General features: G+C 56.2%; 102 protein-coding genes and 1 pseudogene (2 of these 103 cut by a window edge). 56 read left to right on the top strand and 47 right to left on the bottom strand.

Going from position 1 to position 114,322, the window contains the following annotated elements; all coding sequences use genetic code 11:
• Positions 1–798, bottom strand: the 5' portion of a protein-coding gene (gene ompC, locus L3068_RS12440; protein ID WP_014883973.1) for a porin OmpC. It extends 312 nt beyond the left edge of the window; only the first 798 of its 1,110 coding nucleotides appear in the window; the start codon lies at positions 796–798; the stop codon falls past the left edge of the window.
• A gap of 388 nt (positions 799–1,186) precedes the next feature.
• Positions 1,187–4,711 (bottom strand): pyruvate:ferredoxin (flavodoxin) oxidoreductase, encoded by a 3,525-nt coding sequence (gene nifJ / locus L3068_RS12435; protein WP_117580253.1) that lies wholly within the window; start codon positions 4,709–4,711, stop codon positions 1,187–1,189.
• Between the two features lie 270 nt (positions 4,712–4,981).
• Here nifJ and L3068_RS12430 point away from each other — a divergent pair, with 270 nt between their 5' ends.
• On the top strand, positions 4,982–5,248 hold the full coding sequence (locus tag L3068_RS12430) for a putative hemolysin (RefSeq protein ID WP_023330510.1): 267 nt from the start codon (positions 4,982–4,984) through the stop codon (positions 5,246–5,248).
• On the opposite strand, the gene hslJ is transcribed toward L3068_RS12430, so the two are convergent.
• From hslJ to L3068_RS12410, 4 genes are all read right to left on the bottom strand, one after another.
• Positions 5,249–5,686 carry a heat shock protein HslJ gene (gene hslJ, locus L3068_RS12425; protein WP_117580251.1) on the bottom strand — a complete coding sequence of 146 codons (438 nt, stop codon included), beginning with the start codon at positions 5,684–5,686 and terminating at the stop codon, positions 5,249–5,251.
• A 126-nt stretch (positions 5,687–5,812) separates the two neighbouring features.
• Positions 5,813–5,941 carry a DUF2474 domain-containing protein gene (locus L3068_RS12420; protein ID WP_117580250.1) on the bottom strand — a complete coding sequence of 43 codons (129 nt, stop codon included), beginning with the start codon at positions 5,939–5,941 and terminating at the stop codon, positions 5,813–5,815.
• Complete coding sequence (gene cydB / locus L3068_RS12415) at positions 5,941–6,951, bottom strand: cytochrome d ubiquinol oxidase subunit II (protein WP_023330508.1); 1,011 nt, start codon at positions 6,949–6,951, stop codon at positions 5,941–5,943. The genes L3068_RS12420 and cydB overlap by 1 nt, the downstream gene beginning before the upstream one ends.
• Positions 6,951–8,351, bottom strand: coding sequence for a cytochrome ubiquinol oxidase subunit I (locus L3068_RS12410; RefSeq protein WP_014883967.1), 1,401 nt, complete (start codon positions 8,349–8,351; stop codon positions 6,951–6,953). The genes cydB and L3068_RS12410 overlap by 1 nt, the downstream gene beginning before the upstream one ends.
• A gap of 393 nt (positions 8,352–8,744) precedes the next feature.
• On the opposite strand from L3068_RS12410, the gene ymcF reads away from it, so the two are divergent.
• From ymcF to L3068_RS12365, 9 genes are all read left to right on the top strand, one after another.
• Positions 8,745–8,933 carry a cold shock small protein YmcF gene (ymcF, locus tag L3068_RS12405; RefSeq protein ID WP_023330507.1) on the top strand — a complete coding sequence of 63 codons (189 nt, stop codon included), beginning with the start codon at positions 8,745–8,747 and terminating at the stop codon, positions 8,931–8,933.
• Between the two features lie 82 nt (positions 8,934–9,015).
• Positions 9,016–10,425 carry an aminotransferase-like domain-containing protein gene (locus tag L3068_RS12400; protein ID WP_032636344.1) on the top strand — a complete coding sequence of 470 codons (1,410 nt, stop codon included), beginning with the start codon at positions 9,016–9,018 and terminating at the stop codon, positions 10,423–10,425.
• Between the two features lie 271 nt (positions 10,426–10,696).
• Complete coding sequence (gene ydcS, locus L3068_RS12395; RefSeq protein WP_214602753.1) at positions 10,697–11,842, top strand: putative ABC transporter substrate-binding protein YdcS; 1,146 nt, start codon at positions 10,697–10,699, stop codon at positions 11,840–11,842.
• Positions 11,843–11,859: 17 nt separating this feature from the next.
• Positions 11,860–12,873, top strand: a complete 1,014-nt coding sequence (locus tag L3068_RS12390; protein WP_014883960.1) for an ABC transporter ATP-binding protein — start codon at positions 11,860–11,862, stop codon at positions 12,871–12,873.
• Between the two features lies 1 nt (position 12,874).
• Positions 12,875–13,819 (top strand): ABC transporter permease, encoded by a 945-nt coding sequence (locus tag L3068_RS12385; RefSeq protein ID WP_032636346.1) that lies wholly within the window; start codon positions 12,875–12,877, stop codon positions 13,817–13,819.
• Positions 13,809–14,615: an ABC transporter permease gene (locus L3068_RS12380; protein ID WP_045135193.1), complete on the top strand. Its 807-nt coding sequence runs from the start codon at positions 13,809–13,811 to the stop codon at positions 14,613–14,615. Before L3068_RS12385 ends, L3068_RS12380 begins: the two co-directional genes overlap by 11 nt.
• 24 nt (positions 14,616–14,639) lie before the next feature.
• Positions 14,640–16,064 (top strand): aminobutyraldehyde dehydrogenase, encoded by a 1,425-nt coding sequence (gene patD, locus L3068_RS12375; protein WP_014883957.1) that lies wholly within the window; start codon positions 14,640–14,642, stop codon positions 16,062–16,064.
• 182 nt (positions 16,065–16,246) lie between these two features.
• On the top strand, positions 16,247–16,420 hold the full coding sequence (locus L3068_RS12370; RefSeq protein WP_014883956.1) for a GhoT/OrtT family toxin: 174 nt from the start codon (positions 16,247–16,249) through the stop codon (positions 16,418–16,420).
• A gap of 86 nt (positions 16,421–16,506) precedes the next feature.
• Complete coding sequence (locus L3068_RS12365) at positions 16,507–17,262, top strand: alpha/beta fold hydrolase (RefSeq protein ID WP_045135195.1); 756 nt, start codon at positions 16,507–16,509, stop codon at positions 17,260–17,262.
• 124 nt (positions 17,263–17,386) lie between these two features.
• Here L3068_RS12365 and L3068_RS12360 read toward each other — a convergent pair whose 3' ends face one another.
• From L3068_RS12360 to L3068_RS12350, 3 genes are read right to left on the bottom strand one after another with little or no spacing between them, the layout of a single operon-like run.
• A complete protein-coding gene (locus L3068_RS12360; RefSeq protein ID WP_117580246.1) occupies positions 17,387–19,561 on the bottom strand; it encodes a virulence factor SrfC family protein in 2,175 nt (724 codons plus the stop codon).
• Positions 19,558–22,539, bottom strand: coding sequence for a virulence factor SrfB (locus tag L3068_RS12355; RefSeq protein ID WP_117580244.1), 2,982 nt, complete (start codon positions 22,537–22,539; stop codon positions 19,558–19,560). The genes L3068_RS12360 and L3068_RS12355 overlap by 4 nt, the downstream gene beginning before the upstream one ends.
• 4 nt (positions 22,540–22,543) lie before the next feature.
• Positions 22,544–23,878, bottom strand: a complete 1,335-nt coding sequence (locus tag L3068_RS12350) for an SrfA family protein (RefSeq protein WP_047625848.1) — start codon at positions 23,876–23,878, stop codon at positions 22,544–22,546.
• Between the two features lie 283 nt (positions 23,879–24,161).
• On the opposite strand from L3068_RS12350, the gene L3068_RS12345 reads away from it, so the two are divergent.
• Together L3068_RS12345 and L3068_RS12340 are read left to right on the top strand one after the other, a co-directional pair.
• Positions 24,162–25,760 (top strand): ABC transporter substrate-binding protein, encoded by a 1,599-nt coding sequence (locus L3068_RS12345; protein ID WP_117580242.1) that lies wholly within the window; start codon positions 24,162–24,164, stop codon positions 25,758–25,760.
• A 101-nt stretch (positions 25,761–25,861) separates the two neighbouring features.
• On the top strand, positions 25,862–26,095 hold the full coding sequence (locus tag L3068_RS12340) for a YdcY family protein (RefSeq protein ID WP_063666470.1): 234 nt from the start codon (positions 25,862–25,864) through the stop codon (positions 26,093–26,095).
• A gap of 2 nt (positions 26,096–26,097) precedes the next feature.
• Here L3068_RS12340 and L3068_RS12335 read toward each other — a convergent pair whose 3' ends face one another.
• Both L3068_RS12335 and L3068_RS12330 read right to left on the bottom strand, forming a co-directional pair.
• Entirely contained in the window at positions 26,098–26,547 is a 450-nt protein-coding gene (locus L3068_RS12335; RefSeq protein WP_014883949.1) for a DMT family transporter, read from the bottom strand.
• Positions 26,544–27,062, bottom strand: coding sequence for a GNAT family N-acetyltransferase (locus L3068_RS12330; RefSeq protein ID WP_045268203.1), 519 nt, complete (start codon positions 27,060–27,062; stop codon positions 26,544–26,546). Before L3068_RS12330 ends, L3068_RS12335 begins: the two co-directional genes overlap by 4 nt.
• Positions 27,063–27,210: 148 nt before the next feature.
• Between L3068_RS12330 and L3068_RS12325 the strand changes: the two genes are divergently transcribed.
• From L3068_RS12325 to L3068_RS12315, 3 genes are all read left to right on the top strand, one after another.
• Positions 27,211–27,786 carry a helix-turn-helix domain-containing protein gene (locus L3068_RS12325; RefSeq protein WP_014883947.1) on the top strand — a complete coding sequence of 192 codons (576 nt, stop codon included), beginning with the start codon at positions 27,211–27,213 and terminating at the stop codon, positions 27,784–27,786.
• Positions 27,787–27,849: 63 nt separating this feature from the next.
• Positions 27,850–28,890, top strand: a complete 1,041-nt coding sequence (curA, locus tag L3068_RS12320; RefSeq protein ID WP_023330497.1) for an NADPH-dependent curcumin/dihydrocurcumin reductase — start codon at positions 27,850–27,852, stop codon at positions 28,888–28,890.
• Between the two features lie 254 nt (positions 28,891–29,144).
• Positions 29,145–29,813 (top strand): GntR family transcriptional regulator, encoded by a 669-nt coding sequence (locus tag L3068_RS12315; RefSeq protein ID WP_014883946.1) that lies wholly within the window; start codon positions 29,145–29,147, stop codon positions 29,811–29,813.
• Between the two features lie 120 nt (positions 29,814–29,933).
• On the opposite strand, the gene pqqU is transcribed toward L3068_RS12315, so the two are convergent.
• Positions 29,934–32,045: a TonB-dependent receptor PqqU gene (gene pqqU / locus L3068_RS12310; RefSeq protein WP_063666473.1), complete on the bottom strand. Its 2,112-nt coding sequence runs from the start codon at positions 32,043–32,045 to the stop codon at positions 29,934–29,936.
• A 243-nt stretch (positions 32,046–32,288) separates the two neighbouring features.
• On the opposite strand from pqqU, the gene yncE reads away from it, so the two are divergent.
• Positions 32,289–33,350, top strand: a complete 1,062-nt coding sequence (yncE, locus tag L3068_RS12305; RefSeq protein WP_047626330.1) for a 7-bladed beta-propeller protein YncE — start codon at positions 32,289–32,291, stop codon at positions 33,348–33,350.
• A 93-nt stretch (positions 33,351–33,443) separates the two neighbouring features.
• Here yncE and ansP read toward each other — a convergent pair whose 3' ends face one another.
• Positions 33,444–34,940, bottom strand: coding sequence for an L-asparagine permease (gene ansP, locus L3068_RS12300; protein WP_014883943.1), 1,497 nt, complete (start codon positions 34,938–34,940; stop codon positions 33,444–33,446).
• 417 nt (positions 34,941–35,357) lie between these two features.
• Here ansP and L3068_RS12295 point away from each other — a divergent pair, with 417 nt between their 5' ends.
• The 12 genes from L3068_RS12295 to L3068_RS12245 all read left to right on the top strand — a co-directional run bounded on the left by L3068_RS12295 (position 35,358) and on the right by L3068_RS12245 (position 45,639).
• Positions 35,358–35,897 carry an AAA family ATPase gene (locus tag L3068_RS12295; RefSeq protein ID WP_063666479.1) on the top strand — a complete coding sequence of 180 codons (540 nt, stop codon included), beginning with the start codon at positions 35,358–35,360 and terminating at the stop codon, positions 35,895–35,897.
• A gap of 110 nt (positions 35,898–36,007) precedes the next feature.
• A complete protein-coding gene (locus tag L3068_RS12290; RefSeq protein WP_047626335.1) occupies positions 36,008–37,009 on the top strand; it encodes an LLM class flavin-dependent oxidoreductase in 1,002 nt (333 codons plus the stop codon).
• Positions 37,006–38,127, top strand: a complete 1,122-nt coding sequence (locus tag L3068_RS12285; RefSeq protein WP_117580240.1) for an amidohydrolase — start codon at positions 37,006–37,008, stop codon at positions 38,125–38,127. The genes L3068_RS12290 and L3068_RS12285 overlap by 4 nt, the downstream gene beginning before the upstream one ends.
• Before the next feature lie 17 nt (positions 38,128–38,144).
• Entirely contained in the window at positions 38,145–39,461 is a 1,317-nt protein-coding gene (locus tag L3068_RS25430) for an LLM class flavin-dependent oxidoreductase (RefSeq protein ID WP_117580238.1), read from the top strand.
• Positions 39,462–39,475: 14 nt separating this feature from the next.
• Positions 39,476–40,408 carry an ABC transporter substrate-binding protein gene (locus L3068_RS25425; protein WP_045268196.1) on the top strand — a complete coding sequence of 311 codons (933 nt, stop codon included), beginning with the start codon at positions 39,476–39,478 and terminating at the stop codon, positions 40,406–40,408.
• Positions 40,409–40,417: 9 nt separating this feature from the next.
• Positions 40,418–40,927 carry a GNAT family N-acetyltransferase gene (locus tag L3068_RS12275; protein ID WP_014883937.1) on the top strand — a complete coding sequence of 170 codons (510 nt, stop codon included), beginning with the start codon at positions 40,418–40,420 and terminating at the stop codon, positions 40,925–40,927.
• Positions 40,928–40,936: 9 nt separating this feature from the next.
• Positions 40,937–41,863: an amino acid ABC transporter permease gene (locus L3068_RS12270; RefSeq protein ID WP_014883936.1), complete on the top strand. Its 927-nt coding sequence runs from the start codon at positions 40,937–40,939 to the stop codon at positions 41,861–41,863.
• Positions 41,847–42,620: an amino acid ABC transporter ATP-binding protein gene (locus tag L3068_RS12265; protein WP_014883935.1), complete on the top strand. Its 774-nt coding sequence runs from the start codon at positions 41,847–41,849 to the stop codon at positions 42,618–42,620. Before L3068_RS12270 ends, L3068_RS12265 begins: the two co-directional genes overlap by 17 nt.
• 9 nt (positions 42,621–42,629) lie before the next feature.
• Complete coding sequence (locus tag L3068_RS12260; RefSeq protein ID WP_014883934.1) at positions 42,630–43,517, top strand: transporter substrate-binding domain-containing protein; 888 nt, start codon at positions 42,630–42,632, stop codon at positions 43,515–43,517.
• Between the two features lie 41 nt (positions 43,518–43,558).
• Positions 43,559–44,176 carry a glutathione S-transferase family protein gene (locus L3068_RS12255; protein ID WP_014883933.1) on the top strand — a complete coding sequence of 206 codons (618 nt, stop codon included), beginning with the start codon at positions 43,559–43,561 and terminating at the stop codon, positions 44,174–44,176.
• A 37-nt stretch (positions 44,177–44,213) separates the two neighbouring features.
• Positions 44,214–44,444, top strand: coding sequence for a tautomerase PptA (gene pptA / locus L3068_RS12250; protein WP_014883932.1), 231 nt, complete (start codon positions 44,214–44,216; stop codon positions 44,442–44,444).
• 193 nt (positions 44,445–44,637) lie between these two features.
• Positions 44,638–45,639: a Kdo(2)-lipid IV(A) acyltransferase gene (locus L3068_RS12245; protein WP_032636423.1), complete on the top strand. Its 1,002-nt coding sequence runs from the start codon at positions 44,638–44,640 to the stop codon at positions 45,637–45,639.
• A gap of 82 nt (positions 45,640–45,721) precedes the next feature.
• Here L3068_RS12245 and pdxR read toward each other — a convergent pair whose 3' ends face one another.
• Positions 45,722–47,218 (bottom strand): MocR-like pyridoxine biosynthesis transcription factor PdxR, encoded by a 1,497-nt coding sequence (pdxR, locus tag L3068_RS12240; RefSeq protein ID WP_117580234.1) that lies wholly within the window; start codon positions 47,216–47,218, stop codon positions 45,722–45,724.
• Positions 47,219–47,382: 164 nt separating this feature from the next.
• Here pdxR and L3068_RS12235 point away from each other — a divergent pair, with 164 nt between their 5' ends.
• Positions 47,383–47,838 carry a GNAT family N-acetyltransferase gene (locus L3068_RS12235; protein ID WP_023337343.1) on the top strand — a complete coding sequence of 152 codons (456 nt, stop codon included), beginning with the start codon at positions 47,383–47,385 and terminating at the stop codon, positions 47,836–47,838.
• A 62-nt stretch (positions 47,839–47,900) separates the two neighbouring features.
• On the opposite strand, the gene L3068_RS12230 is transcribed toward L3068_RS12235, so the two are convergent.
• Complete coding sequence (locus L3068_RS12230) at positions 47,901–48,200, bottom strand: ArsR/SmtB family transcription factor (protein ID WP_014883928.1); 300 nt, start codon at positions 48,198–48,200, stop codon at positions 47,901–47,903.
• A 161-nt stretch (positions 48,201–48,361) separates the two neighbouring features.
• Here L3068_RS12230 and fusA point away from each other — a divergent pair, with 161 nt between their 5' ends.
• Positions 48,362–50,464 carry an elongation factor G gene (fusA, locus tag L3068_RS12225; RefSeq protein ID WP_023330482.1) on the top strand — a complete coding sequence of 701 codons (2,103 nt, stop codon included), beginning with the start codon at positions 48,362–48,364 and terminating at the stop codon, positions 50,462–50,464.
• A 55-nt stretch (positions 50,465–50,519) separates the two neighbouring features.
• Here fusA and L3068_RS12220 read toward each other — a convergent pair whose 3' ends face one another.
• From L3068_RS12220 to L3068_RS12210, 3 genes are all read right to left on the bottom strand, one after another.
• Positions 50,520–50,945, bottom strand: a complete 426-nt coding sequence (locus tag L3068_RS12220) for a DUF3828 domain-containing protein (protein WP_014883927.1) — start codon at positions 50,943–50,945, stop codon at positions 50,520–50,522.
• Positions 50,945–51,307 carry a hypothetical protein gene (locus L3068_RS12215; RefSeq protein WP_023330481.1) on the bottom strand — a complete coding sequence of 121 codons (363 nt, stop codon included), beginning with the start codon at positions 51,305–51,307 and terminating at the stop codon, positions 50,945–50,947. The genes L3068_RS12220 and L3068_RS12215 overlap by 1 nt, the downstream gene beginning before the upstream one ends.
• Before the next feature lie 126 nt (positions 51,308–51,433).
• Positions 51,434–52,006 (bottom strand): flavin reductase family protein, encoded by a 573-nt coding sequence (locus L3068_RS12210; protein ID WP_014883925.1) that lies wholly within the window; start codon positions 52,004–52,006, stop codon positions 51,434–51,436.
• 107 nt (positions 52,007–52,113) lie between these two features.
• Here L3068_RS12210 and nhoA point away from each other — a divergent pair, with 107 nt between their 5' ends.
• The gene (nhoA, locus tag L3068_RS12205) at positions 52,114–52,959 is read left to right on the top strand and encodes an N-hydroxyarylamine O-acetyltransferase (protein ID WP_014883924.1); all 846 of its coding nucleotides are present in this window, start codon (positions 52,114–52,116) and stop codon (positions 52,957–52,959) included.
• Positions 52,960–53,051: 92 nt separating this feature from the next.
• Complete coding sequence (yidI, locus tag L3068_RS12200; RefSeq protein WP_117580232.1) at positions 53,052–53,501, top strand: inner membrane protein YidI; 450 nt, start codon at positions 53,052–53,054, stop codon at positions 53,499–53,501.
• An 87-nt stretch (positions 53,502–53,588) separates the two neighbouring features.
• Here yidI and narI read toward each other — a convergent pair whose 3' ends face one another.
• The 6 genes from narI to L3068_RS12170 all read right to left on the bottom strand — a co-directional run bounded on the left by narI (position 53,589) and on the right by L3068_RS12170 (position 62,480).
• A complete protein-coding gene (gene narI / locus L3068_RS12195) occupies positions 53,589–54,269 on the bottom strand; it encodes a respiratory nitrate reductase subunit gamma (protein ID WP_047344335.1) in 681 nt (226 codons plus the stop codon).
• Complete coding sequence (gene narW / locus L3068_RS12190; protein ID WP_014883922.1) at positions 54,266–54,961, bottom strand: nitrate reductase molybdenum cofactor assembly chaperone; 696 nt, start codon at positions 54,959–54,961, stop codon at positions 54,266–54,268. Before narW ends, narI begins: the two co-directional genes overlap by 4 nt.
• Positions 54,961–56,505: a nitrate reductase subunit beta gene (narH, locus tag L3068_RS12185; RefSeq protein WP_088126717.1), complete on the bottom strand. Its 1,545-nt coding sequence runs from the start codon at positions 56,503–56,505 to the stop codon at positions 54,961–54,963. Before narH ends, narW begins: the two co-directional genes overlap by 1 nt.
• A complete protein-coding gene (locus L3068_RS12180) occupies positions 56,502–60,242 on the bottom strand; it encodes a nitrate reductase subunit alpha (RefSeq protein ID WP_032636431.1) in 3,741 nt (1,246 codons plus the stop codon). Before L3068_RS12180 ends, narH begins: the two co-directional genes overlap by 4 nt.
• 67 nt (positions 60,243–60,309) lie before the next feature.
• A complete protein-coding gene (locus tag L3068_RS12175) occupies positions 60,310–61,695 on the bottom strand; it encodes a NarK family nitrate/nitrite MFS transporter (protein WP_014883919.1) in 1,386 nt (461 codons plus the stop codon).
• Positions 61,696–61,904: 209 nt separating this feature from the next.
• Positions 61,905–62,480 (bottom strand): TetR family transcriptional regulator, encoded by a 576-nt coding sequence (locus L3068_RS12170; RefSeq protein ID WP_014883918.1) that lies wholly within the window; start codon positions 62,478–62,480, stop codon positions 61,905–61,907.
• A 116-nt stretch (positions 62,481–62,596) separates the two neighbouring features.
• Between L3068_RS12170 and L3068_RS12165 the strand changes: the two genes are divergently transcribed.
• Positions 62,597–64,084: an MFS transporter gene (locus tag L3068_RS12165; RefSeq protein ID WP_117580228.1), complete on the top strand. Its 1,488-nt coding sequence runs from the start codon at positions 62,597–62,599 to the stop codon at positions 64,082–64,084.
• Between the two features lie 34 nt (positions 64,085–64,118).
• Here L3068_RS12165 and L3068_RS12160 read toward each other — a convergent pair whose 3' ends face one another.
• From L3068_RS12160 to yddG, 3 genes are all read right to left on the bottom strand, one after another.
• Complete coding sequence (locus tag L3068_RS12160; protein WP_014883916.1) at positions 64,119–64,559, bottom strand: GFA family protein; 441 nt, start codon at positions 64,557–64,559, stop codon at positions 64,119–64,121.
• A gap of 77 nt (positions 64,560–64,636) precedes the next feature.
• Positions 64,637–65,719 carry a porin OmpC gene (gene ompC / locus L3068_RS12155; RefSeq protein ID WP_014883915.1) on the bottom strand — a complete coding sequence of 361 codons (1,083 nt, stop codon included), beginning with the start codon at positions 65,717–65,719 and terminating at the stop codon, positions 64,637–64,639.
• Between the two features lie 620 nt (positions 65,720–66,339).
• The gene (yddG, locus tag L3068_RS12150; protein ID WP_117581754.1) at positions 66,340–67,218 is read right to left on the bottom strand and encodes an aromatic amino acid DMT transporter YddG; all 879 of its coding nucleotides are present in this window, start codon (positions 67,216–67,218) and stop codon (positions 66,340–66,342) included.
• Between the two features lie 221 nt (positions 67,219–67,439).
• Here yddG and fdnG point away from each other — a divergent pair, with 221 nt between their 5' ends.
• Genes fdnG through fdnI form a run of 3 tightly spaced genes read left to right on the top strand, consistent with a single transcriptional unit; the run spans position 67,440 to position 72,032 of the window.
• Positions 67,440–70,487: a formate dehydrogenase-N subunit alpha gene (gene fdnG, locus L3068_RS12145; protein ID WP_117581752.1), complete on the top strand. Its 3,048-nt coding sequence runs from the start codon at positions 67,440–67,442 to the stop codon at positions 70,485–70,487.
• Between the two features lie 11 nt (positions 70,488–70,498).
• Entirely contained in the window at positions 70,499–71,383 is an 885-nt protein-coding gene (fdxH, locus tag L3068_RS12140; RefSeq protein WP_023330472.1) for a formate dehydrogenase subunit beta, read from the top strand.
• The gene (gene fdnI, locus L3068_RS12135) at positions 71,376–72,032 is read left to right on the top strand and encodes a formate dehydrogenase-N subunit gamma (RefSeq protein ID WP_014883910.1); all 657 of its coding nucleotides are present in this window, start codon (positions 71,376–71,378) and stop codon (positions 72,030–72,032) included. Before fdxH ends, fdnI begins: the two co-directional genes overlap by 8 nt.
• Before the next feature lie 60 nt (positions 72,033–72,092).
• Here fdnI and ppk2 read toward each other — a convergent pair whose 3' ends face one another.
• Positions 72,093–72,911, bottom strand: a complete 819-nt coding sequence (ppk2, locus tag L3068_RS12130) for a polyphosphate kinase 2 (protein ID WP_117581750.1) — start codon at positions 72,909–72,911, stop codon at positions 72,093–72,095.
• A gap of 166 nt (positions 72,912–73,077) precedes the next feature.
• On the opposite strand from ppk2, the gene araJ reads away from it, so the two are divergent.
• On the top strand, positions 73,078–74,253 hold the full coding sequence (gene araJ, locus L3068_RS12125; protein ID WP_117581748.1) for an MFS transporter AraJ: 1,176 nt from the start codon (positions 73,078–73,080) through the stop codon (positions 74,251–74,253).
• A 40-nt stretch (positions 74,254–74,293) separates the two neighbouring features.
• On the opposite strand, the pseudogene adhP reads toward araJ, so the two are convergent.
• The 6 genes and pseudogenes from adhP to L3068_RS12095 all read right to left on the bottom strand — a co-directional run bounded on the left by adhP (position 74,294) and on the right by L3068_RS12095 (position 80,963).
• Positions 74,294–75,306, bottom strand: a pseudogene (gene adhP / locus L3068_RS12120) (alcohol dehydrogenase AdhP).
• 196 nt (positions 75,307–75,502) lie between these two features.
• Positions 75,503–77,212, bottom strand: coding sequence for an ABC-F family ATP-binding cassette domain-containing protein (locus tag L3068_RS12115; protein WP_214602752.1), 1,710 nt, complete (start codon positions 77,210–77,212; stop codon positions 75,503–75,505).
• Positions 77,213–77,556: 344 nt separating this feature from the next.
• Positions 77,557–79,254, bottom strand: a complete 1,698-nt coding sequence (locus L3068_RS12110; protein WP_014883904.1) for an NAD-dependent malic enzyme — start codon at positions 79,252–79,254, stop codon at positions 77,557–77,559.
• Between the two features lie 176 nt (positions 79,255–79,430).
• A complete protein-coding gene (gene sra, locus L3068_RS12105) occupies positions 79,431–79,568 on the bottom strand; it encodes a stationary-phase-induced ribosome-associated protein (RefSeq protein WP_008501714.1) in 138 nt (45 codons plus the stop codon).
• A gap of 95 nt (positions 79,569–79,663) precedes the next feature.
• On the bottom strand, positions 79,664–79,879 hold the full coding sequence (gene bdm / locus L3068_RS12100; RefSeq protein WP_023337329.1) for a biofilm-dependent modulation protein: 216 nt from the start codon (positions 79,877–79,879) through the stop codon (positions 79,664–79,666).
• A 232-nt stretch (positions 79,880–80,111) separates the two neighbouring features.
• On the bottom strand, positions 80,112–80,963 hold the full coding sequence (locus L3068_RS12095; RefSeq protein WP_117581744.1) for a Vmh family MBL fold metallo-hydrolase: 852 nt from the start codon (positions 80,961–80,963) through the stop codon (positions 80,112–80,114).
• 110 nt (positions 80,964–81,073) lie between these two features.
• Here L3068_RS12095 and L3068_RS12090 point away from each other — a divergent pair, with 110 nt between their 5' ends.
• Together L3068_RS12090 and L3068_RS12085 are read left to right on the top strand one after the other, a co-directional pair.
• Positions 81,074–81,955 carry a LysR family transcriptional regulator gene (locus L3068_RS12090; protein ID WP_014883901.1) on the top strand — a complete coding sequence of 294 codons (882 nt, stop codon included), beginning with the start codon at positions 81,074–81,076 and terminating at the stop codon, positions 81,953–81,955.
• Between the two features lie 75 nt (positions 81,956–82,030).
• Entirely contained in the window at positions 82,031–82,459 is a 429-nt protein-coding gene (locus L3068_RS12085) for an OsmC family protein (protein WP_014883900.1), read from the top strand.
• 23 nt (positions 82,460–82,482) lie between these two features.
• On the opposite strand, the gene L3068_RS12080 is transcribed toward L3068_RS12085, so the two are convergent.
• The gene (locus L3068_RS12080; protein WP_014883899.1) at positions 82,483–83,388 is read right to left on the bottom strand and encodes a LysR family transcriptional regulator; all 906 of its coding nucleotides are present in this window, start codon (positions 83,386–83,388) and stop codon (positions 82,483–82,485) included.
• A gap of 133 nt (positions 83,389–83,521) precedes the next feature.
• Between L3068_RS12080 and L3068_RS12075 the strand changes: the two genes are divergently transcribed.
• Complete coding sequence (locus L3068_RS12075; RefSeq protein WP_023337325.1) at positions 83,522–84,271, top strand: SDR family NAD(P)-dependent oxidoreductase; 750 nt, start codon at positions 83,522–83,524, stop codon at positions 84,269–84,271.
• Here L3068_RS12075 and L3068_RS12070 read toward each other — a convergent pair.
• From L3068_RS12070 to L3068_RS12040, 7 genes are read right to left on the bottom strand one after another with little or no spacing between them, the layout of a single operon-like run.
• Entirely contained in the window at positions 84,268–85,197 is a 930-nt protein-coding gene (locus L3068_RS12070) for an oligopeptide/dipeptide ABC transporter ATP-binding protein (RefSeq protein WP_088126724.1), read from the bottom strand. The genes L3068_RS12075 and L3068_RS12070 overlap by 4 nt on opposite strands.
• Entirely contained in the window at positions 85,190–86,176 is a 987-nt protein-coding gene (locus L3068_RS12065) for an ABC transporter ATP-binding protein (RefSeq protein WP_014883896.1), read from the bottom strand. Before L3068_RS12065 ends, L3068_RS12070 begins: the two co-directional genes overlap by 8 nt.
• Complete coding sequence (ddpC, locus tag L3068_RS12060) at positions 86,173–87,069, bottom strand: D,D-dipeptide ABC transporter permease (RefSeq protein ID WP_014883895.1); 897 nt, start codon at positions 87,067–87,069, stop codon at positions 86,173–86,175. Before ddpC ends, L3068_RS12065 begins: the two co-directional genes overlap by 4 nt.
• Complete coding sequence (locus tag L3068_RS12055; RefSeq protein ID WP_014883894.1) at positions 87,066–88,088, bottom strand: ABC transporter permease; 1,023 nt, start codon at positions 88,086–88,088, stop codon at positions 87,066–87,068. The genes ddpC and L3068_RS12055 overlap by 4 nt, the downstream gene beginning before the upstream one ends.
• A 22-nt stretch (positions 88,089–88,110) precedes the next feature.
• Positions 88,111–89,643, bottom strand: a complete 1,533-nt coding sequence (locus L3068_RS12050) for an ABC transporter substrate-binding protein (protein WP_117581738.1) — start codon at positions 89,641–89,643, stop codon at positions 88,111–88,113.
• A 15-nt stretch (positions 89,644–89,658) separates the two neighbouring features.
• Positions 89,659–90,234: a D-alanyl-D-alanine dipeptidase gene (gene ddpX / locus L3068_RS12045; protein WP_014883892.1), complete on the bottom strand. Its 576-nt coding sequence runs from the start codon at positions 90,232–90,234 to the stop codon at positions 89,659–89,661.
• A gap of 12 nt (positions 90,235–90,246) precedes the next feature.
• On the bottom strand, positions 90,247–91,101 hold the full coding sequence (locus tag L3068_RS12040) for a MurR/RpiR family transcriptional regulator (protein ID WP_014883891.1): 855 nt from the start codon (positions 91,099–91,101) through the stop codon (positions 90,247–90,249).
• Between the two features lie 266 nt (positions 91,102–91,367).
• On the opposite strand from L3068_RS12040, the gene L3068_RS12035 reads away from it, so the two are divergent.
• The 14 genes from L3068_RS12035 to dsbG all read left to right on the top strand — a co-directional run bounded on the left by L3068_RS12035 (position 91,368) and on the right by dsbG (position 107,483).
• Positions 91,368–92,849, top strand: coding sequence for an alpha/beta hydrolase (locus L3068_RS12035; RefSeq protein WP_117581736.1), 1,482 nt, complete (start codon positions 91,368–91,370; stop codon positions 92,847–92,849).
• Between the two features lie 90 nt (positions 92,850–92,939).
• A complete protein-coding gene (locus L3068_RS12030) occupies positions 92,940–94,151 on the top strand; it encodes a diguanylate phosphodiesterase (RefSeq protein ID WP_023330455.1) in 1,212 nt (403 codons plus the stop codon).
• Between the two features lie 89 nt (positions 94,152–94,240).
• A complete protein-coding gene (cscK, locus tag L3068_RS12025; RefSeq protein ID WP_014883888.1) occupies positions 94,241–95,131 on the top strand; it encodes a fructokinase in 891 nt (296 codons plus the stop codon).
• A 173-nt stretch (positions 95,132–95,304) separates the two neighbouring features.
• Positions 95,305–96,822 (top strand): carbohydrate porin, encoded by a 1,518-nt coding sequence (locus L3068_RS12020; RefSeq protein ID WP_045134002.1) that lies wholly within the window; start codon positions 95,305–95,307, stop codon positions 96,820–96,822.
• Positions 96,823–96,889: 67 nt separating this feature from the next.
• Positions 96,890–98,260: a sucrose-specific PTS transporter subunit IIBC gene (locus tag L3068_RS12015; RefSeq protein WP_117581735.1), complete on the top strand. Its 1,371-nt coding sequence runs from the start codon at positions 96,890–96,892 to the stop codon at positions 98,258–98,260.
• Entirely contained in the window at positions 98,260–99,666 is a 1,407-nt protein-coding gene (locus L3068_RS12010; RefSeq protein WP_117581733.1) for a sucrose-6-phosphate hydrolase, read from the top strand. The genes L3068_RS12015 and L3068_RS12010 overlap by 1 nt, the downstream gene beginning before the upstream one ends.
• 28 nt (positions 99,667–99,694) lie before the next feature.
• Positions 99,695–100,711 (top strand): LacI family DNA-binding transcriptional regulator, encoded by a 1,017-nt coding sequence (locus L3068_RS12005; RefSeq protein ID WP_117581731.1) that lies wholly within the window; start codon positions 99,695–99,697, stop codon positions 100,709–100,711.
• 89 nt (positions 100,712–100,800) lie between these two features.
• Positions 100,801–102,351, top strand: a complete 1,551-nt coding sequence (locus tag L3068_RS12000; RefSeq protein ID WP_047027018.1) for a methyl-accepting chemotaxis protein — start codon at positions 100,801–100,803, stop codon at positions 102,349–102,351.
• Between the two features lie 198 nt (positions 102,352–102,549).
• The gene (locus L3068_RS11995; RefSeq protein WP_045134003.1) at positions 102,550–102,969 is read left to right on the top strand and encodes a hypothetical protein; all 420 of its coding nucleotides are present in this window, start codon (positions 102,550–102,552) and stop codon (positions 102,967–102,969) included.
• Positions 102,970–102,974: 5 nt separating this feature from the next.
• On the top strand, positions 102,975–103,535 hold the full coding sequence (locus tag L3068_RS11990; RefSeq protein ID WP_080335820.1) for an RNA polymerase sigma factor: 561 nt from the start codon (positions 102,975–102,977) through the stop codon (positions 103,533–103,535).
• Positions 103,536–103,622: 87 nt separating this feature from the next.
• On the top strand, positions 103,623–103,991 hold the full coding sequence (locus L3068_RS11985) for a hypothetical protein (RefSeq protein WP_014883880.1): 369 nt from the start codon (positions 103,623–103,625) through the stop codon (positions 103,989–103,991).
• Between the two features lie 48 nt (positions 103,992–104,039).
• Positions 104,040–106,064 carry a protein-disulfide reductase DsbD family protein gene (locus L3068_RS11980; RefSeq protein ID WP_117581729.1) on the top strand — a complete coding sequence of 675 codons (2,025 nt, stop codon included), beginning with the start codon at positions 104,040–104,042 and terminating at the stop codon, positions 106,062–106,064.
• A 7-nt stretch (positions 106,065–106,071) separates the two neighbouring features.
• On the top strand, positions 106,072–106,683 hold the full coding sequence (locus tag L3068_RS11975) for a DsbA family protein (RefSeq protein WP_214602751.1): 612 nt from the start codon (positions 106,072–106,074) through the stop codon (positions 106,681–106,683).
• Between the two features lie 41 nt (positions 106,684–106,724).
• A complete protein-coding gene (dsbG, locus tag L3068_RS11970; protein WP_023338328.1) occupies positions 106,725–107,483 on the top strand; it encodes a thiol:disulfide interchange protein DsbG in 759 nt (252 codons plus the stop codon).
• A 42-nt stretch (positions 107,484–107,525) separates the two neighbouring features.
• Here dsbG and L3068_RS11965 read toward each other — a convergent pair whose 3' ends face one another.
• The 3 genes from L3068_RS11965 to L3068_RS11955 all read right to left on the bottom strand — a co-directional run bounded on the left by L3068_RS11965 (position 107,526) and on the right by L3068_RS11955 (position 110,729).
• Positions 107,526–108,818, bottom strand: coding sequence for a glycoside hydrolase family 10-like protein (locus tag L3068_RS11965; RefSeq protein ID WP_023330449.1), 1,293 nt, complete (start codon positions 108,816–108,818; stop codon positions 107,526–107,528).
• Between the two features lie 7 nt (positions 108,819–108,825).
• Positions 108,826–109,113 (bottom strand): VF530 family protein, encoded by a 288-nt coding sequence (locus tag L3068_RS11960; protein ID WP_117581725.1) that lies wholly within the window; start codon positions 109,111–109,113, stop codon positions 108,826–108,828.
• Between the two features lie 128 nt (positions 109,114–109,241).
• A complete protein-coding gene (locus L3068_RS11955; protein WP_023338325.1) occupies positions 109,242–110,729 on the bottom strand; it encodes a UbiD family decarboxylase in 1,488 nt (495 codons plus the stop codon).
• Positions 110,730–110,841: 112 nt separating this feature from the next.
• Between L3068_RS11955 and L3068_RS11950 the strand changes: the two genes are divergently transcribed.
• Positions 110,842–111,726 (top strand): LysR substrate-binding domain-containing protein, encoded by an 885-nt coding sequence (locus L3068_RS11950; protein WP_023330447.1) that lies wholly within the window; start codon positions 110,842–110,844, stop codon positions 111,724–111,726.
• A gap of 13 nt (positions 111,727–111,739) precedes the next feature.
• Here L3068_RS11950 and L3068_RS11945 read toward each other — a convergent pair whose 3' ends face one another.
• Together L3068_RS11945 and L3068_RS11940 are read right to left on the bottom strand one after the other, a co-directional pair.
• A complete protein-coding gene (locus tag L3068_RS11945) occupies positions 111,740–112,726 on the bottom strand; it encodes an MBL fold metallo-hydrolase (RefSeq protein WP_096218111.1) in 987 nt (328 codons plus the stop codon).
• Positions 112,727–112,786: 60 nt separating this feature from the next.
• Positions 112,787–113,314 (bottom strand): GNAT family N-acetyltransferase, encoded by a 528-nt coding sequence (locus tag L3068_RS11940; RefSeq protein ID WP_023330445.1) that lies wholly within the window; start codon positions 113,312–113,314, stop codon positions 112,787–112,789.
• 132 nt (positions 113,315–113,446) lie between these two features.
• Here L3068_RS11940 and treZ point away from each other — a divergent pair, with 132 nt between their 5' ends.
• Positions 113,447–114,322, top strand: the 5' portion of a protein-coding gene (gene treZ, locus L3068_RS11935) for a malto-oligosyltrehalose trehalohydrolase (RefSeq protein ID WP_023330444.1). It continues 912 nt past the right edge of the window; 876 of the gene's 1,788 nt are visible here — the first part of the coding sequence; the start codon lies at positions 113,447–113,449; its stop codon lies beyond the right edge, outside the window.

Below are 114,322 nucleotides of genomic sequence, written 5' to 3'. Positions count from 1 at the left end.
CGGGGTCATGTTGCGGGTTTCAGAATACATCGCCGCCAGATAGATATTATTGGCGTCATATTTCAGGCCTGCCGTCCAGGCATCTGCTTTATCACCGCCCGCAGTGGTATTCGTCACCTGGTCGTTGGTACGGTCAGAAGAGGTGTACGCAGCACCGGCGCTGATGCCCATGCCAAGGTCGTAGGTGGTCGAAATACCGAAGCCGTCACCGTTCTCATGACGCGTGTCGCGGCCATTATTGGTGCCTTCCTGGTTGTTGCTGGCATCTTCATTTTTGCCCTGATACTGCAGCGCAAAGTTCAGACCCGGCACCAGACCGTAGAAGTCGGTGTTACGATAGGTTGCGACGCCGTTCGCACGGCCAGTCATAAAATTATCCGCATTGGTGTAAGAGTCGCCGCCGAATTCAGGGAGCATATCTGTCCAGCCTTCCACGTCGTACAGCACGCCATAGTTACGGCCATAATCGAACGAGCCGTAGTCACCCACTTTTACACCGGCGAAGGCCAGACGCGTCCAGGACTGGTTATCAGACCCTTCAGTGTTATTAGCCTGAATGTTGTACTCCCACTGGGCGTAGCCGGTCATCATGTCGTTGATCTGCGTCTCACCCTTGAAACCCAGACGCATGTAGGTTTGGTCGCCATCTTTAGAGGCGTCATCAGAGAAGTAGTGCAGGCCGTCTACTTTTCCGTACAGGTCTAATTTGTTGCCATCTTTATTATAAATTTCTGCCGCATGTGCTGCGCCAGCCATTAACAGAGCCGGAATCATCAGAGCCAGTACTTTTCTTTGCATTTTGGTATTCCTTTGCGGTTGTTTTTATTTAATTACCTGTTGAACTTTCCAAATAAGAAAGTGGTCTCATGCTAAAACACTCCGCAGAAGAGTAATAAAATATAATTGTTACGAATTGAGTTAAATCTAAACTGAATTAAACCACGGTAATGATCATTTGTTTGGTGAATAATTAAGGTTATACCATAACAAATAAAAATTTTTAATGAGTCGCCAGTTCAGGTAGTCTTTGCGTCGTTATATGCCTTTAAGATTATTTATCCATAATTCACATGAATGTTATTTAGGTAACTAAAACGATATTCATTGATTATCTGGATTAGCCCGATGTGAAAGCATCGGGCTTTTTTTATGACAAAAAAATGCCCGGACGAGCCGGGCAGTGGCGTTAGTCGCTGGCTGATTTTTCGGCTTTCCCGGCCAGCTGTGCCAGGAAGTCATACCGTTTTTGCAGATCGGCAGCGGCGTCTTTCCAGAGTTGTTCCGCCACCTCAGGCTGTTGCGCATTGAGGCGACGGAAGCGCTGCTCCTGCATCAGCGTCTCTGCCAGCGCATCTGACGGCGGACGCGAATCCAGCGCCAGCGGTAATTTCCCCTCGTCCGAACGGCGCGGATCGAACCGGTACAGCGGCCAGAAGCCGGTCGCCGTCAGTTGACGCATCTGATCGTGGCTGAGCGCCAGATCGTAGCCATGCTCTTCGCACGGGCTGTAGGCAATGATCAGCGATGGGCCGGGATAGGCTTCTGCTTCCTGAATCGCTTTCACCGTCTGGTTAAGCTGCGCGCCGAGCGAGATTTGCGCGACGTAAACGTGGCCGTACATCATCATACTCACGCCGAGATCCTTGCGTGCTTTGCGCTTACCGTGTTCACCAAATTTCGTGACGGCGCCCAGCGGTGTGGCTTTCGACGCCTGCCCACCCGTATTGGAATAACACTGCGTATCCAGCACCAGGATGTTGACGTTCTCGGTGAGGCTCAGGACGTGATCCAGCCCGCCAAAGCCGATGTCGTAAGCCCAGCCGTCGCCGCCAATCAACCAGATGGATTTTTCGACCAGCGCGTCAGCGTCGGTCAGCAACTGCTCTGCACCCGCGACCCCCTGAAGGGCGTGACGCAACGCTGCCACCTGCTCGCGACGCACGTCGGGTGTCGCTTCGGCGTGAAGCGCGGCATTCAGTTCGGCAGGAATTTGCCCGGCGAACTGCTCCAGCAAGCGCATCACTCGCGCGCGGTGTTGATCAACGGTGAGGCGGAAGCCCAGGCCAAACTCGGCGTTATCCTCAAATAGTGAGTTTGCCCAGGCCGGACCGCGACCCTTTTCATCGGTGGTATAAGGCGTAGAGGGCAAATTACCGCCGTAGATGGACGAGCAGCCGGTGGCGTTAGCAATCAACATCCGGTCGCCATACAACTGAGTAAGCAGCTTGATATACGGCGTTTCACCGCAGCCGGAACAGGCACCAGAGTATTCGAACAGCGGCGTGATGAGCTGCGAAGTCCGAATATCAATCCGTTCCAGTTTGCTGCGATCGATTTCCGGCAGATTCAGGAAGAAGTCATAGTTCTCTTTCTCTTCTTCAACGTGCTCCAGGCGCGACATCATGTTGATTGCTTTAATGTCCGGGTTCTGCCTGTCTTTCGCCGGGCAGACCTCAACGCAGAGGTTACAGCCGGTGCAATCCTCCGGCGCGACCTGCAGAACGTATTTCTGTCCGCGCATATCGCGGGATTTTACATCCAGCGAGTGCAGGCTGGCCGGTGCGTCTTCCATCGCTTCCGGTGACACGACCTTGGCACGAATGGCTGAGTGCGGGCAGGCCGCGACGCAGTGGTTGCATTGCGTGCATAGCTCTTCTTTCCAGATCGGGATTTCTTCGGCGATATTGCGCTTTTCCCAGCGCGTGGTACCCATCGGCCAGGTTCCATCAGGCGGCAGCGCGGAGACGGGCAGGGCGTCACCCAGCCCGGCCAGCATGGCTGCCGTTACGGTCTTAACGAAATCAGGCGCCGCATCAGAGACCACCGGAGGACGGTTCGGACTGGCGTCATTCACCGGCTGCAGCGGCACCTCGGACAGCGACTCGCGCGCCAGCGCCAGCGCCTGCCAGTTACGCTCTACCAGCTCCTGTCCCTTGCTGCTGTAGCTTTTGGCGATCGCGCCCTGCAACTCTACCAGTGCGCTGTCGCCCGGCAGGATTTGGGTCAGATGGAAGAAGGCCATCTGCATCACGGTATTGATACGTGCAGCCAGGCCACATTCGCGGGCAATTTTTGCCGCGTTGACCACATAGAATCGGGCTTTTTTCTGGTTCAGGACCGTCTGCACTTCCTGCGGCAGACGCGCCCAGACCTCATCCGCGCTATACGGCGTATTGAGGAGGAAAATACCGCCTGGCTTCAGGCGCTCCGCCATCTGGTATTTGTCGATAAACTGCAGCTGGTGGCAGCCAACAAAGTCGGCCTGAGAAATCAGGTAGGCCGAGCGGATAGGGTGCTCGCTGACGCGCAGGTGGGAAACGGTCAGGCCACCCGCTTTTTTGGAGTCGTAAACGAAGTAGCCTTGTGCGTACCACGGGGTCGAGTTACCGATGATCTTGATGTTATTTTTGGTCGCCGAGACGCTGCCATCGCTGCCCAGGCCGTAAAACAGTGCCTCAAGTTTGGCGGTTGAAGGCAGCGTATTTTCCGGCAACGGCAGGGACAGGTTCGTGACATCATCATAGATACCCACCGTGAAGCGCGGTTTGGGTTTTGCTTCCCGCAGTTCATTAAATACCGCCAGCACGCAATCCGGCCCGAATTCTTTGGAGGATAAGCCATAGCGACCGCCGATCACCCGCGGAAGTGTTTCACGCTCGCCCTGGTTAAAGGCTTCTGCCAGGGCGGTCATGACGTCCAGGTAAAGCGGTTCAGCGTGCGCCCCAGGCTCTTTGGTTCGGTCGAGCACCGCCACCGTACGCGCGCTTTCCGGCAGGGCAGAGAGCAGATGTTTGGCCGAGAACGGGCGATACAGACGCACTTTAAGTACGCCGACCTTTTCTCCACGGGTCAGCAGCTCGTCAACCACCTCTTCACAGGTGCCGATGGCGGAACCCATTAGCACAATCACGCGTTCTGCCTGCGGATGGCCGTAGTATTCGAACGGCTTGTACGTGCGCCCGGTCGCGGCGGCAAAATCATTCATTGCCTGCTCGACGTGGTCATAAACCGCGTTGTACCACGGGTTCGTAGCTTCACGGGACTGGAAATAGGTGTCCGGATTGGCTGATGTCCCGCGAATTACCGGGTGTTCCGGGTTAAGGGCACGGGCGCGATGCGCGTCGATTTCCGCCTGCGGCAAAAGATTCAGGATAGTATCGTCCGCCAGCGGGACGATTTTGTTGATTTCGTGAGACGTGCGGAAACCATCAAAGAAGTGGATAAACGGAACGCGGCTTTTAAGCGTGGCGATATGCGAAATCAACGCAAAATCTTGTGCTTCCTGAACGCTGCTGGCGCAAAGCATGGCGCAGCCTGTCTGACGCACGGCCATCACGTCGGAGTGATCGCCAAAGATGGAGAGCGCATGGGTCGCAACGGTACGTGCGGCGACGTGCAGGACGAAGGGGGTCAGCTGGCCGGCGAGTTTGTACAGCGTCGGGATCATCAACAACAATCCCTGTGAGGAGGTAAACGACGTGGAGAGCGCGCCTGTCTGCAGCGCACCATGAACCGTAGCGATCGCTCCCGCTTCAGACTGCATTTCAACCACTCTCGGGACATCACCCCAGACGTTTTTTACCCCGTTTCCCGCCCAGGCATCCGCCTGTTCCGCCATGGTCGAGCTTGGCGTAATCGGGTAGATGGCGATAACTTCGCTGGTGCGAAACGCGACTGAGGCAACTGCACCATTACCGTCAATAGTTTGCATAGGACGACACCCTTACATTGCGCAAAAAAGAGGGCCTGTCATAAGACGACAAGCCTTGAATATTATCTCTTTAGTCTAGCAAACAGGGGGTTTTACGATTTTCGCTTTTGTGTCCTCGATATTCTTGTCATCAATGAGTAGATCAACTAAAGGGTAAAAAAATTGCGAGAAATTGTTTCAGTAGCGCATAAATACGCACATCCGCTCTCGACGACACGGGAGGTGATGCCTATTATGCATAGGTTTCGCATTATTTAAGGGGGAGAGAGCATGCGTTCAGCATTTTTGATTGGGTGTGCCGCATTATTATTGTCGGCATGTAGCAGTGAGCCTGTTCAGCAGGCGACGGCGGCTCACGTAGCGCCGGGAATGAGAGCGTCAATGTCCAGCTCAGGACAAGCCAACTGTGCCATGATTGGCGGCTCGCTGTCGGTTGCCCGCCAGCTTGATGGTTCAGCTATTGGGATGTGCGCGTTGCCAAACGGCAAACGCTGCAGTGAACAGTCGCTTGCCGTTGGCAGCTGCGGTAATTACTGATCAGTCAACACGTTTAAACATCAGCGTTTTGTCGGCGGTCGCCAGCGTTAACTGGTCTTCCGTCAGGTCGACCTGCGCCCCTTTGCGCAGCATGTCGCCGAGGGTGTGATCCAGTTCGTTAAGCTGCGGTTCAGTACAGAGTTTGCGCGTCATTGCCAGCGTTTTCACTGTCAGCTCACCTTCGGACAATTTCCCCTGTCCGTTGAAGCGGTTACACATCGTGCCAGACACGCTGATGTTATCTACCAGGTTCAGAGCGGGCAGCGCGTTAAAACTGATCTCAGGTGGTGATGTCATGCCCTTCACGGCTTTGCCATCCACATTTTCCAGTACAAAACGATGGTTCTTCAGCTGCTCTGGCTGAACGGACGCTTTGCCCGGATTAACGCAGCCGGTCAGGACAAGACTGATAACACTTAACGCAATGAGCTTTTTCATTTTTGTTCTCAAATAATAAATACTGTGAATCTTTTACCAGTGTAACGATACGCTGACGTGCGTTAATGGGGTTTATCTGAAAGTGCGGGGAGAGCCGGGCAACGCAGCGTTTGCCCGGAATGACGATTAATGAGATTTAAACCCGGCTGCCGCCATCAATATGCGAAAGAGCATACTGACCGCAGCCAGCGCCAGTACGCTGCCGCCCCAGATAATGGCCAGCCACAACACTCTTTTCCAGACCGGTTGTTGCATCAGTGATAACCCTCCCCATGCTGAACTTTGCCGCGAAATACGTAGTAACTCCAGAAGGTGTAGACCAGAATGACGGGGATGATCAACAGTGCACCCACCAGCATAAAGCCCTGGCTTTGCGTTGGCGCAGCGGCCTGCCACAAGGTGATGGATGGCGGAATAATATGCGGCCAGATGCTGATCCCAAGCCCGCTAAAACCAAGGAATATTAGCCCTAACGTCAGGATAAACGGACGGTTATGGCTGTCAGGATTATTCAGGCAGCGCCACTGATACAGGCTAAAAATCACGACCAGCGCAGGAACCGGCAGCAGATAAAACAGATTCGGCAGCGTAAACCAGCGTGCGGCAATGGCCGGGTGGGCAAGCGGCGTCCAGAGGCTGATCGCCGCAATAAATGCCAGCAGGATAATCAGTAACGTTTTGGATAACGCCCGCATCCTTTGCTGCAGCGCATTTTCGCTTTTCATTACCAGCCATGTCGATCCCAGCAACGCGTAGGCCACCATCAGACCCGCACCGCAGAACAGGTTAAATGCGGTAAACCAGTCAAACGGACCACCCGTATACGTTCGGCCTGTCACGGTAAAACCGTTAATGACGGCGCCCACCGTCACGCCCTGGGTAAACGTTGCCAGAATGGAACCGCCAATAAACGCTTTATCCCAGAAGGGGCGGTGGGCGGGCGTGGCTTTAAAACGAAACTCGAATGCCACCCCGCGGAAAATAAGTCCGATCAGCATTAATGTCAGCGGAATGGTGAGGGCATCAACGATCACCGCATACGCCAGCGGGAATGCGCCGAACAGGGCGGCGCCGCCAAGCACCAGCCAGGTCTCATTGCCGTCCCATACCGGCGCGACGCTGTTGACCATCACATCACGATCGTCAGCGTTTGGCGTTGCGGGGAACAACATCCCGATCCCCAGATCAAAGCCGTCCATGACGATATACATCAGCGTGGCAAAGACGATGATCACAAACCAGATAATGGAAAGATCGATACCCATTACGGCTGCTCCTTATGTTCAGTAGTGACTGCTGAAAGCGGGCGTGCAGGACGTCCATCGGACGCGGTGGCGAAAGATTCGTGTGGCTGCGGGCCTTTTTTGATGAGGCGAACCATATAGCTGTAGCCGACGCCAAACACCGAGGTGTAGACGACGAAGAAGGCCAGCAAACTCACGCTCATATGCAGATCGCCGTGGGCTGATACCGCATCCTTCGTTCGCTGGAGTCCATAGACCACCCACGGCTGGCGGCCCACTTCGGTGGTGACCCAGCCTGCCAGAATCGCAATCAGCCCGGAAGGGCCCATTAACAGGGCAAACCACAGGAACGGGCGGGATGAATAAACGCGTTTTTTGTAGCGCAACCAGAGCGCCATCACCCCAAGCAGCAACATCAGCATGCCTAAGCCCGCCATGATGCGGAATGACCAGAAGACGATGGTCGAGTTAGGGCGATCTTCTTTCGGGAACTCCTTAAGGGCTGGGACCTGTTTATCCAGGCTGTGCGTCAGGATAAGACTTCCCAGCGCCGGGATCTCCAGACCAAAGCGGGTGCGCTCTTGCTCCATGTCAGGCCAGCCAAACAGCAGCAACGGGGTCGGCTCACCCGGTGGGTTTTCCCAGTGGCCCTCAATGGCGGCAATTTTGGCGGGCTGATGCTTTAAAGTATTCAACCCATGCATATCACCAACCATAGCCTGGAGGGGAGCGACAATCAGCGTCATCCACAGTGCCATTGAAAACATTGCGCGGATGGCAGGATTATTATTCCCGCGCAGCAAATGCCATGCTGCGGATGCACCAACAAACAGGGCGCTACTGAGGAACGCGGCGATCGACATATGCAGCAGGCGGTAAGGGAAGGAGGGGTTGAACACCACAGCGAACCAGTCCACCGGCACCACCTGGCCGTTGACAATCTCATAGCCCTGCGGGGTCTGCATCCAGCTATTCGAAGAGAGGATCCAGAAGGTGGAGATAATAGTCCCCAGCGCCACCATGCAGGTGGAGAAGAAGTGCAGTCCCGGTCCGACTTTCTTCCAGCCGAACAGCATCACGCCGAGGAAACCGGCCTCAAGGAAGAAGGCGGTAAGCACTTCGTAGGTCAGGAGTGGGCCGGTAATACTGCCCGCAAACTGTGAAAAGCCGCTCCAGTTGGTGCCAAACTGGTAGGCCATGACCAGGCCGGAGACTACGCCCATGCCAAAGTTAACGGCAAAAATCTTCGACCAGAAATGGTAAAGCGAGCGCCAGACCGGATTTTTTGTTTTCAGCCATAATCCTTCGAGCACGGCAAGATAGCTTGCCAGGCCGATGGTGATTGCCGGGAAAATAATGTGAAAGGATACGGTAAAGGCAAACTGTATCCGCGCAAGGTGAAAAGCATCCAAACCAAACATGCACAGCCTCAATGTCAAACGGTGTGTTGTTATGGTATAGGCGCAGAGATCCGACTATCAGACGCAGAACAGCGAATTTTAACCATAACAGTTTGATTCAGACTCCCGCTTTTACAAACTGATATAGATTACCGTTACGGAATAAAAAAATTATTTTTATGAATTTTACGCATCAATCCGCTTGCTTTGCCGTCAGCAACATGCGTTAATGGATTTCTGGTTTTGAGTCCAAAAAAATATCTGACGTAGTTTTATAAAGCAGTTCTCATCACGTTGTGCCTCTCCGCAGCCTCTCTTGGGTCTTTATCTACATTCCGATTCGTTTTGTTTAAAACCAATATTGCCCAATCGGCCCATTAGTAATTTACGTTTTTACGTTAACAGGAGAATCCTATGACTTCTTATATCCATTTCCGCTGCCCATGCTGTCATGGCTCGCAGTACCGCACTTCAGTCTTTGATGTGTCTGAGAAAAACCCATTCGGCGCAAAATGCATTTTTTGCAAATCGTCGATGATCACGCTCGACCACCTCGCTGCTGCGCGTTCCGCGATGAATCACACCACCGAGTACCGTAAGTAATCTACCCGGTTTTTCATAACAGTTAGCAAAATCTTCTCTTTTTCTCCTGCTGATATACACTGTCGGCAATAAGGAGAATCTGATGAAAAAATACCAGCGTCTGGCGCAACAAATTATCTCGCAAATTGAGCTTGGCGTATGGCTGCCGGGCGATAAACTGCCTTCCCTGCGAGAGCAGGTGGCGAGCAGCGGCATGAGTTTCATGACCGTTGGCCACGCGTATCAGATGCTGGAAAGTCAGGGACGCATTGTCGCCAGGCCACAATCGGGCTATTACGTTGCCTCCCGCCCGACCACGCACCAGCCTGTGCCGCCTGCCCAGGTGATGCGTGACGAAGCGGTGGATATCAACACCTATATCTTCGATGTCCTTCAGGCCAGCCGCGATCCGTCTGTCGTTCCTTTCGCATCCGCCTTTCCCGATCCCCGGCTTTTCCCGCTTCAGCAGCTCAACCGCTCGCTGGCTAACGTCAGCAAAACGGCGACTGCGATGAGCGTGATTGAAAACCTGCCGCCGGGTAACGCTGAACTCCGCCACGCCATTGCGCGCCGCTATGCGCAGCAGGGGATGAACATCTCGCCGGACGAAATTGTCATTACCGCAGGTGCGCTCGAAGCGCTGAACCTGAGTTTGCAGGCGGTGACGGAGCCTGGCGACTGGGTGATTGTCGAAAACCCCTGCTTTTATGGCGCGCTGCAGGCGCTGGAACGCCTGAAGCTCAAAGCGTTGTCGGTCGCCACGGACGTCCGGGAGGGGATAGACCTGAACGCCCTTGAACAGGCGCTGAATGACTATCCGGTAAAAGCCTGCTGGCTGATGACCAACGGCCAGAATCCGCTTGGTTTTACGCTAAGTGCAGAGAAAAAAGCCCGTCTGGTCGCCCTCCTGACAAAGCATAACGTCACCCTGATTGAGGACGATGTATACAGCGAGCTCTATTTCGGCCGCGAAAAACCGCTTCCGGCAAAAGCCTGGGATCGGGACGACATGACGCTTCACTGCTCCTCTTTTTCAAAATGTCTGGTGGCAGGATTCCGTATCGGCTGGGTGGCGGCCGGAAAACATGCGCGACGCATTCAGCAGTTGCAACTGATGAGCACGTTATCGACCAGCTCCCCTATGCAGCTGGCACTGGTGGACTACCTGGCGACTAAACGCTACGACGCCCATCTTCGCCGCCTGCGACGAACGCTCGCTGAGCGAAAACAGCAAGCCTGGCAGTCACTGCTGCGCCATATGCCCGCCGGGGTCAAAATTCACCATAACGACAGCGGCTACTTTTTATGGCTGGAGCTTCCGGCACAGCTGGATGCCGGGCTGCTAAGTGAAAAGGCCTTAACGCACCATATCAGCATTGCGCCAGGAAAAATGTTTTCCACCTCTGACGCATGGACACCGTTCTTCCGTTTTAATACCTCCTGGGCGTGGGGAGAGCGAGAAGAGCAGGCGGTGATTCAGTTAGGAAAATTAATTAGCACGATGTTGAAATAATCTTTTTCCCCTTATTTAAATAAACATTTCTTATCCTGATGACGGCGCTACGAATATTTCGCAGTGCCCGGTCATAGGAAATCTGCATACTGCCTCGCGCCGCTAACCCCTTGTCTATAATCCAGTTAACGGGGAATGCGCCCTCGGTCACACCTTGATGAAATTTCCTGAAGCCAAACGGTGCGGCGCATTTGCGCGGTCTACGTTTAATAAGGGAGATATTTTTACGGCACGGCTGCCGCTAAATTTCATTGCGACAGGAGTAATTCTTATGAGCAAAAAATTTGCCCGCAGCAGCCTGTGCGCGCTCGGCATGACTATCATGACAGCGCACGCCGCAGAACCACCTAAGGCGATGGGTGACGGGGAAGGTCGTCTTGATATTATTGCCTGGCCGGGCTATATCGAGCGTGGGCAGACCGATAAAAACTATGACTGGGTCACCCAGTTTGAAAAAGGGACCGGTTGTGCCGTTAACGTGAAAACGGCGGCCACGTCAGATGAAATGGTCAGCCTGATGGCGAAAGGGGGATACGATCTGGTCACCGCGTCAGGCGATGCATCGCTTCGCCTGATCATGGGCAAACGCGTTCAGCCGATAAATCCCGAACTCATCCCAAACTGGAAAACCCTCGACACGCGCATTGTGAAGGGGGAATGGTTTAACGTGGGCGGCAAGGTCTACGGTACACCCTATCAGTGGGGGCCTAACCTGCTGATGTACAACACCAAAACCTTCCCGACGCCACCGGACAGCTGGAGTGTGGTCTTTACCAAACAGGATCTGCCGGACGGTAAAACCAATCAGGGTCGCGTGCAGGCATATGACGGGCCAATTTATATCGCCGATGCGGCGCTGTTCGTCAAAGCCACCCAGCCACAGCTGGGCATCAGCGATCCCTACCAGCTCACCGAAGAACAATATGCCGCGGTGCTGAAAGTGCTTCGCGACCAGCATGCCCTGATCCACCGCTACTGGCATGACACTACCGTCCAGATGAGCGACTTCAAAAATGAAGGCGTTGTGGCTTCCAGCGCCTGGCCATATCAGGCAAATGCGCTTAAGGCTGAGAACCAGCCCATCGCCACCGTCTTCCCGAAAGAAGGGGTAACCGGCTGGGCGGATACCACCATGCTCCACGCCCAGGCAAAACACCCGATGTGCGCCTACAAATGGATGAACTGGTCGCTGACGCCAAAAGTGCAGGGCGATCTGGCGGCATGGTTCGGCTCACTGCCCGTCGTGCCTGAAGGGTGTAAAGCCAGTACGCTGCTGGGTGATAAAGGTTGTGAAACAAACGGTTATAACGAATTCGACAAAATCCTGTTCTGGAAAACCCCGACCGCTCAAGGTGGCAAATTCGTGCCGTACAGCCGCTGGACGCAGGATTACATCGCCATCATGGGTGGACGATAATCGCCCGGGAGCAGAACATGACGTACGCAGTAGAATTTAACAATGTTTCCCGGCTGTATGGCGATGTGCGGGCGGTGGACGGGGTGACCATTGCCATTCGCGACGGGGAGTTTTTCTCCATGCTGGGGCCTTCGGGCTCCGGCAAAACTACCTGCCTGCGCCTGATAGCGGGTTTTGAACAGCTGTCAGGCGGCACGATTTCTATTTTCGGCAAAGAGGCGAGCGCGCTACCGCCATGGGAGCGGGATGTAAATACCGTCTTTCAGGATTATGCGCTGTTCCCGCATATGTCGATCCTCGATAATGTCGCCTACGGGCTGATGGTGAAAGGCGTCGACAAGAAGAAACGCCATGCCCAGGCGCGTGATGCTCTGGAAAAAGTGGGGCTGAGCTTTGCCATCGCCCGCAAACCTTCGCAACTTTCCGGCGGCCAGCGCCAGCGTGTCGCCATCGCCCGGGCGCTGGTCAATGAACCGCGCGTCCTGCTGCTGGACGAACCGCTGGGCGCGCTCGATCTCAAACTGCGCGAACAGATGCAATTCGAGCTGAAGAAACTTCAGCAGGAACTCGGCATTACCTTTATTTTCGTCACCCACGATCAGGGCGAAGCGCTCTCCATGTCGGACCGGGTGGCGGTATTCAATAACGGACGCATCGAGCAGGTGGATACCCCGCGCGATCTCTATATGCGTCCGCGCACGCCGTTTGTCGCCGGTTTTGTAGGTACGTCCAACGTCTTTGATGCAGCGCTTGCGCAGAAAATTTGCGGCATGGAAGGTATCTATTCCCTGCGCCCGGAACATATTCGCCTGAACGAGGGCGGTGAGGTTCAGGTTCAGGGTATCGTGCAGGCCGTTCAGTATCAGGGAGCCGCCACGCGCCTGGAACTGAAGCTTGCCGAGGGGGCCAAACTGCTGGTCAGCCAGGCCAACCTCAGCGATGTCTCGCTGCTGAGCGGCATTGCGCCGGGGCAGGCGGTGATGGCCTCGTGGTCACGCGAGGCGATGATTCGCCTGCATGAGGAAAGGTGAAATGGATATGAGTGTCGCTCATCCTCCCGCACCGCACGGCCGCTTGAGCCGCATGACGGCACTGTTCTGGCGTAAGCCGTCGCTCGGCCTGTTCCTGCTGCTGCTTGCCCCGCTGATGTGGTTTGGCATCGTCTATTTCGGATCGTTGCTGACCCTGCTGTGGCAGGGATTTTACACCTTTGACGACTTCACCATGGCGGTCACGCCGGACCTGACGCTGGCGAATATTCAGGCGCTCTTCAATCCGGCAAACTACGACATCATCCTGCGCACCTTAACGATGGCGATCGCGGTCACTTTGGCCAGCGCCATTCTGGCATTCCCGATGGCCTGGTATATGGCGCGTTACACCCGCGGCAAGTGGAAAGCGTTCTTCTATATCGCCGTGATGCTGCCGATGTGGGCGAGCTACATTGTCAAAGCCTACGCCTGGACGTTGTTGCTGGCGAAGGATGGTGTAGCGCAATGGTTTCTCAGTCATATGGGGCTGGAACCGATCCTCACCTCACTTCTTACGCTCCCGGCGATAGGCGGTAACACGTTATCCACCTCCGGGCTGGGGCGCTTTCTGGTCTTTGTCTATATCTGGCTGCCGTTTATGATCCTGCCCGTGCAGGCCGCGCTGGAACGTCTGCCAGCGTCGTTACTGCAGGCTTCAGCCGACCTCGGCGCGCGCCCCCGCCAGACCTTTCGCTATGTTGTATTGCCGCTGGCGATCCCGGGAATTGCCGCGGGTTCGATATTTACCTTTTCCCTGACGCTGGGGGATTTCATCGTCCCGCAGCTGGTGGGGCCGCCGGGCTATTTCATCGGTAACATGGTCTACGCTCAGCAGGGCGCTATCGGCAATATGCCCATGGCGGCTGCGTTTACGCTGGTTCCCATTGTGCTGATTTCGCTTTATCTGGCGTTCGTGAAACGTCTGGGAGCATTCGATGCACTCTGAACGCGCACCGTTGTTCCTGAAAGTGGCGGCATGGGGAGGCGTCATCTTTCTGCACTTCCCGCTGCTGATTATCGCGATCTACGCCTTTAATACTGAAGATGCTGCCTTCAGCTTCCCGCCGCAGGGGCTGACGCTCAAGTGGTTTAGCGTGGCGGCGGGGCGTGGCGATATCATTGAATCCGTGACGTTGTCACTTCAGATTGCCGCGCTCTCCACCGCCATTGCCCTGGTGCTTGGTACGCTTGCTGCAGCGGCGCTGTGGCGAAGCGACTTTTTTGGCAAAAACGCCATTTCACTGTTGCTGCTGTTGCCCATTGCCTTACCGGGAATCATTACCGGTCTGGCGCTGCTGACCGCATTTAAAACGATCAACCTTGAACCGGGTTTTTTCACCATCGTTGTCGGGCACGCCACATTCTGCGTGGTGGTGGTGTTCAACAACGTCATTGCCCGGTTCAGACGCACCTCCTGGAGTCTGGTGGAGGCGTCAATGGATCTCGGGGCCGACGGGTGGCAAACCTTCCGCTATGTGGTGTTGCCCAATCTGGGTTCAGCACTTCTGGCGGGCGGAATGCTGGCCTTTGCCCTGTCGTTTGACGAAATCATCGTCACAACCTTTACGGCGGGACACGAGCGCACGTTACCGCTGTGGTTGCTCAATCAGCTCGGCCGTCCTCGCGACGTGCCGGTCACCAACGTTGTTGCACTGTTGGTCATGCTGGTGACAACTTTCCCCATTCTGGGTGCCTGGTGGCTAACCCGCGATGGCGAGAACATCGCCGGCAGCGGGAAATAACATTGATTTGAACAGGACAATGCTATGCAAACACATCTGCTGATAAAGGGTGAACTGGTCGCCGGACAAGGCGAAAAGCAGCCGGTATATAACCCGGCCACCGGAGAAGTACTGCTGGAGATTGCTGAAGCCTCTGTCGCGCAAGTTGACGCGGCTGTTCAGGCCGCCGATCGGGCTTTTATCGACTGGGGGCAGACCACGCCCAAAGCGCGTGCGGAATGTCTGCTGAAACTGGCTGACGCCATTGAGGCGCAGGGTGAAGAATTTGCCAGGCTTGAATCCCTCAACTGCGGGAAGCCGCTCCACTGTGCTCTGGGGGATGAAATTCCGGCGGTGGTCGACGTGTTTCGTTTCTTCGCCGGGGCGGCCCGCTGCCTGAACGGTCTGGCCGCAGGTGAATACCTTGAGGGGCACACCTCGATGATCCGCCGTGATCCGGTGGGGGTAGTTGCATCGATTGCGCCGTGGAACTACCCGCTGATGATGGCAGCATGGAAGCTGGCACCCGCGCTGGCTGCCGGTAACTGCGTGGTGATAAAACCCTCTGAAATCACGCCGCTGACGGCGTTAAAACTGGGAGAACTGGCGAAAGATATCTTCCCGGCAGGCGTTGTGAACGTGTTATTTGGTCGCGGTAAGACGGTTGGCGATCCGCTCACCGGGCATGACAAAGTCCGCATGGTGTCGCTGACCGGTTCAATTGCCACCGGCGAGCATATCATCGGCCATACGGCGTCCTCCATTAAGCGCACCCACATGGAGCTGGGCGGTAAGGCTCCGGTAATCGTTTTTGATGATGCTGACCTGGACGCGGTTGTCGAAGGGGTGCGAACGTTTGGTTTCTACAATGCCGGGCAGGACTGTACGGCGGCCTGCCGCATTTATGCCCAGAAAGGCATATATCCTGCGCTGGTTGAAAAACTGGGTGCTGCGGTCGCCAGCCTCAAAATGGGGGCGCCGGAAGATGCCGCTACCGAACTGGGGCCGCTCAGCTCGGCCGCTCACCTTTCACGCGTCTGTCAGGCTGTCGATCAGGCGAAAGCGCTCGGTCATATCAGCGTTGTGACGGGCGGAAGCAAAAAGGAGGGGGCTGGCTACTACTTCCAGCCGACCCTGCTGGCGGGGGCAAAACAGGACGATGCCATTGTTCAGCGCGAAGTGTTTGGGCCGGTGGTGAGCGTCACTGAATTTGACGATGAAGCGCAGGTGCTGGCCTGGGCGAACGATTCACAGTATGGCCTGGCGTCATCGGTCTGGACCAAAGACGTGGGCCGTGCTCATCGTCTGAGCGCGCGGTTGCAGTACGGCTGCACCTGGGTGAATACCCACTTTATGCTGGTGAGCGAAATGCCGCACGGCGGCATGAAGTTATCCGGCTACGGCAAAGATATGTCGGTGTACGGACTTGAGGATTATACGGTCGTCCGGCATGTGATGATCAAACACTAAGCCATCCTGCCTGGCCGCTTGCGCGGCCGGGCATTCTCCTTCTTCGCCCTGCGTGTTAAGCAAGCTACTCCATTGTTATTAGCCATAATATTTAAGTGGTTATTCTGTAACGAAAAAACTTGATCTGTATCAACATATGACGCATATTGCGTGCGGTTATTTTTTCGGCTCTGGTATACAGAATGACGTTGTATCAAAAGATGTTGGTTTTTTACGCAGTGATGGCTTCCATCTGTGCATTAATTACCTGGTTCCTTTCAAAAGATCGCAAACGCATCCGCCTGCTCAGCGCGTTTCTGGTGGGGTCGACCTGGCCGATGAGCTTCCCCGTTGCGCTCCTGATCTCGCTTTTCTGAAGCACGCTTCCACTTTTTCCAGATGAACATGGCATTCCTGATTCGATAACTGTATAAATACACAGTGCATCGTAAAAGGAGTGCTTATGAACAGTTTTTACTCGCAGCAGGCGGGTTGCACCGTGCGCTGGCATGATTTGCCCGGCTCAGGCGAGCCCGTGGTCTTCATCCACGGGCTGGGGTGTGCCTCTTCCTATGAATATCCCCGCGTTGTCCGTGACCTTCAGTTTGGCGCACGCCGGGCCATTCTCATTGATTTGCCCGGCAGCGGTTACAGCGATAAACCCGAGCATTACAGCTATCACACCACTGACCAGGCCCGCGTGGTGGCAGAGCTGATTGACCACCTTGAATTGGATGCCTTCTGGTTATACGGCCACAGCATGGGCGGCAGTATCGCGATTGAAACGGCGGCAATGCTGGGAACGCGTGTTAAAGGACTGATGGTGTCGGAACCTAATTTTCACGCGGGTGGTGGGATGTTCAGCCGCTCGATTGCGGCGCAAACCGAACAGCAGTTTCTGGAACAGGGTTATGACGCCATGCTCAGCGCAGAAACCTCAGCGTGGGCGGGGTGTCTGCAAAGCAATGCGCCGTATGCAGTCTGGCGCGGAGCAAAGAGCCTGGTTGAGGGTGTAATGCCGGTATGGGAAACGCAATTCCTGTCGCTCTCGTGCCCGGTGACGCTGATCTTCGGCGAACATTCTCTGCCTGACGACGATGTTGATAATCTGAAGCAGAAAGGCGTTGAGGTAAAAATTATCCCTGCGGCGGGGCATTCTATGTCGTGGGAAAATCCGTCAGCACTGGCTCAGACGTTAGCCGGGTGTATGACGGAGTGATGTGCGCAAAAGTTTCGCCCGGCGGCGCGACGCTTGCACGGGCCTACGATGAATTGTGCAAGGTATTGATATTATGGCGGAATGTAGGCCGGGTAAGCGCAGCGCCACCCGGCAAGAATGGCAACTACATGATTAAAGCCCGTAATGCCTGACGTGCGTCAGGTTGAATATCATGCGGATGCTGGTAATCAATGTTCTCTATCGCCCGGCTATAGAGGGCAACCAGCCAGTCGTAAACGTACGCGGTGGCCGCATGGACTGGCTGTTCCGCCAGACGCGTCAGACGTGGCGCGGCGCTGCTGACGACGGGCGTAACGAAGATAGCCTGTCCCTTGCGGATGCGGCTTGCCGGACGCTCTGCTGAAGGCGTTTGGTCATACCCCAGCCAGCCAACGAAATTGCCCATCACGGCGTGCAGTTGCGCGGCGCTGCTCTTATCCGCTTCGACAATACGCTGAAGCTGTTGCGCCAGTTTAAGCCGGTAGCTGGTGACCACCAGAACATCCGCGATTTGCTGTAATACTGCGGGTTCCAGACCGAGACGGGCGGCCGTGGCCTCATTACGGCTCCACTGACGCAGATGATTTATCCATACTCTGTGCGCCAGACGCGCCTTGTCCTTCGTCTGGAACTGACCAGCACTTTCCTGGGCGTTATCGGTAAACAGATCAATGGTATCCGTAAACAGCCCATTGACCTGCTCCTCGCGCGGTTGCTGGACGGCGAGCAGTGTTTCAAACGCTTTCATCGGCGGCATCAATCCTTCAAGCAGCTCGCCGTGACGGGCGGCACTGCTTTGCAGGGTGCGCACCATGTTTTCGGTCTGGGCGCGTCGGGTAGCCGGTTCCTCAACCAGCGGGGCGAGATAGCTGCGCATCAGCGCCGAAAGCTCCTGGCGAAGCAAGCTTTTCAGCGTTCCAAGGCGCTTCTGCCGCTGCGCAGGGAGCGTGGCCTGAGACAACCACTCAATGACGCGCTGCATGCTGTGGCTATCCAGCGCCTGCAGCGTGCCCCAGCGTAAACCCGGTTTACCGAGCAGATGCTGTACGGCTTCATCAAGATTCTGGCGGGTGGTAAAGCGGGCGTCATGCGGGGTAATCGCCCACACCAGCCCCGGCAGGGCAGACTCTTCAGCAGGCTGCGTCTCTTTGACCCAGTTCATTAACACTTTTGCTTTTTTGGCCGTCTGCTCGTGCTGCGCTGTCGCATTGCAGATAACCAGTACGTCAGGCTGTAGCTGCTGGCGGTAATGGTCGAGCAACCACTGACATTTTGCCTGCGCTAACGGATCGGCACTGCTGTCTTCAAAGACCGGAATATCAATGATATCAACGTTATCCAGCGCACCACTCTCAACCGGCAGGACCAGCTCGCGGGTCAGGAAGGCCAGCACGTCAACCGGGAGGCTGATGGCGTTGAGCATGTCGCCGTTATTCAGCGGATGCAGCAGCGTCTCCTGTGCGTCCTGCTGGGTTAAGGTGCCATGCGTCAGGAACCCTTCACCCGGCAAGCCAAAGCTATCTACCAGCAGACTCAGCGGAGCAGCAAGCTCGCTGGCATGGCTGGTCTGATGCAGAACATGGGCGAGCTTCAGCCACTGTTGGGTGAATTCCTGTTGCTCACCCCACAGCAGCGACCAGACGCTTGCCCGGGTGCTGAGATCAAGTGAAGGCACCAGTTGGGCAAGCTCATACCACAGGGCATCATCAATTTGCTGTTTCGCAGCGGGTATTGTGCACTGCCAGAAGCGGGCGATGGCACCCACTTCCTGCGCCGTGATACCCGGTACGCCCTGCGGCTGACGCAGGCCACGCCATTTCTCAAGACGGGTCTCAATGACCGCCTTATCCACTGCGCGCATCTGCGGATGCAGCGTCGTGCGGGCAATAAACAGCTGTACCAGCTCGGCCTCGGTGATCAGACTCAGACGTAGCGGAAACGCCTCATCGACCACCTCCCGGTTTTCCCGGGTAAAGCGGATGGCCATGTTGGTCAGGGCATGACCCGGATTGATATGCGAAAAATAGTCAAAGGTGCGCTGGCCTGGCGTAACGTTTAGCCGTCCATTACCGCTGCCGCACAGCGACAGCAGCAGGTGTGCTTTTGCGCTCTGCGAATGACCGTAAAGTCCAATGCTGCTCTGGCGGGTCAGGGCACGTTCAATAGCCTGCTCTCGCGCCTGCGCCGCGTTGATGCGGGCAAGCAGGGCGTCAGCATCGTTGTCCAGCACAGGGGCATTCATGCGCGTCTCATTAATCCACCCGATTAACGCCTGAGTGGTGGTGGTCGTCGCTGTCATTTCAGGTATACGCTCCCGCTGTCGATCCAGTAGTGGCTGCCGCTGTGTCGGCGATCGGCCAGAGTATTCAGTTTGAAGGTTAAGGCGTCAGGCGCTACCGGTGTGCCGTCCTGTAGCCAGGCATCGCTCAGTTCAAAGGACTCAGGACCTTCCTGCTTGCTGCCGCCGCAGAGCTTAAGCCGCACGTTCAGCACGCCGTCACCGGCAATCGCTTTCGCCAGTTCAGCCGAATTGATGCTGAGCGTATAAAGCGGCGTGGCAGGCCAGCGTGCGTTCGCCAGCTGGCGGAAGCCGAGGGTGACGTTGCCGCGTAGCGGGAAGTGCAGGCGTGCGTCGAGTTTTGCGCCCGGCTTATCGAGGTCGATATCCTGATACCAGACGTTTTCCTCACGCAGGGTATTGACGGTGTTATCCAGCACGCCGAGATAACGCACGGTGGAATATGCGCCAATGTCCGCGGCTTTAAAGTTGAAGCGCGGCAGACGCAGGTCGAGCGCCAGGCTGCACAGCATGGCACCCACGGCGGCGGTTGATTTAGGGTTACCAATGCGCCCCTGCTGACTGAACGGATACCACTCATGTACCTGGTATTTATCCAGCCAGACGATGCGATTGACCGGCACCGGCTGCAGGTGACGGATCAGCGCCTGAACGCCTGGCAGGCAGCCAGGGCGACCGGTAATCAGCAGAATATCGCAGCTGTAGTGGGAAATCGCTTCACAGACTGCGTGAAGCGGAGAGGTCAGCGTAAACTGACCGGCCAGCATCGCATCCTGCATCTCGCGGAAATTGACGTGCAGCGGTACGGCGAACAGGTCGAACGCTTCTGAGCCCGCAGGCAGGGCATGATCAATCGCCTGCTGCAGAAAATTCATGACGTTGCGGGTTGGTTTCTGCGGCAGAAGATCGCCAAAGGTGGCATGCAGGCCAGCCAGCGGATCGTCAACGTCACTGGATTCCCACGCGGCAAGAATGGCGTGGCCAATCGGCATAAAGAGCTGCAGCGCCGTTTGCTGGCGCAGCACGGCCTGGGTATCAATACGCCCGGAGTCGCCGAACAGCGACGCCATGAGCAGCGAGGCGTCCGCAATCCCGGATTTCTGCAGCTGCGTTTGCAGGGCGGGCAGCACGTAGCGCTGAATCACGTCCAGCAGGGTATCATCGCCCGCCACTTTAAACCCTTCGCGGAACAGCAGCTGCGGCGTGATTTTGACGTTATTACCGGAGCCGTCATCCAGTTGATAATGGGTGATCGCCATATCCGTGGTGCCGCCACCGATGTCGATAGACGCGACGCGCAATGCGCGGCCGGGCTGCACACCCGGCTCAGGCTCACGATCCGTGCGGGCGAGCGAGGCAAAGAAGGCTTCCGTCTGGCCACCAAAATGGGAGATCGCTTCGTTATACAGCCAGACCAGTTGACCACAGCTGGCCTCATCCCACTCCATCTGGATTTCAGGGACCGGCACCACGCTTTTTTCCTGCTGTTTGCGGGTGGCAAAATCCTCATCCTGCGGGTGCCAGCCCATCGCTTTCCAGACGATGGCGATGGCTTCGAACATGCGGCGACGGAAAATCTCGCGCTCCTGCTTTGGCATTGCCGAGGGCAGGGTCAGGATCAGGGTGCGCAGCTGGCGTGGCGAGGCAGGGAAGCCCAGACGCAGGCGGGTGGCGACGCTGTTGATCTGACCCAGCGCCTGCGCCAGCAGCTCGCACAGCATATGCGTCATCAGGGTGCTGCGGCTGTACTGCGGCGAGAAGACAGGCAGTCGCTCGTCCTGCGGTAATGTAAACAGCGGTTCACCGTCATCGTTCATCAGGTTCATCAGCGGGAACGCCGTGGCAAGCGGCTCACGCTGGGTTTTGCCGTTCATCTGACTAAAGCGCCAGTCCTGCACCACCGGTGTTTCATCCCACAAATAGCGACGCGGGCTGGAGATGCCGCTGTTCCCTTCGGTTCCCAGACGCTGCATCGCCAGCTTGCGGGCTTCATCACCCACGCGAACGATCGACGGCCAGACAAACGCATCTTCGCGGCCACTTTCAACCGAGAAGTGCTGTTTGCCAAAGCGTGCTTCGGAAAACTCGAGACGGCTGGTAAACAGAGGCTCATTGAGGAATTGCGGCTCGCTCAATGAACGAACCTGTAACTCGGCGGTCTGCCGCAGTCCATCGTTCGCATCGCCGTGGTCTTCAATAATGACGCCGCAGGTGTGAGTGTTACCGACGTCGAGGATCAGGTCGACCGGAATCGCTGGCGTACTGAGGGTATGGGTAACAAATTTCACTTCCGGCACGGTGAGCTGTTCACCGAGCATGGTCAGCAGGTTAAGCCAGTGGGCCTGATATTCAAAGCTGCGCATCGCCTGATTCAGGTCACGTTCAGAACGATTTTCAACGCCGTCAGCATACTGGGTAAATGCTTCACGCAGCCAGCCGTCAATCCAGGTCTGGTCGAGGAAGCTTTCAACCTCGCTATCGCGCCAGGCCAGCGCGAAACGGGTGCCGTTCAGAATATCGTTTTCAACCGGCGATAGCGCGGAGGTGGCATGTTCCGCAATCTGGCTGTCGAGGGCGAGGGTCACGCGGTGCGTATTGCCTGCGGTGTCGGGGGTGTCGAGCTTGCGGACCTGCACGCGGGCCCAGTTATCCGGCCCCTCCACAAAGGTGCGCGGCGGGTTGAAACGCAGGAACGGGACGGGAAGCCAGACGCCGTCCAGCACCGCAAGGGACTGCTGCAGCGGGATAGTCGTTTCCGGTTTAACCACTTCAGGCTGGCCGCCGTGCGTTCCCGGCACGGTATAGCGCCCGTTAACCAGATCGAAATCGAGGCGTAGAAGAGGGCCGTTGGCGGTCTTACGTACGAAGCGCCCGTGGCTGGCGGTGTCCTGCGGCGTCAGCCCGAAATCGAGGAATTGCACGCCGCTGTTGGCAATAAGCGTAACGCTTTGTTTATAGTCGCAAAGATTTACCAGCATAGGATCAGGCACCTGCTTTCTTGAACGTCAGGGGGACGACGGTGTTGGCATCATAACGGGCGCGACATTCTGCGATATCGCTGGTGCCGGCTTTACAGGCGACTTCCGGCATCGGGTAGCGGGAACCGTCGGTACAGCGGGCCGTGCCGCGACTCTTGATCATCAGCTCACCATTGCTGTGTAGCCCGGAGAAGATCTCCGCGCGGCAGACAATATTGTCGCCATGGACTATGCGGGCGAAACCTTTATTGTTCTGGATTTGATAGCGCATTGACGGTGGCTTGCCGGTGACCGGGTCTTTCACGTCGAGAATCGCGCGCCAGGTACCGTTCAGGAAGCGTGTCGATCCGGCTTTCACCTGACCGGCCTCCATCACCATGGCATCTTTCGGGATCGCGACAATCACCACGGGAGCGGGTTCAGGCTCTTTTTCTTTGCTCGCCACCACCTCAGCCTGATGCAGGGGTAAATTCATCGCCAGTGGCTCAACGGCTTTGATCGGTTTTGGGGCGATAGCCACGGGCTCAGGGACCGGCGTAGGCGCGGGCTCTGCAGAAGGGGCCGGTTTTGGCCACATCAGCGGGGCGGCAATAGCGGCAACGATCACCGCCGCGACCGGCAGCGTCCAAAGGGGAACGCGACGCTTCTTCGTGATGACGACAGGTGCGGGTTCAGGCGCAGGTTGCGCAACAACCGGTGCGGGCTCGGGCGCATACAGGTCTTCCGGCGTAATCCGTATCGCGGCGACCGGGGCAATCAGCGGCTCGTCAGCTTTTTCAAAGGTGATGGCCGGTTCGGGCACCCGCTCGGGCTCGGGCTCAGGATCTTCAATCACAACAGGGGCGGGCTCAGGGATCAGCGATTCACGCAGGCAGTCGAGGACATCGTCACGCGCATTTTCATTCAGGTTTACAAAACCCCAGAAGCACAGGATCGGTTTTCCGTCGACGAGAAAAACGAAATTTTCCCCAGGGAACTGAAATGCTTTCGACAGCAGCGAGCCGAAGAGCTGTTGCGCTGTTTTCGGCGACTGAAGGCATTTCTTGCTTAACGACTCTACGCTCGCAAGGGTGTTTTCCAGATAGCGCAGGGCGCGATAGCGGTCGTCCTCATCAGCCGCTTTCCAGCTGGTGACGTTTCCCTCCACCGGGGAGTACCAGTCCACGCGGTCGCCGCTGTCGTTGACCTGCGGAATCGCCAGACAGTCAACGATAGCCTGTTGTTTGCGCAACCGGAGCGCTTCCCGAATTTGTAACGCTGATTCAAAAACGGCTTGTCCGCCGCCGCCCACGGCCTGAAAATCATCCAGGTTACCGCTGCGTAAAAGAGTTTTAGCCACGATTTGATCCCATATACTTCTTCACGCCGTTACTTTAACGAAACGAGGAAGAAAACAAACGGAGGAAGAGACGCTAAAAGGGCCGATTTCTTGCGGCATAGAAAGTGACGGTTGTGCTTGACGGATAATGGCACTTAAGGCAAATCATCTTTTCGGATGCTGACCGTAAAACCAGCAAAAAACGCGGCTTTAGAATAACCTGATAGTGTTTCGTTATTTGCCAGGTCATAACGGCTGTGCTGTTATTACTGTCCTATATAATAAAACTGTCAGGGTTATAACCATGTCTACAGGGAAAACACTGCTCGCCCTTGCGCTGAGCGCGCTTTTACCAGCCGGTGCCGCGTGGGCGGCAAACAACGACACCTTAATTTACTGTTCTGAAGCGTCACCCGAGTCGTTCAACCCGCAAATCGCCAGTTCCGGCCCCTCTTTTGTCGCCAGTTCTCAGGTACTGTACAACCGCCTGATCAATTTCGACCCGGTGAAAAACACGCCGTTTCCGTCGCTGGCGGAATCCTGGACGATTTCACCGGACGGTAAGACCTATACCTTTACCCTGCGCAAAGGGGTGAAGTTTAACAGCAACAAATACTTCAAGCCGACCCGCGACTTTAACGCCGATGACGTTATTTTGTCGGTTATGCGTCAGAAAGACCCTAAGCATCCGTACCACAACGTGTCCCAGGGTAACTATGAATACTTTAACGACGTGGGTCTTGATAAGCTGATTCAGGACGTCAAAAAAGTCGACGATTACCACGTTCAGTTCACCCTGAGTGAACCCAACGCCGCGTTCCTGGCCGACTGGGGGATGGATTTTGCCTCGATTCTCTCCGCAGAATACGCCGATGCGATGCTGAAAAAAGGTACGCCTGAAAACGTGGACACCTGGCCGATCGGTACCGGTCCTTATGTGCTGCAGCAGTACAAAGTGGATTCACTGATCCGCTACGTCGCTAATCCGAACTACTGGGATGGCGAGGTGCCGACCAAACATCTGATCTTCTCCATCACGCCAAATGTGGAGACGCGTCTGGCGAAACTGCAGACCAACGAATGCCAGATTATACCCGCGCCGTCTCCGGTGCAGTTTGAGGTGATTAAGAAGAACAAAGACCTGACGCTGCACTCGGTTGATGCGCTGAACGTCGGCTATCTGGCGTTTAACACCGAGAAAAAACCGTTTGATAACGTGCTGGTGCGCCAGGCGCTGAACTACGCGACCGACAAAAAGGCTATCGTTAACGCGGTCTTTATGGGGTCGGGGACGGTGGCAAAATCGCCGATCCCACCCAATATGATGGGCTTTAATAACGATCTGAAGGATTACAGCTACGATCCGGAAAAAGCGAAAGCGCTGCTGAAGCAGGCCGGGCTGGAGAAGGGCGCAGACGTTACGCTATGGTCAATGCCGGTTCAGCGTCCGTATAATCCAAACTCGCGTCGCATTGCGGAGATGATCCAGAGCGACTGGGCGAAGGTGGGCGTAAAGGCAAAAATCGTCTCTTACGAGTGGGGCGAATATCTCTCCGGAATGCGTAAAGGCGAACATGATTCCGCACTGTTTGGCTGGATGTCCGATAACGGCGACCCGGACAACTTTGCCGATGTGCTGCTGGGCTGCAACAGCATTAAAACCGGGTCAAATGCCGCACGCTGGTGCGATAAAGATTATGATTCCCTGGTACAAAAAGCGAAGCTGACCAGCAATCCGGCTGAGCGTGCGAAGCTCTATGGCCAGGCGCAGGAGATTTTCTACCAGCAGGCGCCGTGGATCGCACTGGCAAACGGCAAAACGTTCTATGCGACCCGCAGCAACGTGACCGGGTACAGCGTGAGCCTGATGGGCAGTGATTTTTCAAAAGCGAAGCTGAACTAAGCATTTTATTGCCGGGTGGCGGCTACGCCTTACCCGGCCTACATTTTGCACCCGTAGGCCCGGTAAGCGTAGCGCCACCGGGCACGTGAGGAGGAGTGACAATGTCACATTTAAACGACGTAATCGCCCGCGTGGATGCCGCCATCGACGAGAGCGTGATTGCCCATATGAACGAACTGCTGATTGAACTGAGCGATGATGCCGAGCTCAGCAGGGAAGAACGCTATACCCAGCAGCAGCGTCTGCGTACCGCGATTTCGCATCACGGTAAGCATCATAAAGAAGAAATGGACGCGCGGCAGGAACAGCTGACCAAAGGCGGCACGATTCTGTAGCCTCAAAACTGGCGTCGTGCGACCAGCCAGGCCCCGACAACCAGCATCACCGCACCGCACACCGGGCCTGCCAGGGCGCGGAGTGGAACGCCATGGCTTCTCAGAACGTCCATCACCAGCCCACCGATCAGCTGGCTGGCCACCAGTACGGCGATGGTGGTCGCTGCGCCAACGTTCTGATATCCGCTGATACTGGCAAATACGAAAAACGAACCCAGCAGTCCCGGAATAAGCGTCCACCAGCGCACCGTTGCGGCCAGCTCGCTAAACCCGGCGACGCCCTGTTTCAGCAGCAGAATGCTGACAAACAGCACGATGCCGACCAGCGAGTTGAGCAGCATCGCGATCAGAATGGTGGAGGAGGATTGGGTGATGCGCACCATCAAGGTATTCTGCACCACCAGACCGATCCCCGCCGCCACCAGAAATGCCAGCGTCAGTGATTGATTCATGGAATAGCGTCCGGGTCGCTGCGCTCGTCAAGCTGCAGCTGCATAAAGATTAAGTCCAGCCACCGGCCAAACTTGGTTCCCACCTGCGGCATTTGTCCGGTAGTCACGAAACCGAGGGTTTCATGAAGGTGAATGGAGGCCTGATTTTGCGCTTCAATACCGGCCACCATCACATGTTTACCGAGGGTGCGGGCCTCGTTAATCAGCGCTTTCATCAACGTGCGGCCAATCCCCTTGCCCTGATGATCCGGATGGACATAGACCGAATGTTCTACCGTATGGCGGAAACCATCAAAGGCTCGCCAGTCACCGAAAGAGGCGTATCCGGTAATAACACCGTTTTCCTCGCTCACCAGAACCGGATAGCCTGCAAGTGTACGAGCCTCAAACCACGCGATACGGTTATCGGTATCGACGGTCTTATCGTTCCAGATAGCGGCAGTATGCAGCACCGCGTGGTTATAGATCTCTCCTATCGCAGCGCAGTCTTCTTTGCAGGCATGACGAACGATCATGATGTTCCCTCTGTGTGTTGTTCACTATAGTATTACGTTGTAGATACGATATTACACAACTGCATCGTCCGGGCGCTACGCCATAAGCCCTATTTTTTTGTTATCAGAACCCCATTGAAATGCCATTCATACACTATAGTATGACGTCATGAACACAATAACAGACACAATGAATCAACGAATTAGTGCAAGAATTCGTCTTGAACGCGAGTCCCGCGGATGGTCCCTGAGCGAGCTGGCTGACCGGGCAGGGGTCTCGCGCGCGATGATCCACAAAATTGAGCGCGGAGACAGCAGCCCGACAGCGACTCTTCTTGCCCGCCTGTCCGGCGCGTTTGGCATCAGTATGTCCACGCTGATTGCACGCGCGGAGATGCAGGAAGGTAAACTCCTGCGCCTTGCCAATCAGCCTGTCTGGCGCGACCCGCAAACGCACTATCTCCGCCGTCATGTTTCTCCCCGTACCGATCTGCCCATCGACCTTGTTCAGGTAGAACTGCCTGCCGGGAGCGATGTGCCGATGCCCGCATCGTCTTACGCGCTGGCTCGTCAGCTCATCTGGCTGCAGTCCGGCGAGCTGGTGTTTCAGGAAGGCGACACACGCCACGAGATGCAGGCCGGTGACTGTCTTGAACTTGGGCCGCCAAATGACTGCCGTTTCATCAACGAAACGAATGAAAGCTGTGTCTATCTGGTTGTACGGCTTAACCAGTCGGGCTCGTAAAGGAAGCGATAACGCCGTTCATGAGCCAGGCTGTAATGACATTTGTAGCAGAAGGAGATCCTGATGAATCACGCTGTTTCGCAAAATCGCCGCTGGGTGCTGGCTTCTCGTCCACAGGGCGCGCCGGTCGCGGAAAATTTTCGTCTGGAAACACAACCTGTTCCCACGCCCGTTGAGGGGCAGCTGTTGCTTCGTACCGTCTGGCTGTCGCTGGATCCGTATATGCGGGGTCGCATGAGCGATGCGCCATCCTATTCCCCTCCGGTAGAGGTGGGTGCCGTAATGGTTGGGGGAACGGTCAGCCGCGTTGAGCAGTCAAACCATCCCGATTTCAAACCCGGTGAATGGGTGCTGGGCTACAGCGGCTGGCAGGAATATGAACTTTCGGACGGCAGCGGCCTGGTCAAGCTGGGAGACAATCCGTCTCATCCTTCCTGGTCGCTGGGTATTCTGGGTATGCCTGGTTTTACCGCCTATATGGGGTTACTGGATATCGGACAACCGAAAGCGGGTGAAACGCTGGTGGTCGCTGCGGCGACAGGTCCGGTTGGCGCCACCGTTGGGCAGATTGGCAAAATCAAAGGTTGCCGGGTAGTGGGCGTTGCCGGTGGGGCAGAAAAGTGCCGTCATGCCGTTGATGTTCTTGGGTTTGATCAGTGTCTCGATCACCACGCGGCGGATTTTGCCGACCAGCTGAAGCACGCCTGCCCGAAAGGGATTGATGTCTATTATGAAAACGTCGGGGGGAAAGTCTTTGACGCCGTACTGCCGCTACTGAATACCTCTGCGCGCGTGCCGGTTTGCGGCCTGGTGAGTGGCTACAATGCGACGGGCTTGCCTGAAGGACCGGATCGCTTGCCGCTGCTGATGGGCACCATTCTGAAGAAACGTATTCGGATGCAGGGGTTCATTATCGCTCAGGACTATGGCCACCACATTAAGGCGTTCCAGGACGAGATGGGGCGCTGGGTGCAGGAAGGTAAAATTCACTATCGTGAACAGGTCACGGATGGGCTGGAGAACGCGCCCGAGGCGCTGATTGGCCTGCTGGAAGGTCGAAATTTCGGCAAAGTCGTGATTCGCGTCGCGGGTGACAATAAATAAAAAGCATGATGGCGGGGTTTCCCGCCATATTTATTTGTGAAGATACGATATATTGTCTTTAATTAACGGACATGGTTTTTCGCGCCATCTTCCCGGATGCGCCCGAAGCCGATAAAAAATCACAGTTTGCTTTTTTTGCTGTTTTTACGTACTTCCCACCACCAGGCATGACGATACAGGATATATCGAAGCAGCGTCGTTTTATTAAACCGACGCTTAAAAATAGCATTAAGTTTTAGCTACAGGAATTGAACATGCTTGATTTGGATCACTTAGAAAAAGCCCAAAGGATCAGTCTTACCATGCAAGTTGAACTCAGTTTGAAAGGAGCATTAATTACAGGCTCCCTCAAACCTGGCGCACGGCTGATTACGAAAGAGATTGCCGATAAATTGGGAACCAGTATTACGCCGGTCCGCGAAGCGCTGCTGCGTCTGGTGTCGGCAGGGGCGTTACACGCTACGCCCGCGCAGGCCTTTCTGGTGCCAGAGGTCACGCTGGATCGTTATAACGAAATTAACGCCATTCGCAAACAGCTTGAGCCCATGGCAGTCGCCGCGGCCTGTCAGAATATGTCTGAGCAAAAGCTGGAGACGTTGCGCAAATTGTCGGACGTATTTCATGAGGCCATGCGCAACGGGAACGTCCAGCAGGCGCTGCATGCGAATCGCGTTTTCCGGTTTACGCTTTATCAGTATGCCGAAATGCCGACGCTGAATGCGTTGATTGAACAGCTATGGGTGCGCATCGGCCCGTGTATTAACTATCTTCACCGTGAGCTTGATGACATCAAAGTGTCGACTTATCACTATGACGAGCTGCTTTCAGCCCTTGAGAGAAGAGATGTTGATGCCAGCCAGAAGGCGATTGATAAGTTGATTGATGAAGCGAATACGCTTTTACAGCGACAATATTTTAACTAAGAGATTATTTAGCAGAGCGACTATATCCCGCACCTAATTATTTATCTGGTGAATAACTCCTGATGGCTTATTGCCATCAGGAGCATTATTTCATTTATAAAATAAACTTTACTTTTTTTCTCACTCGAAGCGATAAGAGACCGACAGACCAACACCGTAGTTACGGCCAGGTGCGGGCTCGTAATAACGCCCGTTCGATTCGTTAACAATAACGGAGCCGACATACTCTTTGTCGAACAGGTTATCTACGCGGCCAAAGACGTCCATCCCCCAGTTGCCATAGTTAAATTTATACCCGGTATTGAGCCCAACCACCGTGTACGACGGCGCTTTCGCCGTGTTTTCGTCATCAGCCATGATGTCGCTCATATAGCGCACGTCAGAACCCGCGTACCAGCCTTCTTCTGGCTGCCAGCCAAACGACGCGAAGCCCATATTGCGGGCAATGCCCGGCATACGGTTGCCATTACAGTCGGCATCGCCGCAGACGTTGGTGCGGTAGGTGGCGTCCAGGTACGTCCACGCCATTTTCAGTTTCCAGTTCTCAGCAAACTGTTGATCGAGAGAGACTTCTACCCCCTGACGGCGGGTTTTCCCGGCATTTTTAAACGTATCGCGTCTTCCTGTCGATGTATCGACCACAATTTCATTATCGGTATCGGTGCGGAAAAGCGCTGCTGTCAGTAAACCATTGCCGATTCGGGTTTTACTGCCTATTTCATAAGTATTATTTGTTGAAGGTTTAAGGTCATAATTTAATCCCCCGTTACCTCCTGCTGTGTATGCGCGTTCATTGATAGTTGGTGTTTCAAAACCACGACCTGCAGCCGCATAAATGTTCCAAGCACTGGTAATTGCATACTTCACTGAACCTGCAGGCAGCCACTTATGATAACTGGTGTCGCCGCTATCATCGCCATTCTTCAGATAATGATCATTTGAATCAAACCAGACAGAGCTATAACGAACCCCTGCATCAAGAGATAACTTATCTGTGAGTTGCCAACTGCTCTGGAAGTAAGGATCCAAATTCCACATCAGATTACGTTCATCACGACGTTTTGTTCCTTTTACACCGTAATCTGGTTTGCTATTGACCATTACATAGTTTTCATAACCCAAACGATCTTCGTTAAGATTTTCATAGTTCAACCCAGTAGTGAATGTAACTGGAACAAGAAGTTCCCCACGATGAGTCCATCGAGTATCTATCCCTTGATAATGGCGTGTCATATCAATGACACCTCCAGAGTGGTTTAGGTTATTACGCTGTGCAGTGTACGGAATCGACTGATACTGCGTCATTTCACGCTCACCGGCATACATCATCACGCTCAGATCGTCCTGAGCGCTAAGCTGGCGGTCATAGCGCAGACCGGCCTGGGTCTGCTTGATGGTCTTGCGCGTGTTGTACTGATCGCCGCGCGGAGACTGACGTGGGTTGTTTTGCCATTCCTGATAGCTCAGACCGCCCGGATCGTTGGCTTTCATGTCCACGCTGTTGAAAATCAGCGTCAGCTTGCTGGCGTCGTCAATGCGTACACCCAGTTTGGCGTTAGCCAGATTCTTCCGCGCGCCGCTGTGGTCGCGGAAGCCTTTGGTGGTGAAGCGGGTAGTCGAAACCGTGTAATCCACGTCTCCCGCATGCGTTCCGTCCCCCATGGCGCCGGTGGCTTTCATTCCATAGCGCCATGTACCGTAACTGCCGTAATAGCTGCTCGCCTCAAGGGTCGGTGGCTGCTGCCCGGTCTGGGTAGTCATGTTAATCACGCCGCCAGAGGCGTTACCGTACAGGGCAGAGAAGGGGCCACGCAGCACTTCAACGCTGTCAATGCTGGAGAGATCAATGTTAGACGTCTGGCCCTGTCCGTCCGGCATGGTGGCAGGGATACCGTCGACATACATGCGAATGCCGCGCACGCCAAACGTTGATCGGGCACCAAACCCACGCACTGAAAGCTGGAGATCCTGGGCATAGTTCTGCCGGTTCTGGATTTGCAGCCCGGGAACGCTGCCAAGCGATTCAGAGAGGTTAATGCGTGGCGTGGCATGACGCATATCATCGCCATTCACGACGCTGACCGCCGCCGGGGTATCAAGCTCTGATACGGTTTGCGGCGTGGCGCTGACGATCATGGTTTGTTCCTCTGCGCCGATCGCACTAAGCGGCACAAAAACAACGGGGACCAGCAGCAGCGGGAGAGATGCCTTACGGGCAGAAATGATTTTCATGAGTAAAACCGGTTGTGGTGTGTAAACGAACCAAATGGAACATGTCCATACATGTTAAAGGTTTTGTAAATGTTTTGAAAACTATAACCGCACATTGCGTTAATGAAAGGCGAGAAGGGAAAGAAAAACTCCACTTTTAACTCATTAATGATTACTATTCTCATTATCATAACGGCGACGCCATGACGTTGCCAGCCGGAAGCGATGTCAGCCGTACTCCCATTTTTCAAAAAAGGAATTGTTATGTCTTTACGCCATCTGTGCTCACCGCGACTGAGCACCTCTCTGCTGTCTGCCGCTTTACTGTTTGCCGGAACCTTCCAGGTGCATGCCGCCGAAGAGATGCTGCGTAAAGCAGTGGGTAAAGGTGCCTATGAAATGGCGGTCAGCCAGCAGGAGAATGCGCTGTGGGTTGCGACGTCGCAAAGCCGTAAAACTGACAAGGGTGGGATTATCTATCGCCTTGATCCTGCCACGCTGGAGGTCACGCAGGCCATTCATAGCGATCTCAAACCTTTTGGTGCAACCCTCGACGGCGCGACGCAAACCCTGTGGTTGGGTAACACGATCAACGGCGCGGTGACGGCCATTGATGCGAAAACGGGCGACGTGAAAGGGCGTCTGGTGCTCGATAGTCGCCAGCGCAGCGAAACGGTGAAACCGCTGCAGCCGCGACAGCTGGTGGCGGATGACGCGAGCAACACGATTTACATCACCGGGGTGGGCAAAGAGAGCGTGATTTGGGTGGTGGATGGCGCCACGCTGAAGCTGAAAGGAACCATCGCAAATACGGGTACCTACAGCACCGGGCTGGCACTTGATGCCAGGGCAAAACGCCTGTATACAACGAATGCGGACGGCGAGCTGGTCACCATTGATACCGCCACCAACACCATCCTCAGCCGCAAAAAAGTGCAGGACGACGGCAAAGAACACTTCTACCTGAATTTGAGCCTGGACACCGCCGGTCAGCGTGCCTTCCTGACCGACTCAAAACAGCCGGAAGTGCTGGTGGTGAGCCTGAAAGACGGCAGCGTGATGGAGAAAATTGCGGCGCCTGAATCACTGGCGGTTCTGTTTAACCCGGCTCGCAATGAAGCCTACGTGACGCACCGTGAAGCCGGTAAAGTGAGCGTGATTGACGCGAAGTCTTATAAGGTGACAAAAACCTTCGACACGCCTGTCTACCCGAACAGCCTGGCACTGTCTGCCGATGGCAAAATCCTGTACGTGACGGTGAAACAAAAATCAACTCGCCAGCAGGAAGCCACTCAGCCTGACGATGTGATTCGTATTGCACTCTAATGTGGGAATTGCCCGGTGGCGCTGCGCTTACCGGGCCTGCAAAAACGATAAGATGTAGGCCGGGTAAGGCGAAGCCGCCACCCGGCTTTTTTATTAACGCGAGGTCTCTTCCACCAGCGGTGCGTCGTGTTTTTCATCATCAGGATGAACCGGCGCGGTGCTGTGAATTTCGTGAACGCGTTTACGTACGCCGAACCAGCCTGCGATCAGCAATACGGCCAGCAGCGGAATGGTGGCGATGGTATAGGTACCGTTCGGGTAGTCGAACGCCATCAGTACCAGCACGCTAAACAGGAAGAGCAGGGTGAGCCATGAGGTCACCGGTGCGCCCGGCAGCTTAAAGCTGACGTCAGCGGCTTTGCCTTCTTTAATGGCTTTACGCAGGCGCATCTGGCAAACCACGATAAAGGCCCAGGAGGCGATAATCCCAAGTGCGGCCACGTTAAGAACGATCTCGAAGACCTGAGACGGCACCAGATAGTTCAGGAATACACCGAAGACATACACCACCAGGGTCGCCAGAATACCGGCATACGGTACGTGCTGCTTGCTCATCTTCGACATGAACTTCGGCGCAGAACCGCCCATCGACATAGAGCGCAGGATACGACCGGTAGAATAAAGGCCGGAGTTGAGGCTGGAGAGTGCCGCCGTCAGTACCACGATGTTCATGATACTGCCAACGTAAGGCACGCCGAGCTTGGAGAAGAAGGTGACAAACGGGCTCTGACCAGCCTGATAGGCATTCCACGGCAGCAGCAGAACCAGCAGCACCACGGAACCAACGTAGAACAGACCGATACGCCAGATCACGCTGTTAATGGCTTTCGGCACCATGGTCTGCGGGTCTTTACATTCACCCGCTGCGGTACCGACCAGTTCGATAGAGGCAAAGGCAAACACGACGCCCTGAACCAGAACCAGCGCAGGCAGCAGACCGTGCGGGAAGAAACCGCCGTTATCGGTTATCAGGTGGAAGCCGGTGGCATTGCCATCCAGCGGCTTACCGCTGCCGAGGAACACGGTCCCGACGACCAGGAAAATCACAATCGCCAGCACTTTTACCAGCGCAAACCAGAACTCCATTTCGGCGAACCACTTCACGCCGATCATGTTCATGGTGCCGACAATCGCCAGCGCACCAAGGGCAAAGACCCACTGCGGCACGTCACCGAACGCGCCCCAGTAGTGCATGTAGAGCGCAACGGCGGTGATATCGACGATACCGGTCATCGCCCAGTTGACGAAGTACATCCAGCCTGCCACGTAGGCCGCTTTTTCACCGAGGAATTCACGGGCGTAGGAAACAAAACTCCCACTGGACGGACGATGCAGCACCAGTTCACCCAGTGCGCGAAGAATGAAGAAAGAGAAGATCCCGCACACCAGATACACCAGGGCGAGAGCCGGGCCAGCCATTTGCAGACGCGCACCAGCACCTAAAAACAGACCTGTTCCGATAGCGCCGCCGATGGCGATCATTTGCACCTGACGGTTGCCCATCGCTTTGTGGTAGCCCTCTTCGTGGGAGTTCAACCAGCGACGTTTAGCAGCGTGATGATCGGCTGCGCTTTTATTGCTTGTTTTCATTGAGTTACCTGTTTGCCTGTCTGAACCATTATCGTGATAGTCCTGCCTGGCAGAGAGCGATACAAACGATTGCTTCTGCGCAAACACATGTCGCCTTCCCAGTCATTCTGCGTATGGATAAGGCGAAACATGGCGAGGCATCCTACCTGCAATTCATAAGCGACGCAAAATATAACCGTGTCGAAAGTGATGCAGGTCGAAGGAAATCGTGTGGTCAGAGCAGATGAGGATTACAACACGCTGAATCGTGGCGAGTTTTTAGACAGAACTAATAGTGAAGTGCTGCTTTAATCATCAGAAATCCTTAATAATTACGTTGAGGTAGCGCGCAATGAGGCAGCGCGTCACGGGCATTTCATTAACAAAAATAAAACGATATGATCCGAAATGTTTTCTTCAGCATGGCCAGGCGGAACGGTGAAAATCAATATTATCGGTACCAGCGGGAGCGGAAAGAGTACGCTTGCCCGGCGCATCGCGACGGAACTGTCGCTCCCTTATATTGAGATGGACAGGCTCTACTGGCGTTCTGAGTGGAAGGGAACGCCCGATGAGGAGCTACTGGAGACGCTGGAAAATACGCTCGCTGCCACACCCGGCTGGGTGCTTGATGGCAACTACAACCGCACGCGCCCGGTGAAATGGCGTGAGGTTGATCTGGTCGTGTGGGTGGACTGCGGTTTTGTCCGTACGCTCTGGCAGGCGGTGACGCGCGCGTTTAAACGCGCATGGCACCAACAGGAACTGTGGCCTGGCACCGGAAACTGCGAAAGCTTCCGCCGCTCATTTTTCAGCCGGGAATCCATCATCATCTGGACCCTTAAAACCTGGCGCATTAACCGCGAGCGTTACGACGCTGATATGAAAAACCCGCAATACGCCCACATTCAGTTTGTTCGCATCACCCGTCGCCAGGAGGCGGATGCGCTGATTGCTTCGCTGAAAACTCACCCCTAGCAGGGCGCTGTATATCTGATTTCCAGAAAACTAAATGTAAATTAATTGTTTCTCAGTGGTGAAATACGCCCTTAATAATGTCGACATGTTAAGTCAAACGAGAACGCAACATGTCATGGCGAATCAGCATTCTGGACAAAAGCCCCATCGCTGAAAACGAAACGGCTGCCGATGCACTGGCGCGTACGTTAGCGCTGGCGCAGCAGGCAGAAAATCTGGGCTATCACCGCTTCTGGATTGCCGAACACCACAATACCCCTCAGCTTGCCAGTCCCTCGCCGGAGCTGCTGATTGCCTGGATCCTCGGGCAAACAACGCGCATCCGGGTCGGTTCCGGGGGCGTCATGCTCCAGCACTACAGCCCGTATAAAGTCGCCGAGAATTTCAACGTGCTGGCCGCGCTGGCGCCCGGCCGCGTGGATCTTGGCGTCGGAAAAGCGCCTGGGGGATTACCGCTCTCGACCCGCGCGCTGCAGCTGGGGCTGGATCAGCAGGAAAAGGGCAGCTTTGCCGAACAGCTGGCCCAGCTCGATCGCTGGATCCGCCCTGAAAACCACTCAGCGGAGGAAGCGGTTCGCGCCACGCCGCTGCCGCCGGTACCTGCACAGGGTTTTCTGCTGGGCGCCAGCACGGAAAGCGCGCTGCTCGCCGCATCACTCGACTGGCACTTTGTCTTTGCCGCGCATCTGAACGGAGACCCGGAACTGTTACGCGAGGTGGTTTCGACCTGGCGTAAGAACAGCGCGCGGGAGGTGATAGTGGCGGTGCAGGCGATTATCGCGCCGACCCAGGTTGAGGCCGAAGCCCTGGCGCAGAAGGTCGAAGTGTGGGGTGTTGAGCTGGCAAACGGCCAGCGCGTGACCGTCGCCAGTGAGGATCAGGCCTATGCCTTTGCCCGTCAGGCCGGGAGCGAGCCAGTGCGCATCGCCCGTCGCGCCCAGTCGCTGCTGGCGGGGACGGCGGAGTCGGTGCTGGAACAGCTGAACGCGCTACACGCGCAGTGGGGGATCGACGAATTTATCATCGACACGCCGGTTGCGGAGGGGGCAACGCGCGTGCAGTCCCTGCGTTTGCTGGCCGAGGCGCGTCTGAACACGGAGGTTACCGTATGAGCTTTGGTGAACAACTGATTGCCTGGCGTCGCGAGCTGCATCAGAACCCGGAGCTGTCCGGCCAGGAAGTGGAAACGACGGCGCGCCTGCGCCGGTGGCTGTCAGCCGCGGGCATCACGCCGCTGCCTTACGACCTGCCGACCGGTGTGGTGGCGGAGATCGGGACCGGTAACAAACTGATCGCGCTGCGGGCAGACATTGATGCCCTGCCCATTGAGGAGCGCAGCGGCGTGCCGTTTAGCTCGCAACAGCCCGGCGTGATGCATGCCTGCGGACACGATATCCATACCAGCGTGATCCTCGGTGCAGCGTTAAAACTGAAAGCGCGGGAAGCCTCGCTTAAGGGGCGGGTGCGGATCCTGTTTCAGCCAGCCGAAGAGAACTTTGGGGGGGCGAAGAGCATGGTGCGGGCCGGTGCCCTGCGGGATGTCAGCGCGATTTTTGGGATGCACAACGAGCCCGGCCTGCCGGTGGGGAAGTTCGCGACCCGTGGCGGGCCGTTCTATGCCAACGTCGACCGCTTCGCGATCCGCATTACCGGTAAAGGCGCGCACGCCGCGCGCCCGCATGAAGGCAACGACGCTATTCTCCTGGCCAGCCAGCTGGTGACCGCGCTGCAAAGCGTCGCCAGCCGCAATGTGAATACGCTGGATTCGGTAGTGCTGAGCGTGACGCGCATCGCCGGGGGCAACACCTGGAACGTGCTGCCGGAAAACGTTGAGCTGGAAGGTACGCTACGCACTCACCGCACGGAAGTGCAGCAAAACGTGAAAGCCCGCGTGGGGGAAATTGCGGCCGGTTTTGCCAGTGCCTTTAGCGCGCAGATTGATATCACCTGGTTTGCCGGGCCCACTGCGCTGGTCAATGACCAACGCTGGGCCGATTTCGCCACCTCGGTCGCCCGTGAAGCGGGGTATGAAACCCATCACGCCGAGCTACATATGGGCGGAGAAGATTTCGCAGTCTATCTCCAGTCTGTGCCCGGCGCGTTTGTCAGCATCGGCAGCAACAGTCCGTTTGGTTTACACCACCCGGCATTTAATCCGGATGAAGCCTTAATTGAACCCGCTGCCCGCTATTTTGCCCAGCTTGCGGAACACGCCCTGCAACACGTCTGATTAATCATGAGGTAAATATGTCTGCACATCGTCAACTGCGGCTCGGGACCATTTTGCATGGCGCATCCGGAAATATGTCCGCCTGGCGTCATCCGGCGGCCGTCGCGGATGCCAGTATCAATTTTGATTTCGTTAAAGAGACGGCATTAAAAGCGGAAGAGGGCAAACTCGATTTCTTATTCGTTGCCGACGGTCTTTATATTAACGAAAAATCGATCCCGCATTTTTTAAACCGGTTTGAGCCCTTAACGGTGTTATCTGCGCTGGCAAGTATTACCTCGCGCCTGGGGCTGGTGGGAACCTTATCCACCTCCTACAGCGAGCCCTTTACCACGGCGCGGCAGTTCGCCAGCCTCGACCACCTGAGCAACGGACGTGCGGGCTGGAACGTGGTGACTTCGCCGCTGGAAGGTTCAGCGAAGAACTTTTCCCGCGAAAAACACCCGGAACATGCGCTGCGCTATCGCATTGCCGATGAGTATCTGGACGTGGTGAAAGGACTTTGGGACTCCTGGGAAGAGGATGCTTTTATCCGTAATAAAGAGAGCGGTCAGTTTTTTGACCCGGCTAAACTGCACCCTCTGAATCATCACGGGGATTTCTTCCAGGTCGCCGGGCCGCTCAATATTGGTCGCACGCCGCAAGGATGTCCGGTTGTCTTTCAGGCCGGTGCGTCGGATGACGGGAAAAAACTGGCGGCAAAACATGCCGACGCCATTTTTACCCACCATGACACCTTCGAAGAAGCAAAAGCGTTTTATCGCGACGTGAAGCAGCAGCTGGAAACGAACGGTCGGCGCGCGTCAGATTTGCATATTTTCCAGGGCGTCAGCGTCATCGTTGGCAACGATGCCGAAGACGTGGAAAACCAGTACCAGACTACGGCGGCGCTGGTGTCGATTCACGATGCCCTTAATTACCTCGGACGTTATTTTGAGCATCACGATTTCAGCCAGTATCCGCTCGACGAGCCGTTCCCGGATATCGGCGATTTAGGCAAAAACAGCTTCCGCAGCACCACCGATGAAATTAAGCGTAACGCCCGCGAACGCAACTTAACCCTGCGTCAGGTGGCGCTGGAAGCCGCGTCGCCGCGCCCGCGTTTTTCCGGCACGCCGGAAGAGGTTGCAGACGGCCTTCAGGCCTGGTTTGAAGGCTATGCCGCAGACGGCTTCATCATTCAGGGCGGCACGCCGGATACCTTCCCGCGCTTTGTTGACCAGGTAGTGCCCGTTTTGCAGGCCCGCGGGCTGTTCCGTACCGACTATCCCGGCACCACGCTGCGCGACAGCTTAGGTCTGGATCAACCGAAAAACACGTTCACACAACAATAAAAGAGAACACCGCTATGCAGAAAACATCGCTTATTCTGGCGCTCGCGCTGGCCTTTACCCCTGTCGTCCGGGCAGAGAATGTCACGATTAACGGCACTGGCGTGAGTATTGAGGCCAATAAAACGCCGATCAACACCGTCAAAAACGGTGATGCGGTGGCGCAGCTACCGAAGGATTATCGCTTTGCCGTGCCCGGGAAATTTACCGTGGCGGTGGCGGGGCTGAATCAACCGCCGCTTACGGTTTTCTCCGATGACAACAAAACGCTGTTGGGAAGCGAGGTTGACGTCGCTCGCCTGGTGGCTGACAGCCTCGGGCTGGAGCTGAACGTGGTGCCGACCTCGTGGGAAGACTGGCCGCTGGGCGTGGCGTCCGGGAAATACGATGCCGCCATCAGCAATATTACCGTCACCAAAGCGCGCAAAGAGAAGTTTGATTTTGCCACCTACCGTAAGGACTCCCTCGGTTTCTACGTGAAATCGACCAGCCCGATTACCTCGCTTAAAAAAGCAGAGGACATCGCCGGGCTCAGGATTATTGTGGGTTCCGGTACCAATCAGGAAGCCATTCTGCTGGCATGGAATGCCGAGAACCTCAGGAAAGGGCTGAAACCCTTTACTCCGATCTACACCAAAGACGATGCGGCGCAAACGCTGGCGCTGCAGTCCGGGCGCGCGGATGCCTACTTTGGCCCGAACGTGATAGGCGCGTGGAAAGCGGCGCTCAACGGCAAAACCAAACTCGTCGGCAGCGTGGACGGCGGCTGGCCGAAAGCGGCGCACATCGCGGTCACGCTGAGAAAAGGCAGCGGCCTGGTCGAGCCGGTGCAAACCGCGCTTAATGGCGTAATCAAAAACGGCGATTACGACAAAGTGCTAAACCGCTGGGGAGAAGGGGTTGAGCGCATTGCTCATTCCGAGGTGAACCCGGCAGGTCTGGGAGATTAAGGAGGCGCTATGCGTGAACAATTTCGTGATGTTTCGCCGGAAGATGCCGAACTGCAGCCGATTATCGAGGGGCTGTTCGGTGAATATGCCGCCCGCTACGGCGACTACTTCTCTAAGGACGCGGAAGTGGAGCTCACGGCGTGGTATTTAGCGCCACAGGGGCTGTTTATCGTGCTGGAACGTGACGAGAAGATTATCGCCACCGGTGCGTACAAACCCTTTGATGAACGGACCGCCGAAATTAAACGCATCTGGACGGACAAATCCCTGCGTCAGCAGGGGCTTGCTGCCCGCGTGGTGCAGGAACTGGAGCGCAGGGCGGTGCAGGCGGGTTACAGCCAGATCTACCTGACGACCGGTTTTCGTCAGCCGGAAGCGGTGCGGCTCTATCTCAGCCAGGGATACCAGCCGCAGTTCGATCTCACACGTGACCCGGAAGAGTACAGCCAGCCGCCGTTTGACGGTCGGCTGCGTTTCACCAAAACGCTGGTACGTGAAGCGTTCAGTAAAACCGCATGAGGAACGACGATGAGCAACGTTGAAACCATTAAGGTGGTCCCGGCGCGTTATCCGCTGCGGACCGTCGGCGCCGTGGTGGCCCTGTTTATCCTGGCCGTTGTGATCCAGTCCGTGGCCTTTAACCCGCGCTGGGAGTGGGCGGTGTTTGCCCGCTGGTTCTTTGACCCGGTGATCCTCGCAGGTGTCGGGCAGACCCTGCTGCTGACCCTGATCGGCACCGCGCTGAGCGTGGTGATTGGCGGCCTGCTGGCGCTGGCGAGACTCTCTTCCTCCTGGCTGTTAAGCAGCCTGGCGTGGGGCTACATCTGGTTGTTCCGCTCGCTGCCGCTCATAGTCGTGCTGATCATCCTCTACAACTTCTCCTATCTCTACGACACGCTCTCGCTCGGTGTACCGTTCACCGGCATCACCTGGGGCAGCTTTGAAACCATCAACGTGCTCGGGCAATTTTCTACCGCGGTGGTGGGGTTAACCCTCGTTCAGAGTGCCTATACCGCCGAGATCATTCGTGGCGGATTCCTCGGGGTCGATCACGGCCAGTATGAGGCTGCCGCCGCGCTCGGCCTGCCCGCATGGCGTCGCACGGTGCGGATCATTCTGCCCCAGGCGCTGCGTACCATATTGCCCTCGGGGTTCAATGAAATTATCAGTCTCGCCAAGGGTACGGCGATGGTGTATGTCCTGGCGATGCCGGAGCTGTTCTATACCATCCAGATGATCTACAACCGCACGCAGGAGGTGATCCCGCTGCTGATGGTCGGTGCCGCGTGGTACCTGGCGATCACCACCGTTCTGTCCGCTATCCAGTATGGTGTTGAGCGCGGGCTCGCCCGCAGCGAACGCCGCTCCGCCGTGAACCAGAACAGCGCCACCCGTCGTAGCCGCGCTGTCACCACCACGCCAGCACAGGAGCCCGTCCATGCAAGCCTCTCCTGAAGGACATATTTCAATTACCGGCGTCAGCAAATATTTTGGCCGCCATAAAGCGCTCGACAACGTCACGCTTGAGATCCCGCCGGGCTCCGTAACGGTGATCCTCGGGCCGTCCGGCTCGGGTAAATCGACGCTGCTACGCACCATTAACCACCTGGAGCGCGTCGACGAAGGCTTCATCCAGATCGACGGGGACTACATTGGCTACCGTCGTCAGGGTGACAGGCTTTACGAACTGAAAGAGAACGAGATCCTCAGGCAGCGCGTCAACGTGGGTTACGTGTTTCAGAACTTCAATCTCTTTCCGCATCTCACGGTGCTGGAAAATCTGATTGAGGCGCCCATCGCGCATAAAAAGCTCAGCAGGAAAGAGGCGGTGGAAAGGGCATATAGCCTGCTGGATGTGGTGGGGCTAAGGGATAAAGCGGACGCCTGGTCCCGCCATCTCTCCGGCGGCCAGCAGCAGCGCATTGCCATTGCCCGTGCGCTGGCGCTGCGTCCGCGCGTAATGCTGTTTGACGAGCCTACCTCGGCGCTGGATCCGGAGCTGGTGGGGGAAGTCCTGGACGTCATCAAAAAGCTGGCCCGCTCTGGCACCACGCTGGTGGTGGTCACGCATGAGATCGGCTTTGCCCGGGAAGTGGCGGATCAGGTGGTATTTATGGTCGACGGGAAAATTGTGGAGCAGGGCAACAGCGACGACGTTTTAAACCGTCCGTCGCACCCGCGAACGCGCCAGTTCCTCTCTAAAGTGCTGTAAGGAGCGCAGATGAAATATGGATGTCTGGTTGGGTTGTTCTTCACGACGGTGAGCCACGCCGGGATTGATGTGCAGGCCAACGAGCAGCCGCTGCCGGTGACGGTGGATCGGCAGGCGGTGGCGAAGATCCCCGCGAACTACAGGTTCGTTGAGCCGGGAACGCTTACGGTTGCCGTTTCCATGCTGAACTCTCCACCGCTGGCGCTGCTGGCCAGCGACAATCGCACGCGCATCGGCAGCGATCCGGATATCGCCCGCCTGCTGGCGGGTAGCCTGGGGCTCAAGCTGAAGCTGATACCGACGGCGTGGGAAGACTGGCCGCTGGGGATCGCCTCCGGACGCTACGACGTGGCGCTGGTGAACATTGCGGTGACCGAACAGCGTAAAGAGAAGTTTGATTTTGCGACCTACCGCGTCGATTCGCTGGCGTTCTCGGTGAAATCCACCAGCGAGATTCAGTCGATCAAAAGCCCGGAAGATCTGGCCGGGAAAAAGGTGATTGTCGGCTCGGGGACCAATCAGGAGCGCATCCTGCTGGGCTGGAACGAGGAGAATAAAAAGGCGGGACGCGAACCTGCGCTGCCGGTCTATCTCCACGACGATGCCTCGGGCAATCTCTATATTCAGTCTGGCCGGGCGGATGTGTTATTTGGTCCGCAGTCGGTTTCGTCCTGGAAAGCGGCGCTCACCGGAAAAACGCGTGTCGTGGGGTTAGGCCCAAAGAAAGCCTTTGTCGCCACGACCACGAAAAAGGGGAATGGGCTGGTGTACGCCCTGCAGGCCGCGCTGGACGGGGCGATTGCGCGGGGTGAGTACCAGAAGGTGCTGGCGCGCTGGGGTGAACAGGGCGAAGCGGTCACGCAGTCGGAGGTCAACCCGCCTGGGATAACCTACTAATGGTGCTCTACACTTAGGGTTTTCATCCCTGAGGGGGCAACATGATGAAACTTTATGGCGTACCCGGCTGGGGCTCGACAATCAGTGAAGTGATGCTGACCCTGGCCGATATCCCTTATCAGTTTGTGAACGTGGACGGGTTTGACCAGCCTGGTCCGCAGCGTGAGTTGCTGCAAAAGCTCAATCCGCTGTGTCAGGTGCCCACGCTGGCGCTGGAAAATGGCGCCATCATGACCGAAACGGCGGCGATTGCCCTGATGGTACTCGACCGTTGTCCCGATCTTGCGCCGCCCGTGGGGCAGGCCGAACGCCAGCAGTTTCAGCGTTTGCTTATCTGGTTTGTGGCTAACGTCTATCCCACTTTTACGTTTGCAGATTATCCCGAACGCTGGGCGCCCGACGCACCGGAACAGTTGCAGAAAAACTGCATTGCGTACCGGAAATCCCTCTATTTATGGTTCGAAAGTCAGCTTAAAGCCGCGCCGTTTGCATTGGGAGAACGACTGACGCTGCTGGATGTGTATATTGCCGTGGCGCGCACCTGGGGGCCTCGTCACGACTGGTTTGCTGCCAATACCCCGAAATTTACAGCGATCGCCGATACCGTCTGTCAGCTGCCAGAACTGCACAAGGTGTTAAAGGCAAATACTATTATCTGATAACGTGAAGCGCTCAACCACAACAGGAAACCTGCATATGCCACACGTAGATATCAAATACTTTCCCCGCGATCTCAACGACGAACAAAAAACCGCGCTGGCGGCCGATATTGCCGAAGTGATTACGCGCCATCTTAACAGTAAAGACCGTTCCATTTCGGTAGCGCTGAATGAAGTTCAGGAAGCAGACTGGAAAGCCCAGGTCTGGGATACCGAGATCGCCCCGAAGATGGATGACCTGATTAAGAAACCGGGATATTCAATGTAAGTTTTATGCCGGGTGGCCGCTTCGTCTTACCCGGCTTTGTCTGCCTCTCCAGCCTTCTTTCCGCAAAAAACGATAAAAATAAGTTTAATCTTATCCGGTACACTTTACGTTCCTGACTGACATTTTATAAATCCTTAGGAAAGATCGACAACAGAATCAATTAAGGACAGCAACGTTAAAGGATAATTTTCTCATGACAAAATTACCCCGGTTTTCACCTGCCTTTTTCCATCCTCGATACTGGCTAAGCTGGACAGGCATCGCCGCGCTATGGCTCATTATGCTACTGCCTTATCCGCTGTTATTCAGAATTGGACATCGCCTCGGGCGGCTGGCTATGCGCCTTCTCCCTCGCCGCGTGGCGATTGCCCGCCGCAACCTTGAGCTATGCTTCCCGCAGATGAAAGCAGAGGAGCGTGAAGCCTTGCTGCAGCGTAACTTTGAATCCGTGGGGATGGGGGTAATTGAAACCGGCATGGCGTGGTTCTGGCCCGAGTGGCGGGTGCGTAAATGCTTTACCGTGCGCGGGTATGAGCATATGGAGCAGGCCAGGGCGCAAGGAAAGGGCGTGGTGCTGGTTGGCATGCATTTTCTCACCCTTGAACTGGGCGCGCGGATTTTTGGCATGCTCAACCCGGGGATTGGGGTTTATCGTCCGAATAATAATGCGTTGCTGGACTGGCTTCAGACGCGCGGGCGTCTGCGTTCTAATAAAACCATGCTGGACCGTCATGATTTAAAAGGCATGATCCGCGCCCTGAAGCAGAATGAGATTCTGTGGTACGCCCCGGATCACGACTATGGCAAGACTAACAGCGTGTTTGCACCCTTCTTTGCTGTCCCGGATGCCGCAACTACGGCAGGAAGCTATATGCTGGTAAAAAGTGCTCAGCCCGCCGTGATTCCGTTCGTGCCCCGTCGCAGGGCGGACGGAACCGGTTACGAACTGATTATTCTTGAGGATATCAGCGCGTCGTTGCAGGGTGCTGACAAAGAGACGGTTGCAACGCAGATGAACAGGGCTATCGAGCGAGCCGTGCTGATGGCACCGGAGCAGTATATGTGGCTCCACCGACGCTTCAAAACGCGCCCGGAAGGCCAGCCGGACAGGTATGCCCGCCGCAAGAGCGTGGCATCGCGAGTGGATATTCTCTCCGCCGACGAGCTTACTGACCGCTCGGGCGTCCAGCACTAAGGGAGCATCCTGCCCTCACCATGCGGTGAGGGCCTGCGGTACGGCGCATAGTCCGCCTGCCACCAGGGCTGCTGTCGAGTATCTACAGTGGCGAGAGATAACAACATGACCGGAAAATTGCGGCCAGCTTTTTTACCGCGTCTTCTATTTCCCTTTCGGTGTAAGCGGCAAATCCCATTAAAAAACCGGTGGATGCCGGGCTGCCTGCATATAAGCCGGTAAGTCCTAACATATCAATATCAGCGCGACGGGCCGCGGTGGCAATGTCCTTCTCGGATAGCCCGTGCCTCAGGTGGCAAGGCATCTGCATGCCACCCGCTGGCGTTGCGTACACAACATAATCAGAAAGATACTCGTCCATCAGACTGGCCAGTTTGTCGCGACGAGCAACATAAACGTTCCTCATCTTGCGAATATAGGCACCAAAATGTCCACCCTCCAAAAATTTAGCCAGCGTCAGTTGAGTGATTAATGCGGTATGGCCGTCCATTAATGTCCTGGCCATGGTAAAGGGCTCGGTCAGTTCTGAGGGGACGATCATGTACGCAATACGTAGCCCGGGGAACAGCGACTTGGTGAACGTGCCGATATAAATTGTCCGGTTGTAAGCATCCAGCCCCTGAAGGCAGGCCATAGGCTTTCCTTCATAGTGAAACTCACTGTCATAGTCATCCTCAATGATCCAGGCGGCGTGACGGTTTGCCCAGTCAATGACGGCCAGTCGTCGGTCAAGAGAGAGTGTCACCCCGGTTGGATACTGATGAGAAGGGGTAAGGTAGATAGCTCTGGCAGGTTCGGTTAGCGAATTAAGTGCGTCAACGGATATGCCTTTTTCATCAAGAGGAACCGGGACAGGGTGCAGTCCGGCAGCCTTAAACGCTTTGTGTGCCCCTTGATAGGTGGGATCTTCAATGACAATACTCTCCCCGTTGTCCAGCAGCACGTGTGAACAGAGCGCTAGCGCCTGTTGAGAACTTGTCAGAACGATCACCTGTTCTGCACTCGCACGTGTCCCGCGCTCAAGATTGACATATTCCGCGATGGCCCGCCGTAAGCGCTCCATGCCCTGCGGTGGACTTTGCTCCAGTATTTTGTGCTGATATTCCTTCAGGACCTGCCGCTGAAGACGCTCCCAGGTTGGAATGGGGAACAGGCGGGTTTCGGGGATACCGGGCGCCAGCGGACGTGGCGAAGAAAACTCGCGGATCCCGCCACTTTCATAGATGACCTTTCCACGGGCGCTAAGTTTTGCTTTTCGTGTTTCCGCGGTTGGCGGATGCTGTCGGATACGTGGTTTTAAAAACCGGGCGCTGGAAGAGACGAAGCTCCCTCTGCCTGTTTGCCGCTCAATAAAACCTTCTGCATGCAGGCTGGAATAGGCTGCTTCAACCGTATCCCGCGAAACATTCAATGAGGTAGCCAGCGCACGTGAAGCAGGAAGCGCCTTACCGTGCGACAAGGTCCCTTCAAGTATCAATGTGCGTATCGCTCTCTGGATCCTTTCATGAAGCGGTAGTGAACCGTTTGCAGGGTCGGAAATCCATGCCTTAACCGTTTCAAGCTGCGCGTGCTTAAACATTATGTTGTCCACTTTTCCCTCTGTATCCCTTGATTCTAAAGCAATAGTGCATGTAGCAGGATGAAAAATTGGTCTGCCTTTATGATGAGAATTGGCGGGGCAAAACGGGCCATTCAGCGAATACACTCTTCCTGAAACAAATACGGGATAAGCACAGAGGCAATATGAATAATACGAGCGTGACCATTGAGGCAGTTAAAGAACGTGATTTTGAAAGCTGGATGCCACTATGGAGAAAATATCAGGAATTTTACAACGTCGATCTATCCGGGGCAGTGACAGAACGAACCTGGCAACGATTTTTCAGCCCCGTTGAGCCAGTATTCTGCGTAGTGGCACGATGCAATGGAGAGGTGGTGGGGTTTGCGCATTATCTTTTTCACCGTTCGACCTGGTCCGAGAGCGATTATTGCTACCTCGAAGATTTATATGTCAGCGATGCAGCAAGGGGCAAACACACGGGCAAACAGTTAATAGAATATGTGCAGAGAGAAGCAAGAAAACATCACGCCAGCCATCTTTACTGGCATACGCATGAAGCCAATTATCGCGCGCAACGATTGTACGACTGGATTGCGAAAAAAAGCGGGATGATTGAATATCGTATGCACGTAAGATAAATCCCTTCGCTGTCCGTGTGCCCCTTAAATTTTTAAGGGGCATTAAACCAGACGTACTCTTATCATTTAGCCTGCAAAAGTATCTCCATCAGCCCTGGAAAACGGGTATCCAGATCGTCTCTTCGCAAAGAAATCATGTTTTCTCGTCCCTGCGGACGCTGCCAGATTACGCCGCTGTCCCGCAATACGCGCCAGTGGTGGGTCATGGTGGATTTCACCACATCTTCCGGGCGCAGCGCGTTACAGCTGAGTTCGTCGCCGTCGGCAAGTCGGCGGATAATTGACAGCCGGAGCGGGTTGCCGAGGGCAAACAGCACATTTTCCAGCAGTATTTGTTCAGTTTCAGGGTGGTTTGGGATCATCGTTTTCCTGCGTATGGCGTCAGATTGAGCTATATCAACAATAGGTCAACCCGTAAAAAATAGTTCGATAATACTCGTACAATAGGACTATTATAGCAAACGAACGAATACACGACCATCCCGGTCGTCACAGACAAGTCAGAAAGACTTAAGGAAATAGTATGCCCCGACCCATCCCTCTCGAACGTTATCGCAACATCGGTATCTCCGCGCATATCGATGCCGGTAAAACAACCACCACTGAGCGCATCCTGTTTTATACCGGGATGAGCCATAAGCTGGGTGAAGTACACGATGGCGCGGCAACCACTGACTGGATGGCGCAGGAGCAAGAGCGCGGGATCACGATTACCTCCGCAGCGGTCAGCTGCTTCTGGCCAGGCATGGACAGAGGGTTTGAACCGCACCGGATCAACATCATCGACACCCCGGGGCACGTGGATTTCACCATTGAGGTCGAACGTTCCATGCGCGTGCTCGACGGCGCGGTCATGGTGTATGACTCCGTGGGTGGCGTGCAGCCACAGTCGGAAACCGTCTGGCGTCAGGCGAACAAATACAAAGTTCCTCGCATTGCGTTTGTTAACAAAATGGACCGCCCGGGGGCCGATTTCTTCCGCGTGGTGCGGATGATGCAGGAACGCCTGAAGGCCAACCCGGTGCCGATTGTGATTCCGGTTGGCGCGGAAGAGCACTTCACCGGCGTGGTGGACCTCATCAAGATGCGCACCATTTTGTGGGACGATGCCACTCAGGGCATGGTGTTTACCTATGCACCCGTGCCGGACGATCTCGTCAGTACTGCCCAGGAATGGCGGGAAAAAATGGTCTCTGCCGCGGCAGAAGCCAGCGATGAGCTGATGGATAAGTACCTCGAAACGGGGGATCTGACGGAAGCGGACATGATTAAAGGCCTGCGTATCCGCACCATTTCTGGCGAAATCCAGCCGATGCTGTGCGGCAGCGCGTTCAAAAACAAAGGCGTGCAGCGCATGCTTGATGCGGTGATTGAGCTGATGCCGTCCCCGCTGGACGTGCCGGCCATTGATGGCGTGGATGAAAAAGGGCAGCACGCGGAGCGTCATCCGAGCGATGATGAGCCGTTCTCCGCCCTGGCATTCAAGCTGATGAGCGACCCGTATGTCGGGCAACTGACCTTTATCCGCGTTTACTCTGGCGTGCTGCGTAAAGGTGATGCGGTCTATAACCCGGTGAAAGGAAAAAAAGAGCGCATCGGGCGTATTGTGCTGATGCACGCCAACGACCGTCACGAGGTGGATGAACTGCGCGCCGGGGACATCGCGGCCTGCGTTGGGCTGAAAGACGTGACCACAGGTGATACGCTCACCGACCCGAACGCCGTTATCACGCTTGAACGCATGGAGTTCCCGGATCCGGTTATCTCGCTGGCAATCGAGCCGAAAACCAAAGGCGATCAGGAGAAAATGGGGATCGCGCTGCAGCGTCTGGCAGCGGAAGATCCGTCGTTCCGTCTGCATACTGACGAAGAGTCCGGTCAGACCATTATTTCCGGAATGGGTGAGTTACACCTGGAGATTATCGTCGACCGTATGAAGCGTGAGTTTGGCGTCGAGGCGAACATTGGTCGTCCACAGGTGACCTACCGTGAAACCCTGCGTAAGGCGGTGAAGGATATCGAAGGTAAGTTTGTCCGTCAGTCCGGTGGTAAAGGGCAGTATGGCCATGTTGTCCTGAGCCTGGAGCCGACAGAACCTGGCAGTGGCTTTACGTTTGAGGATGCGACCAAGGGCGGCGTGGTGCCACGCGAGTATATCCCGTCCGTTGAGAAAGGGCTGCGGGAGGCCATGAACAGCGGTGTGCTGGCGGGCTATCCGGTTGTCGATGTTAAAGCGACGCTGACGTTTGGCTCGTACCACGATGTCGACTCCTCGGAGATGGCGTTCCGCATGGCGGCAATCCTTGGTTTCAAAGAGGGCGCTCGCAGGGCGGATCCGGTGATTCTTGAGCCGATCATGCACGTGGAGGTGGAAACACCGGAAGAGTACGCCGGTAACATCATGGGCGATCTCTCCTCCCGACGCGGCATGGTGCAGGGCATGGAAGAGCAGTACGGCAGCCAGATTATCCGCGCTGACGTGCCGCTGGCCGAGATGTTTGGCTACGCCACGACATTACGCTCGATGTCCCAGGGACGCGCGACGTATACGATGGAGTTCCATCATTTTGCGGAAGCACCGCGGAATGTTGCGGATGAGATTATTTCGAAGCGCGCGAAGAGTTAATGAAGTGCACATGGTAGTCCCTGGGCTACCATGTGTCTTTTCCTTGTATCATCTTTTACTTAATCAGCGTTGCCGATCGGATTTTCCATTTACCTTTCTCCTGAACGAGACAATCTGCCACAACGTGATCTTGTTTTTTACCAAACGCGATATAAACGTTTGTGCAAACCGCATCAAACTCAGAATGCAAGACGGTGATCTGATTCCAGTCTTCGTCCCAATCCTGAGACTTGATGAACATATCCGCATCGGGCATATCTTTTTCGTTGCTGTCGCCTGAGTACATTTTTTTAATTGCTGCAATTGTTCCTGAGGTAACGTAATCATTCATGATGTCGGGATTCAGTACTGGCGGTTTATTCTGATTTAACTGCGCGATATACCACTGATTGAATTTAAGCGCAGCCTGTTCCGGTGCAGAGATGCTCTCTGCGACCGCGAAAGGAGACAGGGCGAAAAGAACAAAGAAGAGTATTTTCATTAGTCGTGCCTGAACAGTTCATAATGGGGTTGCATAGTACGGTATGCTTGCCCTGGATACAGGGTGCGTTGTATGAAATCGCTAATCCACTGCTGACCATCGTATATGCAAACGTGCCCGCTATCGTGACCAACAATATTCTGAATAACGGCTACGTCTCCGGCGTGGGGTTGATCATACACTAAGCGGAAACCTGCATTGACCAATGTCCGTCCCATATCTTTTGCCAGACGCGTATTGGGAATCTTTAATCTCCCACCCATTCTGATTGCTTCGGTGACGTAGTGAGCACAATAACCCGTGCTCTTCGGTTGTGCGTGCGATTTCGCATAGGAGATTGCGCCTTCTTTATTCCATGACATTGATATTTCCTCAATAAGAGTTTGCATCCGCAGCAACTCCAGAAATATCCTCCGATTTACAGGATTATGATAAACATAAAATGTCATAGAAAATTATTATAATTTAATGCAATGACATTGATGAATTCAATCCAGAGCCTTCACCATCTTCCCGCTCGTCACAAACGTCCCGGCCCCAAGATGATGCAGCGTATTCCGTTTATCCCCGTCAAACTGCCAGCGTCCGGCGACGAACGCGCGCTCATCTGCTGCCGCCGAAACCACTTCGCCAAACAATGTGTCATATTTTTCCGCCGCGGAGGTAACGGGTAATAACCGGCACTCCATCCACGCCAGACATTTTTCTTCGATAACCGGCAGGCCGAGTTCAGGGCCGTTTACGACCGGAATGCCGTAGCAGTTGAATTTGTCCTCGTCGCGCCCGCTGACGCTGCCGACCGCGTAAGTCCAGTTGGCCGCCGCTACGCCGGGAATGACAATCCCAAACTTCCCGCTGCGCTCAATCAGCTCGCGCGACCAGGTACTTTTGTCCACCACGATAGCGATGCGCGGCGGTTCAAACTCCACGGGCATTGACCATGCGGCGGCCATCACGTTGCGTCTGTCGAGAGATTCGTCCCGACTGGTAATCAGTACGGTAGGACCGTGGTTCAGCAGGCGGCTGGCATGACGCAATTCAACAGGGCGAAAGTGGCTCATAGGATCTCCTCATCTACACGATGAGTATGGCGAAAAAGCACGTAAATCAAAATGAATGCGCAAAATTAGTTTATAAACAGAACACCACCCTCAAAGGAAACTGATGCATGTCCCCATTTCTGACTGGCTATTTCGCGCGTATCGGCTGGACGCAACCCACACGGGTAGATATCGATACCGTGCGCGCGCTGCATTTACACCACAACTGCGCCATTCCATTCGAAAATATTGATGTCGTCCTGCCGCGCGAAATTCATCTCGAAGATCAATGTCTGGAGGACAAACTGGTGACCGCGCGCCGTGGGGGATATTGCTTTGAGCAAAACGGCCTTTTTGAGCGAGTCTTGCGTGACGTCGGGTTTAAGGTGCGCAGCGTGCTCGGGCGCGTGGTCCTGGCGAATCCGTCGCAGATGCCGCCGCGTACGCACCGCCTGCTGCTGGTCGAGCTTAACGGTGAACGCTGGATTGCTGACGTTGGGTTTGGCGGCCAGACGCTGACGGCGCCGATTCGTCTGCTGGCTAACGAAGAACAGGAAACGCCGCACGGGCAGTATCGTCTGCTGAGCGAGGGGAACGACTGGGTGCTGCAGTTCCGCCATCATGAACACTGGCAGTCGATGTATCACTTTGACCTGACGACGCAATATTTCAGTGATTATGTTATGGGGAACTTCTGGTCGGCGCACTGGCCGCAATCGCATTTCCGCCATCATCTGTTGATGTGCCGCCATCTGCCGGACGGCGGTAAGCTGACGCTGACCAACTTCAACTTCACCCACTGGCAGAATGGCCATGTGGAGGAGCAGATCCATTTGCCGGATGCAGAGGCGCTGTATCAGCTGATGCAGTCGCGGTTTGGTCTTGGGGTTGACGATCCGAAGCACGGCTTTACACTAGCAGAATTGACGGCGGTGATGGCGGGGTTTGATACGCATCCGCAGGCAGGAAAATAGCCCGGTGGCGGCTACGCCTTACCGGGCCTACTTGGGTTCGAATGTAGGTCGGGTGAGGCGCCGCCACCCGACAACATAAAAGGCATACTGATATGGAAATCTTGATTCGGAATAAATTTAGTTCTGTGGGAATGTTGCTCGGTGTTATTGCGCTGCTTCTCTCCTTAGCTCAGTTCACCCTCGGTCCGTTTTCTTCAAAGTCGACAGCACTTGAAGTTGTTGTGGCTGAAAAGGTTTCGGCAGTAAAAAAAGGAATAATGGCTGGTTTAAAAGGAGAGCAGCCGATCGTTGAGACGAAAAAGAAACCAGTAGATATCGACCGGTTACTGATCGCCAGCGGAATAGTGTTGTCTGTCGTGTCGCTTGTACTTGCTTTCATTAGTGGCCTGCGTAAAGAGAACAAATGGACCGTGAGTGGGGCACTCTTTTTTTCCGGGGCCACGATCGCTTTTCATGCGGCGTTACTGGCTTTTGGTCTCATCATTGCGGTTTTAGTTCTGATGTTAGTTGTTTCAATTATAAGCGGAAGCACTCCGTTCTGACCTTATAGCCCGATGGCGGCTACGCCTTACCGGGCCTGGAAGGGTTCGAACGTAGGTCGGGTAAGGCGTAGCCGCCACCCGACACATTCAGCGGCGCGATCTCACCACCTGATACCGCCGGGTAAAATACTCAAACGGCGCGCTCCAGACGTGGACCAGGCGGGTGAACGGGAAGATAAGGAAGATCGTCATCCCCAGCACCAGATGGATGCGGAAGATCGGAGCCACGCCGCTTAACATCTCCGACGAGCCGCCCTTAAACGTCACGATCCCCTGTGCCCAGCCGACCAGCTTCATCATCTCGCTTCCGTCCGGATACTGAGCGGAGAACGGAATGGTCGACAGCCCAAGAATGCACTGAATCAGCAGGATACTCATGATGATGATATCCGGCGTGGTGGACGTTGCACGCACGCGCTGGTTGAACAGGCGGCGGATCAGCAGCATTGACCCACCGATGAGTGTCAGCACGCCGCAAATCCCGCCCGCAATCATGGCCAACTGCTGTTTAACCGCGACGGGCAAAAACCAGGCATACATCCAGTGCGGGGTTAACATGCCGAACAGGTGGCCGAAGAAAATCCCCAGGATCCCGATGTGAAACAGGTTAGAGGCCCAGTTCATACCGCGTTTGCTGAGCATCTGGCTCGACGAGGCGCGCCAGGTGTACTGCCCGTAGTCGTAACGCAGCCAGCTGCCGAGGAAAAAAACGGTGGCGCAGATGTAGGGGTAAATGTCATAGAAAAACACGTTCAGGTAATGTGTCATTTTGGGCCTCCGGCACTGACGTCCACGTACTGCGGCGCGACGTCCTGGCTAAAGCGTCGTTGATAGTGCTGCATCGGCGAGCTGTCGCACGATGTGGCGTTGTCTTCGATAAACTTCACCTGTTCCTCTTCCCACACGGCATCCAGCGCCTGACGGGTGTCGTCGCGTTTCTCGCCTGACACCTGTTGAGTGACACTGTCACTTGAAAGGCGGCTTCCGGCCAGGGCGAGCAGGGCGTCAAACAGCTGATAATGCGCCACGCCGCGCTGTTTCAGACGACCGCCAACCAGGGCGAGGATTGGCGCGACGTTCTGCAATCCCTCACGCGCTTCGTCGTCGGTTACGATGCTGAGATATTCCAGATAGAGCGGCAGGTAATCCGGCAGTTCACGGCAGTCCAGCACCAGGCCCGCTTTTTCATACTGACTCATCAGGTCGACCATCGCCTGACCGCGATCGCGGGATTCGGCGTGAACGTGCTCGAACAGCAGCAGCGAGGTCGCGCGCCCGCGTTCGAACACTTCACACCACTCGGCCTGTTTATCCAGCAGCGGGGCGCTCAGGTGCTGTCGGGCAAACGGCAGCAGCATGGGCGCGTCCTGCGCAATCAACGAGAGCGCTTCATCACGGTTCTCCCACAGCGTGTCATCGGGATACTCAATCAGCAGCGCGACGATCTTGAGGATCTGCATTATTCTCCCTCCCCATGTTCGCGCACCTCGGTAATGTTGATGGCATCGATGCGGCTGCTGTTAAAGAGGTTGAATTTGGTGTCGGAGCCGTGGCAACCGTCACCAAAGGTGAAGCCGCAGCCGTTTTTCTCCGGGAACGCGTCGCGCGCCATTTCACGGTGGCTGGTGGGGATCACGAAGCGATCTTCGTAATTCGCAATAGCCAGATAGCGGTACATCTCCTCAACCTGCGCTTCGGTCAGCCCGACTTCTTCGATGGCGCGAGTATCGGTCACGCCTTCCACGGTCTGGGAGCGTTTGTAGTGGCGCATCGCCATCATGCGTTTCAGAGCTCGCAGCACCGGGCCTGGGTCACCTGCGCTAAGCATATTTGCCAGATACTGCACCGGGATGCGCAGGCTTTCGACAGCAGGCAGTACGCCATCACTCTGCGGCAGGCCACCGGCATCCGCGTAGGACTGAATCGGTGACAGCGGTGGCACGTACCAGACCATCGGCAGGGTGCGGTATTCCGGGTGCAGCGGCAGAGCCAGCTTCCAGTCCATTGCCATTTTATAAACAGGCGATTTTTGCGCTGCCTCAATGACGTTCGCCGGAATACCCTGTTTCAGCGCTTCTTCGATGACCGCCGGATCGTGCGGGTTCAGGAACACGTCGCACTGACGTTCGTACAGATCGGTTTCGTGCTCGGTGCTGGCCGCTTCTTCAATGCGGTCCGCGTCGTACAGCAGCACGCCGAGATAGCGAATACGCCCGACGCAGGTTTCTGAGCAAACGGTCGGCTGGCCGGACTCAATGCGCGGGTAGCAGAAGATGCATTTCTCGGATTTACCGCTCTTCCAGTTGAAGTAGATTTTCTTGTACGGGCAACCGCTGATGCACAAACGCCAGCCGCGGCACTTGTCCTGATCGATCAGCACAATGCCGTCCTCTTCGCGCTTGTAGATGGCACCGCTCGGGCAGGTGGCGACGCAGCTCGGGTTCAGACAATGCTCGCACAGGCGCGGCAGGTACATCATGAAGGTATTTTCAAACTGGCCGTACATCTCCTTCTGGATCTTCTGAAAGTTGCGGTCGCGGGAGCGCTTTTCGAACTCACCGCCCAGCAGCTCCTCCCAGTTAGGCCCCCAGACGATTTTATCCATCCGCTTGCCGTCAATCAGCGAGCGAGGGCGGGCTGTAGGGAGATGATCGCCCTCCGGGGCGCGATGCAGGTCCTGATAATCAAAGGTGAAGGGTTCATAGTAATCGTCAATTTGCGGCAGAACAGGGTTGGCGAAAATTTTCGACAGAACGCCCATTTTGCCGCCGAGACGCGGGGTCAGTTTGCCGTGGATCCCGCGGATCCAGCCGCCTTGCCACTCCTCCTGGTCTTCCCAGTTTTTTGGATAGCCAATGCCCGGCTTGGTTTCGACGTTGTTGAACCACGCATATTCCATGCCTTCACGCCCGGTCCAGACGTTCTTACAGGTGACCGAGCAGGTGTGGCAGCCGATGCATTTATCGAGATTCAGAACCATGCCAACCTGTGAGCGTATTTTCATTTTTTCGTCTCCTGTACCTGATCCCGACCTTCGCCATCCAGCCAGTTAATGTTTTTCATTTTGCGGATCATGATGAATTCGTCGCGGTTCGAGCCGACGGTGCCGTAATAGTTAAAGCTGTACGCCAGCTGCGCATAGCCGCCGATCATGTGCGTCGGTTTCGGGCAGACGCGGGTGACGGAGTTGTGGATCCCCCCGCGCCGGCCGGTCACTTCAGAGCCCGGAATGTTCAGAATGCGCTCCTGAGCGTGGTACATCATGGTCATGCCCGGCGGCACGCGCTGGCTGACTACCGCGCGGGCGGTGAGGGCGCCGTTAGCGTTAAAGGCTTCGATCCAGTCGTTGTCCTCAATGCCCAGCTCACGCGCGTCGGTTTCGCTTATCCAGACAATCGGCCCGCCGCGCGACAGGGTCTGCATCAGGAGGTTTTCGCTGTAGGTGGAGTGAATGCCCCATTTCTGATGCGGCGTCAGGAAGTTAAGCGCTTTTTCCGGGAAGCCGTTCGGCGGGATCTCGCGCATATGGCTCACGCTACGGGTATCAATCGGCGGACGGTAGGCCACCAGACTCTCCCCGAAAGCACGCATCCACGGGTGATCCTGATACAACTGCTGACGACCGGAAAGGGTGCGCCAGGGGATTAGCTCATGAACGTTGGTATAACCCGCGTTATAGGAGACGTGCTCACTCTCAAGACCGGACCAGGTTGGGCTGGAGATGATTTTGCGCGGCTGCGCCTGGATATCACGGAAGCGAATTTTCTCGTCTTCTTTGTTCAGCGCCAGATGCGTGTGGTCACGTCCGGTCAACTCCCCAAGCGCTTGCCAGGCCTTAACCGCCACCTGACCGTTGGTTTCCGGCGCGAGGGCGAGGATCACCTCTGAAGCGTCAATGGCGGTTTCAATCCGCGGACGACCTTTTGCCGGGCCGTCGGGCTTGACGTAATTGAGCTTGCCGAGGAAATCGACCTCGTTCTGGGTATTCCACGATATGCCTTTTCCGCCGTTACCGAGCTTGTCCATCAGGGGGCCAAGAGACGTAAAGCGCTCGTAAGTTTCCGGGTAGTTTCGCTCAACGACCGCAATGTTTGGCGCGGTTTTGCCGGGGATCAAATCGCATTCACCTTTGCGCCAGTCCTGGATATCAAACGGCTGAGAGAGTTCCGCCGGAGAGTCGTGCTGCAACGGTTGCAGAACCACGTCGGTTTCGGTGCCCAGGTGACCGACGCACACCTCGGAGAAGACCCTGGCGATGCCTTTGTAGATCTCCCAGTCGCTGCGCGATTCCCACGCCGGATCGACGGCGGCGGAGAGCGGGTGAATAAACGGGTGCATGTCCGAGGTATTCATGTCGTCTTTTTCGTACCAGGTGGCAGTCGGCAGGACGATATCGGAGAACAGACAGGTGCTGGACATGCGGAAGTCGAGCGTCACCAGCAGATCGAGCTTGCCCTCGATGGCAGCGGTTTGCCATTCGACCTCTTCAGGCTTCACGTCGTCTGTGGAACCCAAATCTTCACCCTGAATGCCGCTCTCGGTGCCGAGCAGGTATTTCAGCATGTACTCGTGACCTTTCCCGGACGAGCCAAGAAGGTTAGAGCGCCAGACAAACAGGTTACGCGGGTGGTTCTTGCCGTTATCGGGTTGCTCGCAGGCGAAGCGAACGTCACCCGATTTTAGCCCCTGAACGGTGTAGTCCTGCGGCGTCATGCCCGCCGCATCGGCACGTGCCTTAATGTGCAACGGGTTCAGGTTGAGCTGCGGCGCCGAGGGCAACCAGCCCATGCGCTCGGCGCGAACGTTGAAGTCGATCAGGTGCCCGGTGAATTGGGTGGCATCCGCCAGCGGGGAGAGGAGCTCCTGCGCAGTCAGCTTCTCATAGCGCCACTGGCTGGCGTGGTTGTAAAAGAATGACGTGCTGTTCATCTGACGTGGCGGGCGGTTCCAGTCCAGCGCAAAGGCCAGCGGCAGCCAGCCGGTTTGCGGACGCAGTTTCTCCTGGCCCACATAGTGCGACCAGCCGCCACCGCTCTGCCCGACGCAGCCGCAGAAGACCAGCATGTTGATCATCCCGCGGTAGTTCATGTCCATGTGGTACCAGTGATTCACCCCGGCACCGAGGATAATCATCGACCGCCCGTGCGTTTTGTGCGCCGTGTCGGCAAACTCGCGGGCGATTTTTTCAATCAGATACGCGGGTACGCCGGTGATCTGCTCTCCCCAGGCGGGAGTGTAGGCTTTGATCTGGTCATAGCTGTCTGCAGCGTTACTGTCCTGCAGACCACGATCGAGGCCGTAGTTCGCCAGCACCAGATCGTAAACGCTGACCACCCGTTTCTCGCGACCGTCGGCGAGCGTCAGGGTTTTGCTCGGCACGCGGCGCGTCAGCACCGGCTCCTGCTTCACGCTGCGAAAATGCGGGTTCTCATTACCGCCAAAGTAGGGGAAGGCGACATCTGCGACGCTATCGTGCGTAATCAGCAGGGAGAGGGTCAGCTCGCTTTCATGGCCTGCCGCCCGGGGCTCCAGGTTCCATTTGCCTTTTTCTCCCCAGCGGAAGCCGATGGAACCGTTTGGCACTACCAGGTTCCCGGCAATATCAAAGGCGACCGTTTTCCATTCAGGATTATTGGCTTCACCCAGCCCGTCGACAAGGTCTGAGGCCCGCAGCATCCGCCCCGGTACGACGCGACCATCGGCCTGTTCGTCCAGCAGGACCAGCATCGGCATGTCGGTGTAGCGGCGGCAGTAGTTGAGGAAGTAGTCGCTCGGGTTATCGAGGTGGAACTCTTTAAGGATCACATGGCCCATTGCCATGGCGAGAGCGCTGTCGGTGCCCTGTTTAGGCGCCAGCCACTGGTCGCTCAGCTTCGCTACTTCCGAGAAGTCCGGCGTAATGGCGACGGTTTTGGTGCCTTTGTAGCGCACCTCAGTGAAAAAGTGGGCGTCCGGGGTACGCGTCTGCGGCACGTTCGAGCCCCAGGCAATGATGTAGCTGGAGTTATACCAGTCTGCTGATTCCGGCACATCGGTCTGCTCACCCCAGGTCATTGGGGAGGCCGGAGGCAGATCGCAGTACCAGTCGTAAAAGCTCAGGCAGGTGCCGCCCAGCAGCGAGAGATAGCGGGTCCCGGCGGCGTAAGAGACCATCGACATCGCCGGGATAGGGGAAAAACCGGCGACGCGATCGGGGCCATAATTTTTGATGGTCCAGACGTTGGCGGCGGCAATCAGCTGGTTCAGCTCTTTCCAGTTTGAGCGGATAAAACCGCCTTTTCCGCGCGCTTTCCTGTAGCTCTGCGCTTTCTGCGGATCGTTCTGAATGGCATCCCAGGCCAGCACCGGATCGGTATGCTGCGCCAGCGCTTCTCGCCAGAGTTCAATTAACCTGCGGCGCACCAGCGGATATTTGAGTCGGTTGGCGCTGTAGAGATACCAGGAATAGCTTGCGCCACGCGGGCAGCCGCGCGGTTCGTGGTTGGGCAGGTCAGGGCGGGTGCGTGGATAGTCGGTTTGCTGGGTTTCCCAGGTCACGAGGCCATTTTTGACATAAATCTTCCAGCTACAGGAGCCGGTACAGTTCACGCCGTGGGTGGAGCGCACAATTTTGTCGAACTGCCAGCGCTGACGATAGCTGTCCTCCCAGTCGCGGTTGGTGTGATACACCTGCCCGTGCCCATCGGCGAAACTGTCGCCTTTTGTTTTGAAGTAACGAAAGCGGTCCAACAGTTTGCTCATGACATTTCTCCTGCTTCGATAGCATGGCCGGAGGGGGTTGCATCCCGCTCCGGCAAAGAGGTCGTTATTATTTTTGTGACGATTTGCGGCCGTACACCAGCCAGGTGACAAGGACACAGACGATGTAAAACACGAGGAACACTTTCATGGCCCCGACCGGCGATCCGGTCATTGCCAGCGAGGTGCCAAACGCTTTGGGAATGAAGAAGCCACCCACGGCGCCGATGGCAGAGATAAAGCCCAGCGCGGCCGCTGTTTCGGTCACCGCTTCATGCTGCGCCTGCTCGTCCGTGCCGCCCTGCTTTTTGACGCGGTCGAGGGTAATTTGGCGGAAAATAATCGCGATCATCTGGAAGGTGGAGCCGCTGCCCAGTCCGGCAGTGAGGAACAGCCCCATAAACACCAGATAGAAGGCGAAGAAACTGCCTGAACCGGAGCCCGGAAGCGTCAGGAAAATCAGGGCGCTAAAAATAGCCATAAAGACGAAGTTGATCAGCGTCACCCGCACGCCGCCCAGTTTGTCGGAGATCATCCCGCCCGCCGAGCGGGCCAGCGCGCCGATCAGGGGACCAAAGAAGGCGAGGTGCAGGATGTTCACGTCCGGAAACTGGGTTTTCGACAGCATGGCAAAGCCCGCCGAGAAACCGATAAACGAGCCGAAGGTCGCCAGATAGAGCAGGCTTAGCAGCCAGAGGTGAAAGCGTTTCAGGACCGGAAGCTGGCTGGCGATGGAGGCCTTTGAGCTGGCAATATCGTTCATGCCAAAAAACGCCGCAATGGTTGCCAGCAGCAGGAGGGGGGCCCAGATCCAGGCCGCGTTTGCCAGCCACATCGTCGAGCCATCCTCCTGTGGCACGCCGTGCACGCCGAGGAAGGTGAACATCGGGAGGAAAATGACCAGCGGCGCAACCAGCTGCATCACGCTGACGCCCAGGTTGCCCAGCCCGCCGTTGATGCCCAGCGCGCTGCCCTGTCTGGATTTCGGGAAGAAAAAGCTGATGTTGCCCATGCTCGATGCGAAGTTAGCGCCAGCAAAACCGCAGAGCAGGGCGATGATGATAAAGATCCAGTACGGCGTCGCGGGGTTTTGAATGGCAATTCCCAGCCACACGCAGGGGATAATCAGGATGACGGTACTCAATACCGTCCAGTAACGCCCACCGAATATCGGTACCATAAACGAGTAGGGGACGCGCAATATCGCACCGGAGAGAGAAGGTAATGCTGTTAGCATAAAAAGCTGATCGGTGGTGAAATTAAATCCGACTTTATTCAGGTTGACGGCGATGGCGCTAAATAACATCCAGACGCAAAACGCTAATAGCAGGCAAGCCACAGAAATCCATAGATTTCTTCGTGCGATATGTTTTCCTTTATTCTCCCAGAATTGCGCGTTTTCAGGTTTCCAGTTACTCAACAGATGCGGATTATTCTTTTCACTTTGTTGCGACATAGCGCCCTCTTGCTTACCTTAATGGAAAGAAAAAAGAAGTAAAAACAAAAAGATGAGTGAGAATTTGCTGTTGGATTTATTGGATGTTTTGGGATACATCTGAAAGGATAGATAAAAAAGCGCGCCCCTGAGGTGAGAATGGAAATTGCGGAGCGCTTAATATGTTACCAATTGTAAGTGTTGCGGGAATTAATACTCCAGAAGGAGTATTAAAACAATTCCAGCGTGATAAGTTTGTCGAGATGTTTATTTAGCGCCGCATCGTCCATTTCCGGCATATTTAATACGGTGATCCCATCCAGGCCGCAAACCAGCCCTATCAAACGCCAGGCAATATTTTCCGCCCGATCGGTGAGTGTGAATGCCCTTGCTTCCGCCCCGGCACGGATAATAACCACCGTCTCGTGATGCCACATCTCCATGGTCAGGACATAAGCCGCTTTGATCTCGGGATCCCGGCTGGCGAGAATTTGCGCTTCCCGCCACAGTCGGATATAAGGCTCAAACTTACCGTCGTCGCTGCCGAGCATGCTGTGCAACCGTTCCCGCCAGGTGGCACGTTCATCCGCTACGTCGGCATCTAATAGCTCGCGGATCAGGCGAACGAATGCCAGCGATTTCAACTCACCGCCGGAGGCAAAGTGGTGATGAACCTGCCCGGTAGCGACGCCCGCTTCAGTCGCAATGCGCCGCACCGTCATCGCCGCCAGCCCCTCGGCGAGCGCCACGCGCATGGCGGCCTGTAAGATTGCTTCCCGCCGTTCATCCTTGCTCAGATATCGCATGTTTACTCACTCTCAATGGGAATGAAACGAGTGTAACAAAAAGCTGGACACTCGTTCAACTTTACGTAGGATCGCATCCTGGACATGTGTCCATGTTTAAAATGAAAAGGAAATTTATGTTTCGTCAGTGGTTAGCGTTAGTGATTATCGTGCTGGTTTATATCCCGGTCGCGATCGACGCGACGGTGCTGCACGTGGCGGCGCCGACATTGAGCATGACGCTGGGCGCCAGCGGTAACGAATTACTGTGGATTATCGACATCTACTCGCTGGTGATGGCGGGTATGGTGCTGCCGATGGGCGCACTCGGTGACCGCATGGGGTTTAAACGATTGTTAATGATCGGCAGCATGCTGTTCGGGGTGTCGTCCCTGGCGGCAGCCTTTGCGCCGTCAGCCGGGTGGCTGATTGCGGCGCGCGCCTCGCTTGCAATCGGTGCGGCGATGATCATTCCGGCCACGCTGGCCGGGATCCGCACGCTGTTTACCGACGCGCGGGATCGTAATATCGCGCTTGGCGTCTGGGCGGCCGTGGGTTCAGGTGGGGCGGCATTTGGTCCGCTGATTGGCGGTATCCTGCTTGAGCATTTCTACTGGGGATCGGTGTTTTTAATCAACGTCCCGATCGTGCTGGTGGTGGTGTCGCTGGCCGCGCGTTTTGTACCCCGTCAACAGGGGCGTCCTGAGCAGCCGCTGAATATCAGCCATGCCATCATGCTGATTGTGGCTATCCTGCTGCTGGTCTACAGCGCCAAAACCGCGTTGAAAGGCGTGCTGTCGCCGTGGCTGGTAGCCTGTACGTTGCTTACCGGGGCTGTGATGCTGTTGATTTTCGTGCGTATTCAACTGCGCGCCCGCGTGCCAATGATCGACATGCGCCTGTTTTGTCACCGCATCATTCTCAGCGGTGTGGTGATGGCGATGACGGCGATGATCGCGCTGGTGGGCTTTGAGCTGCTGATGGCGCAGGAATTGCAATTCGTTCACGGCTTTACGCCATTTGAAGCGGGCATGTTTATGCTTCCGGTCATGGTGGCGAGCGGGTTTAGCGGGCCGATCGCCGGGGTACTGGTGGGGTGTCTGGGGCTACGCATTGTCGCTGCGGGTGGCATGGGGCTCAGCGCGGTCAGTTTCATTGGCCTCTCGATGCTCGATTTCAGCACGCAGCAGTGGCAGGCGTGGAGCCTGATGGTGCTGTTGGGCTTCAGCGCCGCCAGCGCGCTGCTGGCCTCGACCTCTGCAATCATGGCCGCCGCGCCGAAAGAAAAGGCCGCCGCTGCCGGGGCGATTGAAACCATGTCTTATGAACTGGGGGCCGGGCTTGGGATCGCTATCTTTGGTCTGCTGCTGACCCGCAGTTTCTCTGCGTCGATTGATTTGCCGCAGGGGCTGAATGCGTCTCTCGTCGACAAAGCCTCGTCATCCATCGGCGAGGCGATGAAGGTGGCGCAGGATCTCACGCCAGCACTGGCGGTTTCGGTGACGGAGGCGGCGAAAAGTGCGTTTATTACCTCCCACAGCGTGGCGCTGGGGAGTGCGGGGGGCATGCTGTTGCTGCTGGCGGCAGGAATGTGGTTTAGCCTGGCGAAGGTGCCAAAGCAGTAAACAAGCCTGGTGCGCAGGCTGGCCGGGCAGCAGTTTACGGCGTTAGCAGGCAGTGTTCATCTCGTGCTTCAATTTCCGAACCGCTGTAGCGTGCGTATTGCCCGGTCAGGCCAAAAAACGCGGGTTGGGTTTCAGTATAGATTTCTGCTGCAAGTACCAGCCGACGTCGTTCATCTTCGCTCATCTCAAGCAGCGTCCAGGGAATAAAATAGCGCGCCGTTGCGGTCAGTTTGAACCACAGCGGGCAGCCGCAGCCTGGACAAAACCAGCGTTCTCCGCGTGCGGATGAGGCGAAATGAGACGGGGCAATGGAATCTTGCTCCACAAGCGGCTCGCCCTGCGTCTCAAGATACATGGCAATGCCGCCTGACCACTTCTGGCATTGCGTACAGTGACAGGCATATACATCAAAATGGTTGAGGCTCACGCTGAACTGACTCATTCCGCATAAGCAGCGTCCTTTGAACAGGTGCATGGCGTTCTCCTTTTTGACGCCAGAAATCCGTATAAAAAAAGCCAGCCACATGGGCTGGCTTTTTAGCGTGACAAATCTTAGAACTGGTAGGTCAGGCCGACAGCAACGATGTTGTCGGTAGCAACGCCAGTTGCTTTGGTGAAGCTGTTGTCGTCAACCAGGTTGATTTTGTAATCAACATAGGTAGACATGTTTTTGTTGAAGTAGTAGCTCGCGCCAACGTCAACGTATTCAACCAGATCCTGGTCGCCGTATGAACCCAGATCTTTACCTTTGGATTTCAGGTAAGCGATGGATGGACGCAGACCGAAGTCGAACTGATACTGAGCAACAACTTCGAAGTTCTGAGCTCTGTTCGCGATATAACCGTCACCGAAGTTGGTCATGTTGCGGGTTTCAGAGTAGGTGGTTGCCAGGTAGATGTTGTTCGCATCGTATTTCAGACCAGCAGCCCAAACTTCTGCGTTTTCACCGCCAGCGTTAACGGTATTGGCTACGCGACCTGCAGCAACCTGACGGTCAGTACGGTCAGATTTCGCGTAGGTAGCACCGACAGCGAAGCCGTCCATTTCATAGGTAGAAGACAGACCCCAGCCGTCACCGTTCGCTTCGGTGATGTTACGGTCATCGTTTTTACCCTGGTACTGAGCAGCGAAGTTCAGACCGTCAACCAGACCGAAGAAGTCGGTGTTACGGTAGGTTGCAACGCCAGTCGTACGGCCAGTCATAAAGCCATCAGTCTGCGTCCAGGTATCACCACCGAACTCTGGCAGAACGTCAGTCCATGCGCCGATGTCGTAAGCAACACCGTAGTTACGACCGTAGTCGAAAGAACCGAATTCGTTGAATTTCAGACCTGCGAAGGCCAGACGCGTTTTGCTGCCGTCAGTGCCCTGGGATTCAGAGCGGTTGCCTTTGAACTCATATTCCCACTGGCCGTAACCGGTCAGCTGATCGTTGATCTGAGTTTCACCTTTGAAGCCCAGACGAACGTAAGTTTTGTCGCCGTCGTTGCCAGCGTCATCAGAGAAATAGTGCAGACCTGTTACTTTACCGTACAGATCCAGCTTGTTACCGTCTTTGTTATAAACTTCAGCCGCGTTTACAACGCCTGCTGCCAACATGGAAGTCACTGCCACTGCAACTAATTTAAGTTTCATCTTAAATATTCCTTATAATTTTCTTAGGTATTTCCTGAGCCACTTTGAACGAGTTTTAAACGAGGCCGCTCGTCAATGGCACGTTATTTTTAAAAATCTTGTAGTCCTCTTTCAATAATAAGTTTCAAAATATTAATAATAATTTCATTTAGTGTGATCGAGATCGGATTAATGGCCTAAAAATAGCCTGAAATGATGAGTATTTAATCAATTTTGGGTGGGGTTTATTTCCGTCAATATAGTTTCATTGGGTTGTTATAAAATATGTTAATTATCGGTAATGCCGTTCTTTTGGTTAGGTGGTAGAGTGTATTTAACCGAAAAAGGCGGCCTTGCGCCCTTAATTGCACGGAAATTCCGTTGCTTAGGCAGAAACACACAGAAACACACTATTGCACTTTGTGCTATTAATATTGTGAGTATTTGGCGGCAATTAATCACATGGCGGTGTCAGTTTGTGTCAATATTAAGAGACGCAAATTTACGAAAAGAGGGTAATATATACAGAAGTTAAACGCGTGCTCTACCGAACTGAAGAATAGCGTAACGTGCGCCCAAATATTAAATTTATGTTAATTTTTTGCTGTCGGGATGAATATTTCCCGACAGCTGATTCGGAATTATTTTTTGGTGGCGTACCAGCAAAGCAATGACCCGACGCAGACCATCAGCGCGCCTTGCCAGAACGAGAAAGAGAGGGGGGAACTCAGCAGCACGGCGGCAAGCGCGGCAGAGAGTACGGGAGTAAAATAGGATACGGCGGCCAGCACCGTGACGTTACCGTGCAAAATGCCAACATTCCAGGCGGCATAACCTAACCCTAGCGCCACACCACACATAACGAGTTTCACGACAACCGGAACAGTGAAGACCATTTCCGGCTGATCGCTCAGCGCATATTTCACCCACAGGCTCAGTGCCGTCAGCAAAACAAACAGGGTAATGCCGTTTTGCCCGTTAGCAAATTTACGGGTTACCGTGCAGTAGGCCGCCCAGATAAATGCCCCGGCAAAAGCCAGCGTATAGCTGAGTGGATTCGATACAATATTGCGCATTATTTCATCAGGGTGTAATCCTTGATCACCCCCTAGTACCCAACATACACCGAGTAGTGCAAGGATTAAGCCGGGGATAACCCACAGCGTTGATTTTTGTCCGTTGAACAAAATAGCAAAGACGATCGTCAGGCTCGGCCAGAGATAGTTGACCATTCCCACTTCAATGGCCTGCGCTCGCGTGGCGGCATAGCCTAACGACAGGGCAAGGCAAATTTCGTAACTGACAAACAGTATGCTGCCGGCAATAAGATACCTGGGTGAAAAGCGTTTAATATCAGGAAATCCCACCGTTACCAGACACAATAATCCGCTGAGGGTGTATATCATCGCCGCACCGCCGACGGGCCCCAGTCCCTCACTCACGCTACGAATCAGGCCCACCATTGTGCTCCACAACAGAATCGCTGCCAGCCCGATAAGCGTTGCTCTCTTTCTGTCCATTACGTCTTCATCGCTAAAAAAATCAAAGGAAAAAGATATAGCATTAATCCTGACGCTGTTGCGAATTATTCTCGCATGTGTTTAACCCTAAAGGATTATTTGAAGGCGCGAGCGGTGACCATTAAGAGGGCGAAGTCACGCGACCTTGATTTGACGCAAAAAAAAAAGGGGTTTTGCTGTTAGTTTGCGGCGCGAAGTCTTATTTGAACACGAGGACAACAATGGACGTCAGCCGCAGACAATTTTTTAAAATCTGCGCGGGCGGTATGGCCGGAACAACAGCCGCTATGCTGGGATTCGCTCCTAAAATGGCGCTGGCTCAGGCACGCAACTATAAACTGCTGCGCGCGAAAGAGATCCGTAACACCTGCACATACTGCTCCGTGGGTTGTGGGCTTTTGATGTACAGCCTGGGTGATGGCGCGAAGAACGCCAGAGAAGCGATTTATCATATTGAAGGGGACCCGGATCATCCGGTGAGCCGTGGGGCGTTATGCCCGAAAGGCGCGGGTCTGCTGGACTACGTTCACAGCGAAAACCGCCTGCGTTATCCGGAATACCGTGCGCCAGGCTCGGACAAATGGCAGCGTATTTCCTGGGATGAGGCCTTCTCCCGTATTGCAAAATTGATGAAAGCCGACCGCGACGCCAACTTTGTTGAAAAGAATGCAGAGGGGGTGACGGTCAACCGCTGGCTTTCCACCGGTATGTTATGTGCCTCTGCGGCCAGTAATGAAACCGGCATGCTGACGCAAAAATTTGTGCGCTCTCTCGGCATGCTGGCGGTTGATAACCAGGCGCGCGTCTGACACGGACCAACGGTAGCAAGTCTTGCTCCAACATTTGGTCGCGGTGCGATGACCAACCACTGGGTTGATATCAAAAACGCTAACGTCGTGGTGGTAATGGGCGGTAACGCCGCTGAAGCCCATCCGGTGGGATTCCGCTGGGCGATGGAAGCGAAAAACAACAACGATGCGACGCTGATCGTCGTCGATCCGCGCTTTACGCGCACGGCTTCGGTGGCCGATATCTATGCGCCGATCCGCTCCGGCACGGACATTACGTTCCTGTCCGGCGTACTGCTGTACCTGATCGAAAACAACAAAATTAACGCGGAATACGTTAAGCACTACACCAACGCAAACCTGCTGGTGCGGGATGACTTTGCCTTCGACGACGGGCTGTTCAGCGGCTATGACGCGGAAAAACGCCAGTATGACAAGTCCTCGTGGAACTATCAGTTCGACGAAAACGGCTATGCAATGCGCGATGAAACACTGACGCACCCGCGCTGCGTGTGGAACCTGCTGAAGCAGCATGTTTCCCGCTATACGCCGGACGTGGTGGAGAACATCTGCGGTACGCCGAAAGCGGACTTCCTGAAAGTGTGCGAAGTGCTGGCCTCCACCAGTGCGGCAGACAGAACAACGACCTTCCTGTATGCGCTGGGCTGGACGCAGCACACCGTGGGTGCGCAGAACATCCGCACCATGGCGATGATCCAGCTGCTGCTCGGCAACATGGGAATGGCAGGGGGCGGCGTGAATGCGCTGCGCGGTCACTCCAATATTCAGGGGCTCACCGACCTCGGCCTGCTCTCCACCAGCCTGCCGGGTTACCTGATGCTGCCGTCGGAAAAGCAGGCAAATCTGCAAACGTATCTTGAGGCCAACACGCCAAAAGCGACGCTGCCGGATCAGGTGAACTACTGGAGCAACTATCCGAAGTTCTACGTCAGCCTGATGAAATCCTTCTACGGCGACGCGGCGCAGAAAGAGAACGACTGGGGCTTCGAGTGGCTGCCGAAGTGGGATCAGGCGTACGACGTCATTAAGTATTTCAACATGATGGATAAGGGTAACGTCACGGGGTATATCTGCCAGGGCTTTAACCCGGTAGCGTCCTTCCCGGACAAGAACAAAGTCGTTCGCAGCTTGAGCAAGCTGAAGTACATGGTCGTAATCGACCCGCTGGTGACCGAAACCTCGACCTTCTGGCAGAACCACGGTGAAGCGAACGATGTCGATCCGGCGTCGATTCAGACCGAGGTGTTCCGCCTGCCGTCCACCTGCTTTGCGGAAGAGGATGGCTCCATTGCGAACTCCGGTCGCTGGCTGCAGTGGCACTGGAAAGGCCAGGAGGCACCGGGTGAAGCGCGGAATGACGGTGAGATCCTGGCCGGGATTTACCATCGTCTGCGCGAAATGTATCGCTCCGAGGGCGGTAAAGGCGCTGAGCCGCTGCTGAAAATGCGCTGGAACTATAAGCAGCCGGATCGTCCAGAGTCAGAAGAAGTGGCGAAAGAGAACAACGGCGTTGCGCTGGCGGATATTTATGATGCCAACGGTAGCCTGGTGGCGAAAAAAGGCCAGCTGCTGAACAGCTTCGCGCTGTTGCGTGATGACGGTACCACGGCATCTTCCTGCTGGATCTACACCGGCAGCTGGACGGAGCAGGGTAACCAGATGGCGAACCGCGATAACGCCGACCCGTCCGGGCTGGGCAATACGCTGGGCTGGGCCTGGGCGTGGCCGCTGAACCGCCGCGTGCTGTATAACCGCGCCTCCGCCGACGTGAACGGCAAGCCGTGGGATCCAAAACGCATGCTGATCCAGTGGAACGGCTCGAAGTGGGCAGGGAATGATATCCCGGACTACAACACCGCCGCGCCGGGCAGCAACACCGGGCCGTTTATCATGCAGCCGGAAGGGCTGGGTCGCCTGTTTGCGCTCAACAAGCTGGCAGAAGGGCCATTCCCGGAACACTACGAGCCGATGGAAACGCCGCTCGGCACTAACCCGCTGCACCCGAACGTGGTCTCCAGCCCGGTGGTGCGGATCTATGAAGACGACGAATTGCGCTTAGGCAAAAAGGACAAATTCCCGTATGTGGGTACAACCTATCGCCTGACCGAGCATTTCCATACCTGGACCAAGCACGCGCGGCTTAACGCCATCGCCCAACCGGAACAGTTTGTGGAGATAAGCGAAACGCTGGCGAAAGCGAAGGGGATTGCCAACGGTGACCGCGTGAAGGTGAGCAGCAAGCGTGGCTTTATCCGCGCGGTGGCGGTGGTGACCCGTCGTCTGCAGAGCCTGAACGTTCATGGTCAGCAGGTGGAGACGGTCGGTATTCCGTTGCACTGGGGCTTTGAAGGGGTGGCGCAGAAAGGCTACATCGCCAATACCCTGACGCCAAACGTTGGCGATTCCAACTCGCAAACGCCGGAATACAAAGCGTTTCTGGTCAACATCGAGAAAGCGTAAGGAGCGATTAAATGGCGATGGAAACACAAGACATTATTAAACGCTCCGCGACCAACCCGATTACCCCCGCGCCTCGTGCGCGGGACTATAAGGCAGAAGTCGCTAAGCTTATCGATGTCTCTTCCTGCGTGGGCTGTAAAGCCTGCCAGGTGGCCTGTTCGGAGTGGAATGATATCCGCGACGAGGTGGGGCACTGCGTCGGGGTCTACGATAATCCGGCGGATCTGAGCGCCAAATCCTGGACGGTGATGCGCTTTAGCGAGACCGAGCAGAACGGCAAGCTGGAGTGGTTAATCCGTAAAGACGGCTGCATGCACTGTGAGGATCCGGGCTGTCTGAAGGCGTGCCCGTCCGCGGGGGCGATTATTCAGTATGCCAATGGGATCGTCGACTTCCAGCAGGACAACTGCATCGGCTGTGGGTACTGCATCGCGGGCTGTCCGTTTAATATTCCGCGCCTCAATAAAGAGGATAACCGGGTCTATAAATGCACCCTGTGCGTGGACCGCGTGAGCGTCGGGCAGGAGCCTGCCTGTGTGAAAACCTGTCCGACCGGGGCGATTCACTTCGGCACTAAGAAAGAGATGCTTGATGTGGCGCAGGCGCGGGTGGACAAACTCAAAGCGCGCGGCTACGACAAGGCGGGTATTTATAACCCGCAGGGCGTGGGCGGTACGCACGTTATGTACGTGCTGCACCATAACGACCAGCCGGAGCTGTATCACAATCTGCCGAAAGATCCGGCGATCGACACCTCAATCAACCTGTGGAAAGGGGCGCTCAAACCGCTCTCTGCAGCGGGCTTTATCGCCACCTTTGCCGGGTTGATTTATCACTACATTGGTATCGGGCCAAATAAAGAGGTGGATGACGACGAGGAGGAGCATCATGAGTAAGTCGAAAATGATCGTGCGCACGAAGTTTGTCGACCGCGCCTGTCACTGGACGGTGGTCATTTGCTTCTTCCTGGTGGCGGTCTCCGGCATCTCGTTCTTCTTCCCTACGCTCCAGTGGCTGACGGAAACTTTCGGCACCCCGCAGATGGGACGCATTCTGCACCCGTTCTTCGGCGTGCTGATTTTCGTGGTGCTGATGTTTATGTTCGTGCGCTTCGTCCATCACAATATCCCGGATAAGCAGGACATTCCGTGGCTAAAAGGAATTGTCGAAGTGCTGAAGGGCAACGAGCATAAAGTGGCGAAAGTAGGCAAATATAATGCCGGACAAAAGATGATGTTCTGGACCATCATGAGCATGATTTTTGTGCTGCTGGTGACGGGCGTCATTATCTGGCGTCCGTATTTTGCCTCGTATTTCCCGATTCAGGTGGTGCGCTACGCGCTGCTGATCCACGCCACCTCAGCCATTATTCTGATCCATGCCATTTTGATCCATATGTATATGGCGTTCTGGGTGAAGGGGTCGATTAAAGGGATGATTGAAGGGAAGGTGAGTCGTCGCTGGGCGCAGAAACATCACCCGCGCTGGTATCGCGATGTGGAACGACTGGAAGCGAAACAGGAAAGTACGGAAGGGATGAAGTAAGACCTGCGCCGTCGGCTTTGCCCGGCGGCGCTGCGCTTGCGCGGGCCTACAAGAATGATATCAGAACCGCTCTTCCACATAACGGAACGGGTATTTCGTCGGTTTCACTTTGCCAATTTTACGTTTCGGTAATTCCACCTTTTCAACGTGAATTTCTTTATACGGGATCTGCGTCAGGAGATGCGAAATAATATTCAGCCGCACGCGTTTCTTATCTTCCGAACGGGCCACATACCACGGTGCCCAGGCGGTATCGGTTGCCGCAAACATGGCATCGCGCGCTACGGTATATTCATCCCACAGGTTAAACGATTTAATATCCATCGGTGAGAGCTTCCATATTTTACGACCGTCGTTAATACGGTCACGTAAACGGCGTTCCTGCTCTTTGGGTGTCACCTCAAGCCAGTACTTCAGCAGAATAATCCCGGCATCAACCATCGCTTTTTCCATCACCGGCGTACCGTCGAGAAACTTCTCCACCTGTTCCGGCGTGCAGAACCCCATGACCCGCTCGACGCCCGCGCGGTTGTACCAGCTTCGGTCGAATATCACGATCTCCCCGGCAGCGGGCAGATGGGGAACATAACGCTGAAAATAGAGCTGGGTTTTCTCTTTCTCGGTGGGGGCGGGAAGGGCAACAACGCGGAAAACGCGCGGGCTGACGCGCTCGGTGATCGCTTTTATGGTGCCGCCTTTACCGGCGCCATCGCGCCCTTCAAAAACGATACACACTTTTAACCCTTTGGCGACGACCCATTGCTGGAGCTTCACCAGTTCAACGTGGAGGCGACGAAGCTCTTTTTCGTACTCTTTGGTTTTCAGCGGTGCATTTTTTTCGACATCAACAGCGACACTGGTTTTCTTCTTGCTTTCCATGATTGTCATCCTCAGGTTGTCCGGCGCGGGAAAAAGCGAGGCCGCACTATGAAGTGTAATCCACCTGAATTAATGGATTAACGTGTCAGCCAGCTGATTTGAACTGGCTCACCATACAAGTTTGTTCAATAATGCCCGTCGCGAGTTTTTAACCTGTGGTCGTGGTATGAAAAAGACAATTTTTTCGTTGGCGCTTGGCACGTTTGGCCTGGGGATGGCTGAATTTGGCATTATGGGTGTGCTCACCGAACTGGCGCACGACACCGGCATTTCTATTCCCTCGGCCGGGAATATGATTTCGTTTTATGCTTTCGGCGTGGTGATTGGTGCCCCGATTGTGGCGCTCTTTTCGGGCAAGTTCTCGTTAAAAACCACGCTGTTGTTCCTGGTGGCAATGTGCGCTGTCGGCAATGCGCTGTTTACTTTCTCCACGTCCTATTTCTGGCTGGCGCTGGGGCGTTTAATTTCTGGTTTTCCGCACGGGGCCATTTTTGGCGTCGGGGCGATTATCCTCTCTAAAATAGCACCACCGGGGAAGGTAACGGTTGCCGTGGCCGGGATGATCGCCGGTATGACCGTGGCTAACCTGGTCGGTGTCCCGCTGGGTACCTGGCTGGGGCACGCATTTAGCTGGCGCTATACCTTTTTCCTGATTGCCGTGTTCGATGCGCTGGTGATCCTGTCGGTTATCCTTTGGGTGCCACACCTCCATGACAGATCAGAAATCAAATTGACCGAGCAGTTCCATTTTCTGAAAAGACCAGAACCGTGGCTGATTTTTGCCGCCACTATGTTTGGTAACGCCGGTGTGTTTGCGTGGTTCAGCTTCGTTAAGCCCTTTATGGTTAACGTCTCTGGTTTTTCGGAAGGGGTGATGACCGCCATCATGATGCTGATGGGTCTTGGGATGGTGTTGGGCAATCTGTTAAGCGGTAAACTCTCTGGTCGCTTTAGCCCGCTGCGCATTGCCGCCACCACCGATATGGTGATTGTCGCCTCACTGCTGCTGCTTTTTGCCACTGGCGAACAGAAAACGGCCTCGCTGGTCATGGGCTTTATCTGCTGTGCCGGGCTGTTTGCGCTCTCTGCGCCGCTGCAAATCCTGCTTCTGCAAAATGCGAAGGGCGGTGAGATGCTGGGGGCGGCAGGGGGACAGATGGCATTTAATCTCGGCAGTGCGATTGGCGCGTACTTTGGCGGGATGATGATTACCCTTGGCTTTAGCTGGCGTTACGTCACGCTACCAGCGGCAATACTCTCGTTCTCGGCCATGAGCGCATTGCTGTTGTACGGATATCTGCGGCCAAGACAGTCACACGTTAAGGCTCGTACGGCTGTATGAAAACCGCTCCCTTTCGGGAGCGGTGATAAATGATGAGCGCTTATGAGCGTAAATCAATCACCATACGGCCACGGATCTGACCCTGTTCCATCTCTTTGAAGATGGCGTTGATGTCTTCGATTGGACGCATTGTCACCTTCGGTACCACTTTACCTTCCGCCGCAAACTGGAACGCTTCCTGCAGATCCTGACGGGTACCAACCAGTGAACCCACCACCTGAATGCCGTCCAGCACCAGGCGCGGAATATCCAGGCTCATCGCTTCCGGTGGCAGACCAACCGCGACCACACGACCACCGGCGCGCACGGCATCCACCGCGGAGTTGAAGGCCGCTTTTGCGACGGCAGTGACGACAGCAGCATGTGCGCCGCCGGTTTTTTCCTGCACAATTTTAGCGGCATCTTCACTGCGGGAGTTGATGGTCAAATCCGCACCCATGCTGGCGGCAAGCTTCAGCTGTTCGTCATTAACATCCAGCGCGATGACTTTGGCGTTAAAGACGTTTTTAGCATACTGCAGCGCAAGGTTGCCTAGCCCACCCAGACCATAAATGGCAATCCACTGGCCCGGTTTAATACCTGAGATCTTCACCGCTTTGTAAGTGGTGACACCGGCGCAGGTGATGCTGCTGGCGGCAGCAGAATCCAGGCCGTGTCCGGTACTTTTACCGCGTAATCGGCGGTGACGATGCACTCTTCCGCCATGCCGCCATCAACGGAGTAACCGGCGTTTTTTACATCGCGGCACAGAGTTTCGTTGCCGGTATTACAGTATTCACAGTGACCACAGCCCTCAAAGAACCAGGCGACGCTTGCGCGATCGCCGACCTTCAGCGACGTCACGCCAGGGCCGATTTCTTTCACGATGCCAATCCCTTCATGGCCCAGGATCACCCCGGTTTTATCGCCAAAGTCACCGTTCTTTACGTGAAGATCGGTATGGCATACGCCACAGCATTCCATCTTCAGCAGGGCTTCCCCGTGCTTGAGCGGGCGCAAGGTTTTTTCGGTAACGTTAACCTGATGATCCTGAGTAACAACAGCAGCCTTCATGTGTATCTCCTTGTTCATGATGAGTATCTGCATAGCAGGTGTAATACTCCTCAAGGATTAATGCTTAAGCGCTGTAATGCAAGGTGCCCGCAACATAATGTCATCATTTAAGGTGATTTCAGATTAAGAAAAGGATGTTCCTCTAATAATTAAGGGGGAAAATACTGGCCCGACGAGAGGCTCGCCGGGCGCAGCGTTACAGCTGTGCTTCTATCTCCTTAATTTCTTTACGCCATTGTGCCTGTAGCTGCGGTTTTTGATGCTTTGGCTTCCGCGCCAGATCGTCTTCCAGCAATGTTTCCAGTGCGACAAGCCGTTCAAGCAGATCGTCAGAGGGGGATACAGGCATGGTCGTGGCATCGACGGGAGCTGGGGATGTTACCAGTCCCGCGCTTTCACGCAGCCGCTCGAATACCGATTCTGCATCATGCCATTCGCTCAGCTTTCCCTCTTCAATTAACCAGAAACGGTTGCAGCTTTGGCTAATTAATTGACGATCGTGGCTGACCAGCAGGACGCCGCCCTCAAACTGCTGCAGGGTTTGCGCCAGCGCCTCTTTGCCCTCCATGTCGAGATGGTTGGTCGGCTCATCGAGCATCAGCAGGCTATAGCGGGCAAGCGTCAGGCCGACAAACAGCAGTCGAGAGCGTTCGCCACCGCTGAGCGTACTGACGTTTTGTCCGTGACGCGCCCACGGAAATCCGGCGCTGATGAGCGCCATTTTTCTGTGTTGCGGGTCGGGCGCGAACGGCTCCAGCACGTCAAACAGCGTGGCGTCATCCGGCAGCTGGTTCAGCGTCTGATCGTAATAGCCAGCTGACACGCGTGGATGAAGTTTCAGCCCCGTATCGCTCTGCTCATCACTAAAACAGCGCCAGATAAGCTTCATCAGAGACGATTTTCCGCAGCCGTTACGACCCACAATCGCCACGCGATCGCCGCTTTTCAGACGCGCGATGTCGATGTTAAACAGCTCAGAAAGCCCCGGCGCAGGCGGCACGCCGAGGTTTTCTATCTCCAGCAGTCGGTCGGCGCGAAGCGCATCGCCGCGCAGGGTTAACGTCCACTGGCTGCCAGCCGTAAGCGCCGTCTGGCTCTCCTTCAGCCGTTCGACCTGTTTTTCCATCTGTTTGGCTTTCCGGGCCAGGTCTTCGTTATCGTAAACCTTGCCCCAGGTCGCCAGCCGCTTCGCGCTGGCGGTCACGCGGTCGATCTCCTTTTGCTCCGCCTTGTGGCGCTGCGCGTCGCTTTCATCTTTTGCTTCAAGCGCCTTGCGTGCGGCCGTGCAGGGAAGGGCAAAGTAGTGCAGCGTTTTATCGCGCAGGATCCAGCTGCCGTTTGTGACGGCATCCAGCAACTGTCGGTCGTGCGAGACCAGCACGAAGCTGCCTGACCAGTTCTGTAAAAAATGTTCCAGCCAGAGCATGGTCGGCAAATCGAGGTGGTTACTGGGTTCATCCAGCAGGAGCAGATCCGGCTCGTGAATCAACGCCCGCGCCAGCAGCAGCCGGGTGTGTTGCCCGCCGCTCAGCGTGGCGGAGCGCAGCGTCATATCCTGCGGGGTAAAGCCCATGCCAGCCAGCAGCGTTTCGGCTTTCCAGCGCAGGCTATCGCGCTCAGCTAAAGGCAGCTGTGCGAGTACGGCATCCAGCATGGTCAGCGGGAAAATAGCGTCCGGAAGATGTTGCTCAATGCGCGCCATCAGGCAGTGCCCGGCCAGCGCTACCGTACCGGCGGCGGGGGAGTCTGTGCCGTCCAGCACCTTTAAAAGCGTACTTTTTCCGCAGCCGTTATCGCCCAGCAGGCCAATGCGGTCGCCTTTTTTCAGCGTAAAAGAAAGGGAGTCGAAGAGCGTGCCAAACGCCGTATCAACACGTAAAGATTGTGCAGTGAGTAAAGTGCTCATTGTTGCTTACCCAAGAGTTACAGGCATATTTATGCCTCGTCAAACATCGCTGACGATAACTCAGTAAGCCCGAGAGAAGGGATTTCAGGGGTTGGTGTCTTCGCTCAAGCAGAAGTTATCGCAGCACGATACCGATAACGCTTGAGCGGGTGCGATCACCAAATGTATGTGAAACATTGAAAATTTCACAGTACAGCATAATTGGCCTCCTTATATATTCAGTAGGTTAATGGATGAAAGGAGTGTAGCGGGGGAAAGGGGGTTTGGCTAGTGGGATTCGATGATGCGGTCTGATGCCCTCACCCTAACCCTCTCCCACGGGGAGAGGGAACGGTCGGAGCGAATTAAATCGAGGTACGGCGATAGCTGCGGTATTCAGGCTTCCAGAAGTTATCGTCAATAGCCTGCTGCAGCGCGTCGGCAGAGGTTTTCACCGCCACGCCCTGCTGCTGCGCCATTTTACCTACCGCAAACGCGATAGCGCGCGACACCTTGTGGATGTCCTTCAGCTCAGGCAGTACCAGCCCTTCACCATCATTGACCAGCGGCGAGTGGCCCGCGAGGGTTTCGCTCGCGGACATCAGCATCTCATCGGTAATGCGAGACGCGCCGGAGGCGATCACGCCCAGACCAATACCCGGGAAGATATAGGAGTTGTTGCACTGGGCAATCGGATAGGTTTTATCCTTCCATACCACCGGATCGAACGGGCTGCCGGTCGCAACCAGCGCGTTACCTTCGGTCCAGGCGATGATGTCCTGCGGCGTCGCTTCTACGCGGGAGGTCGGGTTGGAAAGCGGCATCACGATAGGGCGCTCGCAGTGCTTGTGCATCTCACGAATAATCTCTTCCGTGAAGAGGCCGGTTTGTCCGGAAACGCCGATCAGAATATCCGGCTTCACGTTGCGCACCACGTCCAGCAGGGAGAGGACTTCGTTGTCAGTATCCCAGTTTTTCAGGTTCTCGCGTTTCTGCACCAGTTTGGTCTGGAACGGCAGCAGGTTCGGCATACCGTCGGTCAGCAGGCCGAAACGGTCAACCATAAACACGCGGGAGCGGGCCAGCTCTTCACTCAGGCCTTCACGCTGCGTCTGGGCAATAATCTGTTCGGCGATACCGCATCCTGCGGAGCCTGCCCCGAGGAAGACGATTTTCTGGTAGCTCAGCTGGCTGCCGGCTGCGCGGCTGGCGGCGATAAGCGTACCCACGGTCACGGCTGCGGTGCCCTGGATATCGTCGTTAAAGGAGCAGATCTCATCGCGATAGCGGTTCAGCAGCGGCATCGCGTTCTTCTGCGCAAAGTCTTCGAACTGCAGCAGCACGTCCGGCCAGCGGTGTTTCACGGCCTGGATGAAATCGTCGACAAACTGGTAGTACTCTTCGTCGGTAATACGCGGATGACGCCAGCCCATATACAGGGGATCGTTCAACAGCTGCTGGTTATTGGTGCCCACATCCAGCACTACCGGCAGGGTATACGCCGGGCTGATGCCGCCACAGGCGGTGTACAGTGACAGCTTACCGATCGGAATACCCATCCCGCCGATGCCCTGGTCACCCAGACCCAAAATGCGCTCGCCGTCAGTGACCACAATGACTTTGATGTTGTGGTTAGGCACGTTCTGCAGAATATCGTCCATGTTGTGACGGTTCTGGTAAGAAATGAATACCCCGCGGGAGCGACGGTAGATCTCAGAGAAACGCTCGCAGGCAGCACCCACGGTCGGGGTATAGATCACCGGCATCATCTCTTCCAGATGGTTCTGTACCAGGCGGTAGAAGAGGGTTTCATTGGTGTCCTGAATATTGCGCAGGTAGATGTGCTTGTCGATTTCGGTTTTGAAGCCCTGATACTGGATCCACGCGCGCTCTGCCTGTTCTTCGATGGTTTCAACCACTTCGGGCAGTAAACCCAGCAGGTTGAAGCTGCTGCGCTCTTCCATGCTAAAGGCGCTACCTTTGTTGAGCAGGGGGAATTCGAGTAAAACCGGTCCGGCATAAGGGATATATAAGGAACGATGTTTTTTCAGTTTGTTGTCCATGTCACTCACTCTTTTTTTGAAGATCCGTCCCTGACACTGCTGTTTGTCATCTTTCTGGCCTGTGCGATGGGGTGCGGTCGGGCGGTATTATAAAGGAGCTGAATATTAATTACCGCAACACATAAACAAAAACACCATCGGTTTTGCCGATGGTGTTCTCTGTCTCAGTCTGGAACTTACTTGCCCGCGTGGCGTTTTCTGCCGGTGGCGTGAGTGACTTGCGTTTCGTGGTCGCCTTCAATCACCACTTTACGCTGATTAGAAAGCTTGTAGTTCAGTCCCAGAATGTGGCGTGCCTGACGGTTCGATTTCATGTTAACTCCTCAATCCTGTTGATAGTTTTAAGGACCAGTTTGCTTACGCAAACGAAATGTAACCCCTTAGGTTGCAGATCCAGCTTAGCAGGTTTTTACAAAGGTGCGTTTCGCCCGCTGACGACGTAGTTAATGGTCTGCTGGTAGATGTCACTGAGGATGTCATTATCCGTGGATTCCACCCACCTGGTCAGTTCCATCAAAATGTCATCTTCAGTCACAGCACCGTGTTCGGCGTGAAGACCCTGCGCAATCGCGTTAACGAGTTCAGGTTGTGCTGCTGCAGTATTAGCCGGGTAATAAGTAAACATGCTGCCTCCGTGTCGTTGTCTGTTTAATGGTACGGCTCGCAAAAAATGTAATTCATAAACAGAATGGCAAATATTTTACCCGTTGTGGCTAAGATTCATCTTAGAAACGAAAATGTCATAAGTGCATGCTTTTATGCACTTTTAAAACGTGGGGATAAATGGACGTTGGGCAACGAGGATATTTTGGCGGTGCTCCTGCTATGGGGGAAATATAGCAGGAGCCGTTTTTAACTTACCACTTCATTTCGCCGGTATTTACTTTGGCGCTTAATTCCAGGGAGCTCTCTTCGGCAAGATCCGGGTACTGTTTTTTCATCGCGCCGATAACGCCCGCGGAGTCTTTGTTTGCGGATAAAGCCTGTTCAAAATGCTGCAGATAGCCACGCGTAAAATCAATCGCGCCCGTTCCGGCAGGCGGAGTCCCAAGATAGTGACCCGGGATCACGCGTTCAGGTTTGTGCGCAGCCATATTGTCCAGGGTTTGCTGCCACTGCTGGCGGCGAACAGGCGTCTGGGTATCTGCCGTCCAGACGTGAATACCCCAGGAGACACCGGTGCCACCGAGGATCGTTTTCGCAGACGGGATCCACACGTAAGCCGCGTAACTGTCTGGTTGTTCAATGTCGATCTTTTCCCCGTCAACCATAAACGTGGTTGAGGCGAGCACCTGCGGAACGACCAGCGTCGTTGGCGCGCCGTCTTTCATCTGCGGGCCCCAGAAGGCGAGTTTGGCGTCTTTGGTGGCCTTAATATGGTCAACCACCTGCTGCGTGGCCACCACTTTGGCATTCGGGAAGGCTTTTACCAGCGGTTGCAGACCAAAATAGAAATCCGGATCGCCGGAAGTGATCACAATCTTGTTCAGCGTTTTACCGCTGCGGCGAATTTTCTCCACCAGCGCTTCGCCATCTTTCACGCTGAACTGAGCGTCAAACAGAACGGCTTCTTTCGGGCCAGAGACCAGTGTGGAAGAGACCGCGAAAATGCCTTTTTCCTGCGGGTTATACGTGTCAATGGTCAACGGCGCGGCAAAAACAGCCGGTGTGAAAAGGGCGCAAAGCAGTGCAAGGCGAGTAAGCTTCATCATCATGTCTCTGTGGTTCAGGAAAGTCTCTATTGTACGGATATTTGTATTTGCCAGAATTCCTGAAACAAGACATGCTTAGTTTCATAAATCGAGCAAATGGAGCGTATATGGATCGCGTTATTGCCGCTCAGGTCTACAACCGGATATGCGAGCTGGGAAGTTTGAGCGCGGCGGCCCGCGCATTGGGGATCTCGCGACCGATGGTGAGCCGCTACCTGGAACAAATGGAAAAGTGGGCGGGAACACGGCTGGTTAACCGCTCCACGCGCAAGCTGACGCTGACCGCAGCCGGCGAAAAAGTGTTGCAGAAAACGCGGACGCTTTCGCAGCTCTCGCAGGAGATTGAGGGCCAGTCGGAGAAAGATTTGCCGTCAGGCACGCTGCGGGTCGCCTGTGCACACTTTACCGCCATGCACCTGATTGCGCCGGTGCTCCCCGGGCTGCTCGCGCGCTACCCGCAGCTGCGCATCGAGCTGGATGTGAACAACCACCCGGTGAGCCTGGTAGGGGAGCGTATTGATGTCGCCGTGCGCATTACCGACACCCCCGAACCGGGCATGATCGCCCGCCGACTGGGGGAGTGTCGTTCAGTCCTTTGCGCCTCGCCGGACTATCTTGCTCAGCACGGAACGCCTGTCAGTCCCGAAGATTTAGCGCAGCATAATTGCCTGCACTACAGCTTTTTCGCCGGGCAGTCCTGGCATTTTCTTACGCCGGAAGGTGAAAGCCTGAGCGTGGCCGTCAGCGGCAACCTGAGCGCCAGCATCTCATCGCTGTTGATGGACGCCGCGATTAACCACTGCGGTATCGCCATGTTGCCGGAGCGTGAGGCATCTGACGCGCTGGCGCAGGGATTACTGGTGCCGGTTCTGAGCGTGCTGGAGCCGAAACCGCTTGCCATCCATGGCATTTACCAGTCCCGGGAATATCAACCTGCCGCACTGCGCGCATTCCTTGATGCACTGGCGCAACATGTGTTCAGTGGCTAAGACTCTTCTGTCTTCGCCGCAGAATCTGAGTAGCCTTCTATACTTAACCCTTTGTAAGCCAAAAGGAGAGCAAGAATGACTATTCATAAGCACGGTTCAGCACACTGGTCTGGCGACATTAAACGCGGGAAAGGAACGGTTTCTACCGAGAGCGGCGTTCTCAATCAGCAGCCTTATGGCTTTAACACCCGCTTTGAGGGTGAAAAGGGGACCAACCCTGAGGAGCTGATTGGCGCAGCACACGCCGCCTGTTTCTCGATGGCGCTTTCGCTGATGCTGGGCGAGGCGGGCTATACCGCCGATTCCATTGATACCACTGCAGACGTCTCGCTGGATAAAACCGACGGCGGTTTTGCCATCACAAAGGTTGCGCTGAAAAGCAAGGTGACTGTTCCCGGCATCGCGCCTCAGCAGTTTGACGGCATCATTCAGAAAGCGAAAGCAGGCTGCCCGGTGTCGCAGCTGCTGAAAGCCGACATCACGCTCGATTACAAACTCAATTAAGCCCCAGCCGGGCTCGCGCCCGGCTATCCCTTCAGCGCGGCGGGGAATACCTCCGCCAGCCAGGCAATAAATACCTTCAGGCGGTGCGTTAAATGCCGGTTTTGGGGGTAAACCACATGAAACGGATAGGCAGCAGGGCGCCAGTCGCTCAGGATTGCCGTCAATGTTCCCGTCTGCAAATAGTGCTTTGCCGAATACTCAAAAGTCTGAACAATCCCAAGTCCCGCCGCGGCAGCCGCGAGATGGGCATTGCTTTCATTGACGCCGAGATAGTGTGGAATGCTGATTTCCAGCGCCTCGCCATCCTGTCTGAAGCGAAACGGAAAGGCCCGCCCGGTGACCGGAGAGAGATAGCTTATCAATTTGTGGCCGTTGCGCAGCTCCTGCGGATAGGCCGGGACGCCATGATTCTTCAGATAACCCGGCGTCGCGCAGGTAACCATTTCGGCATTGCCGAGATGTCGGGCAATAAGTGTTGAGTCGTTCAGCGGGCCGCCGCGAATAACACAGTCTACGTTACCGCTGATTAAGTCTACGGGCCGGTCGGCCACCCCAAGATCGATCCGGATATCCGGGTAGCGCTGCATGAAATCTGGTAGCAGGGGGATGAGCACGTCGCGGGCGGTGGAGCCGCCGATGTCGACGCGCAGATGCCCCTTTGGCGTCGCGCGAGAAACGCGAAAAGAGGTGTCAATATCTTCGATATCAATCAGCACCCTGAGTGCTTTTTCATAGTATTCCGCCCCCTCAGGCGTGGTGACGACCCGACGGGTGGTGCGGTGCAGGAGGCGGATCTCAAGATGCGTTTCGAGAGATTTCACCAGCTTGCTCAGGGTGGCTATCGGCATATTCAGCGAATCCGCCGCGCGCGTAAAACTGCCGGATTCCACCACCCGCGTAAAGGCACGCATTGCCATTAACTGGTCCATCAGGCCCTCTGATTATTTCTGTATGTGAATAGTCATTTTCATTTTTGCCCATTTTTCATTAATGCTGCAAGGGCTAAAGTTTGTTTAACGCGAGCGAAAGCGCGCAAATCAAACCCAACAAAAGGTAAATGACATGAACACGACTCTTTCAGGAAAAATTGCACTGGTAACCGGCGGCAGCACCGGTATTGGTCTTGCCACGGCGCAGGAGCTGGCGGCTCAGGGGGCGAAGGTGTACATCACCGGACGTCGTCAGGCCGAGCTGGACGCGGCGGTGGCTGAAATTGCTTCAACGGCAGTGGGCATTCGTGCGGATGTCTCTAAACTAGGCGATCTGGATGAGGTTTATGCCCGGATTGCAAAAGAGGAAGGCCGTCTGGATATCCTGTTCGCCAATGCGGGCGGCGGCGATATGCTGCCGCTGGGCGCGATCACCGAAGAGCAGTTTGACCGTATTTTCGGTACTAATGTCCGCGGCGTGCTCTTTACGGTGCAGAAGGCGCTGCCGCTCTTATCCGCCGGATCGTCGATTATTCTGACCGGCTCGACGGTCTCCATTAAGGGGACGGCAAACTTTAGCGTCTACAGCGCCAGTAAGGCCGCCGTTCGCAACTTTGCCCGCTCCTGGGCGCTGGATTTGCAGGGCCGCGGGATCCGCGTCAACGTGGTGAGTCCGGGCCCAATCAAAACCCCGGGTCTCGGTGATTTGGTGCCGGAAGAACACCGTCAGGGGCTGTACGATGCGCTGGCCGCGCAGGTCCCGCTCGGACGTTTAGGCGCGCCGGGTGAAGTAGGGAAAGCGGTGGCGTTCCTGGCCTCCGATGCGGCCAGCTTTATTAACGCCACCGAGCTGTTTGTGGACGGCGGGATGGCGCAAATCTAACCCAGGTTGCGCCAGCAGCGAACGTGACGGCCCTCGTGAGAGGGCTGTAAAGCCTGGGGATCTTCACACCCCTGCGTGGCCAGCGGGCAACGGTCGCGGAAAAAGCAGCCTTTGGGCAGGTGACGGTTTCCGGGAAGCTCCGTTTTGCGTAACGCCAGCGTTTCATCCAGCGGTTCACCGGTGCGGGGAACCGAATCGAGCAACAGACGGGTATAAGGATGGCGCGGTTCCCCCAGCACCTGGGCGGCGCTGCCCAGCTCCACAATCTGCCCGAGGTACATTACCGCCACGCGGTCACTCATGTGTCGGACCACCGAGACGTTATGCGAAATTAACACATAAGTCAGATTACGCTGCTGTTGCAGGGTCACCAGCAGATTGAGGATTTGCGCCTGCACGGAGATATCCAGCGCGCTGGTCGGTTCGTCGAGTACGATAATGTCCGGATCGGACGAGAGAGCCCGGGCGATGGCGATGCGCTGGCGCTGGCCACCGGAAAAGGCGTGCGGTAGCCGGTCGAGATATTCCGGACGAATGCCAACCTGCAACGCCAGGTTTTCCGCCATCTGTCGGCGTTCCCGTTCGGGGCTGCGTTTTTGCACCAACACCGGCTCGGTGATGATGCGCCAGACCGGCAAGCGCGGATCGAGCGACGAGAGCGGGTCCTGAAACACCATCTGCATGCCGCCCGCGTGGTTTACCCGCTGGTATGCCCCGGCGCTGGGCTTAAGCATGCCCATCAGCAGCTGGGCCAGCGTGCTTTTACCGCAGCCGGATTCCCCGACAATGCCCAGCGTTTCTCCCCGGCGGATCTGCAGATCGAGTCCGTTGAGCGCATGCACCTGCTCGGTGACGCGGCCCAGCCAGTTTTTACGTGCCGCAAAGTTTACGTGCACGCTATCAAGTTCCAGCAGCACATCAGACATGGGGTTTCTCCTGTTGCGGATACCAGCAGGCGGCCTGTTGGCCTTCTGCGCCATGGGGGTGTAAGCGCGGGGTTTCGCTGCATTTCGCCCCGGCGGCAAAGCAGCGATCGCGGAATGCGCATCCCTGCGGAAGCTGGCTGAGGTTGGGGACGGTGCCGGGGATGGCCGGGAGCAGATCGCGCGGCTGACCGTTCTCCGGCGCACACTTCAGCAGGCCAATGGAGTAGGGATGAACTGGGGCATGGATCAGCGTTTGCGTGGCGCCGCTCTCTATCACGCTACCGGCATACATCACATACATTCTGTCGCAGAGCTGGGATACCACGGCCATATCATGGCTGATAAACAGCACAGAGGTGCCGCTGGCCCGCGCCTTATGCTTCAGCAAGCGCAGCACCTGCAGCTGGACGGTAACGTCCAGTGCGGTGGTCGGTTCGTCGGCAATGATCAGCTCCGGCTCGCAGGAGAAGGCAAGGGCGATCATCACCCGCTGGCGCATGCCGCCGGAGAGTTCGAACGGATAACGCGCCATCACCTGGTGCGCGTCCGGGATTTGCATCTCTTCCAGCAGGGTAATCGCCTTTTGTTGCGCCTCCCGCCGGGAAAGTGGTCGATGCTGGCGGATCACCTCCACCATCTGTTTGCCAATCTGTCGCGTCGGATTGAGGGCGGTCATCGGCTCCTGAAAAATCATCGCCACTCTGGCGCCGCGCCACTGGCGGAGCTGTTTCTCAGATGCCGCGAGGACATTTTCACCCAGTAGCATCACCTGGCCCTGATGGATCCGGTAGCTGCCTTCCGGCAGCAGCCGCATGGCGAGCATTGCGGTCACGGATTTCCCCGATCCCGATTCGCCCACCACGCCGACGATCTCACCCCTTTTGATCTCCAGCGAGACGTTATTCAGCGCGTGGACCTCACCGCGAAAAATCGGGAAGCTCAGGTGCAGGTCTTCAATGCGTAATACCGATTCGGTCATGACTGTTTCCCTCCTGACTTCGGATCCAGCAGGTCGCGGATACCGTCACCGAACAGGTTAAAACCCACGGCGGTAATCAAAATGGCCGCACCGGGAAAGGCGCAATACCACCACTGGTCGAGAACGTAGTTACGGCCAACGGCCACCATCGCCCCCCATTCTGCGGTCGGCTGCTGTGCACCCAGGCCAATAAACCCCAGCGTCGCGGCCATCAGAATAGCGCTACCAATGTCCAGCGAAGCCTGCACAATCAGCGGCGGCAGGGCATTGCGCAGAATATGCCAGCGGATCAAATGCCAGCGCGATGCGCCAAACGTGCGGGCGGCCTGCACGTAGGTAAACTGGCGGACCACCAGCGTCTGGCCGCGCGCCAGACGGACGTAAAACGGAATGCGGACAATGGCGATCGCCAGCATGGCGTTAAACAGGCTCGGGCCGAGCGCGGCAGCCAGCGCCATGGTCAGCACCAGAGAGGGTATAGAGAGCATGATGTCCATCACCCGCATGATGATGGCGTCACCGCGCCCACCCAGTACGCCGGACAAACAGCCCAGCAGCGAGCCAATGCCGCCTGCAATCACCACCACCGCCAGCCCGGCGGCGATCGACTGCTGGCTGCCTGCCAGGACGCGGCTGAACAGATCGCGTCCCACTTCATCGGTACCAAACCAGTGTTGTGCGGACGGTGCCTGCAGACGGGCGGTCAGATCCAGCGCGTTCGGGTCATGCGGCACAATCCACGGTGAGGTCACCATCACCAGGAGCATCGCAATCATAATCACGCCGCCAACTATCGTGAGTGGGCTTTGACGCAGCATCCAGAACAGTTTTGCCCAGTTGATACGTTGTCTGGCAGTTTTAACCGGGACGGGCGTTTCCTGCGTTAACATCATTCGGCACCTCCGCGCCCAATTCGTGGGTCAATCCACAGATAAAGCAGATCGACCACCAGATTCACCAATACGTAGGCCAGAGAGACGACGACAGCGAAGCCCATCACGGCAGGGAAATCGAGCGCCTGAATGGACGTCACCACCCAGGCACCCATCCCCGGCCAGGCAAAGACGGTTTCGGTCAGTACTGCACCGTACAGCAGATCGCCCAGCGCCAGCCCGAGCACGGTAATCGACGGGATCATCGCATTGGGCAGAGCGTAACGCAGGACGATATACCAGCCAGGCAGGCCGCTGGCGCGCGCCGTGCGGATGTAGTCCTCGCTAAGCTGCTCCAGCATCGCGGAACGCACCTGACGCGCCACGATGCCCAGGTGAACAAACGCCAGCGTCAGCGAGGGTAAAATCAGATGCTGAAGCGCATTGAGAAAGACCTCGACGTTGCCCTCCAGCAGGGCATCCAGCAGGTAAAACCCGGTGACGTGCGTCGGCGGATCGAGCCAGTCGTCCAGTCTGCCGCCGCCCGGCAGGATCTGCAGGTGCCCGTAGAAAAGCACAATAACGCCCAGACCGAGCCAGAAGGCTGGTGTGGAAATGCCGGTCATCGCCATTAATCGCACCAGATGATCCAGCCAGCGGTTGCGATAGACCGCCGACAAAATCCCCAACGGCACGCCGATGACCAGCGCCAGTAGCAGGGAGCAAAAGGCCAGCTCCAGCGTGGCAGGGAAAAAGGCCTTCAGGTCTTGTGCAACCGGACGTCCGGTACGAATGGACGTGCCGAGATCGCCATGGGCGAGAGCATCGACGTAGCGACCAAACTGGATATACAGCGGCTGATCCAGCCCCAGTTGCTGGCGGATATTTTGCACGATGTCGTCGCTGGCACGGTCTCCGGCCAGCAGACGGGCCGGATCGCCGGGGATCATATGTGAAATAATAAAGGTAATGATACAGACACCGGCCACCACCAGGAGTAATCCCCAGCAGCGCTGGCGCACGATGCTCCAGAACGTCATACACTTTCCCCCGGCGAATTCGTTATTTACTCATGGTGGCGATGTTGAACACCTGCTCAAGCATCGGATTAAAGGTGAAGCCTTTAACCTCTTTGTTCATCGCCAGCTGATAGTTCTTCTGGAACAGATAAACGTAGGCCGCCTCGTCAATCACCACTTTTTGCGCCTGCTGGTAATCTTTGGTGCGTTCTGCCTGATCGGTGGTTTTCAGCGCGGCCTGCAGCAGCGAGTCGACCTCTTTGTTTTCATAGAATGAACGGTTGCCCGGCAGCCCTTTTTTGTCTGATTCGAACCAGTAGTTCATGAACATATAGGGGTCGGCAAAGTCCGGGCTCCAGTTACCGATCGCAATGTCGTAATCGCCTTTACCGACGCGGTCGCGCATGGTGGCGTTCGCCAGTTTCTCCAGCTTGACGTTAATGCCGATCTTGCCGAGGCTGGCCTGGGTTGAGAGGGCGATAGGCTCCCAGTTCGGATCGTTATCCGAGTAAAGGAAGGTCAGGCTGGCGGGCTTGTCTTTGACCTTCTCCAGCGCCGCTTTCGCTTTGGCCTCATCATAGCTGTACTGCATTGCCGTGGCGTCAAAGCCCCACATGCCTTCCGGGATCGGGCCGCGCATCTGCTTGCCGTTGCCGCTCAGAATGCCCTTCACCATGCCCTGGTAGTCCGTCGCCCATGAAATGGCTCGACGTAAATCCACCTGATTGAGCGGCGCTTTGCTGTTGTTGAGGTAGAGATAGGTCACGCGCAGGGACGGGTATTCCGCGACGGCGACTCTTCCTTCCTGCTTCAGGGCCGAGAGCTGATCGACCGGCAGGGAGTCGGCAATGTCCAGATCGCCGCGGGAAAGCTGCAATCGGCGGGAGGCGCTCTCTCCGATAATTTTTACCGATACACGCTTAAAGTGCGGTTTTTCACCCTGCCAGTGTGGGTTAGGCACCAGCACCAGCTGCTGGCCTTTCTGCCAGCTTTTGAGCATAAACGGCCCGGAACCGGCGGTGTTTTGCGCCAGGAAACCGCGCGCATCGTCCGCGGCATTTTCCTTCAGCACTGCCGGGTTAATGATGGATGCCCCGTCATTTGCCAGCGTGTAAAGGAAGGGAGCAAACGGCTGGCTAAGGGTGAATTTCACCGTATGGTCATCTACCGCATCAATTTTCAGATCTTTCGGGAAAGCTTCAGACGGCCCCTGGCCGAGCTTCAGCAGGCGCTCAAAAGAGCGTTTTACCGCGTCGGCGGTGACCGGCGTGCCGTCGGAGAATTTCGCGTTATCCGCCAGGGTAAAGGTCCACTCTTTCTGGTCGTCGGACGCTTTCCAGCCTGTCGAGAGATCGCCTTCCACCTCGGTAGAGCCTGGCTTGTACTTGACCAGACGCTGATAGGACGGATAGGTGACGGTCCAGTCGTTGTTATCAATGGTGATGGCAGGGTCGAGCGTTTGCGGGTCGGCGGCTTTACCAATCACCAGCATGTCTTTCGGGACGGCAGCCAGCGCCAGCGGAGCGTTCATTACCAGCGTGGCGGCGATCAGGGTCGTGAGAAGCGATGTTTTCATGGCAGTGCTCCAGGTTTAAAGAGGGGTGTGCGTCAGGGGAAAACAGGCAAAACGGTCATCAAGCAGCGGGTAGCTGGCGGCGTTCGGCAGTTCAAAGTGCCACCATTCGCTGCTGATACCGACAAAACCGCCACCGAACATGATGGCATTCAGCAGCAGACGGTTGCGCTGGGCGTGCGGCGGTACGGAAGGGTGATACGGATGCGAGCGGTCGTGCATTTCGTCAAAACCGGCGCCCATATCCAGCACGGTATTGTGTTCGTCCATCAGCGTGACGTCGATGGCCGTGCCGCGACTATGATTGGAGCCAATCGCCACGTCGACCACATATTCCGGGTTCGGGCAGGCATCCCACAGCTGGGCCTGCGCCTGCTGCGGTCGGTAGGCGTCGTACACCACCAGCTTCAGCCCGGCCAGCGTGGCAATGCTGATGGCTTTTGCCAGCGCGGTGGCGGCGTCGGTATGCAGCAGGCACAGCGCCTCCTGGTAGATCGGGCGACCGGTGATGTTGTCGGCAGTGGCGTACTTCAGATCGATATGCAGCGTGGGAAATGTCTTCGCCACATCAATCAGTTCACTCTCTTCGGGCATAGCTCCGCTCCTTTAGCGTTCGAATTGACCAAACTCTTGTTGTAATTGCCGGTTTACCGCCAGACGTGCCGGGAGCGCATCACCCAACGCTTCCACCACGCCTGACAGCAGCAGGTTGAACAAACAGCTCACGGGGGCAAGTGAATCCCAGAAATGACCGGTATCGGTTTTCACCTGCAGTAAGTCCATCGGATAATCCCGCGCCCACGGGCACCAGATGTCGGTGATTAAGGCCAGCGGAATGCCTTTTTCGCTCGCGACGCGGCAGTACTGGCGGGCCATCGCGGAGTAGGCGCGCGTATCGGTCAGCACGACATAAGGGTGCGAAAACCCCGAGTTGAGGGATTCCACCCAGCTTCCGGATGCCCCCTCCGAATAGCTCACGCGCGGGCGCAGGTACTCAAGGTGGCTGAAGAAGGCGTTGGCAATCCCGCGGGTGGACTGGATCCCCAGCACAAACACCGCATCCGCATGGGCCAGGTTGTGTACGACCTGGCGGAAGACGTCCGTTTGCGCGAGCTGATACACCTGCGTGATGGCGTCCACTTCCAGCGACAGGGCGTGCTGAAGGCGGTTGGGCAGGGGGCGCTGCTGTTGCCAGGAGTCCAGACGTTCGTTCATACCCCAGGGCTGATACGGATCGCGCAGGCTCTTTTTGACATCCTCCAGGTTGCGGTAGCCCAGCTTGCGCAGGAAGCGTCCCACGGTGATCCCGCTCGTCCCGCTCGCCTGACCGACGCTTTCAGCCGTTTCAAACGGTATCTGCGCGGCGTGGGCAAGCAACCAGCTTCCGACCCGTTTTTCGCTGGGCGTGAACTGGCTAAACATCGTTTCGATACGGCTCAACATCTCAGGTTTTGTCGTCATACCGCCTCGCTGTTAACACGCTGTCAAAAGCCGATCTTGTGTTACCTCGTTAACAATGCATGACGCGTGCCAGGAACACAGGCGAGGGAATGCCTGCTCTGCTGTAAACTTCATGCAATATTTAGTTAACGGATGATCAACATTTGTGCAGCGTAGTTCACTTTTGGTGCAGTGACAGAATCTGCACGTATGAATTTGGTGAATACGTCAGCCCGTTCACATTTTTGATAAGATAGAAACACAGTAGACATGAAAGGGATCCCGGCATGGCGAATTGGCCCAGGCGAGTCAGCGAGCATCTGATGGTGCTTGTTAAGAAAATAGCGATGGTGGTGGGGATCGTACTGGTCGTCCTGCTGGCAGTGCGGGTCTATCTCTCGCAGCAGGGGCCTGAACTGCATCTCTGGCATACCTGGCGGGCAGATGAGATGTCCGTACGCGAGCTCGATGGCGCCGACTTTGCCGGGTATGTTGCCCGCGAAAATGCCATTTTCGCCGATCTTAATACCGCGGTGACGGCAAAAACAGAGCATGAGGAACAAACGCCGCTAAACCGCTATTACCGCCAGAGCCTGGTCTGGCCGGGTCAGTTTTCACCGGATGCCAACCGCTCTTTTGTACTCATGCCAGCCGGAAAGCCGCGCGGCGCGGTGGTGTTGCTCCATGGACTGACGGATTCACCCTATAGCGTCAGACATCTTGCTCAGAATTATCAGGCCCACGGCTTTGTGGCCGTGGTTCCGCGCCTGCCCGGACACGGCACCGCGCCTGGCGCGCTGACGGACGTTGACTGGGAGATGTGGCTGGCGGCGACGCGCCTTGCCGTTCGGGAAGCGACGCGTCTGGCGGGAGAAAATGTGCCCCTGCATCTGGTGGGCTATTCCAACGGCGGGGCGCTGGCGATGAAATATGCCCTCGATGCACTTGACGCGCCAGCGCTGCGTAAGCCGCAGCAGCTGGTGCTGCTGTCGCCGATGATCGGCGTGACGGCATTCGCACGATTCGCCGGTTTCGCCGGGTTACCGGCGCTGCTCCCGGCGTTTGCCAAAGCGGCGTGGCTGAATATTTCCCCGGAATATAACCCGTATAAATACAACTCGTTCCCGGTGAACGCCGCCCGCCAGTCGTGGCTGTTGACGAAGGCGCTGCAGGAGCAGATTGGCCGGGAGGCGCGGGAAAACAGGCTGGCAACGCTGCCGCCGGTTCTGGCATTCCAGTCGGTGATGGACTCGACCGTCAGCACCCGCGCGGTGGTAAGCGGGCTATTTGACCAGCTTCCGGCAAACGGCAGTGAACTGGTGGTATTTGATATCAACCAGGCGGCGAGCTTCCGTCCGCTGTTCAAGCCCTCGTCCTGGACGGCCACCTCAGCGCTGCTGCCTACTGCCGATCGACGTTACACTGTCACGATTATTACCAATGCGAATGAACACAGTTTCTCAACGGTAGCGAAAATCACCCCGGCAGGAAGCACTCACGAGACGGTCGTGCCGCTTGGGCAGTCCTGGCCGCAGGATGTCTATTCCCTGTCGCACGTTGCGGTGCCGTTCCCGCCGAATGACGATCTCTATGGCCGGGAGCCTGACGTAAAAAACCGCTACGGCATTAGCCTGGGGACGATAGCGCTCTGGGGGGAAACCTCTGTGTTGAGCGTCGGGAAAGAGGCGCTTATGCGGGTCACCTCAAACCCGTTCTACGGCTACATGGAGGAGAGGATCAACAGCCGAATCGGGGATGAGAAAAAGTAACGTTCTTCTGTTGTGTGAATATGTTAGGTCGCAATGATTAAGTATGTTAAATAATACCTTCAAGGCACCTCTCTCATCGGAACCCGTTTTGTGCTGACGACTCTCATTTACCGAAGCCAGTTGAATTTATCCCACCCGTCAACCGAACTCCGGGAGGTGGTGGAGCGCGCCAGACGCCGTAACGCGAAGCTGAATATAACCGGTGTGCTCCTCTCTAAAGGGGATGACGTTCTGCAAATTCTTGAAGGTTCCGAAGAGGGCGTGGTCAGGCTGTTCAATAAAATCCGTGATGACAAGCGGCACAGCGGAGTGGTTGAACTGATGCGGGATTATGGCCCGCGCAGACGATTCGAAAACGTCGGGATGCTGCTGTTCGATCTGCAGACGCAGTCGCCGAAAGAGGTGCTGCAATCGGTGCTGCGTTACAGCAAACTCGACAGTTACCTGGCCTCCGATGACCGCGTATTCAAATTTATTCAGACGTTTATTACAGATAAGCGTCCGAACCCGTCGGGTGGACGTTACGATCCGGCAAAGTGGGCGCTCGAACCCGAAACCTTACCCTTTGGCGAGTCTCTGGGCCTGATTGCCGCGCAAACCTGTCAATTTGCGCTTCAACCGATTGTTGAGCCTTCGGAAGGCAAGATCAGCTCCCTTGAAGCTCTTATCCGCAGCAATGACGGCGGCAGTCCGGACCAGTTCTTCCGCGCCCTTGACCCGGACACCCTCTATCAGGTCGATCTCCAGACGAAAGCCTATGCCTTTGCGCTGGCGGAAAAGCTGGGGATTGGCAGCCACAAAATTGCGGTCAACCTGTTGCCGATGTCGCTGGTGAATGTCCCTGGCGCAGTGGAATTTCTGGTCGGTGAGATTAAAAAACACGGGCTTCAGCCAGAGCAGGTGGTGCTGGAAATCACTGAAAACGAGATGATATCCGGACTGAATCAGTTCAACAGCGCCATTAAACAACTTCGCGGTGAGGGGGTTGGCATGGCGATTGATGATTTTGGTTCCGGCTATGCCGGTCTCTCTCTGCTGACGCGCTTCCAGCCGGATAAAATTAAGATTGACCGGGAGATTATCAGCGATATTCACCTGAGCGGTCCGAAACAGGCGATTGTACGCTCGATTATTAGCTGCTGCTCCGATCTCGAAATCACCCTGGTGGCGGAAGGTATCGAGAAAATAGAGGAGTGGTGCTGGCTCGAATCTGCTGGGATCCGCCGCTTCCAGGGCTTCCTGTTTGCCCGCCCGCTGCTTAACGGCGTCGGAGATATTCACTGGCCGCACCTGGTGCGTTAAGGCAATTTTCCACTCGCGTTATTTCCCCGTCGTCCTGCCTGTGCTTAAATAGCTAAAACGGTTTAACATAGTTTAGCTTCGAGGTTCACATGGAAAAAATCTGGGTACTGGGTGATGCGGTGGTGGATCTGCTGCCTGATGGAGAAGGGAGATTACTGCAATGTCCGGGTGGCGCCCCGGCAAACGTTGCGGTCGGTATTGCCCGCCTGGGGGGGCGTAGCGCGTTTATCGGCAGAGTTGGAGACGATCCTTTCGGGCGCTTTATGGCTCACACACTGGCTGACGAGCGGGTCGATGTGCAGTGGATGCGCCTTGACCCGGCACACCGCACCTCAACGGTGGTGGTCGATCTCGACGAACAGGGCGAACGTTCGTTTACCTTTATGGTGCGCCCGAGCGCCGATCTGTTTCTGGAACCTGCCGATCTGCCTACCTTCAGCCAGGGTGAATGGCTGCACGTCTGCTCCATCGCGCTAAGCGCTGAACCCAGCCGCAGTGCGGCCTTTCAGGCGATGGATGCCATCAGGAAGGCGGGCGGTTACGTCAGTTTTGACCCCAATATACGCCCGGATCTCTGGCCGGATGAAACCGCACTTCGACGCAGCCTTGAAGAGGCGCTGCAACGTGCTGATGTGGTGAAACTCTCCGTCGAGGAACTGGCATTTTTAACCGGTGAGGAGCAGGTGCACGCCGGTCTGGCTGCACTCATGCGCCGCTGTCCGGCGCGGCGGGTGCTCGTCACGCAGGGTAAAGAGGGCGTTATTGCCTGGCATGAAGGCACCGTGAACCACTATCCGGCAACCCCGGTTAAGTGTGTAGATACCACCGGCGCGGGGGATGCCTTCGTCGCCGGTCTGCTCTACGGGCTGGCCGCCGGTCTTGAACTGGTTCCCGCCATCACCTTAGCCCAGCGCTGCGGCGCGCTAGCCACCACCGCGAAAGGGGCGATGACCGCCTTGCCCTGGCAGCACGAGCTGTAATTTCTCCCTTTACTGGCCGTCGGTTGACGGCCTGAATTGTCGCCCCGATCACACTTACTAAAACGGTTTAGCAAAAAAGATTGCCGATCCAAAATTCACCAGTTTAGTATCAGCAACCTAAACCGGTTTAGCAATTTAGCACGTTTAATGACTTCTTTGAGGGATGCGACAAAATGTATAAAAAACGCAGACTTGCCGTGATGATAGGCATGCTGGCCGGAAGTACCTCTGTTTTTGCCCAAACGGATATGACAAGTATCGAAGCGCGGCTTGCCGCAATGGAACAACGCCTTCAGGACGCAGAGACGCGCGCGCAGAGGGCGGAGAAACGCGCCACGGAAGCAGAACAAAAAACGCAGCAGCTCGTTGCCGCGCAGCAGCAGACGCAGTCGACAACCCAGGCGGTGGCGCAGCGCACCACTGCCCTGGAGAAGAAGGCGGATCAAAGCAGCGGGTTTGAGTTCCACGGCTACGCTCGTTCCGGCCTGCTGATGAATGACGCGGCCTCCAGCAGCAAAAGCGGTCCGTATCTCACCCCAGCCGGCGAAACCGGTGGTGCGGTAGGGCGTCTGGGTAATGAAGCCGACACCTACGTTGAGCTGAACCTGGAGCACAAACAGACCCTGGATAACGGAGCGACGACGCGCTTTAAAGCGATGCTGGCCGACGGCCAGAGAACCTATAACGACTGGTCAGCTGATACCAGCGATCTCAATATTCGTCAGGCCTTTGCGGAGCTGGGCAATCTCCCTGATTTCACCGGCGCGCTGAAGGGCAGTACCTTCTGGGCAGGTAAACGCTTCGACCGCGATAACTTTGATATTCACTGGCTGGATTCCGACGTGGTGTTCCTGGCCGGTACCGGTGGTGGCGTCTACGACGTGAAATGGAACGATTCGCTGCGCAGTAACTTCTCCCTCTATGGCCGCAACTTCGGCAGCGTGGAGCAAACCGACAATAACGTTCAGAACTATATCCTCAGCATGAACCACTTCGCCGGGCCGCTCCAGCTGATGGTGAGCGGCCTGCGGGCAAAAGATAATGACGATCGTAAAGACGCGAACGGCGATCTCATCAAAACGGATGCCGCCAACACGGGCGTTCATGCCCTGGTGGGCTTGCACAATGAGAGCTTCTACGGCCTGCGGGAGGGGACGGCCAAAACCGCGCTGCTGTATGGTCACGGGCTGGGGGCGGAAGTGAAAAGCATCGGCTCCGATGGCGCACTGCTGTCCGAGGCAGATACCTGGCGCTTTGCAAGTTACGGTGTCACGCCAATTGGCGGTGGCTGGAGCATTGCGCCTGCCGTCCTGGCGCAGAGCAGTAAAGATCGCTACGTCAAAGGCGACAGCTATGAGTGGGTCACGCTCAACACCCGCCTGATTAAAGAGGTAACCCAGAATTTCGCGCTGGCGTTTGAGGGAAGCTATCAGTACATGGACTTAAACCCGGAAGGTTATAAAGACCGAAACGCCGTCAACGGCAGTTTCTACAAGCTGACCTTTGCTCCGACGTTAAAAGCGAGCAAAATCGGCGATTTCTTCAGCCGCCCGGAGCTTCGCCTGTTCGCCACCTGGATGGACTGGAGCAGCAAACTGGATAATTACGCCAGCGATGATGCCTTTGGCAGCAGCGGTTTCAACGCCGGCGGGGAATGGAACTTTGGGGTCCAGATGGAAACCTGGTTTTAACCCATCACGCTCCCGCCTGGCGGGGGCGTTTCGCACATCATAAAAAAGAAGTCAGGCAGAGGTATCTATGGATGTTAATCAAATCGCCCGCGAGCTTATTCCGCTGCTGGGTGGCAAGGAAAATATCGCCAGCGCGGCGCACTGCGCAACGCGTCTTCGTCTGGTGCTGGTTGATGACGCGCTGGCCGATCAGCAGGCGATCGGCAAGGTCGACGGCGTAAAAGGCTGTTTCCGTAACGCCGGGCAGATGCAGGTGATTTTCGGTACGGGCGTGGTGAATAAAGTCTACGCCGCGTTTATTCAGGCGGCGGGGATTAGCGAGTCCAGCAAGTCTGAGGCGGCGGACCTGGCGGCGCGCAAGCTGAACCCGTTCCAGCGCATTGCGCGTCTGCTCTCCAATATCTTTGTGCCGATTATTCCTGCTATTGTGGCGTCCGGCCTGCTGATGGGCCTGCTCGGCATGGTGAAAACCTACGGCTGGGTCAATGCGGACAACGCTATCTATATCATGCTGGACATGTGCAGTTCGGCGGCGTTTATCATTCTGCCGATCCTGATCGGCTTTACCGCCGCGCGGGAGTTTGGCGGTAACCCGTACCTGGGCGCGACGCTGGGCGGCATCCTGACGCACCCGGCGCTGACTAACGCCTGGGGCGTGGCGTCCGGTTTCCATACCATGAACTTCTTCGGCCTGGAGATCGCGATGATTGGCTACCAGGGCACGGTATTTCCGGTGCTGCTGGCCGTCTGGTTTATGAGCATCGTGGAGAAAAACCTGCGCCGCGTGATTCCGGATGCGCTGGACCTGATCCTGACGCCGTTCCTCACCGTTGTGATCTCTGGCTTTATCGCCTTGCTGATTATTGGTCCGACGGGACGCGCCTTAGGGGATGGTATCTCCTTTATCCTGAGCACGCTTATCGCCCACGCGGGCTGGCTGGCCGGGCTGCTTTTTGGCGGACTGTATTCGGTGATTGTGATCACCGGTATTCACCACAGCTTCCACGCGATTGAAGCGGGGCTGCTGGGCAACCCGTCGATTGGCGTGAACTTCCTGCTGCCGATCTGGGCCATGGCGAACGTGGCGCAGGGCGGTGCCTGTCTGGCGGTGTGGTTCAAAACCAACGATGCCAAAATCAAAGCCATTACGTTACCGTCGGCGTTCTCTGCGATGCTGGGCATCACCGAGGCGGCCATTTTTGGTATCAACCTGCGTTTCGTTAAGCCGTTTATTGCCGCGTTGATTGGTGGCGCGGTGGGGGGCGCCTGGGTGGTCTCTGTGCATGTCTACATGACTGCCGTCGGGTTGACCGCCATTCCGGGTATGGCCATCGTGCAGGCCAGCTCGCTGCTCAACTATATTATCGGCATGGTGATTGCCTTCGGCGTGGCGTTTACCGTCTCGCTGCTGCTGAAATATAAAACGGACTCTGAATAATGACGTTACCTTCCCGCTGGCCTGCAATTCTGCAGGCCGTTATGAAAGGGCAGCCGCGCGCGCAGGCTGACAGCCATTATCCGCAATGGCACGCCGCGCCGGTGACGGGGCTGATGAACGATCCCAACGGGTTTATCTGGTTTGCCGGTCGCTACCATCTGTTCTATCAGTGGAATCCGCTGGACTGTGAGCATCGTTTTAAATGCTGGGGGCACTGGAGTTCTGCGGACCTGGTCCACTGGCAGCATGAGCCGCTGGCGCTGATGCCCGACGAAGAGTATGACCGCAACGGCTGCTACTCCGGTAGCGCCGTGGATAACCAGGGCGTGCTGACGCTGTGCTATACCGGCAACGTGAAGTTCGATGACGGCAGCCGTACCGCCTGGCAGTGCCTGGCCGAGGAACAGCCGGACGGCACCTTTAAAAAGCAGGGGCCGGTGCTGGCGCTGCCGGAGGGCTACACCGGTCATGTGCGTGACCCGAAAGTGTGGCAACACGACGGGCTGTGGTACATGGTGCTGGGCGCGCAGGATCTGCAAAAGCGCGGCAAAGTGCTGCTGTTTAAATCCGCTGATTTACATGCCTGGGCTTCCAGCGGTGAAATCGCTGGTCACGGGGTCAACGGCCTGAAGGACGCAGGTTATATGTGGGAGTGCCCGGACCTGTTCGCGCTCGACGGTACGCACGTGTTGATTTGCTGTCCGCAGGGGCTGGCGCGCGAGCCGTATCGCTATCTCAACACCTATCCGGCCGCCTGGATGAGTGGGGCGTTTAGCTATGAACGCGGCACGTTTGCGCACGGCGAGCTGCACGAGCTTGACGCGGGCTTTGAGTTTTACGCCCCGCAAACGACGCTGGCGGAAGATGGAAGACGCATTCTGATTGGCTGGATGGGTGTACCGGACGGGGAAGAGATGCTTCAGCCGACGCGGTCGCACGGCTGGATGCACCAGATGACCTGCCCGCGCGAATTGCAGTATCGCGACGGCAAGCTCTGGCAGACTCCGGTGCGTGAGCTGGCGGCGCTGCGTGAAGAGGAGCAGCACTGGCAGGGACGTGCCAGCGATGCGCCCGTTCTGGATGCCGCGCGACTGGAGTTTGAGTTAAGCGCCTCGCAGGTGAACGTCGATTTTGCGGGCGCGCTGCGCCTCACGGTTGATGAGCAGGGCGTGCGGCTGGAACGCGCAAGCCTGAAAACCGGTGAGACGTTGACCCGCTACTGGCAGGGGGACGTCCACCATTTACGCGTCCTGTGCGACCGCTCCAGCGTTGAAATTTTCATCAATCATGGCGAAGGGGTGATGAGCAGCCGCTATTTTCCTGACCATCCGGCCTGGGTGCGCTTCGAAGGTGCGTCCGATATCACATTACGCTACTGGTCGCTGCGCGCCTGCATGATAGAATGAGGGTTTTGGCAGCCGGATCTAAGTCGTTGTGAGAAAAACAAAACGCGTCACCATTAAAGACATCGCGGAGCTGGCGGGTGTGTCAAAAGCCACCGCCAGCCTGGTCCTGAACGGGCGCAGCAAAGAGCTTCGCGTGGCGGAAGAGACGCGTGAACGCGTGCTGGCGATTGCGAAAGAGCACCACTATCAGCCCAGCATTCACGCCCGGTCACTGCGCGATAACCGTAGCCACACCATTGGTCTGGTGGTGCCGGAGATCACCAACTACGGCTTTGCCGTCTTTTCTCACGAGCTGGAAACGCTGTGCCGCGAGGCGGGTGTCCAGCTGCTGATCTCCTGTAGCGATGAAAATCCGGGGCAGGAGACGGTGGTCGTCAATAACATGGTGGCGCGTCAGGTCGACGGACTGATTGTCGCCTCCAGCATGCTTAATGATGCGGACTACCTGAAACTCAGCGAGCAGCTGCCCGTGGTGCTTTTTGATCGCCATATAAACGACAGCACGTTGCCGCTGGTGATCACCGATTCCATCACCCCAACGACGGAACTGGTGGCGGATATTGCCCGCCAGCATCCGGATGAATTCTATTTTCTGGGCGGACAGCCGCGCCTTTCTCCGACTCGCGACCGTCTGGAAGGGTTTAAGCAAGGTCTGCGAGCGGCCGGTGTGGAACTGCGCCCCGAGTGGATCATTCACGGCAACTACCACCCGAGCTCCGGCTACGAAATGTTCGCCGAACTCTGCGCCCGTCTGGGGCGCCCACCGAAAGCCCTGTTCACCGCCGCCTGCGGGCTGCTGGAAGGGGTACTGCGCTATATGGGTCAACATAACCTGATGCAAAGTGATATCAGATTAGCCAGCTTTGACGATCACTATCTCTACGATTCGCTGACGATCCCCGTGGATACCATTCGCCAGGACAATCGCCAGCTGGCGTGGCATTGCTTTGATCTGATTGGCAAATTGATCGAAGGGGAGACGCCGCAGCCGTTGCAGCGGAAGCTAGATGCCACCCTGCAGCGGCGCTATAAGTCAGCGGTATAGCCTCGTTCGATACATCAATAACTTTAATTAATTTAAGTTTTGGATGCGCCGATAACCATAAGGAATAATTCTCCTTGAGGTATTGGTTTATGTCGTTGAAAAAGTCATCCCTGATTGTCCTGTTCTCACTGCTTTTGTTCTTTGTGGTCAGCACCGTCACCAGCGTTGGCCTCATCATTAAAAGTAATAATTCCCTGGATAACGTCAACAAAGAGATCCAGGTTGTGCTGTCGATTATTGACCCCATCAACCATAGCCGTACGCTGCGCGTTCGCGTGATGGAGTATGTGAAGATGGTGGAAGCGGGCAACTCGGCAGACGGGGCGGCGAAGCTTGCTACAGTAAAAGAGGCGCTGACCAAAGCGGACCACGCCTTTGCGGCCTTTATGGCTTCGCCGCGACTCACGGATGAAGCGCCGCTGGTGAGTGCCTATCAGGATGCCTGGCAAAACTACCGCAACCAGGGGCTGGCGCCGCTGATCGATGCCGCTGAGGCACAAGATGTTGCTAAATTTAACGCGCTGATCCCGGAAGTTTCCCGCCTCGACCGCCAGTACGAAATCGTTCTCGACCAGGTCCTTTCCGTCCACCAGAAATACGCCAAAAGCCTGAACGAAGACGCGAGCAGTAATTTCGTCTCCGGCCTGGTGATGATTGCCGTTATCGCCTGCCTGTTTGTGCTGGTGATTGTTGCCGTCAGCCTCTTCATGAAGCGCTTCGTCTTTGCGCCGGTCAACCTGGCGCGCGAGCACTGCAGCCAGATCGCCGCGGGCAAGCTCGACATTCCGGTGCCGGTGAAGGGGAGTTCGCATAATGAAATCGACCACCTGATGGGCTCGATGGAGCAGATGCGTCAGGCACTGCTGGCCACTATTGCTCAGGTGCGCGATGCGAGCCACACCGTGACGCACGCGGCGCAGGAGATTGCCTCCGGCAATATCGACCTCGCATCACGTACCGAGCAGCAGGCTTCCGCGTTGACCCAGACGGCGGCAAGCATGGAAGAGCTGAGCGCGACGGTGGCGAACAATACCGATAACGTGTATCAGGCCGGAAAACTGGTGCAGGACGCGGTGCACAATGCCCATACCGGCGAAGCGGTGACCCGCGAGGTGATCGACACGATGAATACCATCGCGGCGAATTCGAAGCGCATCGAAGACATTACCAGCGTGATTAACAGCATTGCCTTCCAGACCAACATTCTGGCGCTGAACGCAGCGGTGGAAGCGGCGCGCGCCGGTACGCAGGGCCGCGGTTTTGCGGTAGTGGCCAGTGAAGTGCGCACCCTCGCGCAGAAAAGCGCGGTGGCGGCCAAAGACATTGAAAGCCTGATTGCGCAGTCGGTTTCCAGCGTGAAAAACGGTGCGGAGCTGGTCAACCGCTCGGGCGAGGTGATTGACTCGATTATTTCATCGGTGAACAAAGTGAATACGCTGATGGAGCAGATCTCCGTGGCTTCGGAAGAGCAGAGCCGTGGGATCAGCCAGGTCGGGCAGGCGGTGACCGAAATGGACGGCGTGACCCAGCAGAATGCCGCGCTGGTGCAGCAGTCCGCTGCGGCGGCTGCCTCGCTGGAAGAGCAGGCGCAGCAGCTTTCACGGAGTATTTCGAGTTTTAGGTTGCCGGTGCAGGCGTAATTCTTTGAATCTGCCGGGGGGCGCTGACGCTTACCCGGCCTACGAAATCTGTAGGCCCGTGCAAGCGTTAGCGCCGCCGGGCACTCGTTGCGATTGCGCATCCGTAAAAATTATTTCATTCCCCCCAGAAATATTTCCCTCCCTCATCCGTCTACCTCATCACAAGCCATAATCAGTTACGATAAACGAGGTAACACCATGAGAGATTTTGAACTGCACGGCAGAGGTCACGGACGCGGATTTGGTCGCCACCGTATGGGCAAGGGTTTGGTTATCGGCGCGGTGATTTTCATCTTGCTCGGCCTGCTGGTGATGTCCCTGTGGAACGCCTTGCTCCCGGCAATCCTTGGCGTGAAAGCCATTGGTTTCTGGCAGGCGCTGGGCATTCTGGTGCTGAGCCGCATTCTGTTTGGCGGACTGGGCTTCCGTCCCGGCATGTTTGGCGCACACCGCCGGATGCACGAGCGCTGGATGAACATGACGCCCGAACAGCGCGAGGCGTTTATTCAGCAGCGCCGCGAAGGGTTTGGTCGTCACGGGCGCGGCCACTGCGGCTGGCACGGTCATCGTGACGATAAGCGCGATGACGCTACGCCAAAAGCGCCGGACGCAGAGTGAGCGAGATGAAAGCCGGAGAGGCGGGCGGATCCCTGTTGATGTCGGCGCTCAACGCCTGCCGCGCCCGGCTGAAAGCCTTCATTCGCGGGCGGACGTCCGTTCGCGATGATGCCGACGACATTTTGCAGGAAGTGACCTATCAGCTGATGAAGGTGGAGCAGCCGGTCGAAAACGTCGCCGCCTGGCTGTTCCGCGCGGCGCGTAACGAGATGACCGACCGGGCGCGTAAGAAACGCGAGGTGTCGCTCTCCGGCTATTTTACGGATGAAGAGGAGGAGGGCTTCCCGGAGGACGAGCTGGCCGAAACCCTGTTCGGTGTCCCGCAGACGCCGGAAGAGGAGTATCTCAAAACGCTGCTGTGGGAAGAGCTGGGGCAGGCCCTGTCTGAACTGCCGCCGCCGCAGCGCGAGGTGTTTGAAAAGACCGAGCTTCACGGCTACAGCATTAAAATGCTGGCAGAGGAGACGGGGGCCAGCGAACAGGCGCTGTTATCCCGCAAGCACAAGGCGGTGCTGTTTCTGCGCACGCGGTTGCGGGATATCTATGATGCCCTGACGGGCGAATAGCGGCCTCAGACAAAACCTTACACTTCCGGTACTTGTAGATTCATCACTATCGTTTATGATCGGGGCGTCTTGTCACTCTGGAATGTTATGCGCAACCGTCAGCTCCTCGGAAAATGGCTTTTGATCGTTACCTGTCTCGCGATGGCGCTTTGCCTCGTGCAGCGTGCGGTCATGCTCAACCATTTTTTACAGGGACTGGAGCCGCAGATCGCCCTGAGTGCAGACGCCCCGTCGCAAAGCAACGCCGGGGAGTCTGGGCCTTCACCCTGTCAGCTAGGCGCGCACTCCCTGCTTTGCGCGCAGCCACTGTTCTTCGACGGCGCGCTGCCGGCCATTATTATCTTCTTCGCGCTGCTGCAGCTGTTTACGCAAGGGCGGGCATTTGCGCCCGTGGAACAGCCCGTTCAGGCACCGCCTCCCCGAATACACCTTAAAAACTGCGTTTTCCGTGAATGAAAATCATCGTCATCACACGATAATTTTTCACTGTTCACGGAGTAAAACATGGTTAACCTCTTCAGGGGATTCGTCTTCCTGTGGCTGTCCTGCATCGGAATTGTCCATGCGGCGGACACAGGCTGGCTGGTCTCCCCACAAAACGATCACGCCCGCATCCGCTTTCAGGCGGAAAGGGAACAAACGCACATTAAAGGCCTGCTCACCGTTGAGCTAAAGCCCGGCTGGAAAACCTACTGGCGGTCGCCGGGCGAGGGTGGCGTCGCGCCAAAAATCACCTGGCCGCAGGGCGTTACGGATAGCTGGTCCTGGCCGGTACCGTCGCGATTCGATATCTCCGGTATGACCACGCAGGGCTATCACGATAAGGTCACGATCCCCATCGTGCTCGACGGCGTGAAGGGCGACACGCTCGACGGCACGCTCACGCTTTCCACGTGCAGTAACGTTTGTCTGCTGACGGACTACCCGCTGCACCTCGATTTTACGCAGCCGGTGGATGACGGTTTCCATCACGCCTTTGACCGCGCGATGCAGGCCGTGCCGGGCACGTCTGGCGTTTCCGCCGATCTGTCCGCCTGGCTCTCTGACGGCAACCTGGTGGTGACGGGAACGACCGACGGGAAATGGGATAATCCGGGGATCTACTTTGACCCGCTGGAGGGGGATATTCTGCCCGGCGAGCCGGCCATTAAGCACGATGGCAATACGCTTCGGGTCACGGTGCCCGTCACCGACGAATGGGGCGATAAGCCCACGTCGCTGGAAGGCAAGAGGCTGTCGTTTGTGCTGACCAATGGCAGTGACGAACAGCAAACCACGATGACCGTTGGCGCTACGCCCGCCGAGCCTTCCGCCCCAGGCGGGACGGGCAAAATGGTGCTCTTTGCCCTGCTGGGCGGGCTGATCCTCAACCTGATGCCGTGCGTGCTGCCGGTGATGGGAATGAAGCTTAACAGTATTCTGCAGGCGGGTTCGGACAGACGCGTCATCAGGCTGCGCTTCCTGGCAACCAGCGCCGGGATCCTCACCTCCTTTATGCTGCTGGCCGCCATGGTCACCGGGCTGAAGCTGGCCGGGGCGTCCCTGGGCTGGGGCATTCAGTTCCAGAACCCGTGGTTTATCGGGCTGATGGTTACCGTGACCTTCCTCTTTGCGCTGAACCTGTTTGGAACGTTTGAGATGCTGCTGCCTTCTGCCGCTACCGGGCGACTGGCTACGGCAGGCGGGGCGGGGCTTGGCGGCAGTTTCTGCGAAGGGATGTTTGCTACGCTGCTGGCCACGCCGTGCTCCGCACCGTTCCTCGGTACCGCAGTTGCCTTTGCCCTTGGCGCGCCGCTGCACGCCCTGTGGCTCATCTTCCTGATGCTCGGCGTGGGCATGAGCCTGCCGTGGCTGTTTGTCGCCCTGGTGCCCAAAACGGCCATGCTGCTGCCGAAGCCTGGCCGCTGGATGAACACGCTTAAAGCGATCCTGGGCCTGATGATGCTGGCCTCCAGCCTCTGGCTGGCGACGCTGCTGAGCCTGCATCTGGGGGCAATGGTGAGTCAGATCGTGGTGCTGGTGCTGATTGTTGTCGCGCTGGTGCTGTTCGCGTTGAAGGGGCAAACCTCCTCGCCGTTGTTCTGGATCGTGGTCATCGCGCTGTCGGCGTTTGGCGGGTATCAGCTGCGCGGAGTGTTTACCTCGCCGCCGGACGCTCCGGCGCAACATATCGCTGAGACCATCCCGTGGCAGCCACTGAGTGAAGACGCCATCCAGCAGGCGCTTTCTCAGGGGAAACGGGTATTTGTGGATATTTCGGCGGACTGGTGTGTGACCTGCAAAGTTAACGAGCATCGGGTCCTGAATCAGCCAGACATCATTGCCGCGCTGAGTCAGCCGGACGTAGTGGCGCTGCGCGGTGACTGGAGCCAGCCGTCCGTCTTTATCGCGGATTTTCTGGCGAAGCGAAACCGCTACGCTATTCCGTTTAATGCGGTATATGGCCCTGGTCTGCCGGAGGGCGAAATCCTCTCGCCGCTGCTGGATAAACGCACCCTGGTCACCACCCTGAACAACGCAAAAGGCTAAACGTATTATGAAAAAATTCCTTATCACGCTGATGCTCCTGCTGGCCTCGGCTCAGGCGATGGCCGCTCAGCCGCTGACGCCAGACCAGGAGCAACGTGCGCAGAAGATGATCGCGGATTTTCTGTTTAACGATCCGAATTCCCCGCGTATCGGCGCGAAAAATCCAAAGCTCACCCTGGTGGTGTTTACCGACTACAACTGCCCGTACTGCAAGAAATTCGACCCCTATCTGGAGAAGATCGTAGAAAAACATCCCGATGTCGCCGTGGTGTTTAAGTTTTTACCTTACCGCTCGGAAAGTTCGCTGACCGCCGCGCGCGATGCGCTCACGCTTTGGCGTCAGGATCCCGGGCAGTTTATGAAACTGAACAATACCCTGATGGCTAAAAAGGGATACCACGATGACGCCAGCATTAAGGAAGCGCAGAAACGGGCTGGGGTCAGCGTTACCACGCCTGATGAGGAGAGTCTGATGACCATTAAGCGCAGCCTGCTTGTCGCGGAAAAAATGGGCATTCAGGGTACGCCCGCCACGCTGATTGGTGAGGGATTGCTGCCCGGCTGGGTGCCTTTTGAACAGTTCGATGAAATCGTCAGCGACGCGCTGAAAAACCGCTAACCTGAAGGGGGCGTGATGCCCCCGATAAACCGGAGAGGGATATGAAAAAATTACTGTTACTTTCGGCACTGGCGACCTCAGGGCTGGTCCAGGCGGCTGACGCCATACCGGATGTGGTTAAGCACTTCAGTGAGCAGCAGAACATTAAAATCATCAAGAAGCTGGATGCTCCCGGCGGCGCGCCGGCCTGGCTGGGGCAATATCAGGACATGGGGGTGACGCTCTTTTTAACCCCGGACGGCAAGCACGTGATTTCGGGCTATCTGTACGATGACAAAGGGAAAAACCTCAGCGAGGGGTATTTCCAGAAAGAGATCTATGCCCCGATGGGACGCGAAATGTGGAAGACGCTCAACGCGGCGCATCCCCTGAAGGAAGGGGCGGATAACGCGCCGCGCAAAGTCTTCGTCTTCGCCGATCCGTTCTGTCCGTACTGCAAGCAGTTCTGGTCAGAGGCGCAGCCGTGGGTCAAGGCGGGCAAGGTCCAGCTGAATACGCTGCTGGTGGCGTTTCTTAACCCTAACAGCGGACGTAACGCTGCCGCGATCCTGAATGCGAAAGATCCGGTCTCGGCCTGGCGCGAGTACGAGCTCTCCGGTGGCAAAAAGTTACCGAAGCCTGAGGGGGAAGGGTCTCGCGAAACGGTAGCGATCCTGCAGAAACACCAGGCGCTGATGGACAGTCTGGGGGCCAACGCCACCCCGGCCATTTACTATATGAACGCGGAAAATGAGCTGCAGCAGGTTGTCGGGATGCCGGACGCGCAGCAGCTTGAAGCGATGTTCGGGCCGAAGCCGTAAAGAACGCAGGCAGAAACACGACGTTTCTGCCTGGTCGTCCGGTTAGCTACCCCAGCGTCCTTTGAGATAGTTGACCGCCTGCTGCGTCTGCGGCTTGTTCAGGTAATCTTCCCGGAACAGGATGGTGCCGTTGACGTTGGGCAGCGAATCATTGAGATCGAGCTGTTTTTTCAGTTCCGGCACGCCGCCCTGAACCGTCCAGTCCGGCTCATTTTTCGACGGTTCGCCCACTTTGTAGAACGCGATGCCGATGTACAGACGCGTGTGGGTCGGCTTCACGACGTCGGCCCACCATTTGGTCAGTACGTCATAGCGCGCGGCATCCCGGGAGAAGGGCCAGTAAATCTGCGGGGCGATGTAGTCCAGCAGGCCCTGCTGCACCCACTGACGCGTATCGGCGTAGGATTCATCATAGGCGGCGGCACCCCGGGTGTCCGAGCCTGCCGGGTCAAAGGAGCGGTTACGCCACACGCCAGCCGGGCTGACGCCAAACTCAACGTCGGGTTTGGTTTGTTTTATCGCGCGGGAAACCTGGACGATCAGCTGATGCGTGTTGTGTCTTCGCCAGTCGGCCTTAGAGGCAAATCCCTGTCCGTACTGCCGGTAAGTCTGAGAATCATTCAGCGCGGATCCCGGTGATTCAGCATAAAAGTAATCATCAAACTGCACGCCGTCTATCGGGTAGTTCGCCACGACTTCCGTGACGACACGGGTTATCCAGTCGCGCACTTCCGGAATGCCGGGATCGAGCACGAAGCGATCGCCCGAGACGCGTACCCACTCCGGGTGCTGGACATAGACGCTGGACGGGGTCTGATACGCCGTCCGGTTCAGGGCAGCGATGGTTGACGGCTTCGTGTTGGTCGACACGCGGTACGGGTTGAACCAGGCATGGACTTTCATACCGCGCTTGTGCGCTTCATCCAGCATAAACTGAAGCGGATCGTATCCCGGATATTCGCCGATGTTGCCCGTCAGCATATCTGACCACGGTAATATTTTTGATGACCAGAGTGCCGTGCTGTCCGGCTTTACCTGGAAAAATACCGTGTTAATCCCAAGGTGTTTAAGGTTATCGAGCTTGGCGATAAGCGCCTGCTTTTGCATTGCGATGCGCTGGTCAGCGCTGGTGCCATTCACCGAGGCCACCGGCGGCCAGTCGAGGCGAGAGACGGTCGCCAGCCAGATCCCGCGCATCGGCTCGTTTGCCTGTTGGGTCGGTTTGCTGACGGTGGGGAGCGGGGTAACTAATGATTTTGGTGGTTTTGAGGAGCAGCTTACAAGTAAAAGTGCGCAGCCAGCCAGCGCACCGATCCGTTTTACGTGTCGCGTCATTTGCGTATTAGCTCTTGATAATCCGACTGTTAGCCCAGGGATTAAAGACGGGCGCCTCCTGTTCTTTATGTCCCTCGTCGTGGAGGGAATCCAGATACAGGGCTTCGACCTCCGCGCGTGCCCACGGGGTACGGCGCAGAAATTTCAGGCTCGATTTAACGCTGGGATCTTTTCTGAAACAGTTAATTTTGATGCGGTCACCCAACTCGCTCCAGCCATATTTCGCCACCAGGGCGTTGACCATCATCTCCAGCGTTACGCCATGCAAAGGATCTTTGGAAACGTGTGCAGTCATAGGTGTCCGGATGTCTCAATTTTTGTGTGGGCAGGGTTACCGGTGAAAGGGTACAAGAAAGCAGGGGAAGCGGCAATTTAAGCGTGAAATTCTTCACCCCCGAGGGGTGAAGAAAGAGGAACGTTCGTTTACTTTTTGTCTTTAAACAGTTCAGGTGCCCACGGTGTCGGATCCACCTCCATAAACGGCGCGCGCTCGAAGCGATCCTTGAGCGCCCACGGCACCGTGCAATCAAAGATGGTCTTGCAGGAGATGCCGTTTCCGCGAATTGAGGTGCTGTAATCCGGCGACTGAGACGGATCCAGCTGGTGGCCGCGGATCCCCGGAATATTCGTGATGCTGACATCGCCCTGCATACGGGTGGTCATCGCCCACAGGATGTCGTCGCTGTCGAAAATATCCACGTCTTCATCGACAAGGATAATGTTTTTCAGCTCCGAATAGGTGGCTAACGCGATAAGCGCTGCCTGGCCCTGGCGTCCTTCATCTGACGGCTGGCGTTTTTTCACCTGCAAAATACCCAGGAATTTACCGCCACCCGCGGTATGCGCATAGACGTTTTGCAGGAAGCCCGGAATCGCCTCCTCAACCGCATTGCGGATGCTGGCCTCCGTCGGCAAACCGGCCAGGGTGGTATGTTCTTCTCCGGGGCCCACCAGCGTTTGCAGGATAGCCTGGTGGCGCATGGTCACCGCTTTCACTTTGATCACTGGCAGAGACGGGTTCGCCTCACCGCAGTAGCCCGGGAATTCCGGCATCGCGTGGCCAGTGTTGGTATGCTGATCTTCTCTTACGCGCACGCCGGGAAGCAGTTCGCCTTCAATGATAATTTCCGCCCGCGCGATGGCTTTCTCTTTTACCGCCACGCCCTGTACCAGCTCGACCGGCTGCTGGCGCAACGCCCCGGCGACGCCCAGCTCATTGTAACCAAACGGTGTGGTGGGGGCCTCAAAACACGCGCCGATATAGATAGCGGGATCGAGCCCCATGTTGATCGTCACCGGCAGCGGTTTTCCGGCCGCTTCCGCTTTTTTGCGAAAGACTTCAATATGGCGACCGGCGGCCAGGAACATGGATAGCTCATCGCGCTCCTGCACGCAAAGGCGGTGGATGGTGACATCCGTCAGCGAGCTGTCCTCCGGATCGCTTGCCAGCACCAGTCCCAGGCAGAAGAACGGGCCTGCATCAATCGGCGTATTGGTTGGTGCTGGCAGCAGTTTGCGCAGATCGAAGTCCGGATCTTCAGCGTAGAAGACCTGCTCCTGACAAGGGGCCTGCGAGGCCGGGACGACAACGGGTGCGACCGGTTTTTTCACCGCCTGACCGACATGTTTTGCCAGTTCAGAAGGCGCACAGCCTAACAAAAGTGCCGCGCGTTCACGGCTGGCGTGCATGCCCACCAGAATGCGCGAGCCCGGATAGCCCTTCACGCTGTTGAACATCATGGCCGGCCCCGTGCGGGTCGGGCGTTTTACCGTACCGCCCGCGCCAATATGACGATACACACCTGCCAGCTCTGCGTTAGGATCGACGGGATGATCGGTTTCAATATACTGGCCTTCGTGGCGCTTCAGTAAGGCGATGGCACTTCTGAGATCGTTGACTGGGTTTTCCATATTTTCCTCCCTCGGTTGAATACCTCCATTTTTACGACAATGACCCATAGCATCAATTGCATCATTACTGCTAAATTGATAATAAATTTATTATCAAAAAAGGAAGTCTCCCGTGCAGTTTCGTCAGATGCGCCATTTCATTGTCGTTGCCGAAGAACTCCACATGCACCGGGCCGCCGAGCGTTTAAACATGGCGCAACCGGCGCTGAGCCAGCAGATAAAGGCGCTGGAAGAACGTTTAGGCGTCACGCTCTTTAGCCGGGCGAACCGTCGCTTAACCCTGACGCCCGCGGGCGACGCGTTTCTGGTGAAGGCCAGGCTCGCCATCTCCCTGACTGAGCAGGCGGTACTGGACGCCAGGCAAACGGCGAGAGGCGAGCAGGGGGTGTTAAACCTGGGATGCGTGTCGAGTGCGATGTTCGACGGTAAGCTGCCCGCTGCACTGCGCCAGATGCACAGCCGCTGGCCGGCGATAACCATGTCTTTGATGACGGGCAATGTGCAGACGCTCTATGCCGCCGTGCAAAGTAACCAGCTGGATGTGGCGATTATTCGGGCACCGCTGCCATCGCTGCCTGACGATCTGCAAAGCCGGCCGTTCACCTCAGAAAAAACGGTGCTGGCGCTGTATCGCCAGCATCCTCTGGCCGACTCTTCCGCTCTGACGCTCGCGTCAGTGAAGGATGAAAAATGGATCTCGCTGCGCGATCCGGAGGGCATGGGGCTGGAGCAGTACTTTTATGACGTCTGTAGCGGGGCGGGTTTCCAGCCGGACGTAGTGCAGAATGCGACGGATGTTCCCACGGTGATAAGCCTGGTCTCCGCGGGATTTGGTCTGGCGTTGCTGCCTGCGTCAGCAAAGGCAGTGAGCGTCGAGAATGTCGTTTACGTGGACATTCTCGACCGTCTCAGGGAAAGCGAACTGACGCTGGTGTGCCACCGAATTATTCGCTCAGAAGTGCTTAAAAAATTTCTGGTGACCCTCGAGCACACCTGACGGCGTCATCCGCTTATTTCACGCTGCTGGCGTCCCGGTTGGTATAGGTAACGGGAACCCAGGCATAGCCACCGTTTTCACCTTTGGTGACATAGCCGATACCCGGGAACGGCAGATGGGGCGCGGCAATCAGGTCTCTGTTTTTCACAAAGTCCGCAAACGCCTGTTCGCGCACGCTTGCCGCTTTGTTCTGATCTTCATCGTAGGTGATGGTCACACCAGGCTGCGGGAACTGGACCGCCCCGGCATGAATGATGTCGCCGACAAAGGTGATCTTCTCGCCTTTGCTTGTCAGCGTGTAGAAGGCTGAACCCGGCGTATGGCCGGGATGAACCGTGCCGGTCAGCCCCGGAAGAATCTCAGCCGTGCCGCTAAAAGGCACCACTTTACCGGCGTCAAGATAGGGCTTTAAGGTCTTCTGCGCGACGTCAAAGTAGTTCTTGCCGTAGCCGGTTTTCTTTTGATTATCGTCGTTAAAGAAAAAGTCGACGTCGGGTTTGCCAACGAAAACGCGTGCGTTGCTGAATACCACCTTGCCGTCTTTGACCAGACCGCCCGCGTGATCGGAGTGGGCGTGGGTCAGCAGGACTTCAGTAATGTCCTCGGGTTTAACCCCCTGCGCGGCGAGGCTTTCAACCAGGCGTCCACCCGCATCAGGACCAAAGAGCTGGCCCGAGCCGGTATCCACCAGAATTTTATGTCCGGGGATCGCAATCAGGAACGCGTTAATGGAGACCTCGGCCGGGTTGGTCTGGAAATTTTTCGCGAGCAGCGCATCAATCTTTTGCGGCGTTGTCCGGCGCAGCAGCTTATGCAGATCCTGCGCGACGGTTCCGTCGGTAAAAGACGTGACAATGACATCGCCGACCTGCACGCGGTAACCGCCCGCCGGTTGTTTAACGACGTGCTGGGGCGTTTCTGCCGAAGCCTGCAGCACAGGGTAGAAAAGCAGTGAACTGGACATCAGCGTGGAAAGAGCAAGTTTTTTCATGGTAAGCATACGCGTCTCCTTTGAAAGTGCTCATCTTACTCATAGCGGCCGTAGAGCAGCGAGTTTCCGCTACACCAGCATGTAATACCAGAACAGGGCAACTTCGTCTTTTTCCGGTAAAGCGTTGTACAGATAACGGTCGTATCCGCCCAGGGTGAAACCGTAGTTTCGGTAAAACAGACAGGCCGAGACGTTCACATTTTGGGTTTCAAGCCGCAGTCCCGGCGCGTTTACGCTTCGCGCCCACACGTGCGCGGCGGCCATCAATTTTTGTGCTGCGCCGGTTCTGCGTTTCGTACGATCTACGGCTATGTAATCCACCGAGATAAACTTATTCCAGCCAATTGATGCAGTAATAAAGCCGGCTATTTCACCCTCGTCCGTTTCTGCGACAAGAAATATGGCGTCCGGGTTAACACAATGATTTTCAAGTGTCTGGATATCGAGCTCGTAGGTTTTTATCCAGGGCTCGGCGATAGCTTCAATATGCAAATCACAATGGAGAAAAGGCTCTCGTGCAATGTGGTTAACGGTGAAAGAGAAGTCACAACATTCGAGGCGTACGAGGTCGGTATTTAATCCTTTTCGAATCTGCATAATATTCCCGGTAGTGAGTGAGTTCATAAAGAATAGACGAAGCGGTTAAATCCGCTGGGCCAACACACTTTTAATCCTGAACTAAGCTTGTACTTCGTTCCGCGTAAAATGTGGGTCATTCGAGGACAATGAATGGAATTCAGGACATTTCAAAAGCAGTGGGGTGCTGAGTTTATTTCCGATGACGTTGTACGTTTTCGCGTCTGGGCAGAAGGACAGAAAGCGCTGACGCTACGTCTGGCCGTCACCGACGTGCCGATGACGGCAGTGGGTAACGGTTGGTTTCAGGCAGACGTTCCGGGCGTTACGCACGGCACAGAGTATCAGTTTGTCCTGCAGGACGGCATGACGGTGCCCGATCCCGCGTCTCGCGCACAGGCGAGAGACGTTAACGGCCCCTCCATCGTTATTGATCCCCGACGTTATCAGCCGGTTAACCGGGACTGGTCAGGGCGGCCGTGGGAAGAGACGGTTATCTATGAACTTCACATTGGCACGTTTACCCCGGAGGGGACCTTCCGAGCCGCGATTGAAAAACTCCCTTATCTGGCAGAACTGGGTATAACCCAGCTTGAAGTTATGCCCGTGTCTCAGTTTGGCGGATCCCGCGGCTGGGGGTATGACGGTGTGTTGCTTTATGCTCCGCACGCCGCATACGGTACGCCAGAGGATTTCCACGCGTTAATCGATGCCGCGCACGGTCTTGGGCTTTCCGTGGTGCTGGATATCGTACTCAACCACTTCGGCCCGGAAGGCAACTATCTCCCGTTGCTGTCGCCTGCCTTTTTCGATGCTGAGCGGATGACGCCCTGGGGCAACGGAATCGCCTACGAGCGCGAGCCGGTAAGACATTACATTACCGATGCGCCGCTCTACTGGCTGACCGAGTACCGCCTGGACGGCCTGCGTTTTGATGCCATCGACCAGATTAAAGACAGCTCGAAGACGCATATTCTCCAGGAAATTGCAGAGAAGATCCGTGAGGCGATCCCGAACCGTCATGTTCAC

Origin of the sequence: Enterobacter cloacae complex sp. ECL414 (genome assembly GCF_021869685.1) — a bacterium.
Lineage (GTDB): Bacteria > Pseudomonadota > Gammaproteobacteria > Enterobacterales > Enterobacteriaceae > Enterobacter > Enterobacter kobei.
This window is presented reverse-complemented; position numbering and strand designations above follow the sequence as displayed.

What these genes read in the sequence shown, in the direction of transcription:
- nifJ (WP_117580253.1), bottom strand. Translation starts at nt 4,711, where the DNA reads ATGCAAACTATTGACGGTAATGGTGCAGTTGCCTCAGTCGCGTTTCGC.
- L3068_RS12430 (WP_023330510.1), top strand. Translation starts at nt 4,982, where the DNA reads ATGCGTTCAGCATTTTTGATTGGGTGTGCCGCATTATTATTGTCGGCA.
- hslJ (WP_117580251.1), bottom strand. Translation starts at nt 5,686, where the DNA reads ATGAAAAAGCTCATTGCGTTAAGTGTTATCAGTCTTGTCCTGACCGGC.
- L3068_RS12420 (WP_117580250.1), bottom strand. Translation starts at nt 5,941, where the DNA reads ATGCAACAACCGGTCTGGAAAAGAGTGTTGTGGCTGGCCATTATCTGG.
- cydB (WP_023330508.1), bottom strand. Translation starts at nt 6,951, where the DNA reads ATGGGTATCGATCTTTCCATTATCTGGTTTGTGATCATCGTCTTTGCC.
- L3068_RS12410 (WP_014883967.1), bottom strand. Translation starts at nt 8,351, where the DNA reads ATGTTTGGTTTGGATGCTTTTCACCTTGCGCGGATACAGTTTGCCTTT.
- ymcF (WP_023330507.1), top strand. Translation starts at nt 8,745, where the DNA reads ATGACTTCTTATATCCATTTCCGCTGCCCATGCTGTCATGGCTCGCAG.
- L3068_RS12400 (WP_032636344.1), top strand. Translation starts at nt 9,016, where the DNA reads ATGAAAAAATACCAGCGTCTGGCGCAACAAATTATCTCGCAAATTGAG.
- ydcS (WP_214602753.1), top strand. Translation starts at nt 10,697, where the DNA reads ATGAGCAAAAAATTTGCCCGCAGCAGCCTGTGCGCGCTCGGCATGACT.
- L3068_RS12390 (WP_014883960.1), top strand. Translation starts at nt 11,860, where the DNA reads ATGACGTACGCAGTAGAATTTAACAATGTTTCCCGGCTGTATGGCGAT.
- L3068_RS12385 (WP_032636346.1), top strand. Translation starts at nt 12,875, where the DNA reads ATGGATATGAGTGTCGCTCATCCTCCCGCACCGCACGGCCGCTTGAGC.
- L3068_RS12380 (WP_045135193.1), top strand. Translation starts at nt 13,809, where the DNA reads ATGCACTCTGAACGCGCACCGTTGTTCCTGAAAGTGGCGGCATGGGGA.
- patD (WP_014883957.1), top strand. Translation starts at nt 14,640, where the DNA reads ATGCAAACACATCTGCTGATAAAGGGTGAACTGGTCGCCGGACAAGGC.
- L3068_RS12370 (WP_014883956.1), top strand. Translation starts at nt 16,247, where the DNA reads ATGACGTTGTATCAAAAGATGTTGGTTTTTTACGCAGTGATGGCTTCC.
- L3068_RS12365 (WP_045135195.1), top strand. Translation starts at nt 16,507, where the DNA reads ATGAACAGTTTTTACTCGCAGCAGGCGGGTTGCACCGTGCGCTGGCAT.
- L3068_RS12360 (WP_117580246.1), bottom strand. Translation starts at nt 19,561, where the DNA reads ATGACAGCGACGACCACCACCACTCAGGCGTTAATCGGGTGGATTAAT.
- L3068_RS12355 (WP_117580244.1), bottom strand. Translation starts at nt 22,539, where the DNA reads ATGCTGGTAAATCTTTGCGACTATAAACAAAGCGTTACGCTTATTGCC.
- L3068_RS12345 (WP_117580242.1), top strand. Translation starts at nt 24,162, where the DNA reads ATGTCTACAGGGAAAACACTGCTCGCCCTTGCGCTGAGCGCGCTTTTA.
- L3068_RS12340 (WP_063666470.1), top strand. Translation starts at nt 25,862, where the DNA reads ATGTCACATTTAAACGACGTAATCGCCCGCGTGGATGCCGCCATCGAC.
- L3068_RS12335 (WP_014883949.1), bottom strand. Translation starts at nt 26,547, where the DNA reads ATGAATCAATCACTGACGCTGGCATTTCTGGTGGCGGCGGGGATCGGT.
- L3068_RS12330 (WP_045268203.1), bottom strand. Translation starts at nt 27,062, where the DNA reads ATGATCGTTCGTCATGCCTGCAAAGAAGACTGCGCTGCGATAGGAGAG.
- L3068_RS12325 (WP_014883947.1), top strand. Translation starts at nt 27,211, where the DNA reads ATGAACACAATAACAGACACAATGAATCAACGAATTAGTGCAAGAATT.
- curA (WP_023330497.1), top strand. Translation starts at nt 27,850, where the DNA reads ATGAATCACGCTGTTTCGCAAAATCGCCGCTGGGTGCTGGCTTCTCGT.
- L3068_RS12315 (WP_014883946.1), top strand. Translation starts at nt 29,145, where the DNA reads ATGCTTGATTTGGATCACTTAGAAAAAGCCCAAAGGATCAGTCTTACC.
- pqqU (WP_063666473.1), bottom strand. Translation starts at nt 32,045, where the DNA reads ATGAAAATCATTTCTGCCCGTAAGGCATCTCTCCCGCTGCTGCTGGTC.
- yncE (WP_047626330.1), top strand. Translation starts at nt 32,289, where the DNA reads ATGTCTTTACGCCATCTGTGCTCACCGCGACTGAGCACCTCTCTGCTG.
- ansP (WP_014883943.1), bottom strand. Translation starts at nt 34,940, where the DNA reads ATGAAAACAAGCAATAAAAGCGCAGCCGATCATCACGCTGCTAAACGT.
- L3068_RS12290 (WP_047626335.1), top strand. Translation starts at nt 36,008, where the DNA reads ATGTCATGGCGAATCAGCATTCTGGACAAAAGCCCCATCGCTGAAAAC.
- L3068_RS12285 (WP_117580240.1), top strand. Translation starts at nt 37,006, where the DNA reads ATGAGCTTTGGTGAACAACTGATTGCCTGGCGTCGCGAGCTGCATCAG.
- L3068_RS25430 (WP_117580238.1), top strand. Translation starts at nt 38,145, where the DNA reads ATGTCTGCACATCGTCAACTGCGGCTCGGGACCATTTTGCATGGCGCA.
- L3068_RS25425 (WP_045268196.1), top strand. Translation starts at nt 39,476, where the DNA reads ATGCAGAAAACATCGCTTATTCTGGCGCTCGCGCTGGCCTTTACCCCT.
- L3068_RS12275 (WP_014883937.1), top strand. Translation starts at nt 40,418, where the DNA reads ATGCGTGAACAATTTCGTGATGTTTCGCCGGAAGATGCCGAACTGCAG.
- L3068_RS12270 (WP_014883936.1), top strand. Translation starts at nt 40,937, where the DNA reads ATGAGCAACGTTGAAACCATTAAGGTGGTCCCGGCGCGTTATCCGCTG.
- L3068_RS12265 (WP_014883935.1), top strand. Translation starts at nt 41,847, where the DNA reads ATGCAAGCCTCTCCTGAAGGACATATTTCAATTACCGGCGTCAGCAAA.
- L3068_RS12260 (WP_014883934.1), top strand. Translation starts at nt 42,630, where the DNA reads ATGAAATATGGATGTCTGGTTGGGTTGTTCTTCACGACGGTGAGCCAC.
- L3068_RS12255 (WP_014883933.1), top strand. Translation starts at nt 43,559, where the DNA reads ATGATGAAACTTTATGGCGTACCCGGCTGGGGCTCGACAATCAGTGAA.
- pptA (WP_014883932.1), top strand. Translation starts at nt 44,214, where the DNA reads ATGCCACACGTAGATATCAAATACTTTCCCCGCGATCTCAACGACGAA.
- L3068_RS12245 (WP_032636423.1), top strand. Translation starts at nt 44,638, where the DNA reads ATGACAAAATTACCCCGGTTTTCACCTGCCTTTTTCCATCCTCGATAC.
- pdxR (WP_117580234.1), bottom strand. Translation starts at nt 47,218, where the DNA reads ATGTTTAAGCACGCGCAGCTTGAAACGGTTAAGGCATGGATTTCCGAC.
- L3068_RS12235 (WP_023337343.1), top strand. Translation starts at nt 47,383, where the DNA reads ATGAATAATACGAGCGTGACCATTGAGGCAGTTAAAGAACGTGATTTT.
- L3068_RS12230 (WP_014883928.1), bottom strand. Translation starts at nt 48,200, where the DNA reads ATGATCCCAAACCACCCTGAAACTGAACAAATACTGCTGGAAAATGTG.
- fusA (WP_023330482.1), top strand. Translation starts at nt 48,362, where the DNA reads ATGCCCCGACCCATCCCTCTCGAACGTTATCGCAACATCGGTATCTCC.
- L3068_RS12220 (WP_014883927.1), bottom strand. Translation starts at nt 50,945, where the DNA reads ATGAAAATACTCTTCTTTGTTCTTTTCGCCCTGTCTCCTTTCGCGGTC.
- L3068_RS12215 (WP_023330481.1), bottom strand. Translation starts at nt 51,307, where the DNA reads ATGTCATGGAATAAAGAAGGCGCAATCTCCTATGCGAAATCGCACGCA.
- L3068_RS12210 (WP_014883925.1), bottom strand. Translation starts at nt 52,006, where the DNA reads ATGAGCCACTTTCGCCCTGTTGAATTGCGTCATGCCAGCCGCCTGCTG.
- nhoA (WP_014883924.1), top strand. Translation starts at nt 52,114, where the DNA reads ATGTCCCCATTTCTGACTGGCTATTTCGCGCGTATCGGCTGGACGCAA.
- yidI (WP_117580232.1), top strand. Translation starts at nt 53,052, where the DNA reads ATGGAAATCTTGATTCGGAATAAATTTAGTTCTGTGGGAATGTTGCTC.
- narI (WP_047344335.1), bottom strand. Translation starts at nt 54,269, where the DNA reads ATGACACATTACCTGAACGTGTTTTTCTATGACATTTACCCCTACATC.
- narW (WP_014883922.1), bottom strand. Translation starts at nt 54,961, where the DNA reads ATGCAGATCCTCAAGATCGTCGCGCTGCTGATTGAGTATCCCGATGAC.
- narH (WP_088126717.1), bottom strand. Translation starts at nt 56,505, where the DNA reads ATGAAAATACGCTCACAGGTTGGCATGGTTCTGAATCTCGATAAATGC.
- L3068_RS12180 (WP_032636431.1), bottom strand. Translation starts at nt 60,242, where the DNA reads ATGAGCAAACTGTTGGACCGCTTTCGTTACTTCAAAACAAAAGGCGAC.
- L3068_RS12175 (WP_014883919.1), bottom strand. Translation starts at nt 61,695, where the DNA reads ATGTCGCAACAAAGTGAAAAGAATAATCCGCATCTGTTGAGTAACTGG.
- L3068_RS12170 (WP_014883918.1), bottom strand. Translation starts at nt 62,480, where the DNA reads ATGCGATATCTGAGCAAGGATGAACGGCGGGAAGCAATCTTACAGGCC.
- L3068_RS12165 (WP_117580228.1), top strand. Translation starts at nt 62,597, where the DNA reads ATGTTTCGTCAGTGGTTAGCGTTAGTGATTATCGTGCTGGTTTATATC.
- L3068_RS12160 (WP_014883916.1), bottom strand. Translation starts at nt 64,559, where the DNA reads ATGCACCTGTTCAAAGGACGCTGCTTATGCGGAATGAGTCAGTTCAGC.
- ompC (WP_014883915.1), bottom strand. Translation starts at nt 65,719, where the DNA reads ATGAAACTTAAATTAGTTGCAGTGGCAGTGACTTCCATGTTGGCAGCA.
- yddG (WP_117581754.1), bottom strand. Translation starts at nt 67,218, where the DNA reads ATGGACAGAAAGAGAGCAACGCTTATCGGGCTGGCAGCGATTCTGTTG.
- fdxH (WP_023330472.1), top strand. Translation starts at nt 70,499, where the DNA reads ATGGCGATGGAAACACAAGACATTATTAAACGCTCCGCGACCAACCCG.
- fdnI (WP_014883910.1), top strand. Translation starts at nt 71,376, where the DNA reads ATGAGTAAGTCGAAAATGATCGTGCGCACGAAGTTTGTCGACCGCGCC.
- ppk2 (WP_117581750.1), bottom strand. Translation starts at nt 72,911, where the DNA reads ATGGAAAGCAAGAAGAAAACCAGTGTCGCTGTTGATGTCGAAAAAAAT.
- araJ (WP_117581748.1), top strand. Translation starts at nt 73,078, where the DNA reads ATGAAAAAGACAATTTTTTCGTTGGCGCTTGGCACGTTTGGCCTGGGG.
- L3068_RS12115 (WP_214602752.1), bottom strand. Translation starts at nt 77,212, where the DNA reads ATGAGCACTTTACTCACTGCACAATCTTTACGTGTTGATACGGCGTTT.
- L3068_RS12110 (WP_014883904.1), bottom strand. Translation starts at nt 79,254, where the DNA reads ATGGACAACAAACTGAAAAAACATCGTTCCTTATATATCCCTTATGCC.
- sra (WP_008501714.1), bottom strand. Translation starts at nt 79,568, where the DNA reads ATGAAATCGAACCGTCAGGCACGCCACATTCTGGGACTGAACTACAAG.
- bdm (WP_023337329.1), bottom strand. Translation starts at nt 79,879, where the DNA reads ATGTTTACTTATTACCCGGCTAATACTGCAGCAGCACAACCTGAACTC.
- L3068_RS12095 (WP_117581744.1), bottom strand. Translation starts at nt 80,963, where the DNA reads ATGAAGCTTACTCGCCTTGCACTGCTTTGCGCCCTTTTCACACCGGCT.
- L3068_RS12090 (WP_014883901.1), top strand. Translation starts at nt 81,074, where the DNA reads ATGGATCGCGTTATTGCCGCTCAGGTCTACAACCGGATATGCGAGCTG.
- L3068_RS12085 (WP_014883900.1), top strand. Translation starts at nt 82,031, where the DNA reads ATGACTATTCATAAGCACGGTTCAGCACACTGGTCTGGCGACATTAAA.
- L3068_RS12080 (WP_014883899.1), bottom strand. Translation starts at nt 83,388, where the DNA reads ATGGACCAGTTAATGGCAATGCGTGCCTTTACGCGGGTGGTGGAATCC.
- L3068_RS12075 (WP_023337325.1), top strand. Translation starts at nt 83,522, where the DNA reads ATGAACACGACTCTTTCAGGAAAAATTGCACTGGTAACCGGCGGCAGC.
- L3068_RS12070 (WP_088126724.1), bottom strand. Translation starts at nt 85,197, where the DNA reads ATGTCTGATGTGCTGCTGGAACTTGATAGCGTGCACGTAAACTTTGCG.
- L3068_RS12065 (WP_014883896.1), bottom strand. Translation starts at nt 86,176, where the DNA reads ATGACCGAATCGGTATTACGCATTGAAGACCTGCACCTGAGCTTCCCG.
- ddpC (WP_014883895.1), bottom strand. Translation starts at nt 87,069, where the DNA reads ATGATGTTAACGCAGGAAACGCCCGTCCCGGTTAAAACTGCCAGACAA.
- L3068_RS12055 (WP_014883894.1), bottom strand. Translation starts at nt 88,088, where the DNA reads ATGACGTTCTGGAGCATCGTGCGCCAGCGCTGCTGGGGATTACTCCTG.
- L3068_RS12050 (WP_117581738.1), bottom strand. Translation starts at nt 89,643, where the DNA reads ATGAAAACATCGCTTCTCACGACCCTGATCGCCGCCACGCTGGTAATG.
- ddpX (WP_014883892.1), bottom strand. Translation starts at nt 90,234, where the DNA reads ATGCCCGAAGAGAGTGAACTGATTGATGTGGCGAAGACATTTCCCACG.
- L3068_RS12040 (WP_014883891.1), bottom strand. Translation starts at nt 91,101, where the DNA reads ATGACGACAAAACCTGAGATGTTGAGCCGTATCGAAACGATGTTTAGC.
- L3068_RS12035 (WP_117581736.1), top strand. Translation starts at nt 91,368, where the DNA reads ATGGCGAATTGGCCCAGGCGAGTCAGCGAGCATCTGATGGTGCTTGTT.
- cscK (WP_014883888.1), top strand. Translation starts at nt 94,241, where the DNA reads ATGGAAAAAATCTGGGTACTGGGTGATGCGGTGGTGGATCTGCTGCCT.
- L3068_RS12020 (WP_045134002.1), top strand. Translation starts at nt 95,305, where the DNA reads ATGTATAAAAAACGCAGACTTGCCGTGATGATAGGCATGCTGGCCGGA.
- L3068_RS12015 (WP_117581735.1), top strand. Translation starts at nt 96,890, where the DNA reads ATGGATGTTAATCAAATCGCCCGCGAGCTTATTCCGCTGCTGGGTGGC.
- L3068_RS12010 (WP_117581733.1), top strand. Translation starts at nt 98,260, where the DNA reads ATGACGTTACCTTCCCGCTGGCCTGCAATTCTGCAGGCCGTTATGAAA.
- L3068_RS12000 (WP_047027018.1), top strand. Translation starts at nt 100,801, where the DNA reads ATGTCGTTGAAAAAGTCATCCCTGATTGTCCTGTTCTCACTGCTTTTG.
- L3068_RS11995 (WP_045134003.1), top strand. Translation starts at nt 102,550, where the DNA reads ATGAGAGATTTTGAACTGCACGGCAGAGGTCACGGACGCGGATTTGGT.
- L3068_RS11990 (WP_080335820.1), top strand. Translation starts at nt 102,975, where the DNA reads ATGAAAGCCGGAGAGGCGGGCGGATCCCTGTTGATGTCGGCGCTCAAC.
- L3068_RS11985 (WP_014883880.1), top strand. Translation starts at nt 103,623, where the DNA reads ATGCGCAACCGTCAGCTCCTCGGAAAATGGCTTTTGATCGTTACCTGT.
- L3068_RS11980 (WP_117581729.1), top strand. Translation starts at nt 104,040, where the DNA reads ATGGTTAACCTCTTCAGGGGATTCGTCTTCCTGTGGCTGTCCTGCATC.
- L3068_RS11975 (WP_214602751.1), top strand. Translation starts at nt 106,072, where the DNA reads ATGAAAAAATTCCTTATCACGCTGATGCTCCTGCTGGCCTCGGCTCAG.
- dsbG (WP_023338328.1), top strand. Translation starts at nt 106,725, where the DNA reads ATGAAAAAATTACTGTTACTTTCGGCACTGGCGACCTCAGGGCTGGTC.
- L3068_RS11965 (WP_023330449.1), bottom strand. Translation starts at nt 108,818, where the DNA reads ATGACGCGACACGTAAAACGGATCGGTGCGCTGGCTGGCTGCGCACTT.
- L3068_RS11960 (WP_117581725.1), bottom strand. Translation starts at nt 109,113, where the DNA reads ATGACTGCACACGTTTCCAAAGATCCTTTGCATGGCGTAACGCTGGAG.
- L3068_RS11955 (WP_023338325.1), bottom strand. Translation starts at nt 110,729, where the DNA reads ATGGAAAACCCAGTCAACGATCTCAGAAGTGCCATCGCCTTACTGAAG.
- L3068_RS11945 (WP_096218111.1), bottom strand. Translation starts at nt 112,726, where the DNA reads ATGCTTACCATGAAAAAACTTGCTCTTTCCACGCTGATGTCCAGTTCA.
- L3068_RS11940 (WP_023330445.1), bottom strand. Translation starts at nt 113,314, where the DNA reads ATGCAGATTCGAAAAGGATTAAATACCGACCTCGTACGCCTCGAATGT.